We start from the raw sequence: 115,343 nt of genomic DNA, 5'->3' as shown, positions 1-115,343 counted from the left end.
ACCAATACGAATACGGGTACAGGTACTCCGGCTTTGGCCGATCTGGATGCGTCCGGCACGACCGATTTGATCTGGCAAAACACCCAAGATGGCAGCACGGCCATCTGGTTGATGAATGGAACGACAATCGCAGCTACGGGATTCCCGGGCGGGGTGCCCGCGGCCTGGCGGATTGCGGGTGTGGGCGATGTGAATGGAGACGGGAAGGGGGATGTCATCTGGCGCAATGGTACAAGTGGCACCGTAGCCGTGTGGCTGATGAATGGAGTGTCGGTAACGTCCGTGGGTTTTCCCGGAAGCGCGTCGCTGGCGTTTGAGATTTCCGGCGTGGGCGATGTCAACGGGGATGGTAAAGCCGACCTGGTCTGGCGCAACAGGACCGATGGCAGTACCGCCATCTGGCTGATGAATGGCACGAAAATCGCTGCTCCCGGTTTTCCGGGGGGTGTGCCGGTGGGCTGGCAAATCGCGGGTGTGGGCGATGTGAATGGGGATAGTAAGGCGGATGTCATCTGGCGCAATGGTGCGAGCGGCACCGTGGCCGTGTGGCTGATGAACGGATTAGGTATCACGGGAGTCGGTTTTCCCGGCAGTGCCTCCACGGCATTTGAGATTGCCGGTGTCGGCGATGTAAATGGGGATGGCAAAGCCGACCTGGTCTGGCGCAATACGACTGACGGCAGTACCGCCATCTGGTTGATGAATGGGACCACCATTGCCGCCCCCGGTTTTCCTGGCGGAGTACCCCTGGCATGGCAGATTGCTCAAGTCGGCGATATCAATGGCGATGGCAAATCGGATGTCATCTGGCGTAATGGGCGGAGCGGGACCGTGGCCGTCTGGCTGATGAATGGAGCATCGATTTCAAGCGTGGGGTTCCCTGGCTCTGCACCCTCCGACTGGGAGATTCAGTAGGCATTGGTTGCGGCATATCCACTCCTGCCCCAATAAAAAGGAGGAGAACCATTCGAAAGAAGGGGCACCGGAGCCAGAGTATGGATTCAAACCCCTGTTCTGTCCTATGGTTAGTCAATTGTTGCTGAATGGAGTTTACACTACATGGACGCAATGAAAGTTCAGCATCAGCAGATCTTGAACCGCACACACAAGGGACCCCATCGAGGCCTCATGTTCCTGGTTTTCCAGCTAGTCGTCCTAGGAAGCCTGCTCTTCCTTACCTGTGTTTTCCCTGAGACGGCAAGAGCCGTCCAAGTCCCCAATGTCGTGGGCAGCTCACAGACTCAGGCGGAGGCGGATATTATCAAAGCCAATTTGAGGGTGGGAAAAGTCACCTCGGCTAATACTGTCACCGTCCCGCCGGGCACCGTCATCATTCAAAATCCCGCAGCAGGAATTAATGTCGTCCGAGGGACGAAGGTTGATCTGGTGGTGTCTGGAGTGGCAGTCCCCGACATCGTCGGTCGAAAGCAAGCTGACGCCCAAAAGGATCTGACCAAAGCAGGATTAATCGTCGGGAGTGTGACAACGGCCAATAGCGCGACTGTGGCGGAAGGCAAGGTTATCAGTCAAAACCCCACGGCGGGAACCAATGTGGCATTTGGGAGTCCGGTGGACCTGGTGGTATCACTAGGTAGCACAGTCCCGAATGTGGTGGGCATGACGCAGGCGGCCGCTCAATCGGCGATTACCACGGCTGGTTTGACGGTCGGTGCAGTCACGACAGCCATTAGTACCACCGTGGCACCGGGAAAGGTAATTAGTCAAAATCCGGTAGCAGGAAAAAAGGTGGCGGCGAAAAGTGCTGTGGCCCTGGTCGTGTCCCGAGGGACACAAGTCCCGAATGTTGTTGGACGCACGCAAGCTGACGCCCAAAAAGCCCTGACCTCTGCCGGCTTAACCATTGGAACCGTGACCATGGCCAATAGCGCCACCGTCGCGGCCGGTAGAGTTATCAGTCAAAACCCGGGGGGTGGCACAACTGCGAACCCTGGAAGTGCGGTTGCGTTGGTGGTATCGCTGGGAACGACCGTACCCAATGTCGTGGGCTTGACGCAGAGCAGCGCTCAAACGGCTTTGATCGCAGCCGGCTTAACGGCGGGAACCGTGACGACCGCCAATAGCGAAACAGTGCCCAGCGGTACCGTTATACATCAAACACCCGTGGCAGGAATAAAGGTGAGTCCGGGAAGTGCGGTGGCCCTGGTCATTTCCTCCGGACCGCCGGTTTTTCTCATGGGCGTACAAAATGATCCCAGAACCGGACCGCTTGTGAATAGCCTCTACCGAATTCGCACTGATGGAGTCGTAACCAAAATTGCGGATCTGAACCACCGCACCCATGGTTTGGCGTTTGTGGGGTCCACGCTCTACTCCGTGGAAGAACTGACGCTTGCGCAACAGTCCGGAACCCGGCCAAATCTGTATCGGCTCAATCCCGAGACCGGGGACACTCTGGCCACAATCCCTCTGTCCTTATCGACGGGCGAATCATTAGAGGGGGGACGGGGGTTGGCTACAGAGCCTGGGACCGGTCTGCTCTGGGGCTTGCTTGTCGTGACGTCAGAAGTGAATAGTGCCCGCCGGTTAGTGACCATTAATCCCAGAACGGGCGTGGCTACCCAAAAGGCCAAACTTCTAGGAAACTTCATGGACCTGGCGTTTGATGCGGCCGGGATTCTTTATGCGATTACGGACAATCGACCGGTGCCTGGAGGGGCGACGGTATTTCCAGCACGGATTTATACGGTCAATAAAACGACCGGAGCTACGACGGAATTCCTGAATGTCTCGGCTGGAGCCGTGGCCGGACAACCAAATTTTCGGGAAAGTGAGACAATTGGGGTAGGATCGTCGCCTGACCTCCTGTATCATTTTTCCGGTCAGCATAAGGTGACCCCAGGATTTACCAAGAATATGCTGTTTGAAACCATCCATGTGAACAATAAAACCAGAACTGCGATTGCACTCACAGGCCCGGACTTTTTTGTGACGACAGCCTTGGCCTTGGTCCCACTCAGGACCGCCCCGGCCTTGGGAGATCTCGATGCCAATGGCAAAGCTGATCTGGTTTGGCGGAACAATTTTAATGGCAACACAGCAATCTGGTTGATGGATGGAACGACGATTGCGGCCTCAGGCTTTCCCGGTGGAGTGCCGATGGCCTGGCAAATCGCGGGGGTGGGCGATGTGAATGGGGATAACAAGGCCGATGTCATCTGGCGCAACCGCACCAGTGGGGCAGTGGCCGTGTGGCTGATGGACGGATTAACGATTGTTTCCACGGGGTTTCCAGGTAGTGCCTCGCTGGCTTTTGAGATCATGGGCGTGGGCGATGTGAATGGCGATGGGAAGGCGGACCTGATTTGGCGCAATACCACTGATGGTAGTACCGCCATCTGGTTAATGAACGGCACCACCATTGCCGCCTCAGGATTTCCGGGAGGAGTGCCGGAAGCCTGGCAGATCACTGGGGTGGGCGATGTGAATGGGGATAATAAGGCCGATGTCATCTGGCGCAACGACAACAGTGGGGGAGTGGCTGTATGGCTGATGAACGGGTTGTCGGTGACGGCCGTGGGTTTTCCTGGAAGCGCATCCACGGCCTTTAAGGTCACAGGTGTGGGGGATGTGAATGGCGATGGGAAGGCGGACCTGATTTGGCGTAATACGACGGACGGCAGTACCGCCATCTGGTTAATGAACGGCACCACCACTGCCGCCTCAGGGTTTCCGGGTGGGGTCCCGGCTGTCTGGCAAATGTCAGAGGCGCGGGATGTGAATGGCGATGGCAGGACGGATGTCATTTGGCGTAATAGCCGGAATGGGACGGTAGCGGTGTGGCTGATGAATGGATTGACGATTTCCGCCGTGGGGTTCCCAGGCTCAACCTCCACAGATTGGGAGATTCAGTAGGTCCTGTTTGCCGAGGGGGAGCGCTGTCGGTCTACCTCAGTCCCAAAGGCCCTTCAGGTATGGCCTGTGAAGTGAGATCAGGGGATGGATTGAAGAAATTATTGAGAGGACTTGGCGCATCGCATTCCAATGTAGGGACTTCTCTTTTCAGGATTTTCTCGCGCCCGATAGGTTGATCGGGCAAAAATCGAACTCACACTCCAAGATCCTCCACGATGCACTTTCATGGTTCCGGAGTCCGCCCCGTTGGGATTATGGATGAGGGTCGGTTGGTTCTCGTATGGTGTATACCAATCGAAGACCCACTCGGATACATTTCCCGCCATGTCATGAATTCCAAATGGACTCACTCCATTCGAGAATGTGCCAACTTCTAACGGGCCGGCTTTTCCCCGATCCAAAGCGGTTTGCATCCATTCACCCCATTTCGCCATCGATGAAAAGTTTTTGCCGGCCCAATAACTTGCCGTATTGGTTCGTTGAGGATCCCATGAGTTCCCCCAAGGATAGGCATAACCTTGAGGTCCCCTGGCGGCGTATTCCCATTCCGCCTCGGTAGGAAGGCGTTTGCCAGCCCAGGTGCAGTAGGCCGTTGCGTCATACCAGGTTACTCCGAGGACCGGATGATCCGGTTTGTGAAATCGTTCATTCTCCCAGAACGCAGGGGCTGCCCGACCTGTCGATTCAAGAAATGCACGATAGTGGTGATAGCTGACCTCATATTGATCAATATAATAGGCTTTAAGGGTAATCTGGCGTTGAGGAATCTCTGCTTGAAAGGCATTGAACTGGACTCCTTCAAAGTCTTTTATGAGACTGGAAATTTGATCCTCAGTGCTTCCCATCCTAAATTCACCGGCGGGAATCAAGATCATGGGGACGTCATCTTTTCCTGATAGGGCGGACTCCACCGCACCAGTTAAATCCTGTTGATGGAGCCGTGCTTCAAGAATGGGTTCCGGTTGAGATGCATTTGGTTGATCGGTTGCCGCTGGTTGTGAGCTAGAGTCATTTTGGAACATATTCTTAAAAAATCCGAAAAACCCTGAATTCTCGTTCGAGGAGGGTTCAATTGCCGGGGGGGATGGGGGAGAAGGCGTAGATGCGGAAATGGTCGCAGGGGTTGGCGAGCTTCCAGAAGAAGGCCCTGCCGGATCATTTCCACCATTCGGGACAATAATTTGTGGTTGCGCAACCTTCGCCTCTAATTCCTTACGTTCACGTTCTGCGGCGATTCGTCGTCGCTCTTCTTCCAAATTAGCCAGGCGCCGCGCTTCCTCGGCCTGCTGGCGTTGATGCTCTTCTGCGGCAAGTCGGGCCTTTTCGGCTTTCAGGGCGGCCTCTTGCTTCAGGCGGGCAACTTGTTCCCGCTCTTCTTCCAGGGCCGCGAGTCGGGCTTGTTCGGCTTTCATGGCGGCCTCTTGCTTGATGCGAGTCTGTTCCTCGGCCACCCGGCGAGCTTCAGCGAGTTGGGTTTGGCGGGTGAGTTCCTGTTTGGCCAAGGCTTCCTTGCGGCGCTGTTCCTCGGCTTCAATTCTGGCCTGTTCCTCGGCCACCCGTCGAGCTTCAGCGAGTTGGATTTGGCGGGTGAGTTCCTGTTTGGCCAAGGCTTCCTTGCGGCGCTGTTCCTCGGCTTCAATTCTGGCCTGTTCCTCGGCCATTCGGCGAGCTTCAGCGAGTTGGATTTGGCGGGTGAGTTCCTGTTTGGCCAAGGCTTCCTTGCGGCGCTGTTCCTCGGCTTCAATTCTGGCCTGTTCCTCGGCCATTCGGCGAGCTTCAGCGAGTTGAGTTTGACGCGTCAGTTCCCGTTCCGCCAAGAGTTGTTTGCGTTTTTGCTCCTCGGCCGCGAGTCGGGCCTTTTCGGCTTCCACTCGTCGCCGCTCTTCTTCGGCTACCATTCGCTGAACTATGGCCAGTTGCGTTTGAAATTCCCGTTCTTGTTGTGCCAAGAGTTGCTTGCGTCGCTCTTCCTCTGCGGCGAGCTTGGCTTGTTGGGCTTTTAAGGCGGCTTGTTGTTGCACTAAGAGGGCTTCTTGTTCCTGGCGGGCCTGTTCCGCGGCGACCCGCCGGCGTTCTTCCTCTGCAGCCAGGCGCTGGGCTTCGGCCAGTTGCGCTAAGGCCAGCTGGCGTTGTTTCTCTTCGGCGGCCACCCGGGCTTGTTGGGCTTTTAACGCGGCTAGCTGTTCCGCTAAGAGGGCTTCTTGTTCCTGGCGGGCCTGTTCCGCAGCGACCCGCCGGCGTTCTTCCTCTGCAGCCAGGCGCTGGGCTTCGGCCAGTTGCGCTAAGGCCAGCTGGCGTTGTTTCTCTTCGGCGGCCACTCGGGCTTGTTCGGCTTTTAAGGCGGCTTGTTGTTCGGCTAAGAGGGCTTCTTGTTCCTGGCGGGCCTGTTCCGCAGCGACCCGCCGGCGTTCTTCCTCCGCAGCCAGGCGCTGGGCTTCGGCCAGTTGCGCCAGACGAGTTTGCTCTTGTTCCGCCAAGACTTGTCTGCGGTGCTCCTCTTCGGCGGCCACCCGGGCTTGTTCGGCTTTTAAGGCGGCTTGTTGTTCGGCTAAGAGGGCTTCTTGTTCCTGGCGGGCCTGTTCCGCGGCGACCCGCCGGCGTTCCTCCTCCGCAGCCAGACGTTGGGCTTCAGCCAGTTGCGCTTGAAGATCCTTCTCCCGCTGCCGTTGCTCCTTTAAAGATTGAAGAGCCTGCAATTCAAATTTTTCCCGCTCTGCCTCAAGCGCGGCAGCTTCTTCTTCTACCGTTTTTTGTTTATCAGCCTGATCGCTCTTTCCAGATGGAACGTTGTTGAAAATATCCAAGGGATTTCCAAAACTCTTTAAGAGCCCGACAATGGTCTCGACGGTTCCAGCTGCCGGATTGCTCTCTTTTCCTTGACGATTGGGGGTGTTGGCGACTTGAGGGTTGGAGGAGGATTTTTCGGGAATAAAGACAAATTCTCCTTTATCCGCAGTCAACCCCCACATTTCCGGTCGTTGCACATGTTTATGGGTGAGAGCAGCCGATTGCACGTGCTCATCGAGAAAGGCGAAGAGTTCGGATGTGGGAATGATCCCATCGCCGTTCAGGTCACCCTTTCCCTTTCCGATGCCTTCCAGAAGATAATAAGTAAACACGCTATGTTTCCACTTCGGTCCGGCTAAGGCTTGTTGCCCGGTTCCTCCTGCGGTAATCAATTGGCGCGCAGGTTCACTGGCAATCATCTTCAGATAATTACTGGTCATGGGGGGGAACGAACGCTGACTGCGACCGGCAATGCCTCCATAACAAATGTCAATGAGAAATAAAACCTGTTTTGCCGGAAGTGATTCGGAAAGTTCACGAAGAAGGTCCACACTGATTGCGGTTTCCGCAAGAAGGCCCGGTTCGGTATCGACGGGCATCATATAGCCAACGGGTTGCTGCTTTTCCTTGCCGGGGGTTTCTCCAATATGGCCCGCAAAAAAGATTAGCACTCGATCATTTTTTTGTACTTGCGTAACAAGGTTGTGGCGCAACTCCTGAAGGATCGCTTGTTTGGTGGCTTGAGTGTTGTAGAGTGATGTGACTGTAAATCCTTGACGTCCCAGCATGCGTGCCACCGATTTCGCATCATCGACCGCATAGGCCAGGCCGGCGAGATTCAGATATTTATCAATTCCTATGATGACGGCCCAGGATTTTCCCTGGGACTCGGCTATATATTGGGCAGGAACTTTTCCGTTCACGGTATTACTGGAGGTATCTGCGTGGGCCTGGTTAGGAAAGAACAACGCGGTCAAACTGCATAACAAGAAAGAGAGCAGCAAGACCCCGGGAGAGTGAAAGGATCCTTTTGTCTGGATGGGGTGATGTAGAATGCAATCGGACACCGTACACGTGCTCCTGTGGCCTATATCAATTTTACTCATGAAAATTCTCGGAAGAAAATAAGCCAGGGCCATTTTCTTAATTCATCGGCATTTCGTCTTTGACCTTTTTTTTTCGTTTGGTTAGGTCCTATATGTACGGCAACGATTGAACGAACGTGTATTAAACATGGTGTTGATCCCGGACGGCGTGTTTGTGAGACCAGTTTACTGGGTCTTGCCTTGGAGATGCCATTGTTGGCCTTGCATACGACTTGAAGATAAAGAGACGGTCCTTCTTGAAGCCTGTCGGTCCATTTTCCTATTTTGGGGGCCTATGCCTGAGTGGGGTGTAGGTGCAGGCGATCCCTCTGGAAAATATGGATTGACTTCATGAGAAAGAGTTTATAGGATCGCCTGGTTTTCTTCGTCATCAGCATCACGTTTTTGAATATGATTCCATCTGATAGCCACTAAAGCTGAAGAAGGGCGTGATTAACACCATTTTTCGGACCTGTGGTGTTGAGCGTACCATCCCCCAAACCCATAGTTAAAGTCGAGAATTGCGCTTGGACCATCGCGCCAAACTCGGTGTGTGTAAATTTTTGGGAAATCTTTTTTGTTTATTCCAATTACATGAGGAAAAATAATGACTTATTGGCTCATGCAGAACCTGGTATGTAGGCGAATTCAGCGATTGGCCTGTTTCCTTGTGTTGGCACTGCTCGTCAGCAGTCAATCTGTCACCCAAGCCAAAGATTTAAAGAATGTGATTCCTGATCTTTATGGGGGAAATGGGTTTCAAACAGATCCTAGATTTGCAGGCAATCGGTCGAATGATTTTGGCAATGCGGTGTTCAATTCATTTAATGAACTAACCAATGGCATTGGGGCTCAAACGGGGCAGTTCGCAGTGAACTCTACCGTGGCGGCGTATCGGTTTGATGTTGAGCGGGGAGTTCCTGTTGAAGTCACCAAAAGTCTCGGTCCACTCTTTGCGGAACGAGCCGACACGCTTGGGAAAGGGCGATTTGATTTCCAGGTCGTTTGGTCTAACGCCAATTACAAAAAATATAATGGCCAAAAGCTGTCTTCTCTCAGTGAAGATGTCTCTCCCACCGCCGGGCCGGGAACTCCGGCGGGTTCCCCAGGGTTAGATGAGCTATTACAAATTAACCTGGATGTCAAAGTGATTACCAATTTTGTGGGATTTTTCGGCACATATGGCATCACGGATAATTGGGACATCAATCTTCTTGTTCCTCTCATTAATAACAAGATCAAGGCAAAGGCGAAGGCGACCATGCTTGATGCAAACGGGGTCCCTTGTACGCAAGGGGGTAATTGCAGTGGTATATACGTGATCGATGGGACGGCACCCGGTACGGGGGACCCTTCAAGAGACAGTTCTTCTGCGGATAAAACCGGGATCGGAGACGTTCTTCTTCGAACCAAATATAACTTTCTGAAAAATCATGAGATTTTACCTGATTTGGGAGTACGCGGAGGCGTTTCTTTTCCCACGGGAAACGAGGATAACTTCATGGGAGTTGGAGAATTCAGATTTGAGGGATTGGCTGTGGCTTCTAAATATTACTCATCCCCGATCGGCATGATTGGTCCTCATGTGAATACGGGCTTCGTGCTCGTCAACAACAAATCAGAACTAAATCTTTTTACCTATGTAGCAGGATTTGATATTGCCCCTATTCCGGTCTTTGCTTTCTCTCTCGACCTCCTGGGCCGTCACGAATTGGACGATAAGGATAACAGTGGAAAGGACATCGTCGATTTGGCTCCCGGCCTAAAATGGGCCCCACTTCCCAACACTCTGGTTCAGGCAGCCGTCCAGCTTCCGCTCAATAAAAATGAAGGGCTCCGTCCGGATGCGGTCTGGACGTTAGGCGTTGGAGCAACGTTCTAAAGAATTAAATCGCCACACTTTGCTGCTGCTGTCCTTTTGAGGCATGTTATGGGAAAAAGGAAGAGGACAGAGGGAAAAGGCAATTGGAAGGTGGCTATACTACGTGACGTCCTGCGCGAGGCGAAATCCAATTTGGATGCTCCGCGAGTCGGCGCTGTACCCATTACGAAACGAAGAACGCAAAGACATTGGAGCGTTAGTCCAGCCACCACCTCGCCTCACCCGTGTGCCGCACATTCCGTCATTCGCCTCTAGCCAAGCCGACCCATTTGTCGGGGCATGCTGATAATCGTCGTGCCAGCAATCCTGGACCCACTCCCAAACATTCCCGCTCAGGTCATGAAGGCCGAGGCCGTTGGGTTGTTGGGTTCCAACCGGTTGAGTTCTTCCATTGCTGTTTGTGTTGAACCAGGCATATGCCGAAAGCTGTTCCTGTTCTGAGGTTCCCGCCCAAATTTCGCCTTTTCCCATATTTCTGGCTGCATATTCCCACTCAGACTCTGTGGGAAGTCGATAGCGATGACCGGTTTCCTGGGATAACCACCTTGCATAGTCCACGGCATCTTTCCAGGAGACATTGATGACCGGATGCTTTTCGCGTCCCCATCCCTCATCTCCCGGAAGCGGCCGACCCGTCGATATGGCGAACCGGTCATATTCTTCGAAGGTGACCTCAAATCGCCCCAGAGCAAATTTTTTGATGTGGACCTCTCGTAACGGGAGTTCGCTTGACGTACTCTCTTCCCAGCTATCTCCCTGTTGAAATGTCCCGGCAGGTATTGAAACCATTTCGGGATCCAGATGGATGCTCACTACCGGAGCGACGACTCTTAGGATGGCCATTTTAAAAGCCTTATTCTCCCCTGCCAACCAAGTGCCAAACCCACCCAATAGAATAATAATGACCCCCATGAGCCCTGCTCGTTTTATCCATCGTTTCTGTCGCTGTGCAAGTTGATACTGTTTTTTCAGCATGGACACGGTTTCTGCATGTGAAGTTTCCGCCGAAATCAGGCTGGGTGTTCGCGTCTTAGAGGATGGCTTGCCAGGGACCGATTGTCGTCTGAGGCTTTCAGACTTTGTGTGATCAGCCAAGGGTGTGGTGGAAGATTTTTCCGCGGGCAGGGTTGTTTGCTTATCGTCGTTCATTGGGTGCGCGATCTGAGCATACACATGCAATGAGAGATGGGTAGCCTATTGTGAATATTCCTCATTATTCTGTGACTGTTCGTCCTGTTAAAGGATAGGGCCTTTCTCCCATCATGACGGAATGAGTCCTTTAACATTTGCTTGCGAGACCCACCTATCGTCATGTCAAGTTATTTTAACAGATAACTCCCTGAACAAAAGCAATTTTTCTGAATGTAAAAATTCAAGAAGAATGTCAGAAGGGCTGGTGGGGTGAATTTGGACAATCGGATGAATACGTAAATTTGTGAAGGATAAATAGGCCTTGTATCATGACGTTCAAAACCCATTATGTGAGAGATGATTCCTGTGTACGAGAATGCTTTAAAAAAATAAATTCGGGGTGAAGACGGCTGGAAGGGTTGGAGAGGACGAATTGAATTGATAAAAACCGTCCGTGAGGGCTTTCTTGAGAGTTTTAGGTTTGGGTTCTGCCGAAACTGCGCATTTCCAGGTGTTGTATGGAGCTGGCGAGAGGAATCGAACCTCCGACCTGCGGTTTACAAAACCGCTGCTCTACCGATTGAGCTACGCCAGCTTAAGCTATTGGTGCGATGGTTCTGCCAAAACGTGTCCACCAATCTGCGGTCACCTTTTCTTTTTTCAGTTTCCCGGCCCATACTTCGATAGCAGAGTTTCCCGACCACCTATGCTCTTTACCCATGCTGCATTGAAGTGAGTCATTGGTTTACAAGAGACCTGAATCAGGGTGTCTTTATACCAGCTTAATGGGGTTTCAGACAAATGCCATTGTATTAATCCACGTATCCAGAGAAAGAGCTTTCAGTCATATGGGAAAACGATGGAGTTTATCATTTCAGGAGGGGCCTGGTGAAGACCTACCGTGTAAGGATCCATTACCGGCATACATAAAAACCGGAGGGTTCTTATGCCTCGACGGTGTGGTATTTTTGGGCACAATATTCTTAAATGCACGAGGATACTAATGGTGCACTGCGGCGTATTTAATAATGTTGAGTCCGAAAAATTTTCTGAGAAAATTTTTGGTACACTAAGATCCGATTCAACCTGTTTGCGGGAGGTATCCCCACACAATCGCCTGCCACTGAATCTCAAACCATTCGAGAGGTAGGACCATCCGTGTTGATGCCCTCGATCAAATCCTTCTCTGCTATTGAGCAACCACTAAGAAAAGTCTTGTAGTTATTGTGAAGTTCCACTATCATCGTTTTCGCAATGAAAGAGAAAATATGAAACACTAAAAAAGAGTGTGGTGTGCCGGATCCCCCTCCTTCAACCTACCATTATTGTATTTCTTCAGATGCAGCCAGCTTTATAGGCTGGAGCTTTTCCCATCGGCATTTTCCCAAAAACCGCCCCCCCCCAATTTGGATCACCCTGTAGAGCCAGGTAATGTCATTCACTACTCATCAGATTCATTTTTTCATCATATATACATTTATTCAAATAGAAAATCTGATGAGACTAGAAAATAATTTTTGGAATATAGGATGGACTCGGTACTGCGCCAGGGGATTAACCACAGACAGGATGACTGTGCGATGTCCACGGTTATAGGCCTATGGTCAGGATCGACTTTGTCTAAGGAGATAATATGTCGAGCCTACAAATATTTATTATATCGTGTATGTTGGGGCTGGTTTCCAGTGTTCATGCCAAGGAACTGGTGCCCATCTTACCAATTGACAATCCTAGTGATGCTCGGACCCATGGTTTGGAAGATTTAAGAAAAGCTAAAAGGGATATTCGCGGACCAAACTTGAATGAGTTTTTGAATCCAGGTTCTGCCGCCCGAAAAGCCCTGTTGCAACTTGGCAAAATCGCCTTCTGGGATCAACAATTTGGATCCGGGGGAAGAGCCGGAGAGCCCGGTCAAGCTTGTGCCAGTTGCCATTTCCATGCTGGAGCGGATTCTCGGAGTCGCAATGCCGTTAATCCGAACCTTACGAGAGTTCGGGATATGAATGAGGGCGAAATAATTGGTTTTCACAATGCTGCAGGTGATCCCGACACCACATTTCAAACCCGGCAACCTAATCAGACCTTGAGATTTTCTGACTTTCCGTTCGTTCGAGTTCTCAATGACGTGACGAATCCGGCTAATAGCAATGATGTGGCTTCCTCCCAAGGTGTGCTCCGCTCGGAATTTCGGCGGGCAATACCTGCCAATCCCCATGATCAATGCAGGGACTTCGATGATCCGGTATTCCAGGCTGGCAATGGTGGAAAGGTGAGGCGAGTCGAACCAAGGCATACCCCAACGGTGGTGAATGCCTTCCTCACGTCTTTTTTCTCGTTTTGGGATGGTCGCGCCAATTCATTCTTTAATGGGAATAATCCGTTTGGGGTGCAGGATCCCTCAGCCAGGATCTTGGAATTTAACGGTAGGGGCATTATCAAAAAACGAATAGATATTCCGTTCTCCAGCTTGGCTAGTCAGGCGGCCGGTCCACCATTATCAGATTTTGAGATGTCGTGTGGAGTGCCCGAAATGGAGAACGCACGTAGTTGGCCTGAGGTGGGGAAAAGGTTATTCCGGAAACGGAATGGTGAGTTCCTGGTTCCTTTGGGACAGCAGGTTGTGGCTCTTGACGATAGCGTGCTCTCAGATATCTCCAACTTTCCCAACCCTGGAGTCCGCAAAACCTACCAGGATCTAATTCGAGAAGCATTTAAGGAGAAATTCTGGCGTGCTCCCGGATTCAGAGTGATCTATACCGACGCCGACGTTCAAATCATTCAGCCGGCTCGCCCCTTGGTCCGGCTCGCTCCAGCTGGGGTGCCTGCTGTCGGAAGGGAAACGGAAGATGAGGAAGGGGTCAATGAAGTGACACCTGACACGGAGAATGAAGAACCACTTACGAGGGAACCTCGAAGTCAGCGGTTCAGACTCATCGAGGCGAATGCTTCACTGTTTCTTCCTTTGGCTATCCAGGCCTATGAACAAACATTGATTTCTGACGACACGTGGTTCGATCGTTGGATGCGCACGGGAACATTCAATGAAGGGTTCGGGGAGCCGGAGCTTCGCGGCCTGAATGTATTTGTTGATAAAGGGCGATGCATAAATTGCCACGGTGGACCTGAATTCACCAATGCCTCCGTGCGCAATGCGCAGGCAAAGAATAATGGTCTGCCAAATAACCTGATCGAACCCATGATCATGGGTGACAATAAACATGCCATCTATGACAACGGGTTTTACAACATTGGCGTCACACCGACGTTCCAAGATATCAGTCGGGGTGGCAAAGGTCCGTTGGGAACTCCCTTGTCCTCTTCCCGTCAACGATTATTTCAGGAGCAGGGTATTATGAAAATTCCTTTTCGTATTCTTGGGGGCGATAGAATTCCAGCTGTCAGCGAGGACGGAGAAAGTGTATGCGAGACTCGAAACCGGAATGGAATCTGTGATTTTAGAGAACCCCTGCTCCCATCCTTCCAAAGAGTCGCGGTTGATGGGGCGTTTAAAACTCCGGGACTGCGAATGGTTGATTTGACTGGGCCTTACTTTCATAATGGTGCGGCAGCCACGCTCAAGCAAGTCGTGGAGTTCTATGATAATGGAGGAAATTTTTGCCAACCCAACTTGCGTGATCTTGATCCGGATATTCAATCCTTGGAATTAACCGATCCAGAAAAACGGCAACTCGTGAGATTTTTAGTTTCCCTTAACGATGAAACGGTTGTCTATGAACAGAAACCGTTTGATCATCCCAGTTTAACTATTGCCGATAATGGTCGGAGAAATGGCGACGTAATCGAGATTCCGGCTGTTGGATCAGGGGGACGAAGCCCATTAGGTTTATCACCTCTTGGATCGTTCTTGGGTATAAATCAACAAAATGTAGGAAACGCACCTGTCGACGCCGTGTGTTCTCCTAATGTGCGGAAGTAAGTAACAGACGGCAGACAACCGAATGCTGAAGTATTTGTTTTAAATTTCAGTAAAGAGGATTGTGTCGAATGTCTGGGCTTAAAACGAGTCGATTTTGAGCCGAGAAAAGGCGCTTTCTGCCATATGTCGTAAGGCGTAACGTGGAGGGGATGATCCCTCCACGTCACGTGAGGGTACATTTAGCCTTTCAGAAATATAAAGACTAATCCGCTACGAAAATGCCAATTCACCGCTTAAACGAACTGATTTTGGACGTTAGCCAAGGGCTTGGGGTAACGATCAAGCAAGGGGGGAGTGTTGCTCAAACGGTATTTGAAACAGTCTATATTACGTCATATGGAGTATCACTTTGCGAACCCCACTCTGTGAGGCTTTTTCCATGGCCCGAACGCCATCCAGCAGTGCATAGCGAGCATGGATAAGGGGGTCGACCCGGATGTAGTTCGATTCTAATAGGCGGATGGCCGGAGGGAAAGGGCCGCAACGAGATCCAATTAAGGATATTTCCTGAATGACCAAAGCCGCCATATTTAAAGACAGGTTTCCATGATACGTGGATTTGAGCACAAGTGTACCTCTGGGTCGAATTAGTTGCATGGCCGTGGAAAACCCTCCTGGGCTTCCGGTGGCTTCCACAATGATATCTGCGCCTGGAGAAATATCAGCCGGGTGCGAGGTCACCTTGATGCCCATGTGGGTGAGCCAGGTGTCCTGGTCCGAATGACGGCCCAATAGGGTCACGGCACATCCTGAAAGCCCAAGAATTTGTGCGCACAGTATTCCCAACTTGCCATCTCCGATGACGACCACCCGATCTGTTGGCTTGATCGAGATTAATTGGGGAATTTCACAGGCGGCGGCTAAGGGTTCAATAAAGACGGCCTGATCATCGGAAATGGAGTCAGGCACGACAAAAAGATTTTCAACTGGCAGAGTAAGATAATCCGCAAAGGCCCCATCCCGACCCTGGATGCCTAATGTGGTGCGATGAGGGCAATGCGTGGGATGGCCGTTGGCACAGGTTTCACAAGTGCGACAGGCGGCATTGATCTCTCCGACGACCCGCTTTCCAATCAATTCTTTATCGGGGGCCTCATCGACTATCCCAACAAATTCATGCCCCAAGACACCTTGAAAGGCCATATAGCCTTTGAGTAGCTGAATATCGGTCGAGCAGATTCCAGCTTGGATTACCCTGATCCTGGCTTCCCCATGTGGACGCGGGGGAAGGGGTAGGTCGGTTTGAAGGTGAAGCTTCTGATGAAGAACAAGCCCCCGCATATGCCTCCTTTTTAAAATACCTTAGGGAATGGCCTGATAGCACCATAGCAAAAAATACGGTCAATCTTCAGCAATTTCTATGAATATTCAATAAATCAAATCTTCACGGTAAATGTATCTTTAGCCCCTGGGTGTTGTGAAACCTCTCCCATCTTGTCAGGAAAGGTTTTGAGACTTTAGTCGATAACGTGAACGTGTACAGACGAATGTGAGTAGCCTCTCGAATCAAAGGAGAAGTCATGATGATTGCCGGTATGGCCTCTGCTCTTTCTGGAATTCAAGCTGGGGGAAGAATGCTCGGCGTCGGCGCGCACAATATTGCCAATGCCCAAACAGAAAGTTTTAAACGAATCCGTGCTCTTCCAGAAGAATCGTCAGCTGGTGGTGGAGTGAGGGTTACGTTGCAAATGGATGAACGCCCCGGTTCTCAATATCTCTCTAGTGGTAATTTGTTCAGTCTTCGCGAAGGATCTAATGTGGATCTCGGCGAAGAAATTATTTCCAATCTGCAAGCGGTGAATCTCACAGGAGCCAACATGGCTAGCATGAGAATTCAGGGGAAAGTATTGGGCTCCCTCTTGGATATTACCGAGTAATGCCTCCTGCCTTAATGTAATCTTTCTTCATTCGATCCCAACTTCCTTGCTCCGTCTAATATTCCTGCAGTATTTTCATGGGCTTTACGCTTGTGAGAATGACGCAGTGTTCAGTCCTTCTCAATACAAACAGCCGGTTCTGAAGAAGTTTATGTCTTCCAGGAGCGTCTTTTCTTTTTAAGATACGGACGTCTTGACAAAATGAATGATGCTCTGTTGGTCACTCGCCCTTACGGATGCAGTAAAAAACTAGGGATTTGACTTTGAACGTGGGAAAACAATTATTGTAGAATCAAACGGTTATACGAAGTGAGGCGATTTGTCTTGGGGAATTTCTTGAGAACGCCCAGGGTTGTGAGATAGAAATTTTCCTATTCACTCCGTTTCTATTACATTTTTTGAACAGGAGATCGGGATGATGCACATGTCACGGTTGTTTGCTGGCACTGCCAGGCCGTTTCGAATTGCCCCCCCATGGGGTTTCCTTGTCCTATTTGTAGGATTGGGAATGGTCGGTGGATTTTTTGGAAATGGGTGGTTGGTCCCCGCTCAAACGCAAGCGGCTATACCCGGAGCGTTCATTGAAGGTTTCTCAGAAATTGTTGAAAAAGTAGGTCCGGCGGTTGTCAATGTGGCCGTGACTGGTGGGGGTGGACCATCTAGAGGCTTACCCCCGGGACCTTTTGGTGGGCCTCCCGGCGGAGGACCCCCTGGCGGTGGACCTCCCGGTGGTGGTCCCGGTGGACCTCCAGGTATGAGTGCCGGGTCCGGAGTGATTATTGATTCTCGCGGATATATTCTGACAAATAACCACGTCGTGGAAGATGCGAGTGATATCAAGGTGTCTTTTCATGATGGACGAGAGATGTCAGCAACGGTTGTCGGGACTGATCCGAAGACCGACCTGGCAGTCATTAAAGTCAAACTTGAAAATGGCCCGCTTCCTTCAGTGGCCTGGGGAGAATATGAATCCCTTCGAGTTGGAGATGTGGTGTTAGCCCTCGGGAGTCCCTTCGGATTACGCAATACCGTGTCGTTGGGAATTATCAGTGCCCTCGGCCGTGGTAGTGTCGGTATCACCGAATATGAAGACTTCATTCAAACGGATGCCGCGATTAACCCGGGAAATTCCGGTGGAGCCCTGGTGAATATGAAAGGGGAGCTTATCGGAATCAATACGGCCATCTTTTCCAGAACGGGTGGTTCCGAAGGCGTGGGATTTGCGATCGCAGTCAGTATTGCCAAGGATATCGCCGCAAGCCTGATCGAAACAGGGAAGGTGGTTAGAGGATGGATGGGAGTGGCCATTCAGGAATTAACGCCGGCCTTAGCGCAATCATTCCAATTACCTGAAGGTCGACAGGGTGGGGTATTGATTAGTGAAGTACATGAAGATGGCCCTTCCGCAAAGGCCGGACTTCAACGGGGTGATGTAATCCTTGAATATGGAGGTGAAGCCGTCAAGGATGTCAACCATCTTCGTAATATCGTTGCCCGGACAAAGGTTGGAAAGAAAAAAGAAATTAAAGTGTTACGCGAGGGCAAAGAGACCCTGCTGACCTTGGAACTGGGGGAACGGCCATCCGATCAAGCACTGGCAAAAACTGGGCCGGTAGAAGAAGAGAAAGCTCCGGCTATGGCCAAACTGGATAACGTATTGTCGGGAATGACCGTCGCCCCAATTAGTGGGGAAAGCCGGAGTGAATTCAATATTCCTGAACAAATCAAAGGTGTGGTCGTCTCAAAAGTTGAATCAGGCAGCGCCGTTGAGGCTGCGGGTATTCAGGTTGGTGACGTCATTCAAGAAGTGAGTCGCCAAAGTGTGAAAACGATTGACGACTTCAAGCAGGTTGCGTCCAAAATTGCCAAAGATGAGTTAGCCGTTTTATTGGTCAACCGGCGCGGCAATAATCTGTTTATCGCAGTGAATCCTCAATAAGGGATAGGTACTGAGGGGGGCGACTCTGAGCCCCCCTCGGATTTTGTGGCGCAGGACTTACATGGCTAAACAAAGCAAAATTGGTTCCTGGTTTGAAGAGAAAGTCTTTAAGCCATTGGAAGACAAAAAAATGCCCGTCATGGAGCATTTGCATGAGTTCCAATGGCGACTTACCCGTGCGGTCATTGTTATGGCCTGTGTTTTTGTCGGGACATTTTTTTATGCGGATACGCTGGTGTCCTGGCTACGGATCCCTCTGCAAAATTATTTCATTTTAGATTCATGGGAATGGATGCCATCGGATTTGCCAAAAATTCCCTTTGTTTTTCTCTCCCCGGCTGAAGCCTTATGGCAAAATGTGAAAGTGGCCGGATTATGTGCAGTTGTTTTGTCGACTCCTCACTGGTTGTGGGAAATCTGGCAATTTGTTCTTCCAGGATTACATGCCCAGGAACGACGGTTCGTCGGACCTTTTACCGCCATTAGCACAGTGGCTTTTTATTTGGGATTGACCTTCTGCTTTTTTGTCGTATTGCCCTTCGCGTTGCATTTTTTGATTTCCTATGGGTTGGCTTCGGGATTTATTGCACAAATTTCTATTGCCAATTATGTGGGTTTTATTCTGTGGTTCATGTTGGTCTTTGGACTGATTTTTGAAGTTCCCCTCGCGTTGACCTTGATGGCGAAATTAGGATGGGTGGATGCTCCTGTATTACGAAAATACCGGAAATGGGCCTTTCTGGGATCCTTTCTCTTCGCGGCTATTCTTACGCCCACGCCTGATCCATTCAATCAATGTATTATGGCCATTCCGATGTATTTCTTTTATGAAGTGGGTATTATCAGCGCCCAAGTCTTTGGCAAGAAGAAAACTCCAGAGAGTGAGGACGCTGGGACATCCGCTCCGGTCTCTGGCCCGCCGGCAGTTCGGCGTCCTCCATTAGCCCCACAGCCAGTGGGAGCCGGGTCTGGTGGGGATGAGGAATATGTCGACGTTCCGGATTCAGGTCCGCGGTAATATGAAAACCAGCAGAGGCATGTGATGATACGGGTGGCTGTGGTGTTAATCAGCAGCAAAATACAGTCAGGCCAAAAACCTGATGAGAATCGGAAACCATTGGAAAGGATCTTGACGAACCACCAATTAACCCTTTTATCCTATGATGTCGTGGCGGATGATCGTCAGGCCATTTCCCGCCAATTGGACGCAATCTGTGAGACGACCGCCCCTCATATCATTTTGACTCTTGGGGGAACGGGTGTGCGGCCAACCGATTGGGCGCCAGAGGCAACCAGGGACGTGATTGAAAAAGAGATTCCCGGTATTGGAGAAGCCATGAGGGCTGAAAGTCTTAAAAAAGTCAGAACTGCCATGCTTTCACGCGGAACGGCTGGAATTAAGGGGACCACACTGATTCTGAATTTGCCCGGAAGCATAAACGGCGTGCAGGAAAATTTAAATATCGTTCTACCGCTGTTAGAGCATATGGTGGAGAAAATGGGAAGTATGGCCACGTCATGACACATGTGTGGCCGAATTTATATTATCCAAACTATCATCGTAGTGGACGTATGTGGAGGGATTCATGGCAACTGAACTGAATATGATTCAACCATCCTCGAGTTCGGGTGGGGATGTCTGTACCTATATGTGGGCGTGTGCCATTTGTGATGAAACCGAAACCTGCCAAAAGGACCGCGAAGGACATAGCCGCTGGCTGGTCGGAAAGCGCATGGAGCGCATTGATTACAAAATATTGGTCATGAGCAATAAGGGCGGGGTGGGAAAAAGCACGATGACCACCAATCTTGCCATTAGTTTGGCCCTCAAAGGCTATGAAGTGGGAATATGCGACATGGATATTCATGGCCCCAATATTCCCAAAATGGTGGGAGCCGAAGGCCAAAAACTCAAAATCAGTACAGGCGGCGGAATTATCCCGCATCAAGCCTATAATCTGAAGATCGCCTCCATGTCATTTCTTTTACAAAATTCGGATGATCCCATTATCTGGCGGGATGCGTATAAGTTTGAATTCATCAATCAATTGTTAGGTGGAGTGGAATGGCAAGATCTTAATTTTCTGCTGATTGACCTGCCGCCCGGGACCGGGAATGAATCGGTAACGACGATTGATCTGATCGGTGATGTCACGGGTTGCGTCATTGTGTCCACTCCACAGGAAGTGGCCCTGTTAGATTCCCGAAAGTCGGTCACCTTCGCGAGGGATAGTGAGCTTCCCATCATTGGGATTGTGGAAAACATGAGCGGGTTAGATTGCCCCCATTGCCACCAATCCATTGAGTTGTTTAGAAAGGGTGGGGGTGAAGCCTCGGCCGCAGACATGGGCGTTCCCTTCCTTGGGCGTGTGCCACTGGATCCGGAAATGGTTCTCCAATGTGATCGTGGCGAGCCCTATGCGTTGTTTCATTCGGATCTTCCCACGGCTGACGCCATCCACGGCATTGCGAACAAAGTCGAGGAGTTCTGTAAAAAGAAAGACTCGCTGGTGAAGGTGTCGGCCAGGCCGGCTCCATTCAAAAAGGCCTGACAGGTCGCCGAGAGCGGGTTGCGCTGTGTTCTCCGATCCATCTGACTATTTGTTTGGAAGGGAGGGGATGGCTGGATATTCAAGGATTGAATGTGTATTGGCGGCCGTAATGAAATGAACAAACATATATGTTGTGTGCTCCTGGCGGGACTCTGAGTAGGGTGTCGCTGTCTTCAGAGAACCACTTCAACCTTCCGCATGATTAGGCAAGACACATGGATCAGCTTACTTCCTTAACTTCTGCCCAACAAACTGTCCTGGATGCGGCACATCCCTTGGGCTGTGAAAAAATCGGGCTCCTTGATTCCCTCGGGAGGATTTTGGGAGAAGACATTCTCGCCCCACGATCCAATCCTCCATGGGACAATTCGGCGATGGATGGCTTTGCGGTACGGTGGGCCGACATTAAGCAGGACTATGCCATCACTCGCATTCCCGAATTACACATTGTGGAAGATGTCGCGGCAGGGGCCGTGGCCACGAAAGCCGTTGGTCCAGGGGAAGCGATTCGGATCATGACCGGAGCCCCCATGCCGGCCGGAGCAGATACCGTTGTGCGGGTGGAATACACGGAGCCTTCAGGGACGAAGGTTCGTATCATGAAGATTGAAGCCGGTCAGGGTTCCAACATCAGACCAAAAGGGGAAGATGTTACAGAAGGAGAGTGCATCATTCCGAAAGGGACGCAACTGCGTTCCGGGGAGATCGGCATGTTGGCCATTCTGGCCAAATCTTTTGTCCTTGTGTCGCAGCGTCCTCGAGTGGCCATTCTTTCTACAGGGGATGAGTTGGCGGATCTGGATGAATCATTTAATGAGCATAAAATCGTCAATTCCAACAGCTATGGTATTGCGGCTGCGGTTCAGGAGTCGGGCGGAATCCCTGTCCTCTTGGGAATTGCCAAAGACAACCCTGATTCCTTAAAAGACAAAATCCGACAGGGGCTCACCTGTGATATTTTGGTCTTATCGGGGGGAGTCTCTATGGGAGATTATGATTTTACCAAGCCGGTGTTTGCCGAACTCGGGGCAGACATGAATTTCTGGAAATTAGCGATTCGCCCCGGACAGCCGGTAGCCTTTGGGAAAATCCAAGGGAAGTTGGCGTTTGGCTTGCCGGGGAATCCCGTTTCTTCGATGGTGACCTTTGACCAACTCGTGCGACCGGCCATGTTAAAAATGGGCGGCCATCGAAAGTGGGAACGGCCCGTTGTGAAGGCCCTTTTCCAGGAAACGTTCTCCAAACATACGGACCGGCGGCATTTCCTCCGCGGCATTCTTCAACAGGAAAACGGCGTCCTCACGGTCAGGACAACTGGGGGTCAGGGGTCCGGCATCCTCACCTCAATGGTGAAAGCGAATGGATTCATTGATGTACCGGAAGAGGTCGAATCTCTAAAGCCGGGCGATTTGGTGAACGTCCAATTATTATCACGGAATTTTTAAAAGACATACGATAAATTTTTCATCGGTCACGCTGTCTATTTGGCATAATTCGACCTCATAGAAGGGAGTACAGGCTTCATCATGACACCTCCCATTTTGGGTTTTGTTGGCCGCTCCAACAGTGGCAAAACGACCTTGATTGAACGGCTCATTCCGGAGCTGACTCACGCGGGTTATCGAGTGGCCACGATCAAGCATGCCGGGCACGGGTTCGATCTGGATACTGAAGGCAAAGACAGTTGGCGCCACAAACGCGCAGGGGCCAGTACGGTCATTGTCTTATCAAAGGGGAGCCTGGCCATGTTTGCGGATGTTCCGGAAGAACTTCCTGTCGACCAAGTCCGTGACCGATTCATCAATGGAGAAATCGATTTAATTATTGCCGAAGGCTGGAAAAGCCAGGGGTTTCCGAAAGTAATCGTCGTGCGCGAGCAGCTACAGGAAGTGGATGTCTCGTTAGATGGTTTATTGGCGGTGGCTTCTATGAAACGCATTGAATGCTCGGCTCCCTGGTTTGATCGGGATGACGTCCAAGGGCTGGCGCAACTGATCATGAAAAAGTTTCCCCTTCAAAGGGATTCGTAACGTTCATGGGAAAAGGTTTGACCCTCATTGCGGCCACACTCCTGGTGCTGGCCTTAGGAGGGGCCGCGGCTATCCCGCTGACCAATCAGCCTACCTTCTGTGCGAGTTGTCATACCATCAGACCCTCCTACGATTCCTGGATACAATCCAGTCATAAAGATGTCACTTGCGTCGATTGCCACGTGCGTCCAGGCGTCTCCGGGTTTATTCAGGATAAAGTCTTGGCCGGAATTGAAGACGTTGCGATCACATTTTTCGGAACCCCGACCGAATCGCATAATCTTGAATCCCATGTGTCTTCTTCTGTGTGTATCAGTTGTCATCGAGCCATCTTGCGGGTGACGGAAGTCTCTGTGCGGGATTTGCCCGCTCCGGTCAAAGATGTCGGGCTGATCATGAATCATCGGGAACACATGGAGGCCTTTGAGAAACGCGGTAAAGGGGAGGGGTGTACGACCTGCCACGGGCGGGTCGTGCATGGAGCGCCAATTAAAACGTATCCTATTGTGATTCCGCGGGGGCATGTCAAACTCGATGATCAACCACATGAGCCGGCTCATCCAAAAGACTCGGTTCTCTGGAAAGCGAACATGGCCGATTGTCTTCGTTGTCATGATGGGGAACAACGTTACGAGGGTGAGGTGCTGAGCAAGCGCTGTGAAACCTGTCACCTGCCCGATAAAATCGGTGGGTTTTTGTTTTAATGCCTGCCTCAGATTCCATGAATTCCCCTGTCGTTGCAGTTCGAAACCTCACCAAGCGGTTTCAGGGCTTTACAGCCGTCGATAATATTTCTTTCGACATCAAAAAAGGTGAAATCCTCGGGCTCCTTGGGCCGAATGGCGCCGGCAAAACCACCACCATCCATATGTTGTTAGGGCTGATCACGCCGACGGTCGGCACCATTCACATGTTTGGACTGGATCTGGCCACACACCGGGAAACCATTCTGAAGCAGGTGAATTTTTCCTCCACATACATTTCCATGCCGTTTTCCTTAACGGTAGAGGAAAATCTCAAGGTCATCGCGAGGCTCTATGAACTCAAGCATATCCAGCAGCGCATTGATGATATTGTCAAAAAGTTGGAGATGGAGGACATTCGGCACCGACTGACGAGAAAACTCTCTTCCGGTCAAATGTCGAGGCTCACCCTCGCCAAAGCCATTATGACCGAACCCAAGGTGCTGTTTCTTGATGAACCCACCGCCAGTTTGGATCCTGATATCGTCAATAAAATTAAATCGTTTCTGAAAGAATACCAACGCTCGGAAGGCTTGAGTATTCTCTATACCTCACACAACATGCGGGAGATGGAGGAGATGTCCGATCGCATCATCTTCCTGCAACGGGGCAAAATTGTGGCGGAAGGTACCGCCACCGAAATCATTCAACGCTACGCTCAACGGGATCTGGAAGAGGTCTTTTTGAAACTGGCGAGAGAACAAAACGGGCCATGAGTCTCGGGCGTATCCTGGCATTATTATCGCGTCATATGTATCTCTACAAGCGAAGCTTTGCCCGGTTGCTGGAGATTTTTTATTGGCCGTTTCTAGATCTCGTGGTGTGGGGATTTATCACGATTTATTTGGAAAAAGTTGGGATGTCGCTGCATGGCGCCCTCTCATTTTTTCTTGGGGCGCTGATCCTCTGGGATGTGTTGTTTCGTGCGCAGCAGGGCATTGCGGTCTCATTTTTGGAAGAAATGTGGGCTCGAAATCTGATGAACCTGTTTGCCAGTCCGTTAACGGTCGGAGAATATCTCGTTGCCACCATGACCATGAGTGTGCTGAAGGTCACTGCCGTGGGCGGGTTGATGATGCTTTTCGCCTGGGTCTTTTATTCATACGACATTCTCCAGATGGGCCTTTCCTTGCTCCCGTTTGTTCTCAATCTGGTAGTATCCGGCTGGATCATTGGCGTGCTCACCACCTCAATCATTATGCGCTTTGGGCAGCAGGCCGAAGTGCTAGCCTGGGGTATGGTCTTCCTTTTCCAACCCATCTCCTGTGTGTTTTACCCGATTGAAGTCCTTCCTCCTGTCCTGCAATCCATTGCCTGGATGGTTCCTCCTGCGCATATTTTTGAAGGAATGCGTGCGGTCCTCACCACAGGAAATGTGCCGGTGACTCATTTGCTTTGGGCCACGGGCCTCAATTTTGGTTTTCTTGTGATCATCGTGGCATGGTTCTACCACACCTTTAATATCTGTAAAGATCGCGGCATGCTGGTTCGCGTTGGGGAATAGGTTCTTGGATGAGACCAATCGTTGTCATCATTTTCCCCTGTGAAACCTCTTGGAATCAAAGTTGAGAGGCCTCAATACGTGATCGTCGTTAGCGCAAATAATTAAAACTTTCCAGAAGTAAATTTTTACAGTTTGAATTAAGAATTTTCTTTCGAGTGAATAGCAAGGTTTAATGTAAATTTTGATTTTAAAAGAAGGGAAAGTCGGTTCGATAGTCAGGGAGTTGTGGGGATCAAGCGAAGGGATCTGAACCGAATGGTGAGGTTAACCGGCTCCTCAAGGGTATCAGCGCATGGATTGGGGACCATGAATTTTCGGAGTCATACTCATGCCTTCCTGTCTGGGATTTCCATTTTGATCGGTAGTCCAATAGGATCTTCCCAAACCCTTCGGATCCCGATCGAAGCTCTGCCCCTTGCCGTCTTGGTCTACCATTTCCTCCCCTAACTGGCCTTCCTCCACAAATCGCGTACGAAAGACATTCGGCAAGTGCTGAGTATTGTCCGGTTGACCAGTATTCTCCCGTTCGAATTCCTTAATTAGACTGAGACCTTGTGTGGTAAGTTTCCATGCCTCAAAGTCACGTCGACATTGCTCCAGATCTAATTCGCACCAGACGAAATGCTTATCGTCCAGTGTGCTGAGATAGAGGTCCACCTGTTCATCAACGTTGTTATTGGGCGAATGCTGCGAAGCGCAGGCACCAAGGAGTAAACAGAAACCTACAACCCCGAGGGTACAATTATTTCGCATATCCACCTCCGATAGCTCACCCTATCGGTTGGATCCGAATATCCTATATACGCAATATGCACGAACTTCATCTTAAGCAAGTTGTGTAAAAATCGGAAAGTTTAGAGGTGAACCGTTTTCGTTTTTCACCTTTTTTGACGATCTAAACGGATTTATTTGGACTTCCCCCTGTTTCCTGGACAGGGTTGTTAAGAGTTTGGAATTGCTTCGTTTCAACAGAGCAAATGATAACCTCACTCAAAAACTATGGTTTTTTGGTTTTGATTTTCTGGGCTGAAATGACGGATGCAACAATTGGCATCCCCGGCTGCCGGGTCGTTGACTCAAACTCCCTAACTATGCGATTTTCCTATCGTGCGCCCGTAGCTCAGTTGGATAGAGCACCGGCCTTCTAAGCCGGGGGTCGCAGGTTCGATTCCTGCCGGGCGCACCAATTAAATCAACAACTTGTGTCTCTTTCTCCTGTCCTTCATCCGACCCATCCCAGTTTTACTCCCAGTCCCTAGTCCCAAATTCGCTAAACTCCCCTTCTCCATTGCGTCCTGAATGTGGCTAGGAGCTAGGTGCGCATACCGCAGAGTGGTTTGGATATTGCGATGTCCCAGCACTTCCTTGACGGTCACACCCGCCATGACTAACCGGGAGGCGGTGGTGTGTCGTAGCCTGTGCCAAGAGGCATCCTGAATACCGGCCTTCTTCAGGACTGTTTCAAAGGCCCGACGAAAAAAGGCTCGGCTAGCCGATTGTAAAAGTGAATGGCCGTTCGACGGTTCAATCCGACAAAATCTGCAGCCGTGCGAGCAGACAGCCCTGCCACAAAGTGTTCAAGGAGCCGATTCGACTGATAATGCCTGAGTTTCAAGAACTTTAATCCCACAGACTGAGCATAGAAAATACACGTTTCCTACGCCAGCTCCTAACACAATTTACCTCGGTGGACTTTTGGAGCCATTTGATCCCGAAGAGATGGAAGCCCCTCCCGTTAGTACTCTGGTCAAAACAATCCCAGGTACGACTCCCCCAACTGCATTTGAGGGCTTGCAGATTGATTCACAGTCTAAAAAATCCGTTTTTGAGAATTCGAATTCTCTCGGTGAAACTGGTTAGATGTAAACAGACAGGCTCGCACACACCTGTCGCTCCATTGTTAAAGAGTAAATAGGCGGAAGAGGCTGGGCAATGTCCCGGCCTTTTTCGTTGATGCTATCCGTTTCTGCGTATTCCTTCACATCTCTTATCTTGCAGTAATAATGACCGAAGAGAGAATCGGCTGCTCATGCAAAGGGCGAGTGATGAAAGCCGAATTCCAAGTCTCGCTGACAGGGAGTTTGCCGTGTGATCCTGACCCACAATACTCAAGTGCCTCCGTTGATAATGGATGAAGTATAGCCATCAAGGTTTGGCAAGGAGACATCATGAAGGCAATCATGGTTTTGGCCATTTTGGTGGGGTTTTTCGTCGAGTGTTCTTCAGCATATTCAAATGTCGATCCAGCAACCAACGACATCTGGGTTAGCATCTCCTTTCAACGGGGCCCAGAAAATGATAATCCCGCTGGGTTGCTTGCGAAATCCGTTTTTGATGACGTGACAAGTGATCTCGTGCGGGACGGGTGGCTTGAGTTGCGCCAGGTACATTGGCAGGCAAATGGTCGTTTGGTCCCCCTGCGCGTTGCTGGCGCACCATGGGGATATGGTGACAGCTATATTTTCCGCATCGAGTCTATCAATCGGATCATTCCCCTTTCAGCTGAGGCCATTGCGCATATCGAACAGGGCGACTTGCCCGAACCATACGGAACGATGCATTCTACGGCTGCAGAGCCGATGGATTCACTAGATATAATTGCAGGTATTCTGTTAGTGGTTTTCTCCATTTGGGCAACTTGGTATTTATATTGGGATGTGAAGCGCCGTTGGTCGAAACCGGAGGAATGAGGGAATGCCCGTGTTCTTTTCTTTGGATAAATATTATTTGGAGTACCTCTTGGGATTATTGTGTTTTTAAGTTTATTGGTGAATAGGGAATGATGTCAGATTTTCGGATTTGGCTCTTGGATTGAATTGAGTAGAGGGCAATTCTGTTGTCTTCCGCAATTGTCCTCGCATCTAGCAACCCATCTCATTTAGGCGACCGACCGCAAGAGGCAGGTTACTCAGTTTACCTACCTTGCGTTCAATCTCCCCCTCATTAGTAAAGTTCCCCGCCCAAAGGGCGGGAAACTTTACTCCCCTTTTGGTCCGCCCTGCAGTCAACCAGCATACCGTTTCCGTCAGAGATTGAAGTGGTGAGTATCCCACTTCACGTTGACCATAGTGCCAGGCCTTAATCCTCAGGCCATTTCCCTCGGGTTTGGCAGCTTCCTTTCCTGTATTTCAACAGCGGATGTTAGATTTTCAAACCAAGTGATTAAGGTTGCCGCATTTGAAAGCCGAGGAGGCTTTAGGAATAGATCACAATACTTTGTCGGAGAGAAATGTTTAAGTTTTTTCAGGTTATCTTGTTTGTGTTATTGATTGGCAATCTCGCCTGTGCTGCCGGCCCTATACCGTTAACGATTGAGCAAAAGGACAACGTATTGGTGGTGTTCCGGGATCAACAGCCCATCATGGTGATTCAAGATATCATGCTGGATTTTCACTCCTGGGATGATGTCCAGCTCAATAGGAAAAGTAACAGTTTCTATCGCCTCCAACTGATGTACCGTGATGTAGATAGCGATGAAGAGATAGAATCCATTTACGATTCAACAGTCATCATTGATATTAAGGCTGATCAGGCAGGATTGCATTTTTCCAGTGATGCTGACTGGTTTTCCCATGTCAATATTTTCATGGAAGACCTCGGCGGACATATGTTTGGGGTGAAACAAACCACCGAGCCTTATAATCAAAAATCTCCGGATTTGAGGGGGTTGGTGCAGGATGTCAATGCGATCGCAGAACACAACCGGTTTCGTTCCGACTATGCCACCGCTGTTTCGCCAATGTTCTTTAGTACTAAAGGGTATGTGAGCTTTTTTAATACGTTCGCTGAAGGCCGTTATCAGTTTGCGATGAACGGTCGGACCGAGTTATACCACGCTGCCACACAGTTCAATTGGCATATTCTTGATGCACCAACGTTGGATCATGGATTGGTCAACTATTATCAGCTCATTGGTGCACCCAAACAGGTTCCGCTTTGGAGTACCGGTCCCGTGATCTGGCGTGACGTTCACAAGCGAGGTAAGCAGGATGTTCTTGATGACACGAGACGCTTCACTGAGATGAAAATCCCCTTCACGGGGTTGTTTGTCGATCGCCCCTATAGTGATGGTGCACATGGTTGGTCAGAAATGAATTTTGGTAGCGGCTTTTCCAACCCTCAGGAGTGGATAAAAGTATTACATGAGGACTACCACATTAATTTAATGACCTGGATTGCGCCGATGACGTTTGGCGAACAGAATTTTCCGGGGCGCATGGCAGGGTATAAAGGGTACTTTGATCTCAGCAACCCTCAGGCTGTCAAGGAATTTTCGCGGCGCTTAACCGACCTCCAGTACAAAGTGGGCGTGCAGGGCCATAAAATGGATCGGGCGGATGAGAACTTTCCCTATGACGAAAGCTGGTACGACGGCACGCCGATTCTGGAGCGGCGCAGTAAATTCATTTGGCTCTATGCCAAGCATACCCATGAGGCGCTGGCCGATTACTGGGGCGAAGACCAGTTTAATTTTGCCCGTGCGGCGGTACATGGCACGCAGCCGTATTTGAGTGCGATCTGGGCAGGGGATGTCAGGACAAATTGGGAGGGCTTGCGCAGCAATATGGCCAATGCCATCCGCGCCAGTTATCTGGGGTTCCCCAATTGGGGTACGGATGCCGGAGGGTTTACCGGCAATACTGGCTTAATCAGTGAAGACCTTTATCTGCGATGGATTCAATTTGGCCTATGGACTGGTTTTTTTGAGGTAAAGCTGGATGGCGCCAGTGGTCGCGGTACAGATCGGGCCCCCTGGCGGTACTCGGAGTCATTTCAAGGCTTGTATCGCCACGTTTTTGAAGAGCGCATGGGGTTGATGCCTTATATTTATTCGCTGCTTAATACCGCAGCCGAGCAGGGAACCTTGATGAAACCGCTTGCGGGCATTTATCCCGATGACGAACAAACCTATGCCATCTGGGACCAGTACCAGTTTGGGCCCTCGTTATTGGTAGCACCTATTTATAATCAAGAACCCATTCGAAAAGTATATCTGCCGGAGGGAAACTGGATTGATTACTACAACGGCTCTAATCATTCCGGAAAACAATGGCTCGAGGTAGAAGTGGCGAGAGAGCATGTGCCCATTTTTGTGAAGGCCAACAGTTTGCTAGTCAAAGGAAATATCTATAAGGCGAATGACAGGACCTGGAACCAAGCGACTCCCCATCTGGATATTTTCTATTACCCCCAGCGAAACGCCAGCGCAAATACCACTTTTACTGTTATGGACGCCGGCGATACCAACAAACTTAAGACAATAAATGCCAAAATATCTGGTAACAAAGTCACCCTATCGATACCAGGTAATAGTTATGGCGGTAAAGTTCATATTTTCCCGAGTGATGGCTCAAGGCATGTCAGGGATTATCCCGTTAACAAGGACACGATCATCACCCTCGAGTTGCTCTGATGCTAAAAGGCATAATCCTTATCTCCAAGAAGCCCTCCCTGCCCCCACTCCGCCACGATCAAGGACTCTCGTCCTTACCCCGTCATTAGATCCCTAGGAAGGGTAAAAAGGGGAGTTATATGAATATGGTCATTGTCGTTCACGCCTCGGTTCCCCACCAGAATGATTCCGGCAGTGTGTTCCCAAAATCATTCAAAATCTTCCCATGGAGCCAAACGGGTTGGTCCAACTATGCTGCCAACTTTTGATGGGGTTATCCCAAAATACGGTTAATAAGCTGAAGAGTTCTCTTTCGGTATCTTCAAATGTCCAGATCATACAGAAGAGAATGGAGGAAAAATCCTGCCCTTCAAGGGGGCAGGCATTTGAGACTACCGTAATCAAAGGGATGTTGTGGAATAGAAAACAATATCTGGAAGGGTTGAGTGCGAAACTTTGTATCACTCCATGTCAGTTGGGGATCTGATTATTTTGTTTTCTTCTGAGATCTTAAATTTTTACTGTGTGATTGCCGAAAAGGGCAATAAGAGGAACGTCTGGAATGCTGACTGTCAGGGAACATGTTCGCCAGGATACAAAAGTTCTTGAGTTATCCGGTCGTTTTGATTATGACTCTAAGCTTGGGCTCGAAGTGGCTATTTTGGGTGCTCAGGAGATAGGATGTCATCATATTATTCTTAATTTCTCAAACATTACCTGGATTGACTCGATGGGATTGGGGCAGATGTTTCTTTGGTACCATCGGATGAAGCCCGATCGCATTCGATTGAGTATTGTGAGCCCTCAATCCCATGTAAGAGAGTTGCTTGAATATGCTAACCTGCCTCAGGTGATTCCCATCTATCAGTCCGAGGAAGAGGCTGTCGGAGGCGGCGGGCGCTAACTACTGTTTCTTCTTTCTTTCTTCTTTCCGGTATTGTTAATCCAGCCTCCTGTATTTCTAAAGCAGTACTTGCCAGGGATTCTTTCGTTCATCCCTTTCATAATTCCACGGGTTAAGGACAAACGGATTGGGAAGTCCACCACTGGGTACTTCGAGCCTGTCGCAGACCGAAAATTTTGTGGTCCAAACCATGGCTGAATGATATGGTTTGACTCATTTCCAATCTGAGGGTTGTAGAATGATTTATTGATTGTTAAACACCCGAGATTTCTATCCTCACAATATGAAGTGGAGAGGATAAAAAAATCCCCTGTGAGTTTGACCCACAGGGGAGAAATTTTAATATCTTGCTATGAATCGACGGCTATTTGAATCGACGGTCAAATTCCTTTACGACTTCATTTGTGAGATCTAACCCATCTCTATTGTAGAGCACAATTTTTAAAGTATTTTCACTACCTTTATCAATGACCACATCAAAGCCATGGCGTGCGGCGACGGCACTTGTGGCTTCTTCGATTTTCTTCATATATTCCTGAACCAGATCTTTTTGCTTTTGACCGAGTTCATTTTGAAAATCCTGACCCTGTTTTTGCCAGGCTTGATATTTTTGTGCAAACCGTTCTTGTTTGCGTTTTTGCTCCTCCTCACTCAGCTTGGAGTTGGACTCTGCGGCTTTGAGTTCTTCCTGAAGACTCTCTAATTCCTTTTGATCGTTTTTCATCACGGTTTCTCTGGCCTGGGCATGTTCCTTTAAAGCCGCCAAGGCCCGACTTCCCGCTTTTGACTTTTCAATTACGGTCTGAGGATCAAGGACACCGACGCGGAAGGAATCTTTTCCAGCGGCAAGGGCGTGCTGTGCCGAAGCCACACTCAGGATACAGATGCCGGTGATGAATAGGACCCCAACAATTTTTGTCAAACCATTCACACACATCTTCTTCATGCTTTTCCCTCTAGCGATTAAAGGATGACCCTCCATTCGGCCTGAGATGCCGAAGAGGCTGAAATTACTGGTAAACCTGATGAGAGTAACGACGGTAGGCGAAGCTGTCAAGAGTCACAAATCCTTGTGGATAAACAGCATTGCTGTTGCAAAAGGCTCTAATATCTCTTGTTGCCGAGAGAGGAAATGATTTTAGCTCAAGAGGAGAAGGTCGGTTATAGACTTGTTGCGAGGAACTGATGACTTGGTCAGATGGGTACATATGTTTGGCTGGCCTGATGATTCAGGGCTAATTTTGGGGCCGGGTTATCGTGGGGACAGGAATTCGTTTATGGTTGGATGTATTGTATAGGTACCCCGGCCAGTGTATCTGAGTTAGGACTTACTGCTAGATGAAGAAGAAGCCACGGATCTAGTGGAGGCACTGGAACTTGACGATGTTCCTGATCCCGAAGCCGCACCTGATCCCGTAGACCCAGCGGACGGGGCGGATGTGGGGGTCGTTGAACTGGACCCACTATCAGAGCCGGTCGAACCGGTCTTATTGTCTGTTTTGGATTCGCTTGTGCTGGTGTCAGCCGGTTTCCCTTTGTTCTCTGATTTACTCTCGGGCGCTTTGAGTTTGTCCGAGTAGTCCGTGACATACCATCCCGATCCCTTGAACATGATGGCCGGAGCTGAGATCACTTTTGTGACAGGTTCAGCTTTGCCACAACCACAGGATAATTGATCGCAGGTTTGAATAGGAGGGTCTGACATTTTTTGTTGAATTTCAAATCGCTCACCGCTACCGGTGCATTGATATTCATAAATGGGCACGGGGTACCTCCAGAGAGTAGACGTCAATTAAAGGGTTTTGTAACCATACGATTATAAAAGATAAGGCTGATTCTGTTCAGGTCAAGGTTTGGTGGTACCCGAATGGAAAAAAATGAAACTCTGGACAGGGGGAAATAGGCTATTCAAGTTTAGCTACGGCCTCGGTAAGGTGTTGTAAGCCTTCTTCAATGACCTCCAAAGTTCCGGTATAGGAAAACCGCAGATGCGTGGGACTGCCAAACGGTTCACCAGGAACGCACGCCACTTGGGCCTCTTTAAGAAAAAAATTGGCAAAAGCCAACGGCGTGGATAAGGATTCTCCCTTAAACCGACGGCCCAGGAGTTGAGCAACGCTCGGGAAAGCATAGAATGCGCCTGCAGGCATAGGACAGTGAATACCCGGGATCCGATTTAACCCTTCGACAATGGCCGTTCGTCGCATATCCAACTCTTTCACCATATGTTCAATAAACGCATCTGCCCCCCGGATGGCTCCAATCGCTGCTTTTTGGGAGATAGAGCTGGGGTTTGAGGTGCTTTGGCTTTGGATGTCACCCATGGCTTTGATCAACGTCTCGGGGCCGGCGGCATAGCCAATCCGCCATCCCGTCATGGAATAGGTTTTTGACACCCCATTCACAATGATGGTGTTCTTGGCAATGTCTGTTCCAAGTGATGCGATACTATAGTGTTGGTGGCGGTCGTAAACCATCTTTTCGTAAATTTCATCAGAAATGATGAGCAGATCATGTTGGAGCGCTATCTGCGCAATACCTTCCAAAGTTTTCCGATCATACATGCTCCCGGTCGGATTACACGGAGAATTCAGAATGATCGCCTTCGTGCGGTCACTGACTACCGATTCCAGCGCCTTCACGTCAATGGCATAGCCGGACGACTCGGAAGTCGGGAGAATGACGGGCTTGGCGTCTGCCACAAGGATTTGTTCAGGATAGGAGACCCAATAGGGTGCGGGAATAATCACTTCATCTCCGGCCTCAAACAATGCCAATGCAAGATTAAATAAGGTGTGTTTGGCTCCACACGATACCAGGATTTGCGATTTTGAGTAGGTCAACCCCTGATCACGCTGAAATTTTTCAATGATGGCCTCTTTTAAATCATCAATACCGGTGACGGCCGTATACTTGGTGAAGCCGGAGCGAATGGCTTGAAAGGCGGCCTCTTTGGCCTCTTCAGGAGAATCCAGGGAAGGTTCTCCTGCAGTAAAGTCGAAGACCTGCTGCCCTTGCGCGATCAGGGCTTTCACCGTTGCGGAGAGTTGCAAGGTGGGGGAGGGGGTAATGCGGGTCGTTCGCGAGGCAAGGTTCATTTGGCATTTCTCCGTAATCGACCCTGGAGCCAATCGGCAACCTCGGGATGAAGGAAATGGTGGAGGGGACCGCCAACCGAGGCGACCTCTTTGACCATGCTGGAGGTGAGATACGAAAATTCCTCACTCGACATCAGAAAGACGGTTTCCAGACTAGAGTCAAGTTTTCGATTCAGCAGGGCCATTTGAAATTCATGTTCGAAATCTGACACGGCTCTTAGTCCACGAATAATAGCTAAAGCCCCGCGTTTCCTGACGTAGTTCACCAGTAAACCGTCGAATGGTTCAACCGTGACACCCTTGAGGTCGCTTGTGGCGATTTTGGCCAATTGGACTCGTTCGTCCAAGTCAAACAAAGGGGCTTTTCGAGGGTTGGGGGCCACGGCGACGATCACCTGCTCGACAAGCCTGAGGCTTCGAGCAATGACATCCGTATGGCCTCGGGTAATAGGATCAAATGTTCCTGGATATATGCCAATGGTCATTGGTCAAGATCTTTTGGGGTCTGAGGAATGGGCCGGTAAAACGTCAACGCCGTATCCCCATAGCGAACGGTTCGAATAAGCGACCATTTCCCAAGGGGAATTGGAGGAGTGGTTTTATGAAAATGTTCATAAATGATTCGGCCGGTCGGGGCCATAACGTCCGCTTCTTCTAAATAATGCAAGATCTGTTGAACATTCGGGAGCCGGTAAGGCGGGTCCATGAATATCATGTCAAACGGACGCCATCCTACCAAAATTGAATTTTGTATGGCGAGTGACACATCCTCAATGAGAACCTGGCTTGAGACGGCGACTTTCAGTTGAGTAAGCATCTGCTGAATACTGGTTCCGGCCAATGGATTTTGCTCAACAAAGAGTGCCTTCGTGGCTCCACGGCTTAAGGCTTCCAGTCCCACCGCCCCTGTCCCGGCGAAAAGGTCAGCCACGGTGGCATCCTGAATCTGGCCACCTAAAATAGAAAATAACGCTTCTCTTGCTCGTTGGGAGGTCGGACGGGTGGTTCGCCCAGGAAGTGTAGGGATTGTTCGACCTTTAAATTGCCCTGCAACGATCCGGATAGAAGATGGTTTCATATGCAAGTGGACGATATCATACTTCCGGAAACCTCAACAATCTCAATGACAGAATGGGAGGAATCGTTTTTGACGGGGTGAAAAATTGCTGCGTATAGTTCAACCCACGCTCGTATGGCATACCCTGGTCTTTTGAGTATGAATGACCCACAACTCAAGAAAGGCATCCAATCCTGGCCTGAGAAGGAACGCCCTCGCGAACTCCTTCTGAACAATGGCGCTCAGGGTTTATCAGATGCTCAACTGGTGGCCATCCTTCTACGAATTGGTCGACCGGATTCCTCGGCAGTGGATGTGGCATTGGACCTTCTCACTCGGCTTAAGGGGCTCCGGGGTCTGGCCAATCGAAGCCTGCAGGAACTGTGTGTTGTTCCAGGTATTGGTCCTGCAAAGGCCGCCCAGATTCTCGCAGCCGTTGAGTTGGGAAAGCGGGCATTGGCGGTTCCGTTAACTGCGGGATTACGGATTCATCATAGCCACGATATTTATCAACACTACTACCCTCTGTTGCGAGATCTTCGGCATGAGGTCTTTAAAGCACTGTTGTTAGATGCCAAACACGGCCTTATCCGGGATGTTACCATTTCCGAGGGAAGTTTGACCGTCAGTATTGTCCATCCACGGGAAGTGTTCAATCTGGCCGTACGAGAATCTGCGGCGGCAGTTATCTTTGTCCACAATCATCCAAGTGGTGACCCTCATCCCAGCGAGGAGGATCATGCCTTAACCCGTCGACTTATGGCAGCAGGGGAAATTTTGGGTATCCGGGTATTGGATCATATTGTTATTGGAGATGGGCGCTATGTGAGTTTTGCGGACGAAGGCTTTCTTCTTTCCTCAACGCCCATTGTTGACCATTGATTGCCTCAGCTTCTTTTTCTAGATTTTCTTGATCTCGCCTATTTCCCACCGCTGATTCAATCCTTTGTTCTGAGTAGCTTTTCATGAGAAATTCATGGTAAAAATACGTGGTGGTATGTGCTTTCCGCTTGCAGTGTCCGCATGTTTTTTAATTCCTGCTTTCATAAGGATCAGATATGGCCACCATTACTCAAAAAGAAGTCGAACATGTCGCCCAATTAGCCCGCTTAGAGTTAACGGAAGCGGAAAAACCCATGTTCGCGGACCAATTGAATCATATTTTATCGTATGTGGACCAATTGCAAGGGGTATCAACGGAGGGCGTCCCTCTCACGGCTTCTGTCGCGCATGAGGAACCGGTGTTCCGTGAGGATAGCCCACACGAATGTTTGTCTGTGGAGAAGGCGCTGGCCAATGCCCCAGAGTCACATAATGGATTTTTTGTCGTCCCGAATATTTTAGGAAAATAGAGCCCACGCGATTCACTGAGAACGCTCGGCTTAAGTAGGACAAGGAAAATAGGAATTTAATATGTATCGACAACTGTTACGATGTAAAATTCACCGAGCGACCGTCACCGGTTCCAGTCTGGAGTATGAGGGTAGTTTAACGATTGACGAAGATCTGATGGAGAGAGCGGGTATAATGTCCTATGAAGCGGTGATGGTATCCAATCTGAATAACGGAGAGCGGTTTTCGACTTACGCGCTTCCGGGTACCCGGGGGAAGGGAGAGATCATTTTAAATGGTCCCACAGCCCGGTTGGGAGTGATTGGCGATAAGGTCATTATTTTTTGTTATGAATTATTTAATGACGAAGAAGCCAAACGGCACGTCCCTCAAATTATCCAAGTCGATCACCAGAATAAAGTAAAGTAACCAATTCCCGTGTGAACGGGTTGCTCCGGTTGAAGGTCTTTTTCTTTCCATTTCCTTTTTACCCACTAATCCCAGAATCGGGCTTGTATGTCTCTATTTAAACTTACGCTAAAAGAGCTTCAGAGTAAATTCACCGCTGGCGAGATTAGTGCTGTGGATATTGCCAGATCTTATTTGCTGCGGCTCAACCAGGTAGAGCCCAAAATCAAAGCCTATATTACCTTGACACCCAAAGAGACGCTGCTCCATCAAGCCAAAGCGATTGATGATGGGCTGAAAGCCTGGAGAAAAACACAGCCCCTCATGGGCATGCCATTGGGCATTAAAGATAATATTTGTACAGAAGGGATCCGGACGACTTGTGGATCTCGAATGTTGGAAAACTTTGTTCCTCCCTATGACGCCTCAGTGATGGACCGTCTTCGAACTCACCAACCCTTGATTCTGGGCAAAACCAATCTGGATGAATTTGCCATGGGGTCGTCCACGGAACATTCAGCGTTCGGGCCGTCCAGGAATCCGTGGAATCAAAAGTATATTCCGGGAGGATCCAGTGGAGGATCGGCGGCTGCGGTGGCCGCCGATGAATGTGTGGCGGCATTAGGTTCCGATACCGGAGGGTCGATTCGGCAACCGGCCGCTTGTTGCGGGGTGGTTGGGTTAAAGCCAACCTATGGGCGAGTGTCTCGCTTTGGATTAGTTGCCTTTGCCTCATCTTTGGATCAAATCGGTCCTATTACCAAAACCGTGACTGATGCCGCTATCCTGCTGAATGCCATTGCCGGATTTGACCCCATGGATTCGACTTCCGCTAATCGTGACTGCCCGGATTTCACCAAAGCCGTGAAAAAGAAAGACATCAAAAAACTCATTATCGGAGTGCCGCGGGAATATTTTGCCGAGGGTCTTGATTCTGAAGTCTCCGAGAAGGTTCAAGATGCCATACAGGTGATGCAGGAGCTAGGCGGCACCATTCAAGAAGTAACGTTGCCTTCCACTGAACGGGCCATAGCGACCTATTACCTCATTGCCACGGCAGAGGCCAGCTCTAACTTGGCTCGCTATGATGGGGTCAGGTTTGGGTTTCGTGCCAAGGAATCCCAGGAATTGGCAGAGATGTATCGGAACACTCGGTCGCAAGGGTTTGGCCCTGAAGTGAAACGGCGTATCATGTTGGGAACCTATGCCCTGAGTGCGGGGTATTACGAGGCGTATTATGGGAAAGCTCAAGCCGTTCGCTCATTGATTCAACAGGAATTTGATGCCGTGTTCCAGGAAGTCGATCTGTTGGTGAGTCCGGTCATGCCGACGCCGGCCTTTCAATTAGGAGAGCGATTGGACGATCCCCTGCAGATGTATTTGTCCGACATTTATACGATTCCTGCGAGTTTGTCCGGACTTCCAGCGATGTCGGTTCCCTGTGGGATGAGTAAAATGGGACTTCCTATCGGATTACAACTGATGGGGCGTCCATTTGAAGAAGCCATGGTCCTGCGTGCGGCCTATGCCTATGAACAAGCCACGGACTGGCGAATGAAACGACCTGTGATTCGGTCATGAAAGGATAGCGAGGTATGGTGGATTTGGCAGCGATCATCATTGCCGTGGCCTTTGTGGTCTTGGTGGGTTATCTGGTCCCCATGATTCTTCAAGTGAAACGCACCGTTGGGCAATCAGAACGCTTGTTGATTCGCCTGAACCATGAATTGCCGGGATTATTGAAAGACGTCAAGGGGACCAACGAAAACATTTTAGCGTTAACCGATCAAGCCCGGCTTGGCATGGATCGGGCCACCATTTTCTTGAATGCAGTTGGAGAGGTGGGGGAAACCGTAAATCATGTTCATCAGACCGTTCGCGGGAAAGGGGGTGCCCTTGCTGTGGGCGTTTCCAGTTTACTTGCCGGACTCAAAGCAGCCAGTTCGACTATGAGAAAACGTGTACATAAAGAACAAAAAGGAGGGCCATCCTATGGCAACTAATCATTCAGGTGCATCAGCAGGATCGGTTGCGTTGGCATTTTTAAGTGGAGCGCTATTGGGAGCCGTGACGGCGATCATGTTAGCTCCTCAGCCGGGAAGAGATTCCCGAGAACGAATCACGGGCTATGCCCGGCGAACCGGTGAAGATTTGCGAGACATTAAGGAGCGGGCAACTGATGCGGTAGAAGATGTCGTTGGTCGTGGCCGTGAACTGGTGGAAGAAATATCCTGTGCCGTGCGAGAAGCCTTAGATGCGGGTCGGGATGCCATGCGCCGTGAACGTGAAATGAAATCCCTGGATTAAGATAAAAAAAGACGAAATCGAGAGGAGTGGCTCTGCTGCGTTATGGCCTATGAACCAGTTATAGGAGTTGAGGTGCATGCCCAACTCCAAACGAAGACAAAATTATTTTGTGGCTGTCCGACCTCATTCGGTCTTCCTCCGAATACTCAGGTGTGTCCAACTTGTCTGGGGTTACCTGGAAGTTTGCCGGTGCTCAATCGACGTGCGGTGGAAATGGCCGTACGCACCGGACTCGCGCTTCACTGCGAGATCATGCTGACCAATCAATTCTCCCGAAAAAATTACTTGTACCCTGATCTGCCGAAGGGCTATCAAATTTCGCAATTTGATTTGCCGATCTGCGGACCAGGATGGCTGGACATTTCCGTCCACGGGGAGTCAAAACGCGTGCGCATCCGCCGAGCGCATTTGGAAGAGGATGCCGGGAAAAATGTTCATGATGTCCCTGTGGAAGGCAGTGGTGTCGATTTAAATCGAGCGGGGACCCCGTTATTAGAAATTGTCACCGAACCTGACTTGCATTCGTCCGATGAGGTTGATGCCTATTTGAAAACCCTTCACGATCTTTTGGTCTATCTGGATGTCTGTGATGGGAACATGGAACAGGGGAGTTTTCGTTGTGAACCGAATGTGTCTCTTCGTCCACGGGGGCAGGAGGCTCTTGGGACCAAAGTCGAATTGAAAAATATCAATTCCTTCCGTTTTGCCAAAGAGGCCTTAGATTTTGAAATCACCAGGCAGACAGAGGCATTAACGGAAGGCGAAACGATCCGGCAGGAGACTCGGCTGTGGGATGTTCAGAAAGGGCATACGGTTGTCATGCGAAGCAAGGAAGAGGCTCATGACTATCGATATTTTCCCGATCCGGACTTACTTTCCGTCCGGGTGGATGCGGAGTGGGTTGAATCGTTGCGTCAGACTATTCCGGAACTTCCGGCTGCCCGCATGAAGCGATTCGTGACGGAATATCATCTCCCTGAGTACGATGCAAAGCTTCTGACCGATTCAAAAAACCTGGCCGACTATTATGAGGCCTGCGTGAAACACTTTCCCCATCCGAAAACGGTCAGCAACTGGGTCATGGGCGAATTACTTCGTGAGCTCAAGGCCGCTAACACCGGTCCCGAATCTTCCCCGGTAAGTCCCGAACAATTGGTTGAACTCTTACAATTGGTGGAAGAGGGGACTATTAGCTTGAAAGTTGCCAGAGATCTCTTCCCGGAATTTTATGCCAGTGGGAAAACTCCGGAACAATTGGTGAATGAGAAAGGGCTGGTTCAGGTTTCCGATGAGGGTGTCCTGGAAAAACTGATAGAGGAGGTGCTGGCCCAGCATTCTGCTCAAGTGGAGCAATATCGTGGCGGGAAGGAAACCGTATTAGGTTTTTTGGTGGGCCAGGTGATGAAGGCGTCACAGGGAAAAGCCAATCCTGGAAAGGTCAATGCGCTATTAAAACAGCATCTTGCATCTTGATCTAAGACTCATCTCAGAGTACAAGATTAAGACAGGTGCCATTATTCACGATTTAAAGGAATGACAGTTTCTATGAGTCTTATTCAGAACATTACCTCACGGATGATTCTGGATTCTCGCGGGAATCCAACGATTGAAGTGGATGTGCATCTTGCCAGTGGCATGGCTGGTCGTGCCGCTGTTCCCTCCGGAGCCTCCACGGGGACCCGTGAAGCCTTGGAACTGCGGGATGGAGATAAAAAACAATGGATGGGCAAAGGTGTCGCTAAGGCCTTAGCCGGGATTCAAAAGTATATGCTCCCGGCTCTTCGAGGCATGGAAGCCCAGGACCAGGTGAGCGTTGATTCCCGATTGATTAAACTGGATGGAACCAAGGGCAAGACCAGACTAGGGGCCAATGCCACACTTGGCGTGTCGTTAGCAGTGGCTCGGGCTGCGGCACAGGAGCTGGGAATTCCCCTCTTTCGCTATCTTGGCGGGGTTTCGGCTCGGGAATTGCCGGTGCCTATGATGAATATCATCAATGGTGGTGCGCATGCAGATAATGGGCTTGATCTCCAGGAATTCATGATCATGCCCGTTGGGGCGAAGAGTTTCAGCGAAGCCCTCAGGATGGGAACGGAGATTTTTCACCATCTGAAGGCCATCTTGAAATCCAAAAACATGAGCACGGCGGTCGGGGATGAAGGCGGATTTGCCCCTGCCGTTCGGTCGAATGAAGAAGCCCTGGATTTCATTGTCCAAGCGATTCACCAAGCGGGCTATCGATCAGGAAAAGATGTGGTGTTGGCTCTTGATGCGGCAGCCAGCGAGTTTTTTGAGAAAAAGATGTATCATGTGCGGAATGGGGTTAAACCCAAAATGTCTTCAGGAGAGCTGGTTGAGTATTATGCCAAGTTAGTGAAGCAGTATCCGATCGTCTCGATTGAAGATGGGCTTGATGAAAGTGATTGGACTGGATGGAAACAGCTTACGGATCAACTCGGGGATCGTGTTCAACTTGTCGGTGATGACTTGTTTGTGACCAATGTCGAGTTTTTGGGACGAGGGATCCGTGAAGGCATTGCGAATGCTATCTTGATCAAAGTGAACCAAATCGGCACACTCACGGAAACGATTGAAGCGATGCGCATGGCCCAACGGGCCGGCTATGGAGTGGTGGTGTCTCACCGATCCGGTGAGACGGAGGATACGACCATTGCCGATTTAGCTGTGGCGTTAAACGCTGGGCAGATTAAAACAGGTTCCCTGTCTCGTACGGATCGTTTGGCCAAATATAACCAGTTACTCAGGATTGAGGAGACCTTAGGCTCAGCTGCCTTATATCGCGGGAACGCCGTTCTTCCAGTACAAGCATAATTTTCTCATATGCGTCCTAATAATAAAAAACGGGCGTCCACTGGGCTTGGGGATGATCTGTTGGAGCGCCTTCCAATGGTTGGGGCTTTTTTGATGATGAGTGTGCTCGCGGGGACCATGTTTTTTAATGCTGATGGATTGCCTTTATATTTTCATATGCGAGAAACGCGTCAGCATTTGACGGAACAAGTCCAGCAATTACAAGACATCAATGCCTCGATCGAAGAAGATATCATCCGTATTCAACGGGACCCGCAACGACTGGAAGAACTAGCCCGAAATCGTTTAGGTATGGTTCGGCAGGGAGAAGTAGTATATCAATTTGTGGAGCCGGTTCCTTCCTCGTTTACGGCCAGACCTTAGCGGCAAGACTTCTTGCGCCATACCCCTATAACCCTTCATACTCATTCATTACTGTTTCGTCGGTTTTCCCATACTTGAAAGTTTTTCTATGAAATCAGGCCAATTAGCCATTCTCGGCCGACCCAATGTCGGCAAGTCGACGTTGCTCAACGCATTGGTACGCGAAAAGATTGCCATCGTCTCCGATAAACCACAAACAACGCGAAACCTGATTTTAGGGGTCGGGCATTACCCCGAAGGTCAGCTCATTCTCATCGATACCCCTGGCCTCCATACGCCTCACCATCGCCTGAACACACAGATGGTGGAATCGGCGTTAGGGACCCTGACTCAATCCGATGTGGTCTATATGATCGTGGACAGTCAGGTGTTGCCGGGTCCAGGGGACAGACAAGTCCTGGAGCAGATCATGTCGTCTCATCAAGAGCGACCATTTCAGGGGGTATTTTTATTATTAAATAAAGCCGATGCAGTCGCCAAATCCAGGCTGCTCCCCCTTATTGATCAATACCGTACATGGTTTCCGTGGAGAGAAATTATTCCCATTTCCGCCAAGACCGGGGTAAATATCCCGCAACTAGTGGAATTAACCTTTGCGTGTCTGCCCTCATGTTCGGAATTAATGTATGACGAAGATTTTTTGACCAATCAGCCTATGCGCCATATGGCTGCGGAGCTCATTCGTGAAAAAGTTCTAGCTCAGACATATGATGAATTACCATATGCTGTGGGTGTCTTGATCGAAGAATTTCAGGAAGAACCAGGTCTGACGACCATTCGAGCCGTTATTCTTGTCGAAAAAACAAGTCAAAAAGGGATTGTGATCGGGAAAAAAGGCATGCGCCTCAAGGAGATTGGCCAAAGTGCCCGGTTAGATATGGAACGACTGTTCGGCATGAAGATTTATCTTCGGATGTGGGTGAAGGTGCAGGAAGGCTGGCGCGATAATGTTCAAGTGTTGAATGAGCTGGGATATGGATGAAAAATTCCTGGTAATGACCTCAGTATTCATGTCTGACCTGTAGACCGTACATGTAGACTACTCATGCCGCTCTTAAAAACTCGCGCGGTCATAATTCGAAGCCAGCGATGGGGTGATGCGGACAGAATTGTCACGCTGTATTCCGCCGATTTAGGAAAAATTCGAGGCGCGGCTCGGGGCGCTCGCCGGATGAAGACACGATTCGGTGGGGTACTTGAGCCTTTTGGGATTGTTGATGTCACTCTATTCCAAAAAACCCCTGACGCTTTGGGGCAAATTAGTCAAATTGATCTGGTCAGAAACTTTAAAGCTCTACGAGAAGATTTAAGTGTGATGGCAGCCGCAGCCAAGATGGTGCATATGGTGGAGATGATTACGGCCGATCGTGATCCGAATCCGGAAATGTATTCAGCGCTGATATATGCCCTGGAACACTTGCTTCCTGACAGAGACCTGGCCCTCACCACATTATTATTTCAAATTCATGTGCTGGGCTATACTGGTTTTCGTCCACAAATTGATCGATGTACTGAATGCGGAAATATTGCCTCACCTCACATGCCTCAGTGGTTTTCTCCTCGATTAGGGGGGATGGTATGCCACGGTTGTGGTCAACGGGGTGTAGGGCGGTTACTGTCTATTTCTAAAGGCAGTTTAGCGTTTATTGAACAAGCTCGACGACTACCTATGGCCAGTCTGTCCCGATTGAAAGCGATCGGAACCGTCCGGATTGAGGTGGAAGAGGCGATTGAAGCCTATTTCCAGGCAGTCGTCGGAAAAGCTCTTCCCACATTTGAACAATGGGTTTCCTAATGCCCCATTCATAAGGACAATCAGGTATGACTTCTCAAGCATCACTGGAACCGACGGATATGGAATGGCTGGATAACGGGGTCTTGGGCATTACGTGGAGTGATGGGCATAAGGGGGTCTACCCGGTTCGGTATTTGCGACAACATTGCCCCTGTGCGGCATGTACGGACGAATGGACCGGCGAGTTGCGTCTTAAGCCGGACTCTATTCCACTTCTCATACTATTGCAGGATATAGAACCGGTTGGGCGCTATGCCTTCCGATTTAAATGGAGTGACGGGCATGATACCGGGCTATATTCCTATACGGCGCTGCGCCGCATGTGCCAATGCGATGTCTGCCAGCCCCATAAACCCAAAAGCAAGCAACTCCTCTAGTTTCTTCTGTTTTTCTTTGACTCAGGATCCCACGCAGGAAACGCCAGCGATGTACTGAATGAGGGTGGCTCAAAAGAGGATGGTTCGAAAAACGCCAGGCTGGAGATCTGAAATATTGATTAAACAAATAGGGAGGAAAGGAGTCTAGTCAACCAGGGCTTCCTGGAAAGAAAGAGACACAGGTCGAACGGTGGTCAGTTGTTCCATCGCATGATTGGCTTTACTGACGTAAAAGGCATATTGAGGCTCCGGGTAATTTTTCAGGATTTCCTGAAATGTGCGCAGTGCCGTTGGCCAATCTGCGGATAATTGGGCGACTTCTGCGAGATGAATTGAGCAGGAGGCAGCCATGGCTCGTGGATCGACAGCCAGACGGGAACCTCTCGCGGTAGACCATTTTTTCAGAAATGCGGGGACGGGAATCGGAGAGTCATCCAGTGAGATCGGTTTCGGTGCAGAGGCTAAGACGTCAAGATTGGCTTGCATGTGCTGAATATCAGAGCTATCCACGCAGTGGTTATAGGCGTCCCAAATTCCAAGAAAATCTTGATCTTCCATGGCCAGTTCTCCAGTGGATTTTGGCTGAAGACTCTGACAGCCTATAACTGTGATCGAAAGTAAACTCACCAGGATATACCTGATATGTGTTGAAACATGATATTTGTTGTTCATAACTTTAAATACTTCTTAAGAATTCATATTTCACAAAAAATGCGACTTTAATAAACTCCATAGGAAGTACGCAAAATTTATGCTAAAAAACAATTGTCAGGAATGTGAATTTTTGCCAGTAAAATGGCAATATTGACAATATATTGAAGGCCTTAACGTATATTAATTGCCACAATATGTTGTTTTTTTGTCACAGGTGTCTGTGCTAAAAAATTAATGTACTGCATTAGTTAAGGACGAATGAATACTTTTTGGCTGAATTAAATTATTAATGAAATGGTTTAATTTCGTATTCAGCGAACAGCTGCTTTGTTTCTGGATGAAAGGTAAAACCTTTACCCTGGAGAATATCTTGGTTTTTGAAAAGCGGAACGAGTTGTCCGGTAGGATGCAGATACAGCCCTCGAAGCGGAACGGATCGTTTGGCATGGCGGATAAGATGGCATGGAATAGGCCTGATGGCTTGCAGCCATTCGGCCAAATCTTGAGGATTCCCGATAGATGCTGAGAGAAGAAGAAGCCGGGCTTGGGATGGACACAAAATAATGGTTTCTTCCCACACCACCCCCCGTTCTGGATCGGCGAGATATTGGGATTCATCCAGAATGACCAACCCCAGAGTATGCAGCCGTAAATCGATCTCCCCGCTGGCGGCATCATAAAATAAATTTCTCAAAATTTCGGTCGTCATGACCAGGAGCGGGGCCTGAGCATTGTCACGCCGGTCTCCGGTTAAAATTCCGACTTGATCCGGTCCAAAAAGCTGGGTGAATTCCATGAATTTTGTATTTGACAGCGCTTTTAGGGGAGAGGTGTAAATCACCGTTTGGTTGAGTGCCATGGCCTGTCTGATCGCTTGAATGGCGACATAGGTTTTTCCGCTTCCCGTCGGAGCGCTAACAATGACATCTGAATGCGCCAGATGTTCCACCGCCTCGGTTTGCCAGGGATCCGGAACGAAGGGTTGAGGCTCAGGAACACCAATTCCTTCCAGAATTTGCTTAAGCGTAATCGATGGCTGAAAAGGGCCGAAGGTGGGCCTTCTCTTATTGGGACGATTTTTTGCCTGAAAGGGTGAAGCGGGAATTGGAGGGCGTGCGGCGGCGCGGGCTTCTTGCGCGGCCAGGCGTTCCTGGCGGGTAGTCAGTATCTGCTGCAGTTCGGTTTCGATGGCCAGAATCTGGTCCGTTGGTAAGGCCAGCATTAATTCAACAAGTCGATGTTTTCCGAGACGAAAATGGCGATGGATGCGGCCTCTTGCCATGTGATGTAAATACTTTACCGGTAAACTTTGGAGTTCGCGCTTGAGATCATCATGATGCATGGCGGTATGTTCCCATCTGTGGCTATGGAAGTTCTTGCAGGACTTCCCGGCGCATGGTCACCATCGCGGAGTGGGCGGTATCGGCCAAGCCGGGATGCGTAACCTTGAGTCCATATATTTGAGAGAGAAATTCCAAGGTTCTGGCTAAAAGGCGATACACATCCCCTTCGGCCATGGATGTGGAACGAACCAGTGAAGCCCAAGTGAGTTGGGGATTCCCGATCCAACTTTCCACCAGTGCCGCGACATCTGAGCGCAACAAGGGCGGGGGTTCATACGGGCTCAAGGAATCAGCGACCGCCCGCACCTGTGTCAACATGGAGGCCAGTCCAGACGGGAGGCGCATGTAGGATCCTGGGCGATCATCATCATGGGATATACTCGCCATCACGCCCGCTAACAATCCTGGAGCAATACCTGAGAAGGCCTCCATACGAATCAGTTCTGTGATGAGTAGGGAATGGTTAATCCGAATGAGTCTAGCCCATTCCCCGTCAGCCGTGAGTTGCGAATTGGCGGTGATATATCCGAATTTATGGAGTACGTCGGCTTTTTGTTGAAACCGGTGCCACAATCCATCACGGAGTGCTTGAATCGTTTTGGTCAACTGCTGGGATTTCTGGCGAAGTTTCGACGCCAGGGGGAAGTCTTTTTTGCAGGCCGGGTGGGAGGGACAGGTGGGACAGGGAAATTCCTCTGTTAATACTTCTGCAAGGAGCGGATCGTCTGTTTCCTGGGTTTCCGGCAAAATCGGAACGGTGGGCAGACGCGCAGGCAATTGGGAAAGCTCTTTCTTGAGTTGAGCGAGCACCTGAGGCTGACACCAGGGAATAGTGCGAGAGGGCTGAAACTCAAAGAGGCGGTCGTAGACCTGAGTGACCGAATGGGCAGGACACTCACCCAGAGTGCCTTTCGCCCGAATCACAGACAACATTGGAGCAAAGGTTCCACGGCTTCGATACTGACGAAGAATAATCGCCGGACCTTTTGGCAGTCCGATGAGGCGCCCTGGAGTCAGAAATGGCAGGCAGGCCGTCAAGAATGGCGTGTCGTTGGTTACAATAGGATGTCGGTGCGCTTTGCGGCGGCGGGCCAGATCAAAGCCTTTCCACTGAGTGATCCAATCGGCGCATTCCCGAGGTCCATAGGGTGTTAATTGGTCCTTGATCTGATCCAGATGATCTTGATGGATGCTTGATCGTTGATTCAGCTGAAATTGCGCAAAGCTTTTTGCGAGTAGTCCCTCAATCTGATCCAGGGAATGGGCCTTGAGCAGATTTAGCACCATGGGATAGGACACCACAAATTGGCTGTCGATCGGTTCCGGATAGCCTGTGAGTCCTTTGCCAAGGATGTTTAAGTCAATGTAAGGAGAGGGCGTAATGACCACCACACCCACCAAATCTTTGCCTCGCCGTCCACCGCGGCCAGCCAACTGTTGAATTTCACTGTTGGTCAGATCCGTGAAATCCTGTGATTTGCGTACGCTGGATTGGGTAATCACGACGGTTCGTGCCGGGAAGTCGACCCCCGCTGCCAAGGTCGTTGTGGCAAACACTGCATCCAACAAGCCCTGGCGCATGAGTTCTTCAATCGCAATTTTCCAGGAAGGGAGATGTCCCGCGTGATGAGCGGCGACTCCAAATTCCTGCACGACAGGAATTAAGGGGTGATGCTCAACACTCGGGAAGTTTTTGGTGAATTTCTCCAGAAACTCCCGAATAGCCTCCGAACGTTGAGTCGACATCCTGGCGGAACTGTGGGCAAAGGTATCAATTGCCTCATCGCAGGCCCGGCGGGAGGTCAAAAAGACAATCGCCGGAGTCAAGCGATGCTGGCGGAGTATTTCTATGAGATCAACAGGATGAATGGCCGGTGGCATGGATAATGAAATTGTAGCAGGAGTCGGTGGATGAAAACACTAATATGATACAGGTCGAATAAAAGAAAAGGAACCAGGCCTTTGGCGTTATTATGGGTTGGGGAAGATGCGCCGCGAGGAAGAAACGTTCGTTAAGGTCTGGCATATTGGACCGATAAGGTTTCGTAAGATTATGGCCATTGAAGTCATTATACGTGGAATTCGAGGCGCCACCGTCGTAGATTTTCATGGTCGATTAGATATGCATTCCCGATGGCATGTTAAGGCCATTATTAATCAATGTTGCCATACCGAACAAGAGCATCTGATTCTTAACCTCAAAGGCTTAACATTTGTGGATAGTGCTGGATTAGGTTTTCTGGTGTTGTGCTCCTATCAATTCAAGGAATTACGTCGCAGGATAAGTTGGATTCAACCACAAGGATGTGTCGGGGAATTGCTTCAAAATCTCCAAATCCATGAACTCATCTCAGTGTGCCAGTCCGAAAAGGACGCCCTATCTGCAGTCTCTCCCTCCTAATTCTGCTTTTTCGGAGTATTCATTAAAAGACGTTGGTTTTTGAATCCTTGGGATACGAACACCGAAGATTTCGGAAGAGGCACTCCGTTTCCGGACCCTCAAGGCATTTTCCTTCCTCTTTACTTTTTTACTTTCCAAATGTCCCCACACACACCGGAGTGCCTTGTCCCAATCAAAGTCGTTCTCTGCGTAAGCATGACGAGAATCACCCAAAATATACCGAATAACTATTCGCTGTCCTTTGGAAAGAATGAGAGTGCCTTGCCCTTGCCAGCGTGGCCTATAAAACGGCAAGATGTTTTTTGTGAGGAGTCTCAAGGTGTATGGATGAATCAACGGATGCTTCCTTTTAACATCTCCAAAGGCACTACTGCGTTGAGTGAATCGATGGGGAAGGGTATGGTGACAGAAGGAGTGTCGAAATCACTAAAGAAAATTCTTTGAAAAATATCGTGTCAGATTGCTTGTATTGATGTCATAATCAGCAGGAGCATTTCAGAGGTACTCTTCACCCCGTAGGTCTAAGCCGAAATGTTGAGGAATTGAAGATGAGGCCCACCGGGAACTGAATATTCACTGTTCTCTGAATTGTGAGTTGATTTTGCTTTCCAGTTTAGTCATTTCCCTGGTAACGGTGGTCCGAACTAACTCTTAAGGACAATTTTGATCGAGGAGATGTGTGTCATGGGGTGGGATCGCGTCAATAGTCAGAAACGAAAATATACTGCCCTATCCCTGGTCTTAGGGGCTGTGATGTTGTGGGCTCCGCTGAGCGGAGGGACGGTGAGTGCCTATCAGGAAGAGGAGGTTCCCGGTGGAGCGTCGATCAGTGGAGTTATGAAATTTACTGGAACTATTCCAACGCCCAAAACCTATAAAGTCACCATGGGAAGCCACCCCGAATTCTGTCAGACTATTGCGGACCAAAAAGGTTTCATCAATATCCCGAAAGTCCGTGTGTCTTCCAAACGGCACTTGGCGGATGTGGTCGTTTTTCTTCAAGAGGTTGACCGTGGGAAACCTTTCCCGAAAGAAGAGCCGATCCTGGCGGTGGACCGATGTCAATTCGTGCCACGAGTCATCGGTACCTTGGCCGATCAAAATCTCCGGATGGTCATGCGCGATCCCATTCTTCATCAGATCCGGGGGTGGGAGATGTTGGACAACGGCCGTCTGCCGCTTTTTCATATTTCCAATTTAGGAAAGGATGGGGAGGCCACTCTTCCACTCAACGCACGGCGTAGCAGCATTATCAAATGGACATGTGATCAACACAGGTTTATGGAAGGGTGGCTTCTGTTGACTGCGAATCCATATGTGACGGTTTCCGACGATCAGGGGGTTTTCCGATTGACGGATATTCCTGCGGGCACACATACGGTCGGGGCCTGGCACCCGGTTCTGGGTTATCAGGAAGCCAAGATAACGCTCATTTCCGGCGGGCAAGAGACCCTCGAGCTGACGTTCGTATCCCCATCGACTCCATAAGGCGTATTGGGTCAATCGGCGGCTGATCAGGCGGTCGATGAATTTCTTAAGGTCCATTGCGTGTAAGATGTGATTTTTCAACTTTGGTTTTCCTTCTCAGAATCTCGCAATGACCGTTTTCTCTCACCGGCTCTCCTATTCGTCTGGTCTCTAGCATGAAAGATTCGAAGACATTTATCAGTCTTTGTCTCGTCGGTTTTTGTAGTTTTGTCAGTTATGACATGGTGCGTCGACCGGCCTTGGCTTTGTATGTGGAAAGCCTTGGAGCCGGCCCATTTCTTGTCGGCCTCTTGGTGGCTGTCTCGACAGTAACCGGCATCGCACTCAAACTTCCGATAGGATTGCTCTCCGACCAGATCAATCGAAGACGGTTGATGTTGGGAGGAGTGTTGGCCTTTGCAATTCCGCCTTTTCTTTATCCGCTTACCTCGGATCTCTGGACGTTAGGTATTCTCAGATTGTTTCATGGATTAGCGACCGCAATGTTTACGCCGCTGGCCTTAGCGATGGTGGCAGAGCTCTTTGCGAAACGGCGAGGGGAGGCTTTTGGTTGGTACACCTCGGCCACCCAGGGTGGTGGCCTGCTTGGTCCGATGATTGGGGGGGGTATTGTCTATCAATTTGGATTTGCCCCCACGTTTCTTTTAGCCGGATTATTTGGGATGTTAGCTTTGGTCTTCTTCTGGTTGATCCCTCAGACACCCACACTCTCGCGGGTCCACCAATATTCCGTCCCGGCACTATGGAAGGAGATGCGCGAAGGCCTCCGCCGAGTCTGCCAGATTCCCCCCATTCTCATTACGAGTAGCGTGGAAGCTGCCAAGATGATGGGCAACGGCACGCTGATGGCATTTTTGCCGCTGTATGGATTGACCATCGGATTAAACGCCGCCGAAATCGGAGTTTTGTTTGGAGTGCAGGCGTTGACGTCGTTTATTGCCAAACCGGTGATGGGAAGAATTTCTGATCGTGGGGCCAGGCAGCCGCTGATTTTTGGAGGGCTTTGCCTGTGTGGCCTCATGGTCATGTGTATTCCCCAGATCCAGGGGTATGTTCTCTTATTAGTGGTCGCCGGAGCGTTTGGTTTTGGCGAAGCGGTGGTGACGTCTTCGACCACAGCCCTGGTTGCTGATTATTCAGAAGGAAAAGATCTGGGAGCGGGGATGGGATTACGGGGAACCATTATGGATATCGGACATGCAGGAGGACCGCTCCTGGCCGGCGTACTCATTCATGCCTTAGGTTTTGGAGGAGGGTTTTTCAGTATTGGGGTCCTCTTACTACTGACGGCGGCATTTTTTGGTGTCACAATGATGGGGATCAAAAAACCAGTTGTGCTATAATGGCCTTTCCTGAAGGGAAGGCAAAGGAGTCGAACGCCATGAATGAAGAAATGGGAACCGGAGATCTCATCATCGGGATTGTGGCGGCCATCGGGGTCGTGATCTTAGTGGTGGTCTTTATCGTGGTCGTGAAAAATGTTCTCTTAAAAAAAGACAGCGATATCCAATAACCAAATAGGTGGGACATGTTTAGCGGGATTGTTGAAGAAATCGGTGCGATTCAGGGAATCGATAAAGGGTTAGCGGGTGCAAAATTTTCCATTTTGGCTTCGCTGACTTTAGAAGATCTCAAACTGGGGGATAGTATTAGTGTGGCCGGTGCCTGTTTGACGGCAAGCCACGTGAGCGACACGGGTTTTACGGTGGATGTGTCCACCGAAACATTGAACTGCACAACGTTAGGAACCATTTCTGTCGGGACACCGGTCAATTTGGAGCGTGCCATGAAAATCAATGCCCGAATGGGGGGACATCTGGTCACAGGCCATATCGATGGCATTGGTCTCTTGCGTGCTCGGCAACAGGATGGAAATTCCATTCAACTCACCATTGAAGCTCCAGAGGACATTATCCGGTATTGTGTGCCGAAAGGCTCAATTACCGTGGATGGAATTAGCTTAACCATCAATGCCGTGTCGGATCGTTCTATTGCCGTAGCCATCATTCCCCATACCGCCAAAGTAACCACCATGGGCCTTAAACAAATAGGGGACACGGTCAACTTGGAATCTGACTTAATTGGAAAGTATGTTGAACGCTTGTTGCAAGCAAGCGGGGCTCTCCCGCCAAAACCCGCCACGGTGATCAATCGAGATTATCTTGAAAAACGTGGCCTGCTCTAGTTTTTTACATTCCATGTCGCAACCTTTTCCACCAAAAACCAAACATCCTCTATGGCGATTATTTGCCGTCGTCACGCTCTTTGTTATCATTATTCCCGCAACGTTATGGGGCATCGTTCAACTCTACGAAATCATTTGCGCCTGGTGTGGTTGCTGTAGTGCCATCGATCGTCCACGAACCAGGTAGATTCCCACTCAGGCATTTACTGCAATCGTCAATGAATGAGGAGAACGGATTTTTCTCCTTATGTATTCAAGCAAATTATACAACCCCAAAGATTTTTTCTTAACCCTTATCCTGGCTGGTGGGGTTTTCACGTTTGATCTCCTGCTCCCGCGAGGATTTGCGGAAGAAATGTTGTACACAGGGGTGGTGTTCTTTGCGACCCAACGTTTGCCACGAAGGATGGTATATGTTGTGGCCATTGGATGCACCGCTCTTACGATCATCGGTTTTGCCCTCACATTCACCTCGGATGGGGCACCTTCATCATTGAGTTGGCCATTCCGGTTTCCCATTATCAACAGAGCCTTTTGTATCGCCGGTATTTGGGGCATTACCCTGTTGGCGCTTCAACGACGGCGGGCGATGGAAGCGCTTCGAACGAGTGAGGATCGATTTGGTTTGGTCGCCGAAAGCATCAAGGATTATGGAATTGTGATGCTGGATCCGGAAGGGAACGTCGCCAGTTGGAATGCCGGTGCGGCACATATTTTCGGCTATTCCACGGGAGAGGTTCTGGGGCGGCCTCATGGCCTGTTATATGCCCCCTTAGCTATTGACTCCGGCGAACCAACCAATTTTCTGACTGAGGCTAGAGTTTCGGGGAGTGTCATGAAGGAGGAATGGTTGGTCCGCAAAAACGGGTCGAGGTTTTGGGGGCATGTGGGCATCACCGTTTTACGAGATGAACATGATCAACTCCAGGGGTTTGCCGCGGTGATGGGAGATCTCACCAAGCGAAAGCAGGAAGAAGATGTTATTCGAGCCCTGCTTCGTCTGAGTGAAAAATTGAATTCCACTTTCGTGCTGGAAACGCTCCTGGACGAATTGGTGACAGAAGCCATTCAACTGGTTCAGGCCCATGCCGGATTTGCCGGGTTGGCCTCGGGGGAAACGTTGACTTGTGAAAAATATATTCAAGGTCGGATAATAAAACTCTGTCATCGTTCCTGGTCTGCGGGGCAGGGATTACCAGGCTGGCTTCTCCTGCATAAGACGGCCTATCTCACGAATCAAGCGCAGGAGGACAGACAGATTGAGCAGGACTTTCGTCAAGCCTTTGATATTCATTCAGCCTTAAGCATTCCAATTCTCGATGCCAAGGATACGCTTTTGGGATGTATTGAAGTCCATAACAAAGAGAAGGCCAGTGGCTTTACACATTTTGATCAGCAAACCATGATTGGGGTTTCGCAGGTGGCCTCTATTGCCATTCAAAATGCCTTGGCTTACCAAAAGCTTCAAGAAGCTGAGGCGCTTCATAGCCATCTGTTGGACAAAATTATGACGGCTCAAGAAGACGAGCGGCGTCGAATCAGTCGGGAATTACATGATGAAATCGGCCAATCTCTGACTTCTCTTCTGGTTGGACTGCGTGCGGCTGAGGATGAGGCACGTTCAGATGGAATGGGAGCACGGGTGAATGATCTTCGAAAGATTACGAGTACGACCTTGCAGGAGGTTCAGCGACTGGCGAAAGGTCTGCGTCCAAGCGTACTGGATGATTTTGGACTAGAGGAAGCCATCGCCCGCTATGGGGCCGAATTTAGTTCGACCTATGGCATAGAGGTGGATGTGGCGCAAAACTGGCAAAGTAAGGATCGGCTTGCTCCCGCAGTGGAGACCGCGTTGTATCGAATTGTTCAGGAAGCGCTGACAAATGTCGGCAAATATGCCAAGGCCACTACCGTGTCAATACTCCTACAGCAAAATCCGGCACAGATTCGACTTATTGTGGAAGATAATGGTCAGGGATTTGACGCGCAGGCGATTGTTCGGACGGCTGCGGCAGGGGCGCATCTTGGCCTGCACGGGATGCGGGAGCGAACCCTGTTGCTCAATGGTTCGATTTCCATTGAATCATCTGCCGGAACGGGAACCACCATCTATGTCAACATCCCCTTAAAAGGAGAGGGGACATGAACATTCGGATTTTTATCGTCGATGATCACGCAGTCCTCCGATCGGGATTGCGTCTCTTGATTAATGGACAACCGGACATGGAAGTCGTTGGTGAATCCGGAGGCGCCGCTTCCGCCATTGAGGCCGTTCAAGATTTGTTGCCTCATGTCATCTTAATGGATCTGGCCATGCAGGGTCATATGCATATGGACACAATCGGCGAACTAAAAAAATGCTGTCCTTCCGGAAATATTCTTGTTCTGACTATGCACACTGAAAGCGGCTACGTTCGCGGGTCATTAGCTGCGGGCGCTTTGGGTTATGTCGTGAAAAGTGCGGCCGACACCGAATTGTTGACAGCGATCCGTACCGTTGCCCAAGGAAAGACCTTTGTGGATTGGACTGTAGGGAAAGGGGTGGGGCAGGATCTCCACGGTGCCCCCAAGAAAAGGCTTGCGGAGAGGGCCCCTGGATTGCTGGGAGAACTCAGTCCGAGAGAGCGTGAGATTTTCGGCCTGGTCGCACAAGGGTTTACCAATCAGCACATTGCTGAACAATTGGGGATTAGTGTCAAGTCGGTTGAAACGTATCGTGCAAGGGTTATGGAAAAACTCGGTCTTCGTAGTCGTGCCGACCTTGTGCAGTTTGCTCTGAGCTGTGGTGTGCTGACGTCCGGCAATCCTCTCTAGACTCCCACCTTTTCCCTTGATTGATCAATGTCCCAATCAGCCTTGTATGGTCTTGTCAGGTTTTCCCCTCTGCCATTTCATCCGTATTCCCGTTAATTTATCCAGTCAGAACACAACACTCAGTCTCATAACTCTTTTTTTCCATTTTTGCCAATATTTTCTAAGCAACAGGCTCGGTGAAGGCTAATCTATCGCAAAGACGATGGTCATTTTCTTTTCCGATGCGTCCCATACATAAAACACGGGAGCAGGCAGGTCGCCTGATTTGCCAAACGTAATCGTATCGAGGGATTTGATCCATAGAGGAGTAAGAGAGAGGATGCGCATGATTCATGGATTGCATTTCAATAATCTTCGAGGAGATATCTACGGTGGCGTGGTGGCGGCTGTGGTCGCACTACCATTAGCCCTCGCTTTTGGAGTGGCCTCAGGGGCCGGTGCAATTGCCGGACTCTATGGCGCCATCCTTGTCGGATTGTTCGCATCCGTATTCGGAGGGACCCCCGCGCAATGTTCCGGCCCCACCGGTCCCATGACGGTTGTGATGGCTGGAATTCTGGTTCAATTCTCTGACAATCCAGCCCTGGCATTTACCGTGGTGATCATGGGTGGGGGGTTACAAATTCTGTTCGGATTGCTCGGATTCGGGCATTATATTGCCCTTGTTCCCTATCCGGTGATTTCAGGGTTCATGAGCGGAATTGGATGCATTATTCTTATTTTGCAGGTTGGACCGCTTGTTGGATTCGAAGCCAAATCGGAAGGAATTTATGCCAATCTGTTAGCCATTCCGGAATTTTTATCAAATCCTTTCCCTCAAGCGACAATTCTGGGGCTCCTGACGATTGCGATCATGTATCTGACACCAGTACGAATGAGTCAAGTGATTCCACCCCAACTTCTGGCCCTATGTGCAGGCACCCTGGGAGCCTATTTCTTTTTCCCTCACGCACCAGTGATTGGAAATGTTCCGGAAGGATTTCCGTCTTTTATCATCCCTGATATGGAGACCAGTGTATTTCTTGTGATGGTAGAGGGGGCGGTGGTGTTGGCTCTCCTTGGAAGTATTGATAGTCTGCTCACCTCATTGGTGTGTGACAACATGACCCGTACCCAACATGATTCGAATCAAGAATTGATTGGTCAGGGAGTCGGCAATTTGGTGGCCGGTCTTTTTGGTGGCCTTCCGGGAGCAGGCGCGACAATGCGGTCTGTGGCCAATATTCGGAGTGGCGGCCGAACGCCCATATCGGGAATCCTCATGTCATTGGTGTTATTGGCCACATTGCTGGGGCTGGGACCGTTAGCGGAACAGATTCCTTTGGCCGTGTTAGCCGGAATTTTATTCAAAGTGGGGTTGGATATCATTGATTGGAGGTTTCTCCGACACCTGGTCAAGGCCCCACGAACCGATGTGCTGATCATGGGGGTGGTGCTGATCATTACGGTTCTTGTAGATCTAATCTCGGCTGTTGGCGTAGGAATCGTCCTGGCAAGTCTTTTATTTGTAAAGCGCATGGCCGAACTTGAATTGGCCAATTTACGAGTCATTAGTGAGCCGACACAGGAGATCCCGTTTCATCCTGAAGAAAAAGCCATTCTTGAACGCAACAACGGTCGGATTGTCCTGATTCATGTCGATGGCCCGATGAGCTTTGGTTCGGCAAAAACTATGGTGAGACGCCTGGAGTCGCTAAAAGGCTTCAACAACTTTACCCATGTCGTTCTTGATCTATCGGATGTTTCGGCCATTGACGGAACTGCCGCCCTTGCGGTTGAAGATATGCTTCGCATGGTTCAGGCACATCGCCAGAATCTATACTTTGTTGGAATTAAACCGGGAGTCCTTAAAGTCCTGGATGGATTGGGGGTTTTGGATCACATTGGACCTGAACAGCGGTACGAGCTTCGATTGGATGCGTTGCGTCATGCCGATCAAGGGCATAATATTTCACCCACAGATGAACTCTCCGGTGCGCAAAGGGCATGACCAAAATATGCAGTGTTCCCCATCGTGTTGAAACGGGCTTGGCCACGGAAGAGGGACCTTCGGGGTTATCTGATGACGTAGGGAAGGATGCAAGGTTAGCAAATAGAAATTTTTGACTCGAAAAATCCATACAGTCCTTTTTCTTTTTCCTGAAGAGATCAGAGCCCGAGCAAACAAATCATTAACAATTCTGCCCTTTGTTTCCCCTGTACATTTCCTCAGTTGTTGGCTAACATTTCAACTTGAATGTTTCCATTCTCAACCTCCTGATGTCACCTGCGGGTTTTGTTTTGGTTTTTATTAGCCTACGTCTTTGGGGCCTTCAGATGAAAGCCATACAGACCAGACCCCCGTTCAAGGTCTTGCCCAGAAAATGAAGAATTTTTCTGTTGAAAAACTCATTCAGGTGGGATATCGCTATGTGACGAAATCGCAAGGCCGGTTTTATCTCTACTTGGCGATTTTTTGTAGCGTCCTCGTTGTATTGGATGCCGGCTCGTTCGAACTGATTCGCGGAATGAAACTGAAGACATTTGATGTGATTATGAAAAATCGGGTCCTGTTTCACAAGGCCGACCCCGACATTGTGATTGTGGATATTGACGAAGCCAGTTTGGAGGCCATGGCCCAAGAATATGGGCGGTGGCCCTGGCCCCGTCAGGTTTTTGCAGAATTTCTGGAAATGCTACAGGAGCAACGGCCCTCTGCCGTGGTATTTGATATTTTATTTAGTGATCCTGATGTGTTCAATAAAGAATCAGATTCGTACTTCAATGACGTCGTCAGTAATTCGGAAAATACATTTTTCCCCATGATGCGGTTGTCCCCAACGAACGATGAACTCAGCAGGGTGACCCCTTCCATGATTCCCGGCATAGAACCCATTCCTGGGGAGTCACAGGATGAGAAAGGGATTGCCCTGGTCCTCCCCTCCTTCACAGGCATTATTCAGAGTGGAAGAGTGGGGACCAATAATGTCTATCCGGAACGGGATGGCATTGTTCGTCAATACCCCATCTATCGTGATCATTATGGATGGCGTGTTCCGTCCCTGCCTGCCAAAATCGGTGAAACGCTGGGGTGGAAACTACCGAATGATTCGGATGTGTATTTAAACTGGCGAGGAAAATTCGGGGCCTTCCGATCGGTTCGCTTTAGTGACGTCTTTGACGATTTTTTGAGGAGAGATAAGCAACGGGATTCGGATGAATTCACTGGCAAAATTGTGATCATCGGGTCTACAGCCTCGGCTCTGTTCGACACCAAGCCCACTCCCATGGAGAAGATTCATCCCGGTGTGGAAATTCTGGCCACGGCGATTGGAAATATCAAAAACGGAGATTGGATTACTCAGGCCAAGAACCCATGGCTTTTTACCGCACTGGCCCTTGGACTCATCTGGATCACAGCCTTGGCGTTTTTAACCGGGGTCAAACGCAAAGCCATTGATATGGTGTTTGCCGGTTCGCAAGTGGGTTTGATGGCCTTTACTTTCGCGAGCTTGAATCTCACCACCTACTATCTTGATCTAACGGCACCCATCACCGCCGGATTGATCTATTTTTCTCTCGCGCGGGTGTATGCCTATGCCGAAGCCACGATTATGGAGAAATATGTGTGGCTGAATGTGGAAGAGGGGGTGGATGGATGGCAATATACCGTAGTGGTTGTGGTTCAACCGGAGAGCTTGGAGGAAATCCCGGAAGGGAGATTCTTGACCCTGCTGAAGCGTGGCCTGTATGGCAAAAAGGTTGGGTTTACCATAGAAGCCTTTTCACGGAAACCTGCCGGCATTGAAAAGGCCTTTCAGAATATGTTCCTCATTTATTGGGTCGAAAATCATGTGAAAACGAAGCCATGGGAAGTGGAAAAATCGGGGGAACAAACGGTAACCCTGGTTCGAGAAGTGGTTCGCAGCATCTGTGAAAATGATAGAATAGGATGTAAGCTCGGATGGTGCCAAGGTCCCTTGACCTATGGAAATGAAAAAATGAGACTGGAGGCTTGGCAACATTTAGTGATTAAAGCCATGGTCAATCTCAAGGAGCAGCCGCTTGAGATAACATCTTGATCCCTTACCCGAAAGTCCCAAAACCCATGCCGTATTGCATCCGGAACTGCCGTGTCTGTTTAACGCTAGAAGGAGGACTGTGATGAGGAAATGGTTAGCCTTCCTGATATTAGTCATTGTTGGAGTCTTTCCCGCAGAGGGAAAAACTTCGGACCCTGGTGTAGCCGTTCGAGCGTGCCAGCTCATGAGCGAACCCTTTAAAGATGCTCGAGAACTGCTATCGTTAAAGGAAGGCGACGCCGTGGAGATTCTGAGAAGAAAAGGTGGATGGTTGGAGGTGTCCCGTAAAGATAAAACCGGATGGGTTCGAATGCTCTATATTCGACGTGGGGGTTCTGCGGAAACTGTTTCCGCGGCGAAGGAAGCTTCAGGAGTATTGGGTTTGGCCACTGGGAGAGCTGGGAGTGGAAATGTTGTGGCCGCTACGGGAGTTCGCGGATTAGATGAAGAGGAATTAAAGGAGGCCGAATTTAATGAACATGAATTACAGACACTGAAAACCTATCGGACTTCAAAGAAACAAGCACAAGATTTTGCCAATCAGGCAGGGTTACAAGTACAAAAAGTTCCGTTCTTACAGACGACAGACGGGAATTAACACATGAGCAATCAGCATATTATGAAGAAAAATATACTCTCTCGATTGTTTCGGCCTGCTCCTCCAGTGTTCTTCAATCAACAGGCTAGTGCGGACTTGAAAGGATTTCTTCTGCGTGGATTGATTCTGACATTGGTAATCTTCGGGGTGGCAACCGTCACTCATGCATTTGATTTGGGTGATGCCCTCAAACAATTAGGGCAGACGGATGAAACCGCCACCGGAAAAACACAAGAAAGTACTCCCCAAAAAAAGACGGGCAAGAAAACTCCGCTGACAGACCTGACCGATCTGGTTAAAGGGACCTCCACAGAAGAGGAAATAGCCATCGGTCAAGAGATTGCCGGACGGTTGCTTGGGGCTGCGCCGCTAGTCAAGGATGAACGCTTGCAACGGTACGTCAATCACGTTGGAAAGTGGCTCAGTCTGCAGAGTGGAAGAACCGACCTAGATTGGTATTTTGGAGTGATTGATTCCGATGATATCAATGCCTTTGCTGCGCCGGGTGGGTTCATTTTTCTGACCAAAGGTTTGTATCACCAACTTCATTCGGAAGCGGAATTGGCTGGAGTCCTGGGACATGAGATTGGTCATGTTATCAAACAGCATCATCTAACCATCATTAAACAAAGCCAGGCGATTGATATGGGAAGAGGCTTGTTTTCTCAAAAAGTCGGTAAAATGAAAAATGAACAAGCGAAGCAGGCCGTGAATAATCTTATTGGGAGTGGGGCAGAAGTGATGGCTCGCGGATTGGATAAAGATGCCGAATATCAGGCCGACAGGATTGGAGTGGTGTTGGCTACCAGGGCCGGCTATGATTCATATGGCCTGCCCATGGTGTTGCAGGAAATTGGTCATGCTGGTCTCAATGACAGTAGCGTCGCCTTGCTGTTTAAGACCCACCCTCATCCCGACAAGAGATTGGCAGAACTCGGAGCCTCCATGGGAGAGAACTTTGATAAATATTCCGACGGCAAAATCGTGAAAGACCGATTTTATACATTAGATAAATAATCAAATCGAATGGTTTCCCTTCTTACAGCGCGCACGAGCTCTAAACTAGCCATTTGAGTTGGCCATATTATAACTTTTTATGGACAACTCGATGTCCACCAATTTTGTGAGCAAAAAGTAAACGGGTGGGATTCCTGGTTCTGGCCTCACGTGGGTTTGGCCATGAGTTACGGGGAGGATGCCTTGCTGATCTTCAGATTAGCACACAGTGAAAATCTGTCACTGGTCGCGTTGGTCAGGCGGATTGAAGGGGAGACCAGCAGGCAATACGATCAGGCATTCTCCGCCTGTAGGACGGAATTGGCGATAGCCAGACCGGCACGCGTGCTGAGGGATCGTTGCTGATCATAGCCCATTACGATTTCCCACGCGCTATCTTGATAGCGGGTGATGAGGGGAAGGGCGACTTCGTTCAACATCCATTGACCGTGCCGTAGGTCCTCTTTGATGTGGATATCCCAGTAGCCGATTGCTTTTTCGCTAAGGCCAAGCCGTTCTCCTGCGATTTTATAATGCTGAAATGCTGCAGGGACTGAGATTTCAAAGTAGAGAAGGCTGCCTATATACCGCAAGAAAAATCTTTTGCGTTCAGAAACGGTAAAACTATGATTGATGTTGGCGAGGACTTCCCATGGAACGATGTCAAAGTAGGTTTCAGGCGTGGGGTCCATACCCAATTCGATCAGCATCGCCGAAAAAAATGAGGTATGCTTTCTTTCTAATTTGGCTCCCCCATACTCCTCAAAGAGGATCTTCGTGAGCATGGATTGGATTTCATTCCCGACGCCGCCAATCACTCGTGACAATTGGCTCGCCTCAACCAGGCCATCTAAAGAGGCGATGGCTAATAATTGACGGTATCCTTCCTTCGACATATCGTTGCGATAGAAGATCCCGGACTGGGAGAGTTCCGGGTTAAGATCTTCTGCCGCGCGTTCCCGAAGCGCCGCCTCGATGTCCAAGTTCTTTAGGAGAGAGACCTCGATATGTTGAGACTCCCATGCCTGCCAAGCCGTTTCAATTTTTCTCCGGATGGAGAGGAGAAATGTAGAATCCTCATTGGTGTAATTCTCAAGGTCGTCATACCAGAACAGTTTCAATCGGTTGATTCGATAGAGAATCTGCTGGAGAAACAGGTGTGCCGTAGAAGATGAAGGCTGGTCCTCGTAGGCCTCCACCATCGCCTGACCTAACACCTGCTCGAACAGATTCAGGCACTTGGGTCTGAGGGAGATGTACTGATCCAGATCCTCTTGCTGAATGAAGTGCGTCAACACTTCATGGGCCTGGCAGTATTCGAGCTCCGAAATATTTTGAACGGAAAAAACGCTCATCAGGGAAGATAAAAAAATGTGAAAAATGTATAAAGGATGGGCAGTTTCATTCTAGCAAGCCTGAGCAGGGGGAGCAAACACCAATCATTCTCACCATGGACAAAGGAAGCCAATGTCATTTCAATTTCACAATCTCCGATCGGGAGCCGCAGCACCGTCGTCTGATGACCTGTTCGCTCAAACTGTGCTGACCGGACTGTCGAGAAGACCGAAATGTCTGCCATCGTGGCTGATCTTCGATGATCGAGGCAGCCAAATCTTTAACGAAATCACCAAACTAGAAGGCTATCATCCCGCACAATGTGAATATGAGATTTTCAAAAATCAGAAACAGGCGATCACTGATCTCCTCGGGAACCAGACGTTTAGGGTTATTGAATTGGGAGCCGGCGATGGAGGGAAAACTCAAATTCTTCTTCAGCATTGCTTACAGAGCCGGCTGACATTCGAGTATGTGCCGATTGATATTTCCGAGGGCGCGATCAAGACACTCCTGGCTTCTCTCGAGTCGCGATTTGGAGGGGGGGCTATGTCGGTCACAGGACTGGCCGCCGATTATTTTGATGGACTCCGCGCGATTGGTGAACAAACGAGGGTCCGAAACTTTGTGCTCTTCTTGGGTTCGACCATTGGAAATTTCGAGTTACCGGCGGCCGAGCGGTTTATTGGAAAGCTGCGGGAAAGTTTGAATGAAGGGGACTATATCATGATGGGGTTCGATCTCATGAAACATCCGAAGACCCTGTATGCAGCCTACAATGATTCAACAGGAGTCTTCGAACGATTCAACTTGCATCTCCTTGATGTTCTCAATCAGAAACTAGGGGCTAATTTTGTGAAAGAACGGTATGTCCAGCAGGGACAATATAATCCACAGTCCCATGCGGTCGAAAGTTTTGTTTACAGTACCCTTGAGCAAGTTGTCTCCATCGAGGCGTTGGATAAGGAGTTTCACTTTGAGGCATGGGAACCGATGCAAACCGAGCATTCCTATAAATATACTCAATCAGAAATTGAAATGTTGGCCGAAAAGAATGGGTGCCGGATTGTGACGCATCTGTTTGATGCCAACAAACATTTTGTGAATTCAATTTGGGAAGTGAAGAAATAGGACGGAACGGTTTGATCGCATAGGCGGCGAGAGGGCGGTCGATGGAAGGTCAGGGTGTAAGCTCCCTTCTATGAAGAGCGACGCCAAGTATTTCTCTGGGCTCTTTTTCGGTTTAGGAGCAAAGATTCAGAGAAGGAGATTCCCGTTGAAGTTCGCTCAGTGAAAAATAGACGGGTTCGGGGATCGGCTATTGAGGAAAAGTGAACCGAAATTCCACTGTGTCGGGCAATGCGTAAAAATGGCTTATCATATTCTTCATGAACCATGCTCTCAAATACCTTCTATCCAAGAGGAGCGACAAGACGTCAATCTGTGGGTCCAGGGGAACGGATCAGGTTTTCTGTTGGAAATCCAAGTCGCTGACTAAAGGAGACCATGTCCTGATAGCTTGCTTCATCGATTGAGGGGGTTCGTCCCAGGATCCAGAGGTAGTCCCGATCGGGGGTGCCGACGATCGCAAACCTATAGTCGGGATCGACCCGAAGTATCCAATAATTGCCCTGCTCCGATGAGGTAAGCAACGCCACAAGTTGAGCTGCCCACTGGTCGAAGACCACATCCAACTTTGCCCGATGTTCAGGGTCCACCACCGTGGCCACTCCCTCAATGCTGATCTCCTCACCGGTCGAGGTGGTACATGCGTTTCGCACGGCAACCTTCCCCGATTTCAGTAACCGGTACTCGGCTGTAGATCTTACGCAGTTTCGTTGCCCCCACATCGGCAGTCGTGCTATTTCATGCCACATTCCGCTATACATGGAGAGATCAACTGACACCGCTGTGGGTAATTTTCCTCCATGTTCAACGCTTGAACACGCACCAAGCATCAAGCAGAAGACTCCCATTGTCAGGGTTCTCAACATGGCAGCAACCGTGAAAGCAGGGGGGACCTTTATAAGACCTTTGAAAGATTTTCTATCCTATCAGGCCTTCCCGCCTGGTGCATCTTTAGGCCGATGATTCCCAATTCATGATGTGACCTGGTTAAGACGTGGGACACACAACCACCCGTTACACGTAAAGATCTCCGGCTGGCTTCAGATAACTGGGGAGGAAGGGTATCAACTTGGATGCCCAAGGGCCCTGGGAGGGACTCATCATGCTATGGTGAAGGGATAGCCGCGGTTCGGTTCCGGCTTCTACTTCCTTGAGAGTATCTAACAGGAATACTATCTTTTGATGACGTTCAGGAAGAAAATTTCATGGAGCATTCATGGTAAATTCATTTGCGTATCATATGCAGATGCATGAACCTCATGATGCGAGGACACATGTCCGTCGTTTCGGCATGCAATTAAAAGGAATAACCATTTCAATGAATAATTCAACGGGCACAGATAGGCCTAGCCGTTAAGTGCCTGTGCGTGGGAGGTTTATTGTTTGAAGTCTTTTTCATCTGTGCGAATTAATTCTTGGGATTTTTCGGGAATATCCTACAAACTCGCTTTAGCCTGAAACAGTCATGGTTATCTTGACATTCCTGGTTAGCGGCGAAGCATTTTTCTTATTTTTGAGAAACCGGGTTCCGGAGTTGAACATTTTGAAATGAAGAATTTTTATCGTCCACATCTTGAGCCTTGGTTTGTTTGGGGACAGGAGGCGAGGATGCAAGCTGGGGATTTGAAGATGTATTTGAAATATTGGAAGAAAAGATTAAAGGACTCAATACAAAAAGAAGAAACGCGATAGGCCAAAAGACAGGCCTTCTCAAAGGACAGTACAGGCAATCCTCAGAATCTGCGGATTGACGATTGTCCTTCTTTTTTCCTGTCTTACTATTGGGCAATTGGCTGTTCATGTGCCTTTCACAGCTGTCTTTGGACGACTCCGGAATCACTCTTCCATTTATCGGAATGAATAGGAGAAATATTTATACTTATCACTGGTCGCTTCGTAAAACAGTAGCCAGGAAGGTTTAAACATGGTTTTGGGATACGAATTATGCTGAATTTATAGAAAACGAAGACATCTGTACCCGTAATTTAGCACTGGGCCTCCAATGAAAGACCCCCAATTCTCGGGGACCATCATGAACGACTTTCCATGTAAAGCCTTGCGCTAATTCCAGAACAACCTTCTGTCCAATCCAAAGAGTGAGTCCCTTTCCCAGACACGATTTCTGTTGAATGCCAAAAGGAGAATACTGCTTGGGGCCGATGGACGTTGTTAAAAAGCGATCAGGGTTGAAGGCATTTGGGTTCGGGAAGATGTCAGCATCCCGATGGCTTTCACGAATGCCAATCCGTACCAGCCAGCCTTTTGGGATCAAAAATCCTTCAAATTCAATGTCGCGCAGGGCCTTGCGCATAAGATATTCGCTTTGCTCCAGCCGCAGAGTTTCAAGAACAACACGATTGCCCAATTGGTGCGCAGATTGTCTGAGTGATTCGTCTTGTGAGTGGAGGTTCGTGCGAAGCGCCTTTATCCATTGAGCGTTGTCACTGAGCAATTTGAACATCCAGAATAAAAGGTCGGATACATCTATCCAGGACGTTTGAAGCAGATAGATGAAATTCCGCAGTAAGGTGGTGTCATGGGAATATGTTGAGCAATCATGAAGCTGGTCTCCAAGGAAACTTCTAAAATAGGATGGTCGTTCATGTACGTGGCTCAGAAATATCTTTTCAATTTCATCCAAAGATTGATCAATCTTTGATTTGGTCGTAAACAGCGCGTGCCGGTAATCAATTTTTTCATATAATTTTTGCAACCGTCTAAAGTCCTGATCATGAGGAGAAATTCCCAGAAACAGCGCCACGAAAATGGAAAATGCCATGTTCTGGAAATGGGGAACTGGATTCGTACATTTTGTATGGCTTGACATTTTTGAGAGATTGTCCCTGATAATCTCACCAATCAACTCTTCCTTTCCCTGAAGGAATATATGGTCAGAAAAAATGTTTTTCATTTTATTCCGATATTCCATGTGAATGGCGGGTGCCATATAACGCATGAAGCCGCCGGGGATGCGACTGTTAAAAGGCATGGGCGGTGTCGTTGTATCATCTTCGTGGAGTTTTAAAAATTCTGTACCCAGTTCTATTCCAGCCAGACAAATCATCGGCTGGACGAAATTATTCATTTTAAAAATGGGGCCGTGTTTATCAGCCTGTTTCTGATAATACAAATAATCAACCCAAGGGCCTGGAGGTGCGAGTCTCAGAGAACCGGGAGGAAGTCTCTTCTTAGAGCCGAATGTCGACCTTGCGCGCCAAAAGTACAGGTAAAACACCAATGGAAAAGCCAAAACCAACACTGCAGGGACATACCGGGGAAAATACAGGACGAGCAAGACAGTCAGGGAAATATATAAGACAATAGCCGAACTGAGTAGGACAAACACACGAGGAAACAATCGCAGGCGACGAATGAAACCTGGCAGACGGTACACGTTCAAAATGGGAGCGAGAGGAAGTAATACGGCTATCACCGTAATTAGTGATGTCATGAGGATGGTGAGTTTCGAAAAGTCATTGAGGATAGGAATCGGGGGCATTGACTACAGGCCGAATATTTTCCTCTCAGCAAATGTCCTCTTTTCTGGGTCGTATTCCTGTATTGCCCCGTATTGGGTTTTTTGTAACAACAGTTCTTCTACGATATCCAAGTATCGTTGCAAATAGACCTCTTCCGAATATTCCTGATGGTACGCCTGGTTGGCTTCGCCTTTGAGTTCATTCCTTTTCTTTGCATCAGCAATCATTGTGGTGATGGCTTGTTGAAGTTCTGTTGAATTCGTGTACAAAATCCCACCCCCCTTTTCAGAAATGATTTCTTCGACAGCACTTTGCTTCCTGGCAATGACGGGAGTTCCGGCAGAATAGGATTCCGCGGTGATGTGACAGAAGGTTTGATAGCAAAGTGAGGGGACAATGGTGGCCAATGCGTTCTCATATAGTACTTGAATTTGGCTTTGGGAATATTGATCAACGAACAACACATTGGGCATGCCGTTGGCCAAATCGTGTAATTGCGGACTATAGCTGCCTCGCCCACAAATGATCAGTGTATGGTCCTGAATGTGACGGAATAGGGGTATAACATCTTGAAAGCCTTTATATTCTTCTAACCGGCCGACACAAAGAAAGTACGCTGCATTTGCCGGTAGGATCTCATGAGTCCCCTTGGCTGGTTCCGGAATGGTGTAAAAAGGGGGCAAATGAATCATGACATTCCTGAACCCACGCTCACGATGTTTGTGAATGGTAAAAAGGCTTGGGCCCAGGAACACATCGACATGTCTGGTCATGTTTTCCATGAGACCGGTATTGCGCCAAAATTGGGGTGGTTTGCCATTCCGTACCGTGCAGGTGAGGCATTGGGGCTTTTCGCAGACCTCGTTGGTATATTTCCAAAGGAGGTGCATAGGGCAAATCAACCAGTGATCATTCAATCCACACATTTTGATAGTGCTCTGTCCGTAGCTGAAGATTTCAGGACCCCCCAATAATGAAATGTTGTAGTAGTGAATGACATCAAAATGCTCTTTGAAGCATTTTTGTAGGCTGGCTTTCTGGCCAAACGGTCTTCCGGTTTGATGAACGGCCAAGAGACTCAGACGTTTCAATGGAGAGGTGATTTTTTGGATGGTGATAGTGGGATGATCTTCGTAGGATTCAACAACCTTTTTCCCTGTCAGGACTTCATACGCATCAGGGTTATGTAACACCGTGACATCATGGCCCAGTTTCGCCAGCCCGTTGGCCAGTCGGTGGACGTACAACCCATCCGCATCCGAATTGTAAGGCGGATAAAAGGTCGTGCAAAGGCAAAATCTGAGTTTTTTCGTCATAAGGCTTTAAAGACTGTTCGGATATTGGTAGGCACTTTCTTCAGAGATGAAGGTCTTCATGGTGGGTGCTTCCTCTGTAATGGTCCCTGTTGTATTCAGTTGTTGGAGAATCTGTGCTGCGACGGAGACTGCGATAGCGCCGGGGTATTTGCCGGAAATTTCCGGGATGCCGATGGGGCAAATGAGGCGTTTTATCTCCTCCTGCCTCAATCCCTTTTGGAGAAGTCGTTTTTCAAAACGGGTGCGCTTGGTTTTTGATCCGATAAGTCCCAGATACCGGAAATCCCCGCGTTTCAGAATATGTTCGCAGAGTTCCAGGTCAAGCGGGTGGCTATGTGTCATGATCAGGAAGAATGTCCCTGGGTGCGTTTCCTGAATAATTTCAACATACTGTTCTGTTACCACCTTTTCCACATTCGGTGGAACGGAGACGGGAAACATTTCGGGCCGTGCATCGATCCAGGTGACATGGCAGGGCAACCCCCCTATCACCCCAATGATGGCTTTCCCAACATGGCCGGCCCCGAACAAAACCAGTCTAAAAGGATTGAGACCATATAACTCTAACAAGTAGGCTGGCCATTGGTCCCCTGGTTTGCGAAACACCACATGCGGATTCATGTCGGAATTGACGGAGGATTTCAGCAAGGTGCGGGCATGATCCAACACGGACTCCTGACCGGCTCCCAGACTCCCTTCAACATGGTGTGTAGTCACGATCATTTTCCCCTGTCTGTCAGATCCATTCTGACTGTCTAGAGAAGTAATGAGAACACACGGTTCGTTATTCCGGCACTTTATCAAATGGTTCAGCCAGAAATGGTCAACCGGATGGAGTATTTCCAGATACAGGGTACATGCCCCTCCACAACATTGGCCGACATCCGCCCCAAGGTGCCAGGTTCGAAGACATCGTTTTGGCTGTTGATTCCCCTCAGCCCGCAGCATCTGGCGCGCCTTTTCGATGACCTCATATTCCAGAGCACCGCCGCCAATGGATCCAAAATAATCAGATGCAGTGACGACCATCTTGGCCCCCACTTCACGCGGGGTTGATCCTGTTGTCTGTACCAGGACCACCAGGGCACAGGCCATTCGCCGATCTCTCATGGATTCCAGCACTGCTAACCAGGTATTCATAGTTGGCCGGAGGACCAGCTTGTCATGTTGAACGAATGTCCTGAATGGCCTTCAGGATGCGTTCCGGGGTTGCCGGTGCATCTAATTGCGGACGTCGACAAAGGTTCCCGGCCGCGGCAATGGCATCTTTAATGGCCTGGAACACCGAGATGGCCAGCATGAATGGCGGTTCACCAACCGCCTTGGAGGAAAACACACTGTCTGTTCGATTGGGCGCGGTCTCGAGTAACTCAACATTAAAATGCACAGGGCAATCACGGCAGGCCGGAATTTTGTAGGAGGACGAGGTGTTAGTTTGCAGAACTCCGGCATCATTCCAGATCAGTTCCTCCATTGTTAACCAGCCTGCCCCCTGAAGGAAGGCCCCTTCAATCTGCCCGCGATCAATGGCAGGATTCAGTGATCTTCCACAATCGTGCAAAATATCGACCCTCAGCAGTGTACTTTCTCCTGTCAGGGTATCGATCGCCACCTCGGAAACCGCTGCGCCATAGGAAAAGTACAGAAAGGGCCGGCCGGTGAAGTTGCTTCGGTCGAACTCGATTTCCGGGGTTCGGTAAAACCCGGTCGCTGACAATGAGATCCGTTCTTGATAGGCGAGCGCCACCAAATCCTGAAACGAAATATGTTGGGACCCGAGCAATACCCGGTTATTTGAAAAGACAACCTCTTCCGGCCGGATGTGAAAATGCTTTGCAGCGAATTCGATCAGACGAATTTTGATTGTTCGGGCAGCCGCTTGAGCGGCCTTGCCATTGAGGTCCGCCCCAACCGAGGCCGCCGTCGCTGATGCATTCGGAACTTTGCTGGTATCGGCCGCAGAAATGGTAATGCGCCCGATATCAATCTGCAATTCTTCGGCGACAACCTGAGCGACTTTGGTATAGAGCCCCTGGCCCATCTCTGTTCCGCCATGATTCAGGTAGACGCTGCCGTCGATATATACATGGACCAATGCACCGGCCTGGTTTAAATGGGTTTGAGTAAAAGCAATACCATATTTCACCGGAGTCAACGCCAAGCCGCGTTTAAGTATCGGACTATGACGGTTGAAATCCTCGATTTCAGCACGACGCTCCCGGTACCTGGCATCTGTTTCCAGGCGTGAGACGATCTCATGTAATAGGCGGTCTTCGACACGCATGCCATAAGGCGTGGTATCACGTTGCCCTGGTTCGTAAAAGTTTCGTTTGCGGATGTCGAGCGGATCTTGACCGAGGTAACGGGCAATTTCGTCGATAATCTGTTCCATCACCCAGATTCCCTGGGGGGCGCCAAATCCGCGAAAAGCGGTATTGGATACCGTGTTGGTTTTGCAGCGGTGAGAGTTAATGGTCACATGAGGTAAAAAATAACAATTGTCGCTGTGAAGCATGGCACGATCGTTAATAAATCCTGAGAGATCGGCAGACATCCCGCACCGTGAGGACAGCTCCACCCTGTATCCCTCGATTCGCCCCTCATCGTCAAAGCCGACCTGATAGAGGGCCATAAAATCATGCCGCTTGCCGGTCATCACCATGTCTTCCTGCCGGGTTAGCCTGCATTTCACAGCCTGACCCGTATTTGCGGCGAGTAAAGCCGCCACACAGGCAAAGAGAGTCGACTGAGTTTCCTTACCCCCAAAGGCACCCCCCATACGACGACACATCACTGTCACGTCACTGATTCGTTTCAACCCCAGCACCCGGGCAACCGCCTGTTGGATATGTGAAGGATACTGGGTGGCGCTGTGAATACAGATTCCTCCGTCATTATTGGGAATCGCCAGGGCCACCTGGGATTCGAAATAAAAGTGCTCCTGGCCGCCGACCTTAAGTTGTCCTTCCAGGTGGTGAGTAGCGGATTCCAGCGCCTGCGTGGCGTTTCCCCTGGATAGGCGTTTCGATGGCAGGACAAACGAATCATCAGCCAGCGCTTGTTCGACCGTGAGAACCGGCACCAGAGGGTCATATTCCACCCTCGCGCAATTGACCGCCGCTCGCGCCTGCTGAAATGATTGCGCAGCCACGGCATAGAGCGGCTGTCCGACACACTCAACGTGCGTCGAAGCAAAGACGGGCTCATCCGCCTGAATGAAGCTGATGAGGTTTTCCCCAGGAATATCGTGTGCAGTGACAACCGACACAACCCCGGGAGACTGTCTGACGCGTTCCAGGTCAAGTGTGGTGACGCGTGCATGAGCATATTGGCTGACTCCAAAAGCCGCATAAAGTGTCAATGCGGGAGCCAACAGGTCGTCGACGTAGTCTGCCTCGCCGGTCACATGTAAACGAGCGCTATCGTGCATTTTGGACGATCCGGCACCACCTGGAATCTCATGGTTACTCATAGGTCTTTTGGTACGCCCTGACCTGCAGGTTTTCCGGTGGAAGGGTTGATTCAAGATACCATCGTTGAAGGAGGTTTTTGGCGACCAACATTCGATAGGCCGGGGAGGCACGCCCATCGGTGGTTGGTTCAAAATCTTTCGCTAACTGGTGACCCGCTGTTTCTATCGTATCTGCAGCCCAGGGCATGCCGGTCAACGCATGTTCACAGTGAGCAGCCCGCTTCACGTAAGGGGACATGCCGCCATAGCACACACGCACCTGGTGTATCCGGTTGTCTTTCAGTTCCATAGAGAAGGCCGCGCTGATCGCCGCAATATCACAATCGTGCCGTTTGGTAATTTTATACGCAAAGAACATACTCCCTTCTTTTGGAAGGGGAAGGAAAATGGATTCGATAAGCTCGCCGGGAGCGAGAACATCATGCTTGGCACCTGTCAGAAAGGCTTCCACCGACACGGTTCGTTGCGTGTTGGCAACACGTAACGCCATCATGCCGTCGAGGGCAATCAAGGCCGTGGCGGTATCACTGACGGGTGACCGGCCGGCAATGTTCCCACCGATGGTTGCCAGATTACGAACTGCCGGGCACCCGAAACGCAGCAATAAATCTCCAAAGGCGGGATAGTAACGGGCGATGACCGGATAGACTTCCGTCAGGGTCGTCGCCGAACCGATTGTGATACCTGAATCGGAGAGAAAGATACCCCGGAGCTCCTTGACCTTTCCGATGAAGATTATCGTTTCATTTTTCTGTGATTTCTGCGAAACGGTGGGGCCAATATCGGTGCCACCGGCAAGGAGAATAGGGTTTTCATACTGTCCAAGCATGTCGGAAAGTTCGGCTAGATCCAAAGGGAGCAGATAACGATTCGTTTTCCCCGTGCTCGTCCTTCCTTGTATGGATAGTCGATGGGATCTTTTGATGGAATCTAATAATTTACGAAGTGTACTTTCATCTGTAGCCACTCGCCCGGAAAACCCGGGACTTTTGTTCATTCGTTGGTTGCCCTCCACGACGGTTGGACGATCGCTTTCAAACAGGCCCAAGGCGGCATCAATGATTGGTCGATAGCCGGTACAGCGACATAGATTTCCGGTCAACGCATTGACGATCGCTTCTCTCTCGGGGAGTTCCCCGGATTGGTAAAGCGCAAACAGACTCATGACAATGCCCGGGGTACAATATCCGCATTGCGAGGCATGAGCCTCAACCAATGCTTGTTGCACAGGATGCAGGTGTCCATCGACCGTCTTCAGATCTTCCACCGTGAGAAGCACCTGGCCATCCACCTGAGGTAATGGGTGAAGACAGGAATTGATGGTGCGATAGCGAAGCCGTCCATCATTGTTTAAATCCGCCAAAACCACTGTGCAGGCCCCGCAACCTCCTTCCCCACAAGCCTCTTTCGTTCCGGTTCGGTTCCCTATTTCCCGCAGATAGCGCAAAATAGTCATAGAGGGATCAATGTTGGCTAAGGTTTTGATTTCCCCACCCAGAACAAAACGGATGGCAGAATTCTCAGAGCCATCAAATGAAGTCAGATTTGGCATGTCGTTCAAGACATTGTGTGCACGATAAGAGTTGAGTCACAAGCTTTTATTCTATAAGGTTATTTTTCCAGCTTTTTCTGATAGGTCAATGCGTGCGAAGAAACGATGAATGGGGGCACCAGCCGTCTATTGTCTCCTTAGGGCGCTTGGAACGCAACAGGGCCTATTAACTGGTCGATTGGGAATTTTTACAGGTGCGGTGAGACAAAAGAAAAACGTGAGGACATTGGGGAGCAAGATATTTTGAAATTTCTGTTTTGGTACCTGTTGGAAGGAAGCAAGGTAAGTGTCAAGCAGAAATGGGTATGGCATTGAAGGAATTTTCGTGTTTGGCTAGGTTAGAAAGGGTTGTTCCTTTAATTGATCGTAGGCACCATCCTGGGCAGGAAACATAGAGCCTGCGGTGATTCCCATATATACCAATTCATGTGCTGATAAATAACCTTTCCCATTCTTCCAGTATTAAAGTATCTCCGGGTTCCTGGCCCCCTTCACCCGATCCATAATTTTGCCGGATCGGATTTTGGGAAGCGACGGGACATTTTAAATTTTCCGGCGCCGGCGATCCTGCCGAATTCCCCTAAGACAGGATCCTGCAAACTTTAAATGAGATCGGCGTTTCCTGCTGTCTTTGTTTAAGGCAAGGGTCGTGATCTGTCCTCCCGCGCTCGGCTGCGGGTTGTCGATAGCGACGACTTCCACCACCGCCTCATGGCTAAAGAGAGCCCTTTCGATTTCTGCGGTTCTGATCCTGTTTCCGGCGCTGATTTGCATATGTTTAAGAGGCATAACTTCGCAATGACATACATCTTGAAATGAACTCTATTGAGAGGTACCGTAGGGCATAGATGTCTACCTTTTTGTTTCTGGAGGTAAAGGATGTGGTTTCGTCGTAAGCGAACAGTCTTGCCAAAGCTTCAAATCCTGCTACTCGTGACTTGCGCGTGGTTGGGCTCGGCCGGGTTCGAATCGGCTTCCGCCCATACTGACTCACAAGTCCGCAATGTGTGGGTGCAGGTTGTGCCGCCTTATCGCGGACTCGTACGCGCCATAACCGAAGGTGAGCATTGCCCCTTGGCCTTTTTCGATGGCCGCCCTGCGCGGATGAAAGTGCGTGCGCAACCGAATTCGGATTTTGATGTTCTGGTCTGCGAACTCCTTGTACCGTATGAGACCGACCGGATCGAAGTTGCCGGTCGTGACCTGCGCCCGGTTTCTCGGAATCCACGGCGAATCGCGGTGGTCGGAGACACCGGCTGTCGCATGAAGGCGGGGAGTGCGTTCGACGACGGTTTCCAAAACTGTGGTGACCCGGACGATTGGGAGTTCGCCAAGGTTGCGCAGCGTGTAGCGGAATGGCAGCCGGATCTAATTATTCAGTTAGGAGATTACATCTATCGCGAGCAAAAGTGCCCCGATGGTTGCGAGAATTGCCAGGGCAGTCCATACAACAGTCCGGGTATGCGGATGGCGACCTGGAATGTGGAGTTCTTCGATCCGGGAATACCGATGCTCGAGGCGGCCCCCATCGTCTTCGTAAGGGGTGACCACGAGACATGTGAGCGCGCCGGACTGGGGTACGTCCGTTTTCTCGACCCTTTTGAATTCGCAGCCTGCAGTGACTTCAGTGATCCCTATGCCTTGGAGTTCGAAAATCTGCAGTTGGTCGTCATGGATACCGTACAGGCCGATGATACTTCGCTCTCGCCGCACGTGGTGGTCAATCGCTATGCGCAAGATTTCGAACGGGCAGCGAAGCTCGCAAGGGGTCCCACATGGCTCCTCAGTCACCGCCCCATCTGGGCATGGCGGCCGGCTCACAGTATCGTCCCCGAGGCAAAAACCGATGCGTGCGGCAATCAGATGATTCCACCCGTAGCTGTGGAAGATATCAACGTGACTACGCAGGATGCATTGACTGCCTCAAGCCTGTCGGGCCGCTTGCCCCCGGCGGTAGACCTCGTCCTCACCGCCCATATTCACGTGGGTGAGGTGTTGAGCTTCACCGGCCGTCGCCCCCCTCAGATGGTCGTAGGCATCAGTGGCACAAAATTGCTTCCAGCTGTTACCAGGGGACTTGAGGGGAGGGTCATTGACGGCGAGACTGTGACGCACGCCATGATGGTCTCGGTCCACGGATTTTTTGGTTTCGTGCCCCGTCAACGAGGTGCCTGGAGTGTAAACGTATTCGACGCTGGCGGAGGGAGTGTCACGAAATGCAGGATCGATGACAAGAATGCCCGGTGTCGGTCGCGGTAAGCGTTGCTGTACAGGGACACCGTATTGTGTAAGGGATAGAGAGAACTCACACTCCAGTACGGAAATGTCTCCGGGGTCCTGGCCAAGTTCATTGACCTGCAATCCCCGACGAATGTTTTTGCTGGCCTGTGGGACATTGACGGAGCCATGCTTTCATGATGGAAACAGTAACAGTAAGAAGTTCCAACGAACAGGCATTCAATATCCAAGTGTCTGGATTGGTCCAGGGAGTCGGTTTTCGTCCGAGGGTCTGGCAACTGGCTCAACGCTTTGATCTTCGAGGTCGTGTTTCCAACAATGGAAACGGTGTTCAAATTCTGGTCGCAGGCGAGGAAAATAACCTCAGGCATTTCATTCATGAACTGACTCACAATCCTCCGCCACTCGCTAAAATTGCCGAAATCTTCTCAAGCGGCATTTCCCTGTCTGACGTCCCGGAAGACACGTTTGTCATTGCCGGTACCGACAGAAGTCCTGTGCAAACCGGCATTGTTCCGGATACCGTCCCATGTCCGGACTGCGTGAAGGAAATATTTGATCCTTTTGCCCGGCGCTACCGCTATCCCTTTACCAACTGCACGCATTGCGGACCCCGCCTGACGATTCAGGAAGGGATTCCCTATGACCGGCCTTCCACCACACTGAAGGATTTTCCTCTATGCGATGCCTGTCTCAAGGACTATCAGGACCCCCAAAACCCCCGATTTCATGCCCAACCGATCGCGTGCCATGCATGCGGACCGAAGGTATGGATTGAACGTATGGACGGAAAACCCGTGGCGGTGCATTCCTACACGATGTTGGATGAGGCAGATGCGGCCGGCATTCTCCTCCGGAAAGGGCACATTCTGGCCATGAAAGGATTAGGCGGATTCCAACTTGCCTGCGATGCCACCCGGGAGGACGCGGTCAGCCGGCTTCGTGCCTTGAAACACAGGGAAGGAAAGCCTCTGGCATTAATGGCGCGCGACCTGGAAGTGATTCGCCGGTATTGTGTGGTAGGGGAGAGGGAAGCCGAACTCTTACAAAGCCCGGCGGCCCCCATTGTTATCCTCAAGCGCCATGCGGAGAGGGCTCTTGCACCAAGTGTCGCTCCCGGCATGTCCACCTATGGATGTATGTTACCCAACTCACCGCTGCACCATTTGATCCTCCATCGCATGGCTCACCCCATTGTATTAACCAGCGGTAACCATGCCGGCGAACCCCAGTGGATCGACAATGACCAGGCCAAAGTACATTTGAAAAACATTGCCGAGTTTGTGGTCCTGCATAATCGGGGAATTGCCCAACGTGTTGACGATTCGGTGGTCAAAGTCATGGAGCAGGTTCCACGAGTGCTGCGACGGAGTCGAGGGCTTGCGCCCATACCCATATGGCTTCCCTCGGGCTTCGAACACAGTCCTGCTATTCTTGCTATGGGCGGTGAACTCAAAAATACCTTCTGCTTACTCAAAGATGGACAAGCCCTGCTCTCCCATCACATTGGCGATTTGGAGGATTCTTTGACCTATGCCGATTATCAACGGGCCATCTCGCATTACCAACACCTGTTTGAGCACAAGCCTGACAGCATCGCCGTTGATCTGCACCCGGAATACCTGTCGAGTAAGTTCGGGCGGGTCCATGCCAACTTCCACCGTCTGCCGACTTTCGATATCCAACATCACCATGCTCATCTCGCGGCCTGTCTGGTCGAAAACGGGGTTCGTTTAAATACTGAACCGGTCCTTGGGGTTATCTTGGATGGGTTGGGCTATGGGGAAGACAACACAATTTGGGGCGGAGAATTTTTGCTGGCGGATTATGGGGGCTTTACTCGTCTTGGGTCCTTTAAACCCGTACCGATGCTCGGCGGAACTCAGGCAATTAAAGAACCGTGGCGAAACACCTATGCGCATGTGATGGCAGAAATGGGGTGGGCGGAGTTTGCGATGAACTACTCCGATCTGCCATTGTTTGATCTTCTCGAGAAAAAACCTCGCATGATGCTGAATCGCATGTTGAGCCACCGGATTAATAGTCCGTTGGCGAGTTCCTGCGGTCGGTTGTTCGATGCCGCCGCTGCTGCGATGGGTATTTGCACCGAGCACGTGTTATATGAGGGGCAAGCTGCAATGGAGATGGAGGCTCTGGTGGATGATGACACACTTCATCATGAGGACGAATCGTTGGCGTATCCATTTTCTATTCCGCGCCTGAAGCACTCTGGATTACCCTATGTCGAACCGTTAGGAATGTGGCAGGCGCTTTTTGGCGACCTTATTCTCCACACACCGGTTCCGGTCATGGCCGCACGGTTTCATAAGGGGCTTGCCAAGGTGATTTGTCACATGGTCACACAGTGCTCACAATCTCCTGACGGTCATGACCGGCATCAAACGGTGGTCCTTTCAGGTGGCGTGTTTCAAAATCAGGTGTTGTTTGAACTTGTGAAGGCCAAGTTGACGGCAGAAGGATTCACCGTCCTTTCCCACAAACAGGTTCCAATGAACGATGGTGGCATTGCCCTTGGACAAGCCGCGATTGCCGCAGCTCGTTCCTTGAAAAGGACCAAGGAGGTTCGATCCACATGTGTTTAGGCATCCCTGGGCAAATTGTAGAAATCAGCAATGAGGAGCATAAGCTCGCAATCGTGAATGTGGGTGGTGTTCGACGGGAAGTGAATATCGCCTGCATTGTCGATGAGGAGCATTCTCCTGCATCCTGTGTCGGGGATTGGGTGCTGATTCACGTGGGGTTTGCCATGAGTCGGATTGACGAAAAGGAAGCTAAGCGGACAATAGAGTTGCTGACTGAAATGGGAGAAGTGCAAACAGAAATCCAGGCGATGCGTCAGTCGAATACCTCCTAAAGGATGGCCGCATGTCTAATCAAAAAACATTAGCCTCCCTCTATCCCTTCCTGCAGCCGTCCCCGAAAGATTCGGCACCCGTAACATCCGGATTGCTTGAATCGGTGCGAATGAAATCGCAAGATAGCACCCAGGTCATCCAAACATTTTTTGACGCACAGGCCGAAAAAGTTGTGGCCGCTGCCATGGCCGTAGCGGACATTTATCAACATGAGGGACGGCTGTTTACGATGGGCAACGGCGGATCGAGCTGTGATGCCGCCCATATTGCCGTCGAATTTTTACATCCCGTGACCACCGGGCGCCCTGCGCTTCCTGCCGTCAATCTTGCGGCGGATCAGGCCATGATGACCGCTGTAGGAAATGATGTGGGGTTTGATCACATTTTTGTGCGCCAGCTGATCGCACAGGGAAAGGCCGGGGACGGGGTGATCGGCGTGTCCACGAGCGGCAATTCCGAAAATATTATGCGGACCTTTAGGAAAGCTAAGGAGATGGGGGTGACCACCATTGGCCTCACCGGGGGACTTGGGGGAGCCATGGCAACCTCTTCTGCCATTGATCATTGCCTGGTTGTGCCTACTGAGAGTATTCACCGGATCCAGGAATGTCACGTCCTGATCTATCACATTCTTTGGGATCTCGTGCACACCCTCCTGGCTGCTCATCGGGGCGTGTCGGCCGCGAAAAAGGACACCCCATGAAATTCGTCGATGAATTTCGGGATCCCCAAAAAGCCCGGATCCTTCTCCAGGAAATTGAGAGACTGGTGAAACGGAGACCCATCTGCCGCGATCGGCCCATTGGGATCATGGAGGTCTGCGGCGGGCATACTCACACGATTTTTCGCTATGGCCTCAATAAAATGCTCCCGAAGGAAGTCGAATTCATTCACGGACCGGGTTGTCCGGTTTGCGTCCTGCCACGAGGCCGCGTGGATGACGGTATTGCTCTGGCTGAACGGGACGAGGTGATCATGACCACATTCGGGGATGCCATGCGGGTGACCGGCTCCAAAAAAAATCTCCTACAGGCCAAAGCCGAGGGAGCCGATGTGCGCATGGTCTATTCACCATTGGATGCCCTGAATCTTGCGCGAGTGAATCCTGACAGAGAAGTGGTCTTTTTCGGGCTTGGGTTTGAGACCACCATGCCCAGTACGGCGTTGACCATACTCCAGGCCAAGCAAGAAGGAATCAAAAATTTCTCGATTTTTTGTAACCACATCACAATCATTCCCACGATCAAGGCCATCCTGGATTCTCCTGATCTTCAGCTTGACGGCTTTTTGGGCCCGGGCCATGTGAGTATGGTGATCGGAACCAAGCCCTACTCATTTATCGCTGAATATTATCGAAAGCCCATCACCATCGCCGGGTTTGAACCACTGGACATTTTACAATCCGTGTGGATGGTTCTGAAACAATTGGCGGAGGGACGCTGTGAAGTCGAGAATCAATATACACGGATTGTTCCTCCTGATGGGAACACGCAATCGTTAGAGGCTATTCAAGAAGTGTTTGAACTGCGGGAGTTTTTTGAATGGCGGGGGTTGGGGTCTATCGATCACTCCGGGGTCCGAGTCCGTGAGGAATTTTCTGCGTTTGACGCTGAACGAAAATTTCCTCTTCCCAATCTGAAAATTGCCGATCCCACGTCCTGCCAATGCGGGGAAGTGTTGAAGGGGGTGATTAAGCCGAGTCAATGTAAGGTATTTGGCACGGCCTGCACTCCTCAAAATCCCTTGGGAGCGTTGATGGTTTCCACGGAAGGCGCCTGTGCCGCCTACTACAACTACGGCTGGATTCCCGAAGAAGATCTGCATCCGGCAAGAAGCCCAGTGTAAGCCATAATAAGAATGTAAAGAACCGGTTGAATATGATAAATCCTGAATCGCTTACTTCTCCTCAACCGGATTTCGTCAAGACCAAGCCCATGCTGAACCGAACTACTAACGATGAACGGATTACCCTGGCTCATGGAAGTGGCGGCAAAGCCATGCGAGATCTCATTCAGAATCTGTTGGTCCCAACCTTTAATAATCCCATCCTCGATAACTTAGAAGATCAGGCCACGATTCCGTTGGGACAATTGCTCCAACATGGTGACCGGCTGGCATTTACGACGGATAGCTATGTCGTGGATCCGTTGTTTTTTCCGGGAGGCAACATTGGCGAATTGGCCGTGAACGGGACGGTTAATGACCTGGCGGTCAGCGGAGCACGCCCGCTATTTTTGTCATGCGGGTTGGTGATTGAAGAGGGTTTTCCCTTGGACACGCTCGCCCTCATTGCCTCGGCTATGAAACAGGCGGCTGATCGGGCAGAGGTCTCTATTGTTACGGGAGATACCAAAGTCGTTGAAAAAGGTTCCGCGGACAAGCTCTTCATTAACACCGCAGGAATCGGCGTAATTCGAGAAGGGGTTGCCATGGCCGCAACTAGGGCTCAGGCCGGGGATGCCATCATTACGAACGGTTTTATCGGTGACCACGGCGTGGCCATTCTTCTGGCTCGAAACGAATTGGCCCTGGAAGCCGATGTTCAAAGCGACACCCAGCCAGTCCACGATCTGGTGTCCCATATGCTGGATGTCTGCTCCAATATTCATTGTTTGCGGGATGCCACGCGCGGCGGATTGGCCACCGTCCTCAATGAATTCGCCTCGGCCTCGAAGGTGTCGATTCAGATCAACGAAGCCCATGTGCCTATTCGAGAAACCGTTCGAGGAGCCTGTGAAATTCTCGGCCTTGATCCCCTGTACCTGGCCAATGAGGGAAAAATTGTGGCAGCGGTCCCATATGAAAACGCTCACGAACTTATTGAGGCCATGCGGGACCATCCCCTAGGCAAACACAGTGCCATCATCGGGAGTGTCAACGCCTCACCGGCGGGAATCGTAATGCTTGCCACTACCTTCGGAGGTACACGAATCGTGGATACGCTGGTGGGGGATCAATTGCCGCGAATCTGCTAGAAAAGAATAGTCATGAAATTATTGACTTCTGAAATACTGGAAATCCTTGAAGACGGGAAACTCCAACGGTTGACCTATGCGGGGCTTCTTGCGTTTCATCAGGGCGATGCAGTGTGGGGAGCCAGCGTCGGGTATCGCGCCATGCAAGCGGCGGGTTGGGCTCTGTCTCATGAGCAATTATGGGATCGAAAGGGTTTATTCGTTGTCAGCGCCCATCCGGGTCCTGGTGTCCGTGATGCCATCGAGTTTGTGACACGGTGTGTGAGTCGAAAGCGGTTTCAATTACTCGATCCTCACCAACCTGCTGTATGCAATCAGCCAATGCAATTCCGTTGGTGGGTCACCCATCACGATCGAACGGTTGACGTGGAACTCAAAAAGGGATTTGTCCCTGCACAATTTTTCGAACTCCTGGAGCGGGTGGGATCGGACCGGGAAACGCCTTCAGACTCTCTCAATCTCGAAAAACTAAAAGCCGATCTCACGGAGCGGCTGTGGGATGAACCCTTCACGGCTCCTTTTGACCTGACCGCCAGTGGAAAATCCACTGTTCTGGACCGGTTCGCATGCACGAATTAGGGATCACTCGAAATATTGTGTCCATTGTCACAAAAAAGGCCGGTGGAGAACCGGTGAGGCGCGTGACGATCGCCATCGGTAAACTCAGTGCGGTATTGCCCGAAGCCATCCGGTTTTGTTTCGACATTGTCAGTCAAGGAACCGTGGTGGAAGGCGCTGATTTGGAGATCCTTGAAATTCCGGGAACAGCTGAATGCCGAACCTGTGGAACGCATTTTGAACTCGAGCAACTCTATGACCGATGTCCGTGTGGTTCTGTCGACATCACGCGGCTCACGGGAGAGGAACTGCTTGTGAAACACATGGTGACAGCCTGATGTGTACGACCTGCGGATGCTCTGATTCAGCCAATCCAAGAGTGACAAACTTGCAAGCCGGGCATACCGATAAAACCATCCATTCTCATTCCGATCACTCTCATTCCCATAATGCCCATGATCATGGGCACCACCATCACGAGCATGAGCTTGATACTCACCATGACCATCAACAGGAACACGAAACCACGGTTCACCTGGAACAAGCCATTTTAGCGAAAAATGATCGCCTGGCTGAACGAAATCGTGGATGGTTTCTCGGCAGAAATATTGTGGCCCTCAATCTCGTGAGTTCGCCGGGCTCAGGTAAAACGACCCTACTCGAACGCACGATTCATGATTTGAAAGATGCCATGCCCATTTCGGTGATCGAGGGGGACCAGGAAACCCAATTTGATGCCGAGCGCATACGAAAAGCGGGGTGCCCGGTCATACAAATTAATACCGGAGCCGGGTGCCATTTAGAAGCCGACATGTTGGCACGAGGCCTGGAATCGCTGCAGCCTCCATCCAATTCACTCGTATTGATTGAAAATGTCGGCAATCTGGTCTGTCCTGCATTATTTGATTTAGGGGAACAGGCAAAAGTCGTGGTTCTTTCCGTCACAGAAGGGGAAGACAAGCCGTTAAAGTATCCGCACATGTTTCAACATGCCAGCGTCATGATCCTGAATAAAATCGACCTTTTGCCTCATCTCACCTTTGATGTCGCAACATGCCTGGAATTTGCTCATAAGGTGAATCCTAATCTTCAGGTGTTTCAGGTTTCGGCCACGACTGGCAAGGGTCTTCATCACTGGTATGACTGGGTGACTGCACAGATCAACGCTTCAAACCGGCAGGTGTTCGCTAATGGTCAGTGTATTGGGGCTCGGGTTTCTGGTGGGAATGGGACATGCGATCGAGGCCGATCACGCGGCGGCGGTCTCCACACTCCCGACCAAAAACTATTCGGTGGCGAACACGCTTAAGCAGGGATTGACCTGGGGCTAGGGCATACAATCACTCTTCTGTTGTTTGGCTCGATGGTATTCCTCCTGGAAGCTACGGTTCCGGAACGACTCGCCAACTGGCTGTAATTGGCCGTGGGGGTGATGCTGGCAGGGCTGGGAAGCGATGGGTTACGGAAAATCATACCAGGTCGCATTCATATTCATGTTCACCATAAGTTGGCTTCACAACGGGCTGCAGGTCTCCATCGCCGCGCTCACGATTGTCCTTGGGCTGATGCTGATTTACACGACAGGCTCCAGCCTCCTGATTTAACATTTCGTTCCCTCCCAAAAATCGGACATTATTCTCTCCTGACCGTAGGTTCAATTTTTTTGTGAGCTTCAGCGGGCTCAGGTAAAAGGATTTAATCTAAGAATACGCAATCCGTAATCAGAATTTACTCCTCGAGTGTTGAGATGTCTCCGGGATCCTGTCCGAGCTCCTTGGCCTTTAGGACGCGGCGCATGATTTTCCCGGAACGGGTTTTGGGAAGCGACGGGACAATTTCAATTTCCCGGGGGACGGCGATCTTGCCTAATTCCCCTAAAACATGATCCTGCAAGCTTTTGATGAGATCGGGCGTTTCCTGCTGCCCTTGCTTAAGGATGACAAAGGCTTTGATTTGTTCTCCGGCGGTCGGATGCGGTTTGCCGATAACGGCGGCTTCCACCACCGCTTCATGGCTGACGAGGGCGCTTTCGACTTCTGCGGTACCGATCCGGTTCCCGGCGACTTTCACGACATCATCCGCCCGGCCCATAAACCACAGGTAGCCATCTTCATCTTTATGGCAGACGTCGCCGGCGGTGTAGACACCGGGGATGGTATTCCAATACAGGAGATAGCGGTCCGGCTCGTTATAGATGGTACGCATCATCGATGGCCAGGGTTTTTTAATGACGGCAAAACCACCCCCATGCTCCACCGTGTTGCCTTTGCGGTCCATGACATCCGCTTCGATGCCTAGAAACCCACGGGTGGCAGAGCCTGGTTTGAGCGGAACGCAGGGGAGGGGTGTGACCATGATCATGCCGGTTTCCGTCTGCCACCAGGTATCCATGATGGGTTTGGTTCCACCGGTCACCCGATGGAACCATTCCCAAGCTTCCGGATTGATCGGTTCACCCACCGACCCTAAAATCTTGAGGGAGGAGAGGTCGTATTTTTTCGGCCAGTCTTCTCCAAATTTCATGAGCAGCCGAATGGCCGTTGGAGTGGTATAGAAAATCGAGACGCCATAGCGTTCAATGAGATCCCACCAGCGCCCGGGATTGGGATAATCGGGTTTGCCTTCTGCCGTTAAAATCGTGGCTCCGTTTAAGAGCGGTCCATAGACGATATAACTATGGCCGGTGACCCACCCCGGATCCGCCACACAAAAATAGACATCTTCGTCTTTAAGGTCGAAGACATATTTGGTCGTGATGTAAGTGCCCACCATATAGCCGCCATGAGCGTGAACGACCCCTTTAGGTTTCCCCGTGGTTCCTGAGGTATAGAGAATGTAGAGCGGAGTTTCGGAATCAAGCTGTTCGGCATCACATTTTGGAGATTGGTCTTTGAGCCAGGCTTCCCAATCCAATTCTTTCGGGGCTTGTAGAGGGGAGGCTGATTGTTCCCGCTGAACCACGATGACTTTTTCCACGGTCGGGCATTTGGCAACGGCTTCATCGACGACCGGTTTGAGGGGAATTTTCCGACTGCGGTCATACCCCACATCCGCGGTGATGACCACCCGCGCTTCGCATGCCTCTATGCGAGCCGCTAATGCTGTGGCACTAAAACCCGAATACACCACCGTATGGATCACTCCGATGCGAGCGCAGGCCAGCATGGCCACAATTTGCTCGGGGATTTTCGGAAGATAGATGGTCACCCGGTCGCCCTTGTTGAGGCCCAGGCTTTTGAGGGCATTGGCGCACTTGTTGACCTGCCGGTATAACTCGCCATAAGTCAGAATTCGTTCCTGGCCTTCTTCTCCGACCCAGATGACGGCCACTTTGTTTTTTCGCCAGGTTTGGACATGGCGATCGAGACAGTTATAGGCAATATTGCAGGTACCTCCCACGAACCATTTGGCCCAGGGATAGTTCCACTCCAGGACTTTATTCCAGGGGGAAAACCAGTGGAGTTCCTTGGCAATGCCGTCCCAGAATTTTTCAGGATTCGCAATGGACTGCTTGTAGGCGCTTTCATAATCTTGAATATGGGCGTTAGCGGTGACGTCGGGTGAGGGAGGAATAACCCGGGTTGATCGTTGCAGTGTTTCAATATTTTCACTCATCAGGTTTGTTCCTCCTTAGTTACGCACTTGGGACACCATCAAGGACCTGTTTTCTCAGCGAGAATGCTGATAAGCCCATTATGCTGTCCTTGGCTCGTTGCTTCAAGAGGGCAGGGATTAAAGACCGTGAAAAAGTGGTGAGCATTGAAAAGGGTTTGGAGGCTATGAATAGGAGAATCGTCTCTGACCGCAGGGCGGTTGGGACTTTTATTTAAAATGGCATTGAGATGGATGAGAGGAGTTCAGATGGATTTTTTTAATTAAGTGCATGGCGGGGTTTGGCGAGTTGGGCTTGGAGATGTCCATATTTCGCAGCGTAATCCTGTTGACTCCGGCGAATGACCTCATGGGCTTCTTCGCGGCCATACACATGTGTAATTTCGCAATTCTTTTTTTGGGAGCCGGGAGCATCTTTGTAAGTCAGGAAGTAATGCATGAGCCGTTCCACAAAGTGGACCGGACAGGCTTTGATATCTGTCCATTGTTCATGGAGCGCATCACCCTTGAGGACGGCCACAATTTTATCATCGGCTTCATCCCCATCGATCATACGCAAGCCACCAATCGGAATGGCTTGGAGCAAAACATCTCCATGGATAATGCTTTTCTCAGTCAGAACGCAAATGTCTAATGGATCCAGATCACCGACGAGGCCAGGCCGATTGGTACATTCGGCACTGAGTGCTGCGACAGATTGCCCGCAGTAAGTTTGAGGAATTAGTCCATACAGCGTGGGGCACACATTGGAATAGCGCTGGGGCCGGTCCACTCGTAAATGGCCGGACTTTTTATCCAATTCATATTTGACCGTGTCCGTGGGCACAATTTCGACATAGACCGTGACGGTGAGTGGTGCCTCTTCTCCTATTTCGACACCGTGCCACGGATGGGATTTGCAGGGGAATCCAAAATTTTGCCAAGGGGAGAAAAATTCCTGTTCGTTCATGAAAATTTTTCCAGGTTTGGGATGAGTGAGTCCGGTAAAGGCGCAATGACTTCCACTAGGTTTCGGTCTGAACCTGCTTCATCTTAACCGGCCACCCCTGCCGGGGAGGTGCAGTTAAGGATTGAACAGGAACCAAGAAAAACAAAACAGACGGGTACCCTATCGGGAGCAGAGTTACGGCTGGTTTGTCTGAGGTTGATGGGCGGGGTGAAGCCAATCAAGGAAGGTTTTGACGGGATTAAAATTGGCGCGGGGAATTTCTACGAAGATGGTAATCCAATGGGCCATTCCTCCATTCCACAAGCCTGGCCATTCCAGGGCTTTGAGGGGACGACCCTGGTAGGATTTCATGCCGATGAAGCCGGTTCCGGGATCGACGTACTCCAGGAGGTTAAAAGGATTACCTTGAAAATCACGAACTCCGCAGACCAGATCAACCGGATTGAAATGTGTTCCGGAGGCAAAGAGTTTTTGTTGGGCTTCAGAATCGGGATTGACTTGGGATTGCTCGACGATTTGCCTGGACGGGGCGTCCTCGGGATGCGCAACCCAAAATGGCCCTCCGCCCGGATCGCCGGTATTGGGAACAACACCACAGACACGGATGGGCCGATCTAGATACTGCTTTAATAATGTAGCTTGATCGGGAAGCGCCAATTCTCGATACGACTGGGGAAGTGGAAGAAGGAGTTCTTGCAGGATACAGGCTTCCGCCTGATGGACGCTTTTCGCATCTGCGGGGAGCGAGCTGAGTTGGGCTATATGGTGAAACACCTGTTGTTGTAGCTCAACCAGGTAGCCTGCCAATGCCTTTCTCCATGTGACAATCGGATCTTTCAAATGATCGGGGACGACGTTGTCGATATTGGAAATGAAAACGATGTCTCCCTGGTGGTCATTTAAATTTTCCAATAGCGCACCATGCCCTCCCGGTCGAAAAACCAGAGTGCCATCTTCGCCACGAAATGGCTGGTTATCAGAGCCCAGAGCGACGGTGTCGGTCGACGGTTTTTGGAAGGAGACCGTGCAATCAAGTTTCCACCCCTGTTTTCCCAACCTCTGTTGAATGGTATGCAAATGGGTTTTAATGGCCTGTTCATATTGCGGAGAAACGGTCAAATGAATCTTTATTGAATTTAGTTGATTGGGATGATATCTGATGGCTTCGTAAATATGTTCTTCGAGTGCAGTTCGGGGACCTTCCGGATAGCGATGGAAGGAGAGGAGGGCCTTAGGCAATTCGGCATAGCCAAGGCCTGGTGTCTTCAGGACCGCTTGAAGAATCGTATTGATATCATGTGTATGCTGATCCGTTGGAGGGGGTTGTCCCTGCCCATGGAGATACTGTTCTAAATCAGGAATAAACGGGAAATCCTGTAAGCGCGTCCAAGCCTGATCGACAGCGTGGGGAAGAGTGGGTGTCTGATTTGAAGGGGATTCGGGTGAGGCCTCCTGGGACAAATATTTGAGGAGGTCATTGAACATCCGGGTGGCGGCTCCGGATGCAGGAATAAATTTACTGACTCGGTCCGCCTGACGGGCCGCTTCAAATTGTTGTTGGTATTGGGAGAAGTGTTCCGGCCGGAGTTGGACAATACCATCGTTCAACTGGCATGGACGAATGATGGTGATCGGAGGGACTCCATGACGCAACCGCTGAAGTTGTGATTCCACCTGGAACGTGGAAATCCCGCGGCGTATTAACTCAAGATGATCCTCAGGTGTAAGCATAGTGTTTTTTTTTAATCCCGTTTGTACTGTGCCTGCTTAGAGATCACACCAGACAAGAGTTGTGTTTCATGATGAAAAATGTCAAAGTTTTGATACACTCGATTTGACAAAACTCCAATTGTAAAGTCTCATGACGTCTCTGTCATGCTCATGAACTCATTCAAGGAGAACTATCATGATACAAAGCGTTAAAACGTTTCAAGGTCTTGCGGCATTAGGAGTTTTTCTGTTGGGGATTTCTTCCGGTTGTACCTTCAAGGCCACACTCGATACCACTTCGGATACCGCCACCAATTTTTTGTCCTCCACCTCCGGCAAAGCCTGGTGGACGGAAGATGGGCTTGTCAAACATGGCGAACATGCCCGAGCTTTTGTGGTGACCAACCATGACGTCCTCCTTGAAGAAATCGCCCAAGGGCACGGGGAATATGTCCAGGCCTTCGGGACCATTTTAGGTGTCCCATCTCATTACCAGGCTCACTTTCAGGAATTGATTCAAAACGAGTATCCCGTCCTGGTTGAGATACCCATTTTCCTTGGAGATGATCAATTAAACAGGTTTATCGGTCATGCCAAGCAGGCCGGAATTGATTCTTCGTCCTCAAACCTTTAACCCGGGTTGGGTTAACATCCCGGGCACGGGGTGTTGGCCGATTGAGACATTCATCATGAGCTAAAAAAGCACCTAGGCTATTAAAAGGATGGAGGACAAGGTCAAGGCTCTGCCCCTCCTTTTAAAAAGCCCAGGCCAATCTTTACCGCACGTCTGGTGATTTCCGCCCATTTGGCTTCTGGATATTCCGCCAAGGCCTTGGCGGCTTTTCCATCCTGAATGTCGAGTTCTTTCACCCGGATAATGCCATCCTCAATTGTTACATCAGCCACAATACATCCTCCTTGGTTTCCTGCATGTCTCGAATAATGATGAATGAAATTCGATGTGAGGCAGGGTGAGATGGTAAAAAGTTCAATTTTCTTGACAGGTTGTAGGTCCAATGCTAGCATTTTCTTAGCCCGTCTGACAGGAAACTCTGATAAAAATTTTCTTAAAAAAGGTTAGGGTACCCTAATGAATGAACAAGGCCATGATATGCGTCGAATTGTTCTTCGCATCGGAGGGTGTGCTCTTCTCGCTTTCATGCTTGTGGCATGTGGAGGTCCTCCCAAGTGGGTCCAGGAAGGATCGGGTGTGATGAATGCCGATGATTCCAAGTCTATTTATGGTGTCGGGGCTGTCGTCGGAGTGAAAAATGAACCGCTCGCTTGGGAAACTGCTGAAAATCGCGCGCGCGCCGAGTTGGCAAAAACTTTTCGTACCTATACCGCCTATTTGATGCAGGACTATGCCGCTTCAACCTCTGCGGGGAATTTCACCAAATCAACGGAAGAGCAAAACGTAGAACGGGCGGTCAAGACCTTTTCGGCTGTGACCCTAAATGGAGTTCGTCCCATTGACCGTTACAAGGACGACGAGACTTCCACATATTATGTGTTGACCAAGCTGTCTTTTGCGGAGATGAAGGAAGCGCTGCAACAAGCGCAGGAACTGGACGAAGAGGTTCGGGATTTTGTCCGCAAAAACGCTGAAAAAGCCTTTAAAAAACTGGAGCAGGAAGAAGCCAAGCGCCCGGGAGGGCTTTGACACAGATAATTGGCGGCTTTTGGCCTTCTTGGTTCATCATCACAAAGGAATCATCTTGCTCCCCATCACTCGATTGATCAAATCCTGCGCGGTTGTTGTCTCCTGCCTCTGCCTTCTCTTATTGGGCGGATGTGGAAAAGAAAGAAAGGTGACCAGAGTAGACCCCGGGGTCGTCACCGATTTTAGTGGTCGGTGGAATGATACGGACTCAAAGTTAGTGGCCGAAGCCATGATGAAGGAAATGGTGAGCAGGCCCTGGTTGGAAAACTTTACGAATCAACACAATCGAGTCCCGACGGTGATTGTCGGGACGATCCTCAATAAAAGCCATGAGCATATTGATGTGGGCACCTTTGTGACGGACTTGGAACGGGAAATGACTAATTCCCAACGAGTGCTATTTGTGGCAAGTCAACGGGATCGCGATGAAATTCGTCAGGAACGACAAGAGCAAGCGGTTCATGCCAGGGAAGATACCCAGAAACGCCCCGGGCAGGAACTGGGGGCTGATTTTATGATGAAGGGCACGATTAGTACTATCGTGGATGAATCTGATGGGGTCAAAGGAATTTATTATCAGGTTGATTTAGATCTCATCAATGTTGAGACGAATGTGAAATCCTGGTACGGACAGAAAAAAATCAAAAAAGTCGTCGAGCGGAAACGGCTCCTCTTTTAACGTAGGGTCATCCAATCCCCTTCCGTGACGTGCGGTTGGTTGTTCGGTCCTTCTCTCCCCTTGGCTTTAATTGTCAGGGGTCTTGTGTTTCACTAGCCCACCTTGGCCAACGTGCCCTCTTCCCCATGAGAGTTGAACCGAGAATCCTCTTGCTTGCCCTCGGAGCTATCTTGTTTGTCGGGTGTAGTGGCCCTATGTCCCACTATGCCAAGGTAGAGCGTAGTCTGGTGGCAGGGAATTCAGCCCAGGCTGTTACGATTATTCAATCGGCAGAGGCAGACTATGGAGACAAAAATCACTTGCTCTATTTACTGGATCAGGGCATGGTGCTCCATTTGGCCGAACAGTATGTTGAAAGCAATAAAGTCCTGGAAGAGGCGTATACTCTGGTTGAAGACTTATATACCAGGCATCTGCGAGACGAGGCCTCGGCCCTGCTCGTGAATGAGGCTCAACGGCCCTTTGAAGGGGCTCCTTATGAACATGTCATGATTAACGTGGTGAAGGCGCTGAACTATGCGGCCCTCCAACAGTGGAATGAGGCGTTGGTGGAGGGACGGAGGATTGATCACCGTCTCAATGTGCTTCATGACAAGGAAGAGGGAAAGGAGACCTACCAAGAAGATCCGTTTGCTCGGTATTTGGTCGGGCTGCTCTATGACATTACCGGCGATCTCAATAATGCCTATGTCGGATATCGAAAGGCTGAACAAGTTTATGAGGACAGTCGGGCGTGGTCCCATGTTGTTTTTCCGGATATTCTGAAAGCTGACCTGATTCGAACGGCCGAACGATTGGGCTTGTCTGATGAAGTCCAACAATATCGGGAGAAATATCCGGAAGTCAGTATTGCTTCAGTCTCAGATGGCCTCTACTCCCAGGCCCAACTCATTGTGATCAGTTACCATGGCCAGGGACCTAAGAAAGAAGATGTCATTATTGATGTTCCTGTGAGTCTAGACGCCTTGTACCTGGTGGCCCTTACCAAGCCCTGGTTTGGCCGGAGTACTCGGGACACCAGAGGCGGGGAGTCTCTGTTGTATGGCATTCACGGACAAATCGCGCGAATTGTCTTGCCCCGGTTGACGGTGAAAAAACCCTCGTTAGCCCATGATGTGATCGAAGGCACAAATCAGACTGCCAGTTTTAAAACCCAATCGGAGCGCGTATATGATATTGCCGCCGTAGCCGAAAAAAACCTGTCCGATGATTATAATGGACTCGTGCTCCGGGCAGTTGCCCGATCCGCCATGAAAATGGCGGCGGCTGAAGGCATCACCATTGGGGCCAGAGCGGCCGCTGGCCGGAACAATCAGGATTGGGTCGGCTTGTTAGTGGGGTCGATTGCCAGAATTTTTGCCCTGGCCACAGAAGAAGCCGATATTCGATCGTGGCGAACTCTTCCAGGCGAGCTTCAGTTGACACGACTCTGGGTTGAACCGGGTGACTATTCCGTGGCTATCCAGTCCATGGATTACCGGGGACGGAAGGCTGGAGAGTCTCAACATCATCGGCTTCAACTTATGAAAGGCGAAACCACGCTTGTCATTCACCAGAGTTTCCAATAAGCAATCATGAATATCCTGAGAATAGTGATATGGAGTGGAGTATGCATCCTAGCCGGAGGCTGTGCCTGGTTTGGCAGGGAGACTCCGCCTGAATGGATCATGTCGCCTCACCAATCATACCCCGCTGAACGATATCTGACCGGTATTGGAGAAGCCGAATCCCGTGAGCAAGCTGAAAAAAGGGCGTATGCCGCCGTTGCCAGAGTATTTTCTGCGCAGGTGAACACCAAATCGATGGACCATGAAACGTATTCCATTCAAGAGTCCGGGGGGGGGAGTCAAACTCGACGGGAGTTACAACTCGACCAACGGACACAGGTGACGACCAGCAAAGCCCTGGAAAATGTGCAGATATTGGACCTCTGGTATCAGCCGTCTACCAGACATTTTTGGGCTTTGGCGGGCCTCGACCGGCAACAAGCTGAGAAAGCCATTCTGGAACGTTTACAGGAATGGGATACGAAGATTGAGAATATGATGCATCAAGGCCGAACGCATCCTCAGAAAATTCAACGCATCCGAGGCTACAAAGAGGCCATGATTTTATTAGCTGATCGGGATGCCCTCAATACAGATCTCCGGGTGATCCGTACCAGTGGAGACAGTCTGCCACCGTCTTATCGTATCCCACAGGTCCAACGTGAATTCATGGATTTTGTTGCCCAAAATTTGGTTATTTCGGTAGCAATTGAGGGAGAATTCCATGAGGACATTGAACGGGCGATCTTGGAGGGGCTTAAGCAGGAAGGCTTATTAGGCCGTCCCGCCGATTCAAAGTCCTCGGAGATTGCGGATCTGGCTATTGTTGGGCAAGGACAATTTTGGACCGTGAATTTACCGGATCCCTTGTTCAAATATGTGCGATGGTGTGGCGATATCGATATCTATGAAAATCCTTCTCATCGACTTATCGGGGTGATTTCGGAGACGGGGCGGGAAGGGCATGTGACCGAAAAGGAAGCACGGATTCGTGCCAGCAAAGTCATGCAGGAAGTCATCTCCAAAGAAATCGCCCGTCTGCTCACTCGATCCGTGTTCAGTGTCGAACCGGATCCGTCACTGAGTCAGAGAGTTCCCAACGCCTGTTCTCACTAACACACGGTCTTATTGGTCCCTTTAAAGACGGCTCTTTTTTCTTTGTGAGGATGGGAGTAGATTTGGTGAGTCAGATAAATTGAGAAAAGGCTAACACGACAAATCTTGTTCCAGGCCCTGGAGAAGTCTTTCCCATTCTTGGGTCTTTCCGATGTGCCGGGACCGGCGGTTCCTCAACGATTCAATTGTGAAATCGGGCAAGGCCCTGAGCTCCTCCTGCGCTTCTTTCACCTTTTCATCAGCCTGTGCGAGGTATTGGCATACACCCTTGGAGGCCGGAGGCTGTCCTCCCGCTCGTTCAAAGAGTGCGAAAGCACGAAAGCCCTGTTCTTGGCCTCTAAAGAGGGTTTCTGCTGCTTGGAACAGAGACCGAGTCTGTTGGTGCTCTTCCTTTTGAGCGAGAATTTTTGCCATGAGAGCGGCCTTCCCAACGGAGAGTGCGGCCCCCTCAGGGTCTCCATTCGCAATCGCGTCTTCGGCACGTTGCTCAAGGCGGTCCATTTCCCCGAGCTCTCCGGTCATTTGTGTGGCCCCTCTTTCCGCATAGCCAACCATAAGGACCATAAAGAAAAGACCAATGCAGGTAAGTTGGGTGGGGACCAATCTCATGACGTCAGCTGATGGCCGTCAAGATGAATCTGGTTGATGGGGGAGGTTGGCTGAGATTCAAAATAGCTCTGTCTACTGAACCTGCCAATCCATATCGATTTGTTTATAGGTCCAGCTCGTGGCCTCGCGTAACTCAGCCATTTCTTTCGAATTGTCAAAAATCACCCAGATTTTGCTTTGTAGCTCATTAATCGGCCCGATAGACTTTTCATTTCGCAGTTTGCCCAAGCTCCACACGACCTCTGTCAGAACCGGGAAATCGATGTCCGAAGATGATTTAAGGTGGGGGAGGTTTTCAACCACATAACCAAGCATTGGCGGGGTGACTGAAGGGTCTCCGGTATGGGCACCAATTTCACCTAATCCTTTAGCTGCGGCCGCTCGAATCTTCGAGTCTTTCTGGGTTTGAAAAATATCCGTTAAGAGGGGAATGCCTTCGCTCCCCGTGCTGGAAAGCGCAACGATGGCCTCTTCTGCCAGTTCAGGATCCTGAATGAGTTCTTTTAATAGAGGCAGGGTATCGTGAGATTCCACTTGAGGCAGCAGGGATAAAATTCTTAACTTGCGTTTATTTGACGTCTGGGGGTTATTGAGTAGCTTGAACAGGCGGGCATCATGCCCCCATTCCGCAGCGAGCATAACAGGAAAATCAAATTCTTGAATCCGTTCGGCTAATTGTTGAATCGCATAAAGACCGGATTTTGGAGCGTGAGCGACCTTAGCGGCTTCGCCCGGATCCTCAAAGCTGGTTCGTGCTTCTTTGTACCACCCTAAGTCTCGTCCATCTAATTGATAGGAAAAGAGACAGGCCGGGCCTTTCCAGAGACGGGATGGGGCGCCGGAATGGTCCGCATCACCGCCCCCGCGAGTGGTTCCCGACCATTTTTTTACTTCTTCGCATTTGACGTTTACCCTTACATCGAATGGAGCATCGCGATTGCTTACCACGGTATAGCCCAATTCTTCTAAACGTTGCTTCACCACATTTTCAATGACTGTTCCATCGACTTTGCCCCGTTCCGTCAACGCCAGGACGTGAATCATAATCGTTTGAATGGCCTCGAGTTGCGCCTTTTGTTCTTGGTCGAGATACGTCCGTCGGGCAAAACCCTCTGAACCGAAAAGCCCAACGAGCAATACTATGGAGATGAATCCACATGCCGCCCATGTCCTCATGCCTGATCTCCCACCATATAATATTGTGAGGTATTAACTGAGATGGCCATCCAAGTCTATTTGTTTATAGGTCCAACTCGTAGCCTCCCGCAGTTCGGCCATTTTTTCCGAATTGTCAAAAATCACCCAAATCTTTTGCTGAAGCTCTCTCATGGGTTTTAGGGAACCCTCCCATCGTTGTTTGCCAATTGCCCAGACCACTTCAGTAAGAACAGGAAAATCTATATCTTCCGAAGTTTTTAATTGCGGTAATAGCGTAGACACATACCGTACTAAAGGGGGAATCGGACGGGGGTCTCCTGTTTTGGCCGCAATATCCCCCAAGGCTTTTGCCGCTTCGGCTCGTATGCTTGACTGCCGGCTGGTTTGGAATAAATCGATGAGCAAAGGAATGGAATGTCCTCCAGCGCCTGAAAGCGCATTAATAGTTTCTTGCTGCAAGTCGGTGGACTCGAGAAGTTTGGTCAGTTGCGGCAGTGCCTCCTCGGCATGCACGTCGCTAAGGACGGAAAGAATTTTCACCTTCCGGAGTTTAGGCGTGTTGGGATCATCCAACATTTTGAGCAGACGATCGATTTGACCCCATTCGGCCGAGAGCATAACAGGGAAGTCATATTCCGCGAGCCGTTGGTTGAGCTGGTCCATTGCATAGGCTCCGGCATCGTCAACCTCTGCCTTTTGAGCAGCCTGTCTGGCATCGGCAAATGTCGTGCGTACCTCTTTTTTCCATTGCAAATCATTGTTTTGGAGAAAATACGTCAAGAGACAAGCCGGCCCTTTCCAGAGTCGGTCAGGGGCATCAGCCAGTTCTACGTCTCCTCCGGTGGGGGAGGTGCCGGTCGAGGTTTTAGCCTCTTCACATTTAACTTTCACTGCCACATCGTGCGGCTGGGAACGGTCCGTGGTGACCATATACCCAATGTCTTCCAAGCGCGCCTTGACCGTGGCCACCAGGGGACCGGGGTCATACGTTCCTTTTTCCGTGAGGGCAAGGACCTCCACCAACACGGTCTGAGCCCTCTCTAATTGCGTTTTTTGCTCTGGTGTGAGGTGAATTCGGCGTGCCTCGGATTCAATGGCCCCGACACACAAAATTGCGAAAATGAGAAAAACAGGCCAGCGTGTCATGAGTAACCTCCTTACATTATCGCCAAGTTCAAACCCTCATGAGTCTCATGGGGGTATGACTTGGTTAACAGGAAGTTGAACGGAATTTCTTAAATTGTACCGTATATTAGCAATACGAGGGCAACATGGCAGCATCTTGCAATTCTATTGCTTTATAGGTCCAATTGGTGGCCTCTCGCAACTCAGCCATCTCTTCTGAATTGTCATGAATCAGCCACACTTTATCCTGTAGCTCTGCTATTGGCTTCATAGAGTGGGCCCATCGTAATTTGCCAATCGCCCAGACCACTTCAGTGAGGAGGGGAAAATCTATATCTTCAGAGGTTTTCAATTGAGGTAAGACTTCGGAAACATATTCCACCAATGGGGGAATCGTACGGGGATCTCCCGTCCTGGCTGCAATATCCCCCAAGGCTTTTGCCGCTTCCGCCCGCATGTTGGATTGAGGACTGGTTTGGAATAAATCGATGAGGACCGGTATGGAATCGGCTCCGGCGCCTGAAAGCGCATTGATGGTTTCTTGTTGCAAGTCGGTGGACTCGAGAAGTTTGGTCAGTTGCGGGAGGGCGTCTTCCGCATGCACATCGCTGAGGACGGAAAGAATTTTCACTTTCCGCAGCTTGGGTGTCTTGGGGTTATCCAGCAGTTTGAGCAGGCGGTCAATTTGACCCCATTCGGCCGAGAGCAGTACGGGGAAGTCATATTCCGCGAGCCGTTGGTTGAGCTGGTCCATTGCATAGGCTCCGGCATCCTCAACCTGGGCCTGCTGGGCCGCCTGCCTGGCATCCGGAAAGGTCGTGCGCACTTCCTTTTTCCATTGGAAATTGTTCTGTTGGAGGAAATACGTCAACAGACAGGCCGGCCCTTTCCAGAGACGGTTGGGTGCATCAGCCAGGTCCACATCCCCGCCGGAGGGAGAGGTGCGGGTCGACGTTTTAGCTTCTTCACATTTAACTTTCACTGCTACATCGTGCGGCTGGGAGCCGTCCGTGGTGACCGTATACCCAATGTCTTCCAGGCGCGCCTTGACCGTGGCCACCAGAGGACTGGGGTCATACGTTCCTTTTTCCGTTAGGGCAAGGACCTCTACCAATACCGTCTGGGCCGTTTCTAATTGAGCTTTTTGCTCTGGGGTGAGAGGAATTTGGCGGGCTTCGGCTGCCATGCCCCAGACACCCATAATCGCGAAAATGAAGAAAACAGGCCAGGCTTTCATACCTTCCTCCTTGCTTCTAATTTTAAATCATTGTGGACTGCAACGTAAGCGAAATGGCAACGGAACAAACGGGTCTAAACCAATTTACAGGGTTTCATAATATACTCTTCACCTAAAGGGAGGGGCAACTCAATGCCGCCCGGAAAACTATGCACCGGGTAGCCCGGGCAAGCGACTAATGCGCTACCCCCAAGCAGGGGGGCGTATTTGAAAAGGGTTGTTGTTCAAATGGATATTTTTTTTGAAGCCGTTCCTAAAGGGCATTGAATTGTGGGAAATATTGTTAAGAGATTCTGTTCATATTCTCTGGAGTGAAGTTGAACCGCTTTCAGCCTCCGGCTATACTCGGTGGATGGGGCAATCACCAAAGTTTGTATTTTTAGGGGCAGGCAACATGGCGGATGCCTTGGTGACCGGAATTTTGAAAGCCCATCTTGCGTCTCCTGCCAATATTTCTGTTACCGATATTTCCTCAATCCGGTTAGAACATTTTCAGAAGACCTTTCAAGTTCATGTGGGATCTGAAAACGCTGATGCAGTGAAATCAGCCGATATCATTGTTCTCTGTGTGAAGCCTCAGGTTATGGATACAGTGCTGGAAGAGATCAAAGAGCAGATTTCTCAGGATCACTTACTGATTTCCGTCGCAGCGGGGTATCCTTTAGCACGCATTCAAGAGCATGTTGGGAGAAACATTTCCCTAATTCGTGCGATGCCCAATACCCCTGCGCTCATTCAGGAAGGTGTCACGGCTTTGGCCGGAAGTTCAGGGATCTCCCCGGACCACCTTCACCTAGCTCAATCAATCTTTGAATCGGTTGGCAAAGTCGTCATGGTGGAGGAATCCTTAATGGATGCCGTGACGGGCTTGAGCGGAAGTGGCCCTGCCTACATCTATCTGGTAATTGAAGCACTCACAGACGGTGGGGTCCTGGTCGGTCTTCCACGAACAGTAGCCAGTGTCCTTGCGGCACAAACAGTATTAGGAGCGGCCAGGATGGTAATTGAAAGTGGCGAACATCCTGCCGTACTTAAAGATCGGGTGACGTCACCGGGTGGGACAACGATCGCGGGTCTTCAACACCTAGAAACAGGGGGGTTACGGGCGACCTTAATGGAAGCCGTCAAAGCTGCTACGGCTCGATCTTATGAGCTGGGTCAATAATGATCTGGGGGGCGCTGACGTTTTCCGCGTACATTCTCATAATGTTTTATTGAAAGGAGTCTACGGTGCAGTATTGGGTCAAGGTTACCTTTGTTGATAATAAAGAATTAGAATTCCAGGATGCTATTCGCCATACTATCAGCGATGATATGGAAATTCTTGAAATCGATACTCCCAAGGAAGTCACCATCATCCCCTTGAGGCAAATTAAGTATTTTTCTTGTGACGCTGGTGTCTTTAACAAGTCATAAGGTAGAAACCGTTCGATGGGATTAGAAGTCTCTAAATATTCTGATTGGATTATCCGAAAAGATTAGTAAAGTAATGTTTGGATCCTATCCGTTACATAATCGAATTTCTTATTTAAAGGAAAATGTAGCAAATATTGATATCGATTCGACAACAGAAGCCGATAGGTTGTGTTTTTTTATAAGGGATATCGGGGGAAATTCTCCTTGCCTAATTCCCCTCTTTATGCCACCATAATCTTATCCTGTAACCCAACGTGGATATTCTTCCATCAATACACCCAGCACAATTGTTTAGTATGACGATTCGTTGTAGATGCGGAAGGAATAATGGCGGTCATGGAAACAATTAAAAAGGTCGGTAAACAAATCGGTCTGGTTATGGCCTTTTTGGGAGTACTGTTGATCCTTTGGGAGCTTCCCCATCATGATCGGAATTTCCTCTCCCATCAGGAGCGTACTGCGCAATTAGGAACAAACCTGCCCGCGTATGAGGTAAAGACCTTTTTGCGGCATATTGAGACTAGGCTGCCTTCCTACCGTGAAGAATTTCAGGAAGCTGAAAAAAAGTCAGGTATTTCATGGATGTTGTTGGCGGCCATGGCCTACCAAGAGTCTCAATGGAATCACAAGGCCGTCAGTCCCACAGGGGTTCGAGGAATTATGATGCTCACACGTTCCACGGCTTCGGATCTGGGAATCAAAAACCGGCTTGACCCGTCCAAAAGCATAGCAGGTGGGGCTCGCTATCTGTCTTATTTGCAGAAGCGGGTTCCTGACCACATTCGTATGCCGGATCGCATGTTTTTTGCTCTTGCGGCCTACAATGTCGGTATGGGACATATTAACGATGCTCGATTGCTTGCTGAGCGTTTAGGTAAAAACTCCAATCAGTGGGATGACATTAAAAGCATTCTTCCCCTCTTAGCCCATAAGGAATATTATCAGGACCTGCCCCATCGTTATGCCCGGGGCTGGGAGCCTGTAAAATATGTCAAGCGGATTCGAGCCTATCGGAACATCCTTCAACAGGTTGTGAAACGTGAGGCAAAAAGCTCGCAAGTGGATATTTAACTCCTTCATTTTCAGCGTCTGATATTTAGCCTTACTCCTTGGTCTATTCCCCTTGTTTTAGTCTTTTCCATTCACTTTTCTCCAGTTGGTTCGCCCATCCAGAGATTCTGAAGTGAAGCCATGCCGGGCAGACAGTTTTGCAAAAACAGAAAACAGTTGTTTCGAGATCTTGAAAAATGAAACGATAAATTATTCGGGGAAAAGAATCTGAAATTTAGGGCGTCTGGGTCCCAAGTGATTCATCTGGCCGGGCACGTTCAATGGATAATGCGGTATCATTTGGCAAAACTTTGGCCTTAATCCTATCCCCAAATTTAAAGGACTCAGAGAGGGTTGTTTCAGCAGTAACTTCGATACGAATTTCTCCTCGATCCCCTCTGACAACATAAAGGTTTCCATCAATCATTAGGATCTCGGCCACAATCGTACGAACTTTTGGAGACACCTTTGGAGCAGTCGTTGCTGTGTCCTTTTTGGAACCTGTGGGTTCTGTTTCGGGGGTACTTACAACCGGAGGTGCCGTCGGAATCGAGGCCATAGGGCTTTCCTCCAAGCGAATCCCAGGAGAATCATCTGGGCTCGCGCGAACAATTGATAATGCCTGATCTTGTGGAGTGACCCTTGCTTTGATCCGATCCCCAAACTTGAAGGACTCGGATAACTGGGTTTTGGGAGTCACTTCAATTCGAATTTCTCCATAGTCGCTTCTGATGATATAAAAATTTCCATCAACCATTAAGATGTCAGCAACGATAACCCGCACATTCGGCGATACTTTTGTCGGGGGGGGGGAGGGTTTCGATTTAGCGCCGGGAGATGGAGTGGATGGAGGAGCCGGGGTGACGGGAGCTTTACTTGTTGTCCCAATCGGTTCCCCTGGTTGTGCTCTAGTGATGGCAATAGCCTTGTCGTCCGGTAAAAGCACTGCTTTGATACGATCACCAAATGTGAATGACTCCGCCAGTTGAGTTTCCGGGGTGACCTCGATACGAATTTCTCCACGTTCCCCTCGAACCACATAAAACCCGCCATCGACCATTAGGAGGTCCGCAACAACGGTTCTGGTTTTTGGAGGTGGGGAAGGTTGAGAAGAGACTTGCGCTAATTTTGCACCATCACCTTCAGTGGCAAAAAGGGCTTGAGGGCTTAGCAATACAAGAGAGGTTACAAGAATCAACAATGATTCCGTAACAATGCGAAGAGGCCTGAATGTCGGAAAGTTCAAAAGCTTCATGCTGGTGGGTCAGGAGGACATGTGAAGTTTTTGTTTTCGTGGTGCCGAGGCGCAGAATCGAACTGCGGACACCAGCCTTTTCAGGGCTGTGCTCTACCAACTGAGCTACCTCGGCACACTCCTAGAACCATTAACTTCGACCAGATTTTATAACACAAAGGCTTCTTCATTTTCCAATTAATTATATCAACTATTTCCTGTTTGGAGGATTTGAAATTGGAAAAATTTATAAACATCACGCCCAAGGTGGCGCGGGCTCAGAGTCTTATGTTTGTGAGGAGTGACGCGATTTTTATTACCAAGTGAACCGGAGGAACCCTCCGTTGTAATCCGGGGCATTGATTGAGGGAGGGAGAAGAAGAGGTTGTTCCCGCTTGAGTTCCAGGGCTTTTGGCAAATTCTCTGAAGGAACGACCGATTGAAAAGCCTGAATGCTATGCATTTCGAATCCGAATTCGATGCCTGGCAGTTTTCCTGGTGATTTCAGATGAAACAGAGAGCTGTTTTGCGATTGATTTTTTTGGAAATGGTTCTGAGAAAAGGTTTCGCCCAATAACCTTTTCTCCCAACCTTGCGTCTTTCGCCAGTCAATTGACCTTTTTCTAGTCGAATTGTCCACTGAAACCTGGTCACCAGCAATCATTTCTTCAGAATTCAGGGCTGCCTCAACCGTTGAAACTTCCACAGGAAAGAGGATAGAGCATGAAGTAAATGAAACGAATGTGCTTGCTAGAAACAAAAGATTGGGTATTTTTTCTTTCACCATAATGAAACTCCCAAATTCTTCGATGCCCAAAGGTACTCTACCATAAAATTAAGGCCATAGTGATCGGCACCGTTAATTTCTTGCGGTTTTCAAGAAGGTGCCCATATCTTGCTCAATTGTGCTTTCGCCGCACGCAGGCTTTTCAGGAGCCCTTTTTTTCTATACCTCAATGCTCGGATTCAGAGGGTTTCGACTTCTTATGAAGGTTTCTGGACAAATTCGAAAAAAAATGATCCGGATTTACCCGCTAGGCGGGAGACAAAATTTGTGGCAACGTTGGCTGCTAGCTTTAAAAGTGGCGAGATGCGTTATGAGTTGCATGGATGAGCGAGTAAAATAAACCGTTATCTTAAAATTTCAGGTGACACGTTTTGATTCCCTGATATCAAATATTTTAATAATAAACCGGGAAGGTTCCTGGCAAATCATCTTTCTTCTCCATGGCCGCCTTTACCGAACAAGGACGGATATTTCTATGTAGGATTAGGCCTCACGGTACGCGATAGGAGGAACGTGTGGATCAACTCCACTCCAATGTTTTTTGAACAGAGGTTAACCCTTCCCTTAATTTGATACATGCTCGATCGGGTCGTGCACAATTGTTCTTCAGGAGGAAGTCATTGTCCGCTCAGTCCAATCCTCGCTTCCTTGACGGTTTTTATAACTGCCAGGTATTCTCAACACTGTTCCGTCCATAAAATATTGTTACCTCCGGAAAACATAAGGCTATGCAAACCAATAAATCTCAAGATGAGCTTGAAGTTTCGGGAGAAGAGGCAGAGCTTTCCCCTGAGGAATACCTGAAACCCTTGCTTCAACGAGCCAAACAGGCTGCCCGTCCATTGAGTGGACTGAATGCCTTGAAAAAGAATGCGGCGTTAATGGCTATGGCTGATGGGCTGGAGGCTGAAGAAGAAGCGATCCTTAAGGCCAATGAAGAAGATCTTTCAGCATTCGAAGAGAATCCCTCACGAACGGCTATGGCTGATCGACTTCGCTTAACTCCAGCCAGAATTGCCGATATGGCGGCGCACATTCGCGAGATTGCGCAGCTACGGGATCCAGTTGGCGAATCGATGGGGTTCTGGCAACGACCCAATGGAATGAGAGTCGGTCGAGTGCGTGTGCCGATTGGGGTAATCGGGATCATTTATGAATCACGCCCCAATGTGACCGCTGATGCGGCGGCCCTCTGTCTTAAATCCGGCAATGTGTGTGTGCTGCGAGGGGGGTCCGAGGCGCACCATTCCAATTTGGCTCTTGCGACGATTCTTGGGGAAGCGGCCCAAAAGGCTGGAATTCCAGAAGGAGCCATTACCTTTATCGACAAGACTGACCGCGAGGTCGTTCTTGCTCTGCTCAAAAGCCACCGGTTTGTTGATCTCATCATTCCTCGTGGTGGCGAGGCGCTGATGGACACGGTCACGCAGCACTCTACCATCCCGGTGATCAAGCACGACAAAGGCGTTTGCCATATTTATGTGGATTCAGATGTGGATCTGGCCATGGCCCAACGAATCAGTTTCAACGCAAAGGCTCAGCGTTGCTCGACCTGTAACAGCATGGAAACTCTTCTGGTGCATGAGAAAGTGGCCAAAAAATTCTTGCCGCCCTTAGCCGAAGAATTTATTGAGGCAGGAGTGGAAATGCGGGGATGTTCGAAAACCTGCCAAATCCTTTCTCAGGCCAAACCTGCCCAAGAAGACGATTTCGGCAAAGAATTTTTATCGCTCATTGTGGCGATCAAAGTGGTGAAGGATATGGAAAGCGCCATGGACCATATTCACCAATATGGTTCACGTCATACGGACTCTATCTTGACCAATGATTATGATCGGGCTCTGCGATTTTTGCGAGAGGTGGATTCCAGTACCGTGATGGTCAATGCCTCGACCCGCTTGAACGATGGCTATGAGTTTGGGTTGGGTGCCGAAATTGGGATTAGCACAACCCGGATCCATGCTCGTGGTCCCATGGGGTTAGAAGATTTAACCTGTTCGAAATATGTGGTATACGGTTCCGGTCAAGTCCGGGAGTAAGGGCCCGATCGGTTCGATGCAGTGTTCTCAACATTTGTTTCTCACACCAATCCCGTCTTCCGTTTTTAATTTTTTTAGAGTCAATCTGCCTTCTATGCTTTTCCATGCCTCATTATGAACCTTCAATGCGTATTGAACCATCCCCAAGCCCTACGGTTTCCTGCCAATCAGATCTATAGACAGGAATGGGATTCCGCGGGTGGGCGGATCCTAGAACAGCCCACTGGTCATTGTGTGTTGTATGGCAAGCATGGGCAACGGATTCTTTTGGCAGATCCAGAGGGAAATCCTCTCCATGAATGTTTGTGGGAGCAAAAGCCAACGGGGGCGCTCTCCCTTGTCTCTGCCCGTCTTCGATTGGATTGGGGTCAATGGGTCGGGATTAAACCGGGAGGGTTGGTCAATACCATTTCCTTAGATTTATCTCGGCGGCCAGGCTGGGAACAGATCACCCAAGACGACCTGCGTCAGATGGCAGCCCGGTCCTTGCATTCCGACTTGGCAATGGTCCGATTTTTCTATCGGGATGAGGACGTTGTCCTTCATGGTAACGGGCAAGCCACGATTCACCAGGTTAAAGACGCGTTTTATGTGTTACCCAATGGATCCTTTGAAGAAGCCAAGTTCATGTCATGTATGAGTCGGATGGAGTGGAGCCGGATTGACTATCTCCCAGTGGTAGAATTGTTTTTATCCCTTTTGCCGGGAACCGGTAGTGCGACCTTTGAATTCATTCGAGGTCTCTATGACGATCAAAATAGTAATGGCGGCCGTGCCCTGCAATACCGCGGTATTCCGGCATATCCCTCCGAGGCGGCGTTCCGACTCTTCAGCCTATTTTTTGCCCCTTCCGTTTCTTCGAGGCAATCCCCGCTGGAAGTGTTTTTGGATATTGAACGATCCCATGAAGTTCATTGGCTTCCCGCTTCCGATTTTCCCGTTCGCTATATGGATGAAGACCAGCATGTTTGCGTGACGGTCAGAAACCAGATGATTCAAAAAGTCACATGGTGGGATGATCCTTCCGGCCTATCGTTTAACCGAATACCCGAGTCAGGTCTGCCGGTGTCGGACAATCGGGGAGCGGGGGTCACGGCGGACGGCCTGGTGTTATTTGATGGCCCTAGCCAAAAGGAATTAACCGTTCGACCCTCCTGGCAGCTGTCCAAACCGAACCATTCGATTTCCTGGAAGCCTCTCGCCTGCACTTGGCGGGCCGGTTTTCCCATCACCCCCCCTATGCTGACTCCCCAGGAAGCCTTCTCTTCGGTTTTACTGTATCCTGATAAATCTGAAATGGTCGGGGAAAAGGAAAGTCAACCTTTCGTTTTTGATTTTTTGGATGATTATTTTGAGGAACATCAGGATCTCTTTCACTTACGATCTCACGCGAAACAGGTCTTGCTTTCACATTGCGAAGCGGGATTGGGTTCATGCCTTCAGTTCCAGGAAACTCAAATCCATACCATTTGGTACACCTGGCCACAATTTGCTCAAAAACATGCCCAATCTATATGGAATAGCCTTTCTAGAATGGATCGATTGGCGTGGTTTTCAAATTTTCAATTTTTCCCCTTTGAGCAGCTTATGTTGGACACAGTGCCGACCAGGTATGATTGGATTTATCTCTGGATTCCCTTTTTAGATTATTCCAATTCCGATATGATCGACTGTTGGGTAAAATTTTTACGGACCTATCTTGCGGAGGGGAGTGTCGGTTGTGTGGCCGGCCCCCCCGTTCTGAAAGAGAATCTCCAGAGGCTAGGCCTTCAGATTCTCCATTCTGCCGCAGGAAATTCTTTGCCTCCTTTCCGGATTCATCAAACAATACTTCCCCATGGATGGTTAAATCCTGAATTGACGGTCTGGATTATTCAAAATCCTGTTCGGTATTAGTTTCAAGGGGCCCAACCGTAAAAGCGCAAAGGTTGTTTGGTCCCGTTGAATGCACATGTCCCTAAACGATCTTGACAGCCGAACGTTGTGCGAATAGTATGGGGAAACCTTTAAAACTCATCCGGCGAGGTGGGTAAGGAGTCAAGCGATGACGGCCACTCAATTGGCCATTTTATGTGTGCCCTTCTCATGTCGTCCTGAGAAGGGTTTTTTTTGTCCTCATGGGGCGCGATGACATGAACACTGCTCCTCGGCCACACGAACGATTGTTAATGGATGGTCAGGAAATGGCCAGAACCTTAACCCGCATTAGTCATGAGATTCTTGAGAGGAATAAAGGTATTGAAGGGTTAGCGTTGGTGGGAATACGCACGGGCGGAGTGTTTCTCGCCAAAAGGATTGCTCTCAGAATCCAGCAGATTGAAAAACGGGACGTGCCTCTTGGAGAGCTGGATATCACCTTGTATCGGGATGATCTCTCCATCAGAAAAGATCAGCCGGAAATACGAAAAACGACCATTCCGTTTCACATATCCGATTTGAAAATCGTGCTGGTCGATGACGTACTATTTACCGGACGAACCATTCGTGCTGCCTTGGATGGGTTAATGGATTTAGGGCGGCCTGCCGAAATTCAACTGGCTGTTCTTGTCGATCGTGGACATCGACAGCTTCCTATTCGTGCCAATTATGTCGGGAAAAGCATCCCGACTGCCCGGGAAGAAAACGTCCAGGTTTTTTTTGAGGAATTAGGGCAGGACGATCGAGTCTCCATATTAACACCATAAAGTCATTATGGGTCTAGAACGCAAAGATTTATTGACCATTGCAGCCTTATCAGCTGACCAAATTCAATTGATTCTGACGACAGCCGAATCCCTGAAAGAAGTCGGAGGGAGAGACATCAAAAAAGTTCCGGCTCTGCGAGGGAAAACGGTGGTGAATTTATTTTTTGAGCCCAGTACTCGTACTCGAACGTCTTTTGAATTGGCTGCTAAACGATTGAGTGCCGATGTCATTAATTTTTCGCCTTCGACCAGCAGTATGGTGAAAGGAGAAACCTTAGTCGATACCGCCAGAAATATTGAAGCTATGCAGGCAGATATTATTGTGCTGCGTCATCCATCACCTGGTGCCGCAGAAAACCTTGCGCGTTCGGTCAGATCATCGGTGATCAATGCGGGAGATGGGTGGCATGAACATCCCACTCAGGCCCTCCTGGATGTCTTTACCATAAAAGAGAAAAAAGGACGCGTTTCGGGCCTCGTGGTGGTGATTGTTGGCGATATTGCACATAGCCGCGTGGCTCGCTCGAATATTCTTGCTTTGACCAAACTCGGGGCAGAGGTGAGAGTCGTGGCTCCGCCAACCATGATTCCCTTCGGTCTCGAACAATTCGGTGTGGAGGTATTCCACGATCTTGATGAGGCCTTGATTGGAACGGATGTGATCATCATGCTGCGATTGCAACGTGAGCGCTTAGGGCGGGCGTTGCTTCCCAGTCTTCGAGAATATGCCAAACTGTTTTGTTTAACGACGGAAAGATTCAAGCTCGCCAAACCGGATGCCATTGTGATGCATCCCGGTCCTCTGAACCGGGGCGTGGAAATTTCCCCATCGGTCGCTGATAGCAAGGTAGCGGTGATTCTGGATCAAGTGACCAATGGCGTCTCTGTGCGGATGGCCCTTATGTATTTATTATCAGGATCTAGTGATCGTTCAACCCTTAACGAATAATCGGACAACATGACCAAAAAGACAGGACATTCTTCCACCTCTTCTCATCTGCTCTGTATTCAAGGTGGAATCGTGATTGACCCCGGCCACGTAAATGGACGGGCCGATGTGCTTATTCAAGATGGAACCATCCTTGAAGTCGGTTTTCCACTGACGAACCCCCTTTGTCAGGATTCATCAGTTACAATTCTTGAAGCCAATGGCTGGATTGTGGCGCCTGGGCTTGTCGATCTGCATTGCCACTTACGGGAACCCGGGTTTGAATACAAAGAAACCATCGCAACCGGCGCGGCCTCGGCCGTGGCAGGAGGATTTACGACCATTTGTTGTATGCCGAATACTCAGCCCGTGAATGATAACGCTGCCATCACCAAGTTTATGTTGGCCCAAGGACAACAGGCCGGCAAAGCCAGGGTGTTCCCGATTGGGGCCATCACCAAAAAATCCGAAGGAGAAGAACTTGCGGATATTGGTGAGCTGGTGGACGCCGGGTGTGTGGCCATTTCGGATGATGGGCGCCCCGTGATGAATAGTTTGGTCATGCGACGGGCGCTGGAGTATGCCAAGGCTTTTGGAATTCCTGTGGTGGACCATTGCGAAGACCTGCATTTAACCGATGGCGGATGCATGAACGAGGGTATGGTATCGACTGAACTCGGGATGCCAGGGATTCCCGATGCCTCAGAGGAGGTGATGGTGGCTCGAAACCTGGCTCTGGCGGATCTTACCGGAGTTCATGTGCATCTGGCTCATTTGAGCACTGCCCGTTCGGTGGAACTGGTCCGTCATGCAAAAGGGCAAGGGTTGCCGGTGAGCGCGGAAGTCTGTCCTCATCACTTTTCCATAACTGAAGAAGCTGTCCGTTGTTATAATTCCAACGCCAAAATGAATCCACCGCTGCGGACGGATGAAGACGTTCAAGCCCTTAAGCAGGGCTTGGTGGATGGGACCATTGATGCCATTGCTACCGACCATGCTCCCCATGCTCTCCAAGAAAAACAATTGGAATTTGATACGGCTCCGTTTGGAATTGTAGGGTTTGAGACCGCTCTTCCCTTAACCCTCCGTCTGGTGCATGAGGGGGTCTTGTCCCTTGAACAGGCACTTGATAAATTGACCAGATCTCCTGCCCAGCTTTTTCATCTGCCTGTTGGAAGCCTCCAGCCAGGGTCACATGCCGATATCGTGGTGTTTGATCCTCATGAAGAGTGGGTGGTGGATCCCACTAAATTTTTTTCAAAAAGTCAGAATACCCCATTTGGGGGTTGGACAGTGAAGGGAAAAGTGAAGATGACCTTGGTTGATGGCAGGATGGTCTATGATGCCCGATAATTCAAAAGTATGAAGCGGATTAATTGGGGGGGTCGTGGGTTTTCTTTTCGAACTGTGTGCCTTAATCTTATGGGTGGGCGGGTTAGTCGTCATTATTGCGTTGGTGATTCCTGCCGTTTTTAATTCCTTCGGGATGGAACCAGCTGGGCGTTTTTTACGGAGAGTTTTTGATGGGTTTGGCTTAATGAATGTCTGGATTTTGATTTTATTGAGTGTGGTGGCCGTGAGTCGCTTCCGCGCTTTTGGCCATAACCCCTCCGAGATGTTTGCCGTTTCTTCCGTGGAATGGTGGCTTCTGGCCGGAATGGCCCTTATGACGTTCAGCATTCTGGTCGTTCTTGGTCCCCAAGCCATTAATTTACAGGAAGAGGCCTTTGAGGCGATCTCAAAAGAAGACAAAGATACCGCCTACGCAAAATTTTTTCGTCTTCATATGGTTGTACGAGCCTGCCACTTGGTGAATTTTGGGCTCGCGGCTACACTGCTTATTGTAAAGGTACGGAAAGCTCTCTTTCACCATTCCATAGCTTCTCGCTCATAATTATTCTTGATTGGTACAACGGAAATAAGAAGATGAAAAAGGAAAGACCATGAAGCCTGCAGTTCTGGCGTTAGCCGATGGAACCATCTTTCAGGGACATGCACTTGGTTTCAAAGGCGAAACCGTAGGAGAAGTGGTATTTAATACGGCCATGACGGGCTATCAGGAAATTTTGACCGACCCTTCCTATAAAGGGCAAATCGTACTGATGACCTCAACCCAAATAGGGAATTATGGGGTGACCCCGGAAGACGATGAGTCGCATCGGGTGTGGGCGGAAGGGTTTATTGTTCGTGAAGCGGCCAAGTACCGGAGTAATTGGCGGAGCCGGCAATCTTTCGAAGATTATTTAATTGAGCATCGTATTGTGGCCATTCAAGGGATAGACACGCGAGCACTGACCTGTCATGTCCGTGATCACGGCTCACAAATGGGAATCATTTCTCATGTAGATTTCGATGACATCGCCCTGCGAGAAAAGGCGAAGGCCGTGCCTTCCCTGGTTGGACGTGATTTGGTGAGGGAGGTCACCTGTCAGGACGCCTATGAATGGACTGAGAGATCCGTTGTTATGGACTCGGCTAGTAGTAACCCTTCCCTTTTCACTCAAAACACCCCTCAGGCCCCTTTGAAACTGGTAGTCATGGATTTTGGTGTGAAACAGAATATTTTACGAAGTCTTGTGGACCTGGGATGTCAGGTTCGGGTTGTGCCTGCTTCGACGACCGCGGAAGAGGTCCGTCGCCTTAATCCAGATGGGATTGTGTTATCCAATGGCCCAGGAGATCCCGAAGGGGTGCCCTATGCAGTTGAAACCGTCAAGCAGCTATTGGGGTGGAAACCACTGTTGGGAATTTGTTTAGGGCATCAGGTATTGGGATTGTCCCTGGGATTGCACACTCATAAACTAACCTTTGGGCATCATGGAGCCAATCATCCAGTCATGGATCTTCGCACCCGAAAGATTGAAATTACTTCGCAAAACCATAATTTTGCCGTTGCCCTTCCTCACAAGGAAGGTGCCTGTACGCCGTTGACGTCTCAACAGTTTGACTCCTGCGTTGGAAGAATGGAAATTACGCATCAGAGTGTGAATGATGGGTGTTGTGAAGGAATGGCAGGCATAGAGAGTCCAATTCTTTCCATTCAATATCACCCGGAAGCCTCCCCGGGCCCGCATGATTCTTCGTATGTGTTCCGACAATTTCTGGAAATGATGAAAGGCCGTGGATAATGTTGATGACTCGTTGTTTTCTGATTCTTTTTCTTTTTACGGTCAGCGGGTGCATCCATATTGATCTGTTTCCCGGAGGAGGAAAACTCCGGGAGGCCATCATTTCTGGTGAGGGAAAGGATAAAGTGCTGTTGATTGATATCTCGGGCATGCTGACGACAGGCAAAGCATCGGGTATCTTGGAGGAACCCAGTCTTCCGGCACGGATCAAAGAGGAATTGACCAAAGCCGAAGAGGATGAACATGTCAAAGCTATCATCCTTCGAATAAATACTCCAGGAGGATCAGTCACGGCCTCAGATCTGGTATATCATGAGCTGAAAGTCTACAAGAAAAAACGCGCTGTCCCCATCATTGCGGCAATTATGGATTTAGGCACTTCCGGCGGATATTACATTGCGATGGCCGCCGACCATATTTTTGCACATCCCTCAACCATTACCGGAAGTATCGGGGTCATCATGGTGACCATGAATGCAGAGGGGCTGTTGGAAAAAGTCGGGGTCCAACCGGCGGCGATTGTTTCGGGTCCTAAAAAATCTATGGGCTCTCCATTCCGGCCAATGGATGATGAAGAGCGGGCTATCTTCCAAGGGACCATTGATCATTTGTTTGAGCAATTCCTTTCGGTGGTGAAAGAGGGAAGACCCGGATTAAGCATGGAGCAGATTCGCACGGTAGCTGACGGACGGATTTTTACGGCTGATATTGCCAAATCCAAGGGTCTTGTGGATAGCATTGGATATTTGGATGAGGCGATAGATTTGGCCAAAAAGGAGGCAAATTTGGAACAGGCCAAGGTCGTCACCTACACGAGGGGAGGGGGAACTCATCAGAATATCTACTCACGGTTTGATCCTCCTCAGATTGGGCCTATCGGGTTTCCACAGGTCGATTCGCATTCTCTCTTCAACGTGTTAACCGGAGGGACACCACAAATGTTGTACATGTGGATGCCGTAAAATCGATATTGTTCTGATGTAAGAAATGTTGTTCCCATGACCAACGATCCACCGGATTCGGCAAAGGCATTCCAATGGCTCTTGGCCTGTGCGGTATGTGCCATCCTGTTGCTAAGTTCAGCATGTCAAAAGGCTCCGGGGACGGCTAGAGACCAATTGATTTATATTTCGGAAGAAAAGGAAATTGCCCTGGGACTTGCGGCATTTCGCGAGGTTTTAAAGTCGGCCCCATTAAGTAGGGATCCGGAAATAGCGTTAATGGTGAATCGTGTGGGACAACGCATTGCCAAGGCAGCCCAAAAACCGGAATATGTCTGGGAATTCGCTGTCATTCAAGATGATGATCAAGTGAATGCTTTTGCATTGCCTGGTGGAAAAGTGGCGGTGTTTACCGGCATTTTAAAATACACAAAAACAGAAGGCGGGCTGGCAACGGTCATGGCACATGAAGTTGCCCATGCGTTGCAACGGCATGGAGCCGAGCGATACAGTCGTGGAATTTTGGAACAAATTGGTCAACTCGGTGCTTTGGCTGGAGCCGCCGCCGGTGGCGTCGACCCTGGTTTGGCTATTGGAGCCATGAGTGCCTATGGAGTAGGGGTGGCCCTTCCCAATTCCCGTGACCAGGAAACCGAAGCCGATTTTATCGGGCTGCAATTGATGGCCAAGGCCGGCTACGATCCGAGGGAAGCGGTGCCGTTTTGGGAACGTATGAGTGGATGTCCGAGAAAAATGATCGGGAAATTTTGTTTTCGCAGTCAAAATGCGATTCCAGAATTTCTGTCCACCCATCCGTCGGATGTGACCCGAATTAATCAAATTGAAGCCTGGATTCCCCAAGCACTAAAATTTTATCATCCTGAGACATCACCTTCTCAATCACCTGAATCTCCCACTAAAAAACCGAGATCTGGATCGGTTTCAAAATCCTGAGAGCCCATCATGCCACGAAGAAACGACATTCATCGAATTTTATTAATCGGCTCTGGACCGATTGTTATTGGGCAAGGCTGTGAGTTCGACTATTCTGGAACGCAAGCCTGCAGGGCTCTGAAGGAGGAAGGCTTTGAAGTCATACTCGTTAACAGTAATCCCGCCACGATTATGACCGACCCGGATCTCGCGGACCGGACCTATGTGGAGCCGATCACGGTCGAAGTTGTGGAAGCCATTCTAGGGGGAGAGCGCCCTGATGCCCTGCTTCCCACCATGGGCGGACAAACTGCCCTGAATATCACAGTGGAACTAGTGAAACGGGGTATTCTGGAAAAGTACGGAGTGCAACTTATCGGAGCCTCCTATGAGTCGATTCAAAAAGCGGAAGATCGGGACTTGTTCAAACAGGCGATGACCCGTATTGGATTGAATGTGGCAGCCAGCGGATCATTTCGCTCAAGAGAAGAAGCCTTACGGCTTCTTGAAACAATTGGATTTCCGGCTATCGTCCGTCCATCATTCACTCTGGGAGGAGCAGGGGGTAATATCGCCTATAATCGTGAAGAGTTTGATACGTATATTGATTGGGCCCTTGTGACCAGTCCTGTTGGACAGGCCTTGCTCGAACAATCGCTTCTGGGATGGAAAGAATATGAATTAGAAGTGATGCGGGACTCCAAAGACAATGTGGTTATTGTCTGCCCCATCGAAAATTTCGATCCAATGGGTGTGCATACCGGAGACAGTATCACCGTGGCCCCTGCCATGACCTTGTCTGATAAAGAGTATCAGCATATGCGGGACGCGGCCATCCGCATCATTCGAGAAATCGGTGTGGATACCGGCGGCTCCAATATTCAATTTTCTTTGAATCCGGACAACGGAGCGTTGATGGTTATTGAAATGAATCCTCGCGTATCGAGAAGCTCCGCTTTAGCTTCAAAGGCAACCGGGTTTCCGATAGCCAAGATCGCTGCGAAGTTGGCCGTCGGGTATACCCTTGATGAGATTCCCAACGATATAACGCAAGTGACAAAAGCCTGTTTTGAACCGACCATCGACTATGTGGTCGTGAAAATTCCACGGTTTACATTTGAGAAATTTGATGGTGTTGATCGGGTGCTGACAACCCATATGAAATCCGTGGGAGAAGCCATGGCACTCGGATCCACCTTCAAAGAAGCTTTGCAGAAGGCTATTCGTTCCCTTGAAACAGACCGGTATGGGTTGATGTCGTTACATGGACTTAATGGAAAAAAAGACTCTGCGGGCTCGGCTCATCCGTTGTATGAGCGTCTTCAATCTCAGGTTCGAATCCCGACCGCTGATCGCCTTTGGTTCCTGGCTGATGCGTTCCGAATCGGAATGTCGGTAGAGGAGCTTTATCATCTGTCGCGAGTTGACCCCTGGTTTTTGCATGAGATTGAAGAACTCGTAGATTTTGAGGCGGAATGGGTTCGTAGAAACAAGGCGGAAGTTGGGAACGATCGTTCACACGACACCCGCAAAGGATGCCCTGATTCCCTGGTGACTCTCCTTGAACAAGCAAAAGGTCTTGGATTTTCAGATCAACGGCTCGGTCAACTCATCGGAAGAGAGGAAGATACGATTCGTCAATGGCGACAGGTCAGGGGATCTGGCTATGGCACGGTGTTTAAAAGAGTGGATACCTGTGGCGCAGAGTTTGAGGCGCATACACCCTATCTCTATTCAACGTCGGGTTTCTCCTGTGAATCCCGCCCTACTCAAAAAAGAAAAATCATGATTTTAGGCGGAGGGCCGAACCGCATTGGGCAGGGCATTGAATTTGATTATTGTTGTGTGCATGCCGCAATGGCCCTAAAAGAAGAAGGCATAGAAACGATTATGGTCAATTGTAATCCGGAAACCGTCAGTACGGATTATGATATTTCCGATCGTTTGTATTTTGAACCGTTGACCAAAGAAGAGGTCTTGCGGATTATTCTGACTGAACGACCGGACGGGGTCGTCGTGCAATTCGGTGGACAAACGCCTCTCAAGCTTGCCGTCCCGTTAGAGCAGGAAGGGGTCAAAATTTTGGGGACACAACCTGATGCCATTGACCGTGCGGAAGATCGA

At 49.8% G+C, this 115,343-nt stretch carries 99 protein-coding genes, 3 tRNA genes and 1 pseudogene (2 of these 103 cut by a window edge); 70 read left to right on the top strand and 33 right to left on the bottom strand.

Translation table 11 applies throughout. The features are described from left to right. Together PP769_RS15120 and PP769_RS15115 are read left to right on the top strand one after the other, a co-directional pair. Window positions 1–915: the 3' portion of a PASTA domain-containing protein gene (locus PP769_RS15120; RefSeq protein WP_312641608.1), read on the top strand. It extends 2,307 nt beyond the left edge of the window; only the last 915 of its 3,222 coding nucleotides appear in the window; its start codon lies beyond the left edge, outside the window; the stop codon is at window positions 913–915. 144 nt (window positions 916–1,059) lie between these two features. Beyond that, window positions 1,060–3,873 carry a PASTA domain-containing protein gene (locus PP769_RS15115; RefSeq protein ID WP_312641606.1) on the top strand — a complete coding sequence of 938 codons (2,814 nt, stop codon included), beginning with the start codon at window positions 1,060–1,062 and terminating at the stop codon, window positions 3,871–3,873. Window positions 3,874–3,971: 98 nt separating this feature from the next. Here the strand turns inward: PP769_RS15115 and PP769_RS15110 are convergent, their stop codons facing one another. Beyond that, entirely contained in the window at window positions 3,972–7,727 is a 3,756-nt protein-coding gene (locus PP769_RS15110; protein ID WP_312641604.1) for an SUMF1/EgtB/PvdO family nonheme iron enzyme, read from the bottom strand. A gap of 625 nt (window positions 7,728–8,352) precedes the next feature. Here PP769_RS15110 and PP769_RS15105 point away from each other — a divergent pair. Continuing rightward, window positions 8,353–9,627: a transporter gene (locus PP769_RS15105; protein ID WP_312641602.1), complete on the top strand. Its 1,275-nt coding sequence runs from the start codon at window positions 8,353–8,355 to the stop codon at window positions 9,625–9,627. A 99-nt stretch (window positions 9,628–9,726) separates the two neighbouring features. On the opposite strand, the gene PP769_RS15100 is transcribed toward PP769_RS15105, so the two are convergent. Together PP769_RS15100 and PP769_RS15095 are read right to left on the bottom strand one after the other, a co-directional pair. Next, complete coding sequence (locus tag PP769_RS15100; protein WP_312641600.1) at window positions 9,727–10,602, bottom strand: formylglycine-generating enzyme family protein; 876 nt, start codon at window positions 10,600–10,602, stop codon at window positions 9,727–9,729. A 675-nt stretch (window positions 10,603–11,277) separates the two neighbouring features. Further along, a tRNA-Thr gene (locus PP769_RS15095) sits at window positions 11,278–11,353 on the bottom strand. 1,038 nt (window positions 11,354–12,391) lie between these two features. Between PP769_RS15095 and PP769_RS15090 the strand changes: the two genes are divergently transcribed. Then, the gene (locus PP769_RS15090; RefSeq protein ID WP_312641598.1) at window positions 12,392–14,695 is read left to right on the top strand and encodes a cytochrome-c peroxidase; all 2,304 of its coding nucleotides are present in this window, start codon (window positions 12,392–12,394) and stop codon (window positions 14,693–14,695) included. A gap of 327 nt (window positions 14,696–15,022) precedes the next feature. Here the strand turns inward: PP769_RS15090 and PP769_RS15085 are convergent, their stop codons facing one another. After that, a complete protein-coding gene (locus PP769_RS15085) occupies window positions 15,023–15,976 on the bottom strand; it encodes an MDR/zinc-dependent alcohol dehydrogenase-like family protein (protein ID WP_312641596.1) in 954 nt (317 codons plus the stop codon). 239 nt (window positions 15,977–16,215) lie between these two features. On the opposite strand from PP769_RS15085, the gene PP769_RS15080 reads away from it, so the two are divergent. The 10 genes from PP769_RS15080 (at window position 16,216) to PP769_RS15035 (ending at window position 25,340) form a co-directional block, all read left to right on the top strand. After that, window positions 16,216–16,572: a hypothetical protein gene (locus tag PP769_RS15080; RefSeq protein WP_312641594.1), complete on the top strand. Its 357-nt coding sequence runs from the start codon at window positions 16,216–16,218 to the stop codon at window positions 16,570–16,572. A 424-nt stretch (window positions 16,573–16,996) separates the two neighbouring features. Then, window positions 16,997–18,511, top strand: coding sequence for a Do family serine endopeptidase (locus tag PP769_RS15075; protein WP_312641592.1), 1,515 nt, complete (start codon window positions 16,997–16,999; stop codon window positions 18,509–18,511). A 61-nt stretch (window positions 18,512–18,572) separates the two neighbouring features. Continuing rightward, window positions 18,573–19,529, top strand: coding sequence for a twin-arginine translocase subunit TatC (tatC, locus tag PP769_RS15070; protein WP_312641590.1), 957 nt, complete (start codon window positions 18,573–18,575; stop codon window positions 19,527–19,529). Between the two features lie 24 nt (window positions 19,530–19,553). After that, complete coding sequence (locus tag PP769_RS15065) at window positions 19,554–20,033, top strand: MogA/MoaB family molybdenum cofactor biosynthesis protein (protein WP_312647057.1); 480 nt, start codon at window positions 19,554–19,556, stop codon at window positions 20,031–20,033. Between the two features lie 64 nt (window positions 20,034–20,097). Further along, window positions 20,098–21,063: an Mrp/NBP35 family ATP-binding protein gene (locus PP769_RS15060; protein WP_312641588.1), complete on the top strand. Its 966-nt coding sequence runs from the start codon at window positions 20,098–20,100 to the stop codon at window positions 21,061–21,063. Window positions 21,064–21,278: 215 nt separating this feature from the next. Beyond that, on the top strand, window positions 21,279–22,508 hold the full coding sequence (locus PP769_RS15055; protein ID WP_312641586.1) for a molybdopterin molybdotransferase MoeA: 1,230 nt from the start codon (window positions 21,279–21,281) through the stop codon (window positions 22,506–22,508). An 81-nt stretch (window positions 22,509–22,589) separates the two neighbouring features. Beyond that, window positions 22,590–23,093, top strand: a complete 504-nt coding sequence (mobB, locus tag PP769_RS15050) for a molybdopterin-guanine dinucleotide biosynthesis protein B (RefSeq protein WP_312641584.1) — start codon at window positions 22,590–22,592, stop codon at window positions 23,091–23,093. Between the two features lie 5 nt (window positions 23,094–23,098). After that, a complete protein-coding gene (locus PP769_RS15045) occupies window positions 23,099–23,797 on the top strand; it encodes a cytochrome c3 family protein (protein ID WP_312641582.1) in 699 nt (232 codons plus the stop codon). Between the two features lie 17 nt (window positions 23,798–23,814). Then, window positions 23,815–24,552, top strand: coding sequence for an ABC transporter ATP-binding protein (locus tag PP769_RS15040; RefSeq protein WP_312641580.1), 738 nt, complete (start codon window positions 23,815–23,817; stop codon window positions 24,550–24,552). After that, a complete protein-coding gene (locus tag PP769_RS15035) occupies window positions 24,549–25,340 on the top strand; it encodes an ABC transporter permease (protein WP_312641578.1) in 792 nt (263 codons plus the stop codon). The genes PP769_RS15040 and PP769_RS15035 overlap by 4 nt, the downstream gene beginning before the upstream one ends. 285 nt (window positions 25,341–25,625) lie before the next feature. On the opposite strand, the gene PP769_RS15030 is transcribed toward PP769_RS15035, so the two are convergent. Beyond that, on the bottom strand, window positions 25,626–26,093 hold the full coding sequence (locus PP769_RS15030; protein ID WP_312641576.1) for a hypothetical protein: 468 nt from the start codon (window positions 26,091–26,093) through the stop codon (window positions 25,626–25,628). A gap of 356 nt (window positions 26,094–26,449) precedes the next feature. On the opposite strand from PP769_RS15030, the gene PP769_RS15025 reads away from it, so the two are divergent. Then, window positions 26,450–26,526: transfer RNA gene (locus PP769_RS15025), tRNA-Arg, on the top strand. A 1-nt stretch (window position 26,527) separates the two neighbouring features. On the opposite strand, the gene PP769_RS19805 is transcribed toward PP769_RS15025, so the two are convergent. Continuing rightward, window positions 26,528–26,869 carry a tyrosine-type recombinase/integrase gene (locus tag PP769_RS19805; RefSeq protein ID WP_376753451.1) on the bottom strand — a complete coding sequence of 114 codons (342 nt, stop codon included), beginning with the start codon at window positions 26,867–26,869 and terminating at the stop codon, window positions 26,528–26,530. A 639-nt stretch (window positions 26,870–27,508) separates the two neighbouring features. Between PP769_RS19805 and PP769_RS15020 the strand changes: the two genes are divergently transcribed. The 3 genes from PP769_RS15020 (at window position 27,509) to PP769_RS15010 (ending at window position 31,636) form a co-directional block, all read left to right on the top strand. Next, window positions 27,509–28,030 (top strand): hypothetical protein, encoded by a 522-nt coding sequence (locus PP769_RS15020; RefSeq protein WP_312641574.1) that lies wholly within the window; start codon window positions 27,509–27,511, stop codon window positions 28,028–28,030. 569 nt (window positions 28,031–28,599) lie between these two features. Further along, window positions 28,600–30,753, top strand: coding sequence for a TIM-barrel domain-containing protein (locus PP769_RS15015; RefSeq protein ID WP_312647056.1), 2,154 nt, complete (start codon window positions 28,600–28,602; stop codon window positions 30,751–30,753). Window positions 30,754–31,294: 541 nt separating this feature from the next. After that, entirely contained in the window at window positions 31,295–31,636 is a 342-nt protein-coding gene (locus PP769_RS15010; protein ID WP_312641572.1) for an STAS domain-containing protein, read from the top strand. Between the two features lie 364 nt (window positions 31,637–32,000). Here PP769_RS15010 and PP769_RS15005 read toward each other — a convergent pair whose 3' ends face one another. Next, entirely contained in the window at window positions 32,001–32,582 is a 582-nt protein-coding gene (locus PP769_RS15005; protein ID WP_312641570.1) for an OmpH/Skp family outer membrane protein, read from the bottom strand. A gap of 415 nt (window positions 32,583–32,997) precedes the next feature. Between PP769_RS15005 and PP769_RS15000 the strand changes: the two genes are divergently transcribed. Further along, entirely contained in the window at window positions 32,998–33,216 is a 219-nt protein-coding gene (locus PP769_RS15000; RefSeq protein ID WP_312641568.1) for a hypothetical protein, read from the top strand. 26 nt (window positions 33,217–33,242) lie between these two features. Here PP769_RS15000 and PP769_RS19800 read toward each other — a convergent pair. From PP769_RS19800 to rsmD, 4 genes and pseudogenes are all read right to left on the bottom strand, one after another. Further along, a pseudogene (locus PP769_RS19800) lies at window positions 33,243–33,401 on the bottom strand (FmdB family zinc ribbon protein); the annotation flags it as partial. A gap of 139 nt (window positions 33,402–33,540) precedes the next feature. Then, the gene (locus tag PP769_RS14995) at window positions 33,541–34,734 is read right to left on the bottom strand and encodes a pyridoxal phosphate-dependent aminotransferase (protein WP_312641566.1); all 1,194 of its coding nucleotides are present in this window, start codon (window positions 34,732–34,734) and stop codon (window positions 33,541–33,543) included. Beyond that, entirely contained in the window at window positions 34,731–35,219 is a 489-nt protein-coding gene (coaD, locus tag PP769_RS14990; protein WP_312641564.1) for a pantetheine-phosphate adenylyltransferase, read from the bottom strand. Before coaD ends, PP769_RS14995 begins: the two co-directional genes overlap by 4 nt. Then, complete coding sequence (rsmD, locus tag PP769_RS14985; RefSeq protein WP_312641561.1) at window positions 35,216–35,812, bottom strand: 16S rRNA (guanine(966)-N(2))-methyltransferase RsmD; 597 nt, start codon at window positions 35,810–35,812, stop codon at window positions 35,216–35,218. Before rsmD ends, coaD begins: the two co-directional genes overlap by 4 nt. 138 nt (window positions 35,813–35,950) lie before the next feature. Here rsmD and radC point away from each other — a divergent pair, with 138 nt between their 5' ends. From radC to PP769_RS14925, 12 genes are all read left to right on the top strand, one after another. Further along, entirely contained in the window at window positions 35,951–36,673 is a 723-nt protein-coding gene (gene radC, locus PP769_RS14980; RefSeq protein ID WP_312641559.1) for a RadC family protein, read from the top strand. Window positions 36,674–36,849: 176 nt separating this feature from the next. Then, a complete protein-coding gene (gene gatC, locus PP769_RS14975; RefSeq protein WP_312641557.1) occupies window positions 36,850–37,143 on the top strand; it encodes an Asp-tRNA(Asn)/Glu-tRNA(Gln) amidotransferase subunit GatC in 294 nt (97 codons plus the stop codon). 61 nt (window positions 37,144–37,204) lie between these two features. Beyond that, a complete protein-coding gene (gene panD, locus PP769_RS14970; protein WP_312641555.1) occupies window positions 37,205–37,552 on the top strand; it encodes an aspartate 1-decarboxylase in 348 nt (115 codons plus the stop codon). 87 nt (window positions 37,553–37,639) lie between these two features. Further along, entirely contained in the window at window positions 37,640–39,112 is a 1,473-nt protein-coding gene (gatA, locus tag PP769_RS14965; protein WP_312641553.1) for an Asp-tRNA(Asn)/Glu-tRNA(Gln) amidotransferase subunit GatA, read from the top strand. A gap of 14 nt (window positions 39,113–39,126) precedes the next feature. Further along, window positions 39,127–39,534, top strand: a complete 408-nt coding sequence (locus PP769_RS14960) for a DUF948 domain-containing protein (protein ID WP_312641551.1) — start codon at window positions 39,127–39,129, stop codon at window positions 39,532–39,534. Continuing rightward, window positions 39,524–39,838, top strand: coding sequence for a YtxH domain-containing protein (locus tag PP769_RS14955; protein ID WP_312641549.1), 315 nt, complete (start codon window positions 39,524–39,526; stop codon window positions 39,836–39,838). Before PP769_RS14960 ends, PP769_RS14955 begins: the two co-directional genes overlap by 11 nt. Window positions 39,839–39,880: 42 nt before the next feature. After that, complete coding sequence (gene gatB, locus PP769_RS14950; protein ID WP_312641547.1) at window positions 39,881–41,311, top strand: Asp-tRNA(Asn)/Glu-tRNA(Gln) amidotransferase subunit GatB; 1,431 nt, start codon at window positions 39,881–39,883, stop codon at window positions 41,309–41,311. Window positions 41,312–41,383: 72 nt separating this feature from the next. After that, window positions 41,384–42,670, top strand: a complete 1,287-nt coding sequence (gene eno, locus PP769_RS14945; RefSeq protein WP_312641545.1) for a phosphopyruvate hydratase — start codon at window positions 41,384–41,386, stop codon at window positions 42,668–42,670. A gap of 9 nt (window positions 42,671–42,679) precedes the next feature. After that, window positions 42,680–43,033, top strand: a complete 354-nt coding sequence (locus PP769_RS14940; RefSeq protein ID WP_312641543.1) for an FtsB family cell division protein — start codon at window positions 42,680–42,682, stop codon at window positions 43,031–43,033. Between the two features lie 88 nt (window positions 43,034–43,121). Then, window positions 43,122–44,015, top strand: a complete 894-nt coding sequence (gene era, locus PP769_RS14935; RefSeq protein WP_312641541.1) for a GTPase Era — start codon at window positions 43,122–43,124, stop codon at window positions 44,013–44,015. Window positions 44,016–44,078: 63 nt separating this feature from the next. After that, the gene (gene recO, locus PP769_RS14930; RefSeq protein WP_312641539.1) at window positions 44,079–44,828 is read left to right on the top strand and encodes a DNA repair protein RecO; all 750 of its coding nucleotides are present in this window, start codon (window positions 44,079–44,081) and stop codon (window positions 44,826–44,828) included. A 26-nt stretch (window positions 44,829–44,854) separates the two neighbouring features. Next, window positions 44,855–45,205, top strand: coding sequence for a gamma-butyrobetaine hydroxylase family protein (locus PP769_RS14925; protein WP_312641537.1), 351 nt, complete (start codon window positions 44,855–44,857; stop codon window positions 45,203–45,205). A gap of 144 nt (window positions 45,206–45,349) precedes the next feature. On the opposite strand, the gene PP769_RS14920 is transcribed toward PP769_RS14925, so the two are convergent. The 3 genes from PP769_RS14920 to PP769_RS14910 form a co-directional block, all read right to left on the bottom strand. Continuing rightward, entirely contained in the window at window positions 45,350–45,877 is a 528-nt protein-coding gene (locus PP769_RS14920) for a hypothetical protein (RefSeq protein ID WP_312641535.1), read from the bottom strand. Window positions 45,878–46,145: 268 nt separating this feature from the next. Continuing rightward, entirely contained in the window at window positions 46,146–47,201 is a 1,056-nt protein-coding gene (locus tag PP769_RS14915; protein WP_312641533.1) for a DEAD/DEAH box helicase, read from the bottom strand. Between the two features lie 22 nt (window positions 47,202–47,223). Further along, window positions 47,224–49,083, bottom strand: a complete 1,860-nt coding sequence (locus PP769_RS14910; RefSeq protein ID WP_312641531.1) for a DEAD/DEAH box helicase — start codon at window positions 49,081–49,083, stop codon at window positions 47,224–47,226. A 106-nt stretch (window positions 49,084–49,189) separates the two neighbouring features. Here PP769_RS14910 and PP769_RS14905 point away from each other — a divergent pair, with 106 nt between their 5' ends. The 11 genes from PP769_RS14905 (at window position 49,190) to PP769_RS14855 (ending at window position 61,766) form a co-directional block, all read left to right on the top strand. Then, complete coding sequence (locus PP769_RS14905) at window positions 49,190–49,603, top strand: STAS domain-containing protein (RefSeq protein ID WP_312641529.1); 414 nt, start codon at window positions 49,190–49,192, stop codon at window positions 49,601–49,603. 684 nt (window positions 49,604–50,287) lie between these two features. Continuing rightward, complete coding sequence (locus PP769_RS14900) at window positions 50,288–51,091, top strand: peptidase associated/transthyretin-like domain-containing protein (protein WP_312641527.1); 804 nt, start codon at window positions 50,288–50,290, stop codon at window positions 51,089–51,091. A 155-nt stretch (window positions 51,092–51,246) separates the two neighbouring features. Continuing rightward, window positions 51,247–52,434 carry an MFS transporter gene (locus PP769_RS14895; RefSeq protein ID WP_312641525.1) on the top strand — a complete coding sequence of 396 codons (1,188 nt, stop codon included), beginning with the start codon at window positions 51,247–51,249 and terminating at the stop codon, window positions 52,432–52,434. Window positions 52,435–52,472: 38 nt separating this feature from the next. Further along, window positions 52,473–52,604 (top strand): hypothetical protein, encoded by a 132-nt coding sequence (locus PP769_RS14890; RefSeq protein WP_312641523.1) that lies wholly within the window; start codon window positions 52,473–52,475, stop codon window positions 52,602–52,604. A gap of 15 nt (window positions 52,605–52,619) precedes the next feature. Continuing rightward, window positions 52,620–53,276 (top strand): riboflavin synthase, encoded by a 657-nt coding sequence (locus tag PP769_RS14885; protein ID WP_312641521.1) that lies wholly within the window; start codon window positions 52,620–52,622, stop codon window positions 53,274–53,276. Between the two features lie 247 nt (window positions 53,277–53,523). Beyond that, on the top strand, window positions 53,524–55,422 hold the full coding sequence (locus PP769_RS14880; RefSeq protein WP_312641519.1) for a sensor histidine kinase: 1,899 nt from the start codon (window positions 53,524–53,526) through the stop codon (window positions 55,420–55,422). Further along, the gene (locus tag PP769_RS14875) at window positions 55,419–56,090 is read left to right on the top strand and encodes a LuxR C-terminal-related transcriptional regulator (RefSeq protein ID WP_312641517.1); all 672 of its coding nucleotides are present in this window, start codon (window positions 55,419–55,421) and stop codon (window positions 56,088–56,090) included. Before PP769_RS14880 ends, PP769_RS14875 begins: the two co-directional genes overlap by 4 nt. Before the next feature lie 319 nt (window positions 56,091–56,409). Then, the gene (locus PP769_RS14870) at window positions 56,410–58,080 is read left to right on the top strand and encodes a SulP family inorganic anion transporter (protein WP_312641515.1); all 1,671 of its coding nucleotides are present in this window, start codon (window positions 56,410–56,412) and stop codon (window positions 58,078–58,080) included. Between the two features lie 373 nt (window positions 58,081–58,453). Beyond that, a complete protein-coding gene (locus tag PP769_RS14865) occupies window positions 58,454–60,151 on the top strand; it encodes a CHASE2 domain-containing protein (RefSeq protein ID WP_312641513.1) in 1,698 nt (565 codons plus the stop codon). An 82-nt stretch (window positions 60,152–60,233) separates the two neighbouring features. Beyond that, the gene (locus tag PP769_RS14860; RefSeq protein ID WP_312641511.1) at window positions 60,234–60,749 is read left to right on the top strand and encodes an SH3 domain-containing protein; all 516 of its coding nucleotides are present in this window, start codon (window positions 60,234–60,236) and stop codon (window positions 60,747–60,749) included. 3 nt (window positions 60,750–60,752) lie between these two features. Then, complete coding sequence (locus tag PP769_RS14855; RefSeq protein ID WP_312641509.1) at window positions 60,753–61,766, top strand: M48 family metalloprotease; 1,014 nt, start codon at window positions 60,753–60,755, stop codon at window positions 61,764–61,766. A gap of 272 nt (window positions 61,767–62,038) precedes the next feature. On the opposite strand, the gene PP769_RS14850 is transcribed toward PP769_RS14855, so the two are convergent. Further along, a complete protein-coding gene (locus PP769_RS14850) occupies window positions 62,039–63,100 on the bottom strand; it encodes an iron-containing redox enzyme family protein (RefSeq protein ID WP_312641506.1) in 1,062 nt (353 codons plus the stop codon). A 112-nt stretch (window positions 63,101–63,212) separates the two neighbouring features. On the opposite strand from PP769_RS14850, the gene PP769_RS14845 reads away from it, so the two are divergent. Then, window positions 63,213–64,211 (top strand): L-histidine N(alpha)-methyltransferase, encoded by a 999-nt coding sequence (locus PP769_RS14845; protein ID WP_312641504.1) that lies wholly within the window; start codon window positions 63,213–63,215, stop codon window positions 64,209–64,211. Window positions 64,212–64,516: 305 nt separating this feature from the next. Here PP769_RS14845 and PP769_RS14840 read toward each other — a convergent pair whose 3' ends face one another. The 7 genes from PP769_RS14840 to PP769_RS14810 all read right to left on the bottom strand — a co-directional run bounded on the left by PP769_RS14840 (window position 64,517) and on the right by PP769_RS14810 (window position 74,816). After that, the gene (locus tag PP769_RS14840; protein WP_312641501.1) at window positions 64,517–65,038 is read right to left on the bottom strand and encodes a lipocalin family protein; all 522 of its coding nucleotides are present in this window, start codon (window positions 65,036–65,038) and stop codon (window positions 64,517–64,519) included. Between the two features lie 1,112 nt (window positions 65,039–66,150). Beyond that, the gene (locus PP769_RS14835; protein ID WP_312641499.1) at window positions 66,151–67,659 is read right to left on the bottom strand and encodes a cytochrome P450; all 1,509 of its coding nucleotides are present in this window, start codon (window positions 67,657–67,659) and stop codon (window positions 66,151–66,153) included. Window positions 67,660–67,710: 51 nt separating this feature from the next. Next, window positions 67,711–69,003, bottom strand: coding sequence for a glycosyltransferase family 4 protein (locus PP769_RS14830; RefSeq protein WP_312641497.1), 1,293 nt, complete (start codon window positions 69,001–69,003; stop codon window positions 67,711–67,713). 6 nt (window positions 69,004–69,009) lie between these two features. Continuing rightward, window positions 69,010–70,143, bottom strand: coding sequence for a xanthine dehydrogenase accessory protein XdhC (gene xdhC / locus PP769_RS14825; protein ID WP_312641495.1), 1,134 nt, complete (start codon window positions 70,141–70,143; stop codon window positions 69,010–69,012). A gap of 22 nt (window positions 70,144–70,165) precedes the next feature. Beyond that, entirely contained in the window at window positions 70,166–72,475 is a 2,310-nt protein-coding gene (xdhB, locus tag PP769_RS14820; RefSeq protein ID WP_312641491.1) for a xanthine dehydrogenase molybdopterin binding subunit, read from the bottom strand. Further along, window positions 72,468–74,027, bottom strand: coding sequence for a xanthine dehydrogenase small subunit (gene xdhA, locus PP769_RS14815; protein WP_312641482.1), 1,560 nt, complete (start codon window positions 74,025–74,027; stop codon window positions 72,468–72,470). Before xdhA ends, xdhB begins: the two co-directional genes overlap by 8 nt. A gap of 543 nt (window positions 74,028–74,570) precedes the next feature. Then, a complete protein-coding gene (locus tag PP769_RS14810; protein ID WP_312641475.1) occupies window positions 74,571–74,816 on the bottom strand; it encodes a hypothetical protein in 246 nt (81 codons plus the stop codon). Window positions 74,817–74,906: 90 nt separating this feature from the next. On the opposite strand from PP769_RS14810, the gene PP769_RS14805 reads away from it, so the two are divergent. From PP769_RS14805 to hypB, 9 genes are all read left to right on the top strand, one after another. After that, the gene (locus tag PP769_RS14805; RefSeq protein WP_312641473.1) at window positions 74,907–76,286 is read left to right on the top strand and encodes a metallophosphoesterase; all 1,380 of its coding nucleotides are present in this window, start codon (window positions 74,907–74,909) and stop codon (window positions 76,284–76,286) included. Between the two features lie 155 nt (window positions 76,287–76,441). Beyond that, window positions 76,442–78,868: a carbamoyltransferase HypF gene (hypF, locus tag PP769_RS14800; protein ID WP_312641471.1), complete on the top strand. Its 2,427-nt coding sequence runs from the start codon at window positions 76,442–76,444 to the stop codon at window positions 78,866–78,868. Then, window positions 78,859–79,140 carry a HypC/HybG/HupF family hydrogenase formation chaperone gene (locus PP769_RS14795; RefSeq protein WP_312641469.1) on the top strand — a complete coding sequence of 94 codons (282 nt, stop codon included), beginning with the start codon at window positions 78,859–78,861 and terminating at the stop codon, window positions 79,138–79,140. Before hypF ends, PP769_RS14795 begins: the two co-directional genes overlap by 10 nt. Before the next feature lie 11 nt (window positions 79,141–79,151). Further along, window positions 79,152–79,844, top strand: coding sequence for a D-sedoheptulose-7-phosphate isomerase (locus tag PP769_RS14790; RefSeq protein WP_312641467.1), 693 nt, complete (start codon window positions 79,152–79,154; stop codon window positions 79,842–79,844). Next, window positions 79,841–80,986 carry a hydrogenase formation protein HypD gene (gene hypD, locus PP769_RS14785; protein ID WP_312641465.1) on the top strand — a complete coding sequence of 382 codons (1,146 nt, stop codon included), beginning with the start codon at window positions 79,841–79,843 and terminating at the stop codon, window positions 80,984–80,986. Before PP769_RS14790 ends, hypD begins: the two co-directional genes overlap by 4 nt. Before the next feature lie 32 nt (window positions 80,987–81,018). Beyond that, on the top strand, window positions 81,019–82,116 hold the full coding sequence (gene hypE / locus PP769_RS14780; protein ID WP_312641462.1) for a hydrogenase expression/formation protein HypE: 1,098 nt from the start codon (window positions 81,019–81,021) through the stop codon (window positions 82,114–82,116). Between the two features lie 12 nt (window positions 82,117–82,128). Then, window positions 82,129–82,695: a hypothetical protein gene (locus tag PP769_RS14775; protein WP_312641456.1), complete on the top strand. Its 567-nt coding sequence runs from the start codon at window positions 82,129–82,131 to the stop codon at window positions 82,693–82,695. Continuing rightward, window positions 82,683–83,012, top strand: coding sequence for a hydrogenase maturation nickel metallochaperone HypA/HybF (locus tag PP769_RS14770; protein ID WP_312641454.1), 330 nt, complete (start codon window positions 82,683–82,685; stop codon window positions 83,010–83,012). Before PP769_RS14775 ends, PP769_RS14770 begins: the two co-directional genes overlap by 13 nt. Then, entirely contained in the window at window positions 83,012–83,983 is a 972-nt protein-coding gene (hypB, locus tag PP769_RS14765) for a hydrogenase nickel incorporation protein HypB (protein WP_312641452.1), read from the top strand. The genes PP769_RS14770 and hypB overlap by 1 nt, the downstream gene beginning before the upstream one ends. A 160-nt stretch (window positions 83,984–84,143) precedes the next feature. Here the strand turns inward: hypB and PP769_RS14760 are convergent, their stop codons facing one another. The 4 genes from PP769_RS14760 to PP769_RS14745 form a co-directional block, all read right to left on the bottom strand. After that, entirely contained in the window at window positions 84,144–84,281 is a 138-nt protein-coding gene (locus PP769_RS14760) for a hypothetical protein (protein WP_312641450.1), read from the bottom strand. 121 nt (window positions 84,282–84,402) lie between these two features. Beyond that, a complete protein-coding gene (acs, locus tag PP769_RS14755; protein ID WP_312641448.1) occupies window positions 84,403–86,289 on the bottom strand; it encodes an acetate--CoA ligase in 1,887 nt (628 codons plus the stop codon). A 256-nt stretch (window positions 86,290–86,545) separates the two neighbouring features. Then, entirely contained in the window at window positions 86,546–87,235 is a 690-nt protein-coding gene (locus tag PP769_RS14750; protein WP_312641446.1) for an inorganic pyrophosphatase, read from the bottom strand. Window positions 87,236–87,409: 174 nt separating this feature from the next. Next, window positions 87,410–88,966 carry a DUF4301 family protein gene (locus PP769_RS14745; RefSeq protein ID WP_312641444.1) on the bottom strand — a complete coding sequence of 519 codons (1,557 nt, stop codon included), beginning with the start codon at window positions 88,964–88,966 and terminating at the stop codon, window positions 87,410–87,412. Window positions 88,967–89,141: 175 nt separating this feature from the next. Here PP769_RS14745 and PP769_RS14740 point away from each other — a divergent pair, with 175 nt between their 5' ends. Next, complete coding sequence (locus tag PP769_RS14740; RefSeq protein WP_312641442.1) at window positions 89,142–89,579, top strand: DUF3015 family protein; 438 nt, start codon at window positions 89,142–89,144, stop codon at window positions 89,577–89,579. A 101-nt stretch (window positions 89,580–89,680) separates the two neighbouring features. Here the strand turns inward: PP769_RS14740 and PP769_RS14735 are convergent, their stop codons facing one another. After that, window positions 89,681–89,851, bottom strand: a complete 171-nt coding sequence (locus tag PP769_RS14735; protein ID WP_312641440.1) for a hypothetical protein — start codon at window positions 89,849–89,851, stop codon at window positions 89,681–89,683. Window positions 89,852–90,158: 307 nt separating this feature from the next. Between PP769_RS14735 and PP769_RS14730 the strand changes: the two genes are divergently transcribed. From PP769_RS14730 to PP769_RS14715, 4 genes are all read left to right on the top strand, one after another. After that, a complete protein-coding gene (locus PP769_RS14730; RefSeq protein WP_312641438.1) occupies window positions 90,159–90,608 on the top strand; it encodes a hypothetical protein in 450 nt (149 codons plus the stop codon). A gap of 148 nt (window positions 90,609–90,756) precedes the next feature. After that, on the top strand, window positions 90,757–91,287 hold the full coding sequence (locus tag PP769_RS14725) for a penicillin-binding protein activator LpoB (RefSeq protein WP_312641436.1): 531 nt from the start codon (window positions 90,757–90,759) through the stop codon (window positions 91,285–91,287). Between the two features lie 194 nt (window positions 91,288–91,481). Continuing rightward, window positions 91,482–92,855, top strand: coding sequence for a COG3014 family protein (locus PP769_RS14720; RefSeq protein WP_312641434.1), 1,374 nt, complete (start codon window positions 91,482–91,484; stop codon window positions 92,853–92,855). 6 nt (window positions 92,856–92,861) lie between these two features. After that, window positions 92,862–93,950 (top strand): LPP20 family lipoprotein, encoded by a 1,089-nt coding sequence (locus PP769_RS14715; protein WP_312641432.1) that lies wholly within the window; start codon window positions 92,862–92,864, stop codon window positions 93,948–93,950. Between the two features lie 90 nt (window positions 93,951–94,040). Here the strand turns inward: PP769_RS14715 and PP769_RS14710 are convergent, their stop codons facing one another. From PP769_RS14710 to PP769_RS14695, 4 genes are all read right to left on the bottom strand, one after another. After that, window positions 94,041–94,559 (bottom strand): hypothetical protein, encoded by a 519-nt coding sequence (locus tag PP769_RS14710; RefSeq protein ID WP_312641430.1) that lies wholly within the window; start codon window positions 94,557–94,559, stop codon window positions 94,041–94,043. A gap of 72 nt (window positions 94,560–94,631) precedes the next feature. After that, window positions 94,632–95,735, bottom strand: a complete 1,104-nt coding sequence (locus PP769_RS14705) for a HEAT repeat domain-containing protein (RefSeq protein ID WP_312641428.1) — start codon at window positions 95,733–95,735, stop codon at window positions 94,632–94,634. 33 nt (window positions 95,736–95,768) lie between these two features. Continuing rightward, entirely contained in the window at window positions 95,769–96,863 is a 1,095-nt protein-coding gene (locus tag PP769_RS14700; RefSeq protein ID WP_312641427.1) for a HEAT repeat domain-containing protein, read from the bottom strand. A 106-nt stretch (window positions 96,864–96,969) separates the two neighbouring features. After that, complete coding sequence (locus PP769_RS14695; protein ID WP_312641426.1) at window positions 96,970–98,079, bottom strand: HEAT repeat domain-containing protein; 1,110 nt, start codon at window positions 98,077–98,079, stop codon at window positions 96,970–96,972. 241 nt (window positions 98,080–98,320) lie between these two features. Between PP769_RS14695 and proC the strand changes: the two genes are divergently transcribed. The 3 genes from proC to PP769_RS14680 all read left to right on the top strand — a co-directional run bounded on the left by proC (window position 98,321) and on the right by PP769_RS14680 (window position 100,566). Continuing rightward, window positions 98,321–99,244, top strand: coding sequence for a pyrroline-5-carboxylate reductase (gene proC, locus PP769_RS14690; RefSeq protein ID WP_312641425.1), 924 nt, complete (start codon window positions 98,321–98,323; stop codon window positions 99,242–99,244). Window positions 99,245–99,309: 65 nt separating this feature from the next. Then, window positions 99,310–99,495, top strand: coding sequence for a hypothetical protein (locus PP769_RS14685; RefSeq protein WP_312641423.1), 186 nt, complete (start codon window positions 99,310–99,312; stop codon window positions 99,493–99,495). Window positions 99,496–99,831: 336 nt separating this feature from the next. After that, window positions 99,832–100,566: a transglycosylase SLT domain-containing protein gene (locus PP769_RS14680; protein ID WP_312641421.1), complete on the top strand. Its 735-nt coding sequence runs from the start codon at window positions 99,832–99,834 to the stop codon at window positions 100,564–100,566. Window positions 100,567–100,780: 214 nt separating this feature from the next. Here PP769_RS14680 and PP769_RS14675 read toward each other — a convergent pair whose 3' ends face one another. Together PP769_RS14675 and PP769_RS14670 are read right to left on the bottom strand one after the other, a co-directional pair. Continuing rightward, window positions 100,781–101,800: a hypothetical protein gene (locus PP769_RS14675; protein WP_312641420.1), complete on the bottom strand. Its 1,020-nt coding sequence runs from the start codon at window positions 101,798–101,800 to the stop codon at window positions 100,781–100,783. A 39-nt stretch (window positions 101,801–101,839) separates the two neighbouring features. Next, window positions 101,840–101,915, bottom strand: a tRNA-Phe gene (locus PP769_RS14670). 1,379 nt (window positions 101,916–103,294) lie between these two features. Here PP769_RS14670 and PP769_RS14665 point away from each other — a divergent pair. The 10 genes from PP769_RS14665 to carB all read left to right on the top strand — a co-directional run. Then, window positions 103,295–104,605 (top strand): glutamate-5-semialdehyde dehydrogenase, encoded by a 1,311-nt coding sequence (locus PP769_RS14665; protein WP_312641419.1) that lies wholly within the window; start codon window positions 103,295–103,297, stop codon window positions 104,603–104,605. Window positions 104,606–104,719: 114 nt separating this feature from the next. Beyond that, on the top strand, window positions 104,720–106,501 hold the full coding sequence (locus tag PP769_RS14660; protein WP_312641417.1) for a hypothetical protein: 1,782 nt from the start codon (window positions 104,720–104,722) through the stop codon (window positions 106,499–106,501). A gap of 236 nt (window positions 106,502–106,737) precedes the next feature. Continuing rightward, window positions 106,738–107,289 (top strand): bifunctional pyr operon transcriptional regulator/uracil phosphoribosyltransferase PyrR, encoded by a 552-nt coding sequence (gene pyrR, locus PP769_RS14655; protein WP_312641416.1) that lies wholly within the window; start codon window positions 106,738–106,740, stop codon window positions 107,287–107,289. A 7-nt stretch (window positions 107,290–107,296) separates the two neighbouring features. After that, window positions 107,297–108,238 (top strand): aspartate carbamoyltransferase catalytic subunit, encoded by a 942-nt coding sequence (locus tag PP769_RS14650; RefSeq protein WP_312641415.1) that lies wholly within the window; start codon window positions 107,297–107,299, stop codon window positions 108,236–108,238. Window positions 108,239–108,247: 9 nt separating this feature from the next. Further along, window positions 108,248–109,570 (top strand): dihydroorotase, encoded by a 1,323-nt coding sequence (locus PP769_RS14645; protein ID WP_312641414.1) that lies wholly within the window; start codon window positions 108,248–108,250, stop codon window positions 109,568–109,570. Between the two features lie 34 nt (window positions 109,571–109,604). Beyond that, window positions 109,605–110,111, top strand: coding sequence for a DUF4149 domain-containing protein (locus PP769_RS14640; protein ID WP_312641413.1), 507 nt, complete (start codon window positions 109,605–109,607; stop codon window positions 110,109–110,111). A gap of 49 nt (window positions 110,112–110,160) precedes the next feature. Then, a complete protein-coding gene (carA, locus tag PP769_RS14635) occupies window positions 110,161–111,345 on the top strand; it encodes a glutamine-hydrolyzing carbamoyl-phosphate synthase small subunit (RefSeq protein WP_312641412.1) in 1,185 nt (394 codons plus the stop codon). A gap of 5 nt (window positions 111,346–111,350) precedes the next feature. Beyond that, a complete protein-coding gene (gene sppA / locus PP769_RS14630) occupies window positions 111,351–112,307 on the top strand; it encodes a signal peptide peptidase SppA (RefSeq protein ID WP_312641411.1) in 957 nt (318 codons plus the stop codon). 36 nt (window positions 112,308–112,343) lie between these two features. Beyond that, the gene (locus PP769_RS14625) at window positions 112,344–113,240 is read left to right on the top strand and encodes a M48 family metallopeptidase (RefSeq protein ID WP_312641410.1); all 897 of its coding nucleotides are present in this window, start codon (window positions 112,344–112,346) and stop codon (window positions 113,238–113,240) included. Window positions 113,241–113,249: 9 nt separating this feature from the next. After that, window positions 113,250–115,343, top strand: the 5' portion of a protein-coding gene (gene carB, locus PP769_RS14620) for a carbamoyl-phosphate synthase large subunit (RefSeq protein WP_312641408.1). 1,209 nt of this gene lie beyond the right edge of the window; only the first 2,094 of its 3,303 coding nucleotides appear in the window; its start codon is at window positions 113,250–113,252; the stop codon falls past the right edge of the window.

This window comes from Candidatus Nitrospira allomarina (assembly GCF_032050975.1).
Taxonomy (GTDB): domain Bacteria; phylum Nitrospirota; class Nitrospiria; order Nitrospirales; family UBA8639; genus Nitrospira_E; species Nitrospira_E allomarina.
This window is presented reverse-complemented; position numbering and strand designations above follow the sequence as displayed.

Coding starts and splice junctions, on each gene's coding strand:
- PP769_RS15115 (WP_312641606.1), top strand. CDS start 1,060: ATGGACGCAATGAAAGTTCAGCATCAGCAGATCTTGAACCGCACACAC.
- PP769_RS15105 (WP_312641602.1), top strand. CDS start 8,353: ATGACTTATTGGCTCATGCAGAACCTGGTATGTAGGCGAATTCAGCGA.
- PP769_RS15100 (WP_312641600.1), bottom strand. CDS start 10,602: ATGCTGAAAAAACAGTATCAACTTGCACAGCGACAGAAACGATGGATA.
- PP769_RS15090 (WP_312641598.1), top strand. CDS start 12,392: ATGTCGAGCCTACAAATATTTATTATATCGTGTATGTTGGGGCTGGTT.
- PP769_RS15085 (WP_312641596.1), bottom strand. CDS start 15,976: ATGCGGGGGCTTGTTCTTCATCAGAAGCTTCACCTTCAAACCGACCTA.
- PP769_RS15080 (WP_312641594.1), top strand. CDS start 16,216: ATGATGATTGCCGGTATGGCCTCTGCTCTTTCTGGAATTCAAGCTGGG.
- PP769_RS15075 (WP_312641592.1), top strand. CDS start 16,997: ATGTCACGGTTGTTTGCTGGCACTGCCAGGCCGTTTCGAATTGCCCCC.
- tatC (WP_312641590.1), top strand. CDS start 18,573: ATGGCTAAACAAAGCAAAATTGGTTCCTGGTTTGAAGAGAAAGTCTTT.
- PP769_RS15065 (WP_312647057.1), top strand. CDS start 19,554: ATGATACGGGTGGCTGTGGTGTTAATCAGCAGCAAAATACAGTCAGGC.
- PP769_RS15060 (WP_312641588.1), top strand. CDS start 20,098: ATGGCAACTGAACTGAATATGATTCAACCATCCTCGAGTTCGGGTGGG.
- PP769_RS15055 (WP_312641586.1), top strand. CDS start 21,279: ATGGATCAGCTTACTTCCTTAACTTCTGCCCAACAAACTGTCCTGGAT.
- mobB (WP_312641584.1), top strand. CDS start 22,590: ATGACACCTCCCATTTTGGGTTTTGTTGGCCGCTCCAACAGTGGCAAA.
- PP769_RS15045 (WP_312641582.1), top strand. CDS start 23,099: ATGGGAAAAGGTTTGACCCTCATTGCGGCCACACTCCTGGTGCTGGCC.
- PP769_RS15040 (WP_312641580.1), top strand. CDS start 23,815: ATGAATTCCCCTGTCGTTGCAGTTCGAAACCTCACCAAGCGGTTTCAG.
- PP769_RS15035 (WP_312641578.1), top strand. CDS start 24,549: ATGAGTCTCGGGCGTATCCTGGCATTATTATCGCGTCATATGTATCTC.
- PP769_RS15030 (WP_312641576.1), bottom strand. CDS start 26,093: ATGCGAAATAATTGTACCCTCGGGGTTGTAGGTTTCTGTTTACTCCTT.
- PP769_RS15020 (WP_312641574.1), top strand. CDS start 27,509: ATGAAGGCAATCATGGTTTTGGCCATTTTGGTGGGGTTTTTCGTCGAG.
- PP769_RS15010 (WP_312641572.1), top strand. CDS start 31,295: ATGCTGACTGTCAGGGAACATGTTCGCCAGGATACAAAAGTTCTTGAG.
- PP769_RS15005 (WP_312641570.1), bottom strand. CDS start 32,582: ATGAAGAAGATGTGTGTGAATGGTTTGACAAAAATTGTTGGGGTCCTA.
- PP769_RS14995 (WP_312641566.1), bottom strand. CDS start 34,734: ATGAACCTTGCCTCGCGAACGACCCGCATTACCCCCTCCCCCACCTTG.
- coaD (WP_312641564.1), bottom strand. CDS start 35,219: ATGACCATTGGCATATATCCAGGAACATTTGATCCTATTACCCGAGGC.
- rsmD (WP_312641561.1), bottom strand. CDS start 35,812: ATGAAACCATCTTCTATCCGGATCGTTGCAGGGCAATTTAAAGGTCGA.
- radC (WP_312641559.1), top strand. CDS start 35,951: ATGAATGACCCACAACTCAAGAAAGGCATCCAATCCTGGCCTGAGAAG.
- gatC (WP_312641557.1), top strand. CDS start 36,850: ATGGCCACCATTACTCAAAAAGAAGTCGAACATGTCGCCCAATTAGCC.
- panD (WP_312641555.1), top strand. CDS start 37,205: ATGTATCGACAACTGTTACGATGTAAAATTCACCGAGCGACCGTCACC.
- gatA (WP_312641553.1), top strand. CDS start 37,640: ATGTCTCTATTTAAACTTACGCTAAAAGAGCTTCAGAGTAAATTCACC.
- PP769_RS14960 (WP_312641551.1), top strand. CDS start 39,127: ATGGTGGATTTGGCAGCGATCATCATTGCCGTGGCCTTTGTGGTCTTG.
- PP769_RS14955 (WP_312641549.1), top strand. CDS start 39,524: ATGGCAACTAATCATTCAGGTGCATCAGCAGGATCGGTTGCGTTGGCA.
- gatB (WP_312641547.1), top strand. CDS start 39,881: ATGGCCTATGAACCAGTTATAGGAGTTGAGGTGCATGCCCAACTCCAA.
- eno (WP_312641545.1), top strand. CDS start 41,384: ATGAGTCTTATTCAGAACATTACCTCACGGATGATTCTGGATTCTCGC.
- PP769_RS14940 (WP_312641543.1), top strand. CDS start 42,680: ATGCGTCCTAATAATAAAAAACGGGCGTCCACTGGGCTTGGGGATGAT.
- era (WP_312641541.1), top strand. CDS start 43,122: ATGAAATCAGGCCAATTAGCCATTCTCGGCCGACCCAATGTCGGCAAG.
- recO (WP_312641539.1), top strand. CDS start 44,079: ATGCCGCTCTTAAAAACTCGCGCGGTCATAATTCGAAGCCAGCGATGG.
- PP769_RS14925 (WP_312641537.1), top strand. CDS start 44,855: ATGACTTCTCAAGCATCACTGGAACCGACGGATATGGAATGGCTGGAT.
- PP769_RS14920 (WP_312641535.1), bottom strand. CDS start 45,877: ATGAACAACAAATATCATGTTTCAACACATATCAGGTATATCCTGGTG.
- PP769_RS14915 (WP_312641533.1), bottom strand. CDS start 47,201: ATGCATCATGATGATCTCAAGCGCGAACTCCAAAGTTTACCGGTAAAG.
- PP769_RS14910 (WP_312641531.1), bottom strand. CDS start 49,083: ATGCCACCGGCCATTCATCCTGTTGATCTCATAGAAATACTCCGCCAG.
- PP769_RS14905 (WP_312641529.1), top strand. CDS start 49,190: ATGCGCCGCGAGGAAGAAACGTTCGTTAAGGTCTGGCATATTGGACCG.
- PP769_RS14900 (WP_312641527.1), top strand. CDS start 50,288: ATGGGGTGGGATCGCGTCAATAGTCAGAAACGAAAATATACTGCCCTA.
- PP769_RS14895 (WP_312641525.1), top strand. CDS start 51,247: ATGAAAGATTCGAAGACATTTATCAGTCTTTGTCTCGTCGGTTTTTGT.
- PP769_RS14890 (WP_312641523.1), top strand. CDS start 52,473: ATGAATGAAGAAATGGGAACCGGAGATCTCATCATCGGGATTGTGGCG.
- PP769_RS14885 (WP_312641521.1), top strand. CDS start 52,620: ATGTTTAGCGGGATTGTTGAAGAAATCGGTGCGATTCAGGGAATCGAT.
- PP769_RS14880 (WP_312641519.1), top strand. CDS start 53,524: ATGTATTCAAGCAAATTATACAACCCCAAAGATTTTTTCTTAACCCTT.
- PP769_RS14875 (WP_312641517.1), top strand. CDS start 55,419: ATGAACATTCGGATTTTTATCGTCGATGATCACGCAGTCCTCCGATCG.
- PP769_RS14870 (WP_312641515.1), top strand. CDS start 56,410: ATGCGCATGATTCATGGATTGCATTTCAATAATCTTCGAGGAGATATC.
- PP769_RS14865 (WP_312641513.1), top strand. CDS start 58,454: ATGAAGAATTTTTCTGTTGAAAAACTCATTCAGGTGGGATATCGCTAT.
- PP769_RS14860 (WP_312641511.1), top strand. CDS start 60,234: ATGAGGAAATGGTTAGCCTTCCTGATATTAGTCATTGTTGGAGTCTTT.
- PP769_RS14855 (WP_312641509.1), top strand. CDS start 60,753: ATGAGCAATCAGCATATTATGAAGAAAAATATACTCTCTCGATTGTTT.
- PP769_RS14850 (WP_312641506.1), bottom strand. CDS start 63,100: ATGAGCGTTTTTTCCGTTCAAAATATTTCGGAGCTCGAATACTGCCAG.
- PP769_RS14845 (WP_312641504.1), top strand. CDS start 63,213: ATGTCATTTCAATTTCACAATCTCCGATCGGGAGCCGCAGCACCGTCG.
- PP769_RS14840 (WP_312641501.1), bottom strand. CDS start 65,038: ATGCTTGGTGCGTGTTCAAGCGTTGAACATGGAGGAAAATTACCCACA.
- PP769_RS14835 (WP_312641499.1), bottom strand. CDS start 67,659: ATGACATCACTAATTACGGTGATAGCCGTATTACTTCCTCTCGCTCCC.
- PP769_RS14830 (WP_312641497.1), bottom strand. CDS start 69,003: ATGACGAAAAAACTCAGATTTTGCCTTTGCACGACCTTTTATCCGCCT.
- xdhC (WP_312641495.1), bottom strand. CDS start 70,143: ATGAATACCTGGTTAGCAGTGCTGGAATCCATGAGAGATCGGCGAATG.
- xdhB (WP_312641491.1), bottom strand. CDS start 72,475: ATGAGTAACCATGAGATTCCAGGTGGTGCCGGATCGTCCAAAATGCAC.
- xdhA (WP_312641482.1), bottom strand. CDS start 74,027: ATGCCAAATCTGACTTCATTTGATGGCTCTGAGAATTCTGCCATCCGT.
- PP769_RS14810 (WP_312641475.1), bottom strand. CDS start 74,816: ATGCCTCTTAAACATATGCAAATCAGCGCCGGAAACAGGATCAGAACC.
- PP769_RS14805 (WP_312641473.1), top strand. CDS start 74,907: ATGTGGTTTCGTCGTAAGCGAACAGTCTTGCCAAAGCTTCAAATCCTG.
- hypF (WP_312641471.1), top strand. CDS start 76,442: ATGATGGAAACAGTAACAGTAAGAAGTTCCAACGAACAGGCATTCAAT.
- PP769_RS14795 (WP_312641469.1), top strand. CDS start 78,859: ATGTGTTTAGGCATCCCTGGGCAAATTGTAGAAATCAGCAATGAGGAG.
- PP769_RS14790 (WP_312641467.1), top strand. CDS start 79,152: ATGTCTAATCAAAAAACATTAGCCTCCCTCTATCCCTTCCTGCAGCCG.
- hypD (WP_312641465.1), top strand. CDS start 79,841: ATGAAATTCGTCGATGAATTTCGGGATCCCCAAAAAGCCCGGATCCTT.
- hypE (WP_312641462.1), top strand. CDS start 81,019: ATGATAAATCCTGAATCGCTTACTTCTCCTCAACCGGATTTCGTCAAG.
- PP769_RS14775 (WP_312641456.1), top strand. CDS start 82,129: ATGAAATTATTGACTTCTGAAATACTGGAAATCCTTGAAGACGGGAAA.
- PP769_RS14770 (WP_312641454.1), top strand. CDS start 82,683: ATGCACGAATTAGGGATCACTCGAAATATTGTGTCCATTGTCACAAAA.
- hypB (WP_312641452.1), top strand. CDS start 83,012: ATGTGTACGACCTGCGGATGCTCTGATTCAGCCAATCCAAGAGTGACA.
- PP769_RS14760 (WP_312641450.1), bottom strand. CDS start 84,281: ATGTTAAATCAGGAGGCTGGAGCCTGTCGTGTAAATCAGCATCAGCCC.
- acs (WP_312641448.1), bottom strand. CDS start 86,289: ATGAGTGAAAATATTGAAACACTGCAACGATCAACCCGGGTTATTCCT.
- PP769_RS14750 (WP_312641446.1), bottom strand. CDS start 87,235: ATGAACGAACAGGAATTTTTCTCCCCTTGGCAAAATTTTGGATTCCCC.
- PP769_RS14745 (WP_312641444.1), bottom strand. CDS start 88,966: ATGCTTACACCTGAGGATCATCTTGAGTTAATACGCCGCGGGATTTCC.
- PP769_RS14740 (WP_312641442.1), top strand. CDS start 89,142: ATGATACAAAGCGTTAAAACGTTTCAAGGTCTTGCGGCATTAGGAGTT.
- PP769_RS14730 (WP_312641438.1), top strand. CDS start 90,159: ATGAATGCCGATGATTCCAAGTCTATTTATGGTGTCGGGGCTGTCGTC.
- PP769_RS14720 (WP_312641434.1), top strand. CDS start 91,482: ATGTCCCACTATGCCAAGGTAGAGCGTAGTCTGGTGGCAGGGAATTCA.
- PP769_RS14715 (WP_312641432.1), top strand. CDS start 92,862: ATGAATATCCTGAGAATAGTGATATGGAGTGGAGTATGCATCCTAGCC.
- PP769_RS14710 (WP_312641430.1), bottom strand. CDS start 94,559: ATGAGATTGGTCCCCACCCAACTTACCTGCATTGGTCTTTTCTTTATG.
- PP769_RS14705 (WP_312641428.1), bottom strand. CDS start 95,735: ATGAGGACATGGGCGGCATGTGGATTCATCTCCATAGTATTGCTCGTT.
- PP769_RS14700 (WP_312641427.1), bottom strand. CDS start 96,863: ATGACACGCTGGCCTGTTTTTCTCATTTTCGCAATTTTGTGTGTCGGG.
- PP769_RS14695 (WP_312641426.1), bottom strand. CDS start 98,079: ATGAAAGCCTGGCCTGTTTTCTTCATTTTCGCGATTATGGGTGTCTGG.
- PP769_RS14680 (WP_312641421.1), top strand. CDS start 99,832: ATGGAAACAATTAAAAAGGTCGGTAAACAAATCGGTCTGGTTATGGCC.
- PP769_RS14675 (WP_312641420.1), bottom strand. CDS start 101,800: ATGAAGCTTTTGAACTTTCCGACATTCAGGCCTCTTCGCATTGTTACG.
- PP769_RS14665 (WP_312641419.1), top strand. CDS start 103,295: ATGCAAACCAATAAATCTCAAGATGAGCTTGAAGTTTCGGGAGAAGAG.
- PP769_RS14660 (WP_312641417.1), top strand. CDS start 104,720: ATGAACCTTCAATGCGTATTGAACCATCCCCAAGCCCTACGGTTTCCT.
- pyrR (WP_312641416.1), top strand. CDS start 106,738: ATGAACACTGCTCCTCGGCCACACGAACGATTGTTAATGGATGGTCAG.
- PP769_RS14650 (WP_312641415.1), top strand. CDS start 107,297: ATGGGTCTAGAACGCAAAGATTTATTGACCATTGCAGCCTTATCAGCT.
- PP769_RS14645 (WP_312641414.1), top strand. CDS start 108,248: ATGACCAAAAAGACAGGACATTCTTCCACCTCTTCTCATCTGCTCTGT.
- carA (WP_312641412.1), top strand. CDS start 110,161: ATGAAGCCTGCAGTTCTGGCGTTAGCCGATGGAACCATCTTTCAGGGA.
- sppA (WP_312641411.1), top strand. CDS start 111,351: ATGACTCGTTGTTTTCTGATTCTTTTTCTTTTTACGGTCAGCGGGTGC.
- PP769_RS14625 (WP_312641410.1), top strand. CDS start 112,344: ATGACCAACGATCCACCGGATTCGGCAAAGGCATTCCAATGGCTCTTG.